The sequence below is a fragment of the Pseudomonas sp. OV226 genome (assembly GCF_003148705.1).
GTDB lineage: Bacteria > Pseudomonadota > Gammaproteobacteria > Pseudomonadales > Pseudomonadaceae > Aquipseudomonas.
Genome location: NZ_QGGS01000012.1, coordinates 1 through 115,343, shown reverse-complemented (window position 1 = coordinate 115,343; position 115,343 = coordinate 1). Strand labels below are relative to the sequence as shown.

102 protein-coding genes, 1 tRNA gene and 4 pseudogenes (1 of these 107 running past the window's edge) are annotated in these 115,343 nt (G+C 59.4%); 56 read left to right on the top strand and 51 right to left on the bottom strand.

The window, feature by feature from the left end; translation table 11 throughout:
• On the bottom strand, positions 1-384 hold the 5' portion of the coding sequence (locus C7534_RS19580; protein ID WP_046030499.1) for a MarC family protein. Its footprint begins 276 nt before the window's first position; the window shows 384 of its 660 coding nt (coding positions 1-384); the start codon lies at positions 382-384; its stop codon lies beyond the left edge, outside the window.
• A gap of 319 nt (positions 385-703) precedes the next feature.
• Here C7534_RS19580 and C7534_RS19575 point away from each other — a divergent pair, with 319 nt between their 5' ends.
• Complete coding sequence (locus C7534_RS19575) at positions 704-1,699, top strand: metallophosphoesterase (protein WP_256594784.1); 996 nt, start codon at positions 704-706, stop codon at positions 1,697-1,699.
• A 51-nt stretch (positions 1,700-1,750) separates the two neighbouring features.
• On the opposite strand, the gene C7534_RS19570 is transcribed toward C7534_RS19575, so the two are convergent.
• Positions 1,751-2,611, bottom strand: a complete 861-nt coding sequence (locus C7534_RS19570; RefSeq protein WP_046030494.1) for a LysR substrate-binding domain-containing protein — start codon at positions 2,609-2,611, stop codon at positions 1,751-1,753.
• Positions 2,612-2,743: 132 nt separating this feature from the next.
• On the opposite strand from C7534_RS19570, the gene C7534_RS19565 reads away from it, so the two are divergent.
• The 5 genes from C7534_RS19565 (at position 2,744) to C7534_RS19545 (ending at position 7,216) form a co-directional block, all read left to right on the top strand.
• A complete protein-coding gene (locus C7534_RS19565; protein WP_109786741.1) occupies positions 2,744-3,796 on the top strand; it encodes an agmatine deiminase family protein in 1,053 nt (350 codons plus the stop codon).
• A gap of 4 nt (positions 3,797-3,800) precedes the next feature.
• Entirely contained in the window at positions 3,801-4,709 is a 909-nt protein-coding gene (gene aguB / locus C7534_RS19560) for an N-carbamoylputrescine amidase (RefSeq protein WP_109786740.1), read from the top strand.
• Between the two features lies 1 nt (position 4,710).
• Positions 4,711-5,814, top strand: a complete 1,104-nt coding sequence (locus C7534_RS19555; protein WP_109786739.1) for an extracellular solute-binding protein — start codon at positions 4,711-4,713, stop codon at positions 5,812-5,814.
• A gap of 69 nt (positions 5,815-5,883) precedes the next feature.
• Entirely contained in the window at positions 5,884-7,008 is a 1,125-nt protein-coding gene (locus tag C7534_RS19550; RefSeq protein ID WP_109786738.1) for an agmatine deiminase family protein, read from the top strand.
• A gap of 133 nt (positions 7,009-7,141) precedes the next feature.
• Positions 7,142-7,216, top strand: a tRNA-Gln gene (locus C7534_RS19545).
• A 74-nt stretch (positions 7,217-7,290) separates the two neighbouring features.
• Here the strand turns inward: C7534_RS19545 and lipA are convergent.
• The 5 genes from lipA to C7534_RS19515 form a co-directional block, all read right to left on the bottom strand.
• Positions 7,291-8,277 (bottom strand): lipoyl synthase, encoded by a 987-nt coding sequence (gene lipA, locus C7534_RS19540; protein WP_109786737.1) that lies wholly within the window; start codon positions 8,275-8,277, stop codon positions 7,291-7,293.
• A 52-nt stretch (positions 8,278-8,329) separates the two neighbouring features.
• Positions 8,330-9,586, bottom strand: a complete 1,257-nt coding sequence (gene glyA / locus C7534_RS19535; protein ID WP_109786736.1) for a serine hydroxymethyltransferase — start codon at positions 9,584-9,586, stop codon at positions 8,330-8,332.
• Positions 9,587-9,628: 42 nt separating this feature from the next.
• Positions 9,629-10,012 (bottom strand): glycine cleavage system protein GcvH, encoded by a 384-nt coding sequence (gcvH, locus tag C7534_RS19530; RefSeq protein WP_007942957.1) that lies wholly within the window; start codon positions 10,010-10,012, stop codon positions 9,629-9,631.
• A gap of 407 nt (positions 10,013-10,419) precedes the next feature.
• Complete coding sequence (locus C7534_RS19520; protein ID WP_109786735.1) at positions 10,420-11,928, bottom strand: sigma-54-dependent transcriptional regulator; 1,509 nt, start codon at positions 11,926-11,928, stop codon at positions 10,420-10,422.
• A gap of 79 nt (positions 11,929-12,007) precedes the next feature.
• Complete coding sequence (locus C7534_RS19515) at positions 12,008-12,922, bottom strand: LysR family transcriptional regulator (protein ID WP_109786734.1); 915 nt, start codon at positions 12,920-12,922, stop codon at positions 12,008-12,010.
• Between the two features lie 151 nt (positions 12,923-13,073).
• Between C7534_RS19515 and speB the strand changes: the two genes are divergently transcribed.
• From speB to C7534_RS19475, 8 genes are all read left to right on the top strand, one after another.
• The gene (speB, locus tag C7534_RS19510) at positions 13,074-14,072 is read left to right on the top strand and encodes an agmatinase (RefSeq protein WP_046030470.1); all 999 of its coding nucleotides are present in this window, start codon (positions 13,074-13,076) and stop codon (positions 14,070-14,072) included.
• A gap of 67 nt (positions 14,073-14,139) precedes the next feature.
• On the top strand, positions 14,140-15,648 hold the full coding sequence (locus C7534_RS19505) for an aldehyde dehydrogenase family protein (RefSeq protein ID WP_109786733.1): 1,509 nt from the start codon (positions 14,140-14,142) through the stop codon (positions 15,646-15,648).
• Positions 15,649-15,933: 285 nt separating this feature from the next.
• Positions 15,934-17,502, top strand: coding sequence for a purine-cytosine permease family protein (locus C7534_RS19500; RefSeq protein ID WP_046030468.1), 1,569 nt, complete (start codon positions 15,934-15,936; stop codon positions 17,500-17,502).
• A gap of 2 nt (positions 17,503-17,504) precedes the next feature.
• A complete protein-coding gene (betA, locus tag C7534_RS19495; protein WP_109786732.1) occupies positions 17,505-19,193 on the top strand; it encodes a choline dehydrogenase in 1,689 nt (562 codons plus the stop codon).
• Positions 19,194-19,411: 218 nt separating this feature from the next.
• Positions 19,412-20,065: a peroxiredoxin gene (locus C7534_RS19490; RefSeq protein WP_109786731.1), complete on the top strand. Its 654-nt coding sequence runs from the start codon at positions 19,412-19,414 to the stop codon at positions 20,063-20,065.
• A gap of 22 nt (positions 20,066-20,087) precedes the next feature.
• Positions 20,088-20,546 (top strand): GNAT family N-acetyltransferase, encoded by a 459-nt coding sequence (locus C7534_RS19485; RefSeq protein ID WP_109786730.1) that lies wholly within the window; start codon positions 20,088-20,090, stop codon positions 20,544-20,546.
• Positions 20,547-20,817: 271 nt separating this feature from the next.
• Positions 20,818-21,009 (top strand): type II toxin-antitoxin system RelB family antitoxin, encoded by a 192-nt coding sequence (gene relB, locus C7534_RS19480; protein ID WP_046030461.1) that lies wholly within the window; start codon positions 20,818-20,820, stop codon positions 21,007-21,009.
• Entirely contained in the window at positions 20,999-21,268 is a 270-nt protein-coding gene (locus C7534_RS19475) for a type II toxin-antitoxin system RelE/ParE family toxin (protein WP_109786729.1), read from the top strand. Before relB ends, C7534_RS19475 begins: the two co-directional genes overlap by 11 nt.
• 117 nt (positions 21,269-21,385) lie before the next feature.
• Here C7534_RS19475 and C7534_RS19470 read toward each other — a convergent pair whose 3' ends face one another.
• Positions 21,386-22,744 (bottom strand): M15 family metallopeptidase, encoded by a 1,359-nt coding sequence (locus C7534_RS19470; RefSeq protein ID WP_256594785.1) that lies wholly within the window; start codon positions 22,742-22,744, stop codon positions 21,386-21,388.
• 209 nt (positions 22,745-22,953) lie between these two features.
• Here C7534_RS19470 and C7534_RS19465 point away from each other — a divergent pair, with 209 nt between their 5' ends.
• The 5 genes from C7534_RS19465 to C7534_RS19445 all read left to right on the top strand — a co-directional run bounded on the left by C7534_RS19465 (position 22,954) and on the right by C7534_RS19445 (position 27,000).
• Positions 22,954-23,931 carry an NAD-dependent epimerase gene (locus C7534_RS19465; RefSeq protein ID WP_109786727.1) on the top strand — a complete coding sequence of 326 codons (978 nt, stop codon included), beginning with the start codon at positions 22,954-22,956 and terminating at the stop codon, positions 23,929-23,931.
• Between the two features lie 43 nt (positions 23,932-23,974).
• On the top strand, positions 23,975-24,715 hold the full coding sequence (locus C7534_RS19460; protein WP_109786726.1) for a glycosyltransferase family 2 protein: 741 nt from the start codon (positions 23,975-23,977) through the stop codon (positions 24,713-24,715).
• Positions 24,712-24,990 carry a lipid-A-disaccharide synthase N-terminal domain-containing protein gene (locus C7534_RS19455; protein ID WP_046030454.1) on the top strand — a complete coding sequence of 93 codons (279 nt, stop codon included), beginning with the start codon at positions 24,712-24,714 and terminating at the stop codon, positions 24,988-24,990. Before C7534_RS19460 ends, C7534_RS19455 begins: the two co-directional genes overlap by 4 nt.
• A gap of 3 nt (positions 24,991-24,993) precedes the next feature.
• The gene (locus tag C7534_RS19450; RefSeq protein WP_109786725.1) at positions 24,994-26,535 is read left to right on the top strand and encodes an ArnT family glycosyltransferase; all 1,542 of its coding nucleotides are present in this window, start codon (positions 24,994-24,996) and stop codon (positions 26,533-26,535) included.
• A gap of 135 nt (positions 26,536-26,670) precedes the next feature.
• Complete coding sequence (locus C7534_RS19445; RefSeq protein WP_046030600.1) at positions 26,671-27,000, top strand: hypothetical protein; 330 nt, start codon at positions 26,671-26,673, stop codon at positions 26,998-27,000.
• Between the two features lie 206 nt (positions 27,001-27,206).
• On the opposite strand, the gene C7534_RS19440 is transcribed toward C7534_RS19445, so the two are convergent.
• The 5 genes from C7534_RS19440 to C7534_RS19420 all read right to left on the bottom strand — a co-directional run bounded on the left by C7534_RS19440 (position 27,207) and on the right by C7534_RS19420 (position 33,342).
• The gene (locus tag C7534_RS19440) at positions 27,207-27,608 is read right to left on the bottom strand and encodes a heme-binding protein (RefSeq protein ID WP_109786724.1); all 402 of its coding nucleotides are present in this window, start codon (positions 27,606-27,608) and stop codon (positions 27,207-27,209) included.
• Between the two features lie 20 nt (positions 27,609-27,628).
• A complete protein-coding gene (gene glcF, locus C7534_RS19435) occupies positions 27,629-28,846 on the bottom strand; it encodes a glycolate oxidase subunit GlcF (protein WP_109786723.1) in 1,218 nt (405 codons plus the stop codon).
• 3 nt (positions 28,847-28,849) lie between these two features.
• Positions 28,850-29,914 carry a glycolate oxidase subunit GlcE gene (glcE, locus tag C7534_RS19430; protein WP_109786722.1) on the bottom strand — a complete coding sequence of 355 codons (1,065 nt, stop codon included), beginning with the start codon at positions 29,912-29,914 and terminating at the stop codon, positions 28,850-28,852.
• Positions 29,914-31,413 carry a glycolate oxidase subunit GlcD gene (glcD, locus tag C7534_RS19425; RefSeq protein ID WP_109786721.1) on the bottom strand — a complete coding sequence of 500 codons (1,500 nt, stop codon included), beginning with the start codon at positions 31,411-31,413 and terminating at the stop codon, positions 29,914-29,916. Before glcD ends, glcE begins: the two co-directional genes overlap by 1 nt.
• A gap of 174 nt (positions 31,414-31,587) precedes the next feature.
• The gene (locus C7534_RS19420) at positions 31,588-33,342 is read right to left on the bottom strand and encodes a caspase family protein (protein ID WP_158283927.1); all 1,755 of its coding nucleotides are present in this window, start codon (positions 33,340-33,342) and stop codon (positions 31,588-31,590) included.
• A gap of 618 nt (positions 33,343-33,960) precedes the next feature.
• Between C7534_RS19420 and C7534_RS33120 the strand changes: the two genes are divergently transcribed.
• The 5 genes from C7534_RS33120 (at position 33,961) to C7534_RS32850 (ending at position 39,331) form a co-directional block, all read left to right on the top strand.
• Positions 33,961-35,964: an aminotransferase class I/II-fold pyridoxal phosphate-dependent enzyme gene (locus tag C7534_RS33120; RefSeq protein ID WP_109786719.1), complete on the top strand. Its 2,004-nt coding sequence runs from the start codon at positions 33,961-33,963 to the stop codon at positions 35,962-35,964.
• A 27-nt stretch (positions 35,965-35,991) separates the two neighbouring features.
• Complete coding sequence (locus tag C7534_RS19410) at positions 35,992-36,774, top strand: transporter substrate-binding domain-containing protein (RefSeq protein WP_109786718.1); 783 nt, start codon at positions 35,992-35,994, stop codon at positions 36,772-36,774.
• Positions 36,775-36,906: 132 nt separating this feature from the next.
• Positions 36,907-37,620: an ABC transporter permease gene (locus C7534_RS19405; protein ID WP_046030435.1), complete on the top strand. Its 714-nt coding sequence runs from the start codon at positions 36,907-36,909 to the stop codon at positions 37,618-37,620.
• Positions 37,621-37,625: 5 nt separating this feature from the next.
• On the top strand, positions 37,626-38,324 hold the full coding sequence (locus tag C7534_RS19400) for an ABC transporter permease subunit (RefSeq protein ID WP_046030434.1): 699 nt from the start codon (positions 37,626-37,628) through the stop codon (positions 38,322-38,324).
• Positions 38,324-39,331 carry a DMT family transporter gene (locus C7534_RS32850; RefSeq protein ID WP_109786717.1) on the top strand — a complete coding sequence of 336 codons (1,008 nt, stop codon included), beginning with the start codon at positions 38,324-38,326 and terminating at the stop codon, positions 39,329-39,331. The genes C7534_RS19400 and C7534_RS32850 overlap by 1 nt, the downstream gene beginning before the upstream one ends.
• Here C7534_RS32850 and C7534_RS19390 read toward each other — a convergent pair.
• Positions 39,287-39,772, bottom strand: a pseudogene (locus C7534_RS19390) (TetR/AcrR family transcriptional regulator); the annotation flags it as partial. The gene C7534_RS32850 and the pseudogene C7534_RS19390 sit on opposite strands and share 45 nt — an antisense overlap.
• 173 nt (positions 39,773-39,945) lie before the next feature.
• Between C7534_RS19390 and C7534_RS19385 the strand changes: the two are divergent.
• Both C7534_RS19385 and C7534_RS19380 read left to right on the top strand, forming a co-directional pair.
• Complete coding sequence (locus C7534_RS19385) at positions 39,946-40,962, top strand: succinylglutamate desuccinylase/aspartoacylase domain-containing protein (protein WP_109786715.1); 1,017 nt, start codon at positions 39,946-39,948, stop codon at positions 40,960-40,962.
• 131 nt (positions 40,963-41,093) lie between these two features.
• Complete coding sequence (locus tag C7534_RS19380; RefSeq protein WP_109786714.1) at positions 41,094-41,474, top strand: RidA family protein; 381 nt, start codon at positions 41,094-41,096, stop codon at positions 41,472-41,474.
• Between the two features lie 66 nt (positions 41,475-41,540).
• Here the strand turns inward: C7534_RS19380 and C7534_RS19375 are convergent, their stop codons facing one another.
• Positions 41,541-43,253, bottom strand: a complete 1,713-nt coding sequence (locus C7534_RS19375) for an amidase (RefSeq protein ID WP_109786713.1) — start codon at positions 43,251-43,253, stop codon at positions 41,541-41,543.
• A gap of 214 nt (positions 43,254-43,467) precedes the next feature.
• Here C7534_RS19375 and C7534_RS19370 point away from each other — a divergent pair, with 214 nt between their 5' ends.
• Together C7534_RS19370 and C7534_RS19365 are read left to right on the top strand one after the other, a co-directional pair.
• The gene (locus C7534_RS19370; RefSeq protein WP_218278081.1) at positions 43,468-43,899 is read left to right on the top strand and encodes a DUF1801 domain-containing protein; all 432 of its coding nucleotides are present in this window, start codon (positions 43,468-43,470) and stop codon (positions 43,897-43,899) included.
• A gap of 115 nt (positions 43,900-44,014) precedes the next feature.
• Positions 44,015-44,350: a hypothetical protein gene (locus C7534_RS19365; protein WP_046030429.1), complete on the top strand. Its 336-nt coding sequence runs from the start codon at positions 44,015-44,017 to the stop codon at positions 44,348-44,350.
• A 106-nt stretch (positions 44,351-44,456) separates the two neighbouring features.
• Here C7534_RS19365 and C7534_RS19360 read toward each other — a convergent pair whose 3' ends face one another.
• Positions 44,457-44,753: a DUF7693 family protein gene (locus C7534_RS19360; RefSeq protein WP_109786711.1), complete on the bottom strand. Its 297-nt coding sequence runs from the start codon at positions 44,751-44,753 to the stop codon at positions 44,457-44,459.
• 92 nt (positions 44,754-44,845) lie between these two features.
• Complete coding sequence (locus tag C7534_RS19355; RefSeq protein ID WP_109786710.1) at positions 44,846-45,415, bottom strand: thioesterase family protein; 570 nt, start codon at positions 45,413-45,415, stop codon at positions 44,846-44,848.
• A 105-nt stretch (positions 45,416-45,520) separates the two neighbouring features.
• Here C7534_RS19355 and C7534_RS19350 point away from each other — a divergent pair, with 105 nt between their 5' ends.
• Together C7534_RS19350 and C7534_RS19345 are read left to right on the top strand one after the other, a co-directional pair.
• On the top strand, positions 45,521-46,486 hold the full coding sequence (locus tag C7534_RS19350; RefSeq protein WP_109786709.1) for a GlxA family transcriptional regulator: 966 nt from the start codon (positions 45,521-45,523) through the stop codon (positions 46,484-46,486).
• Between the two features lie 36 nt (positions 46,487-46,522).
• Positions 46,523-46,912: a c-type cytochrome gene (locus C7534_RS19345; RefSeq protein ID WP_109786708.1), complete on the top strand. Its 390-nt coding sequence runs from the start codon at positions 46,523-46,525 to the stop codon at positions 46,910-46,912.
• Between the two features lie 20 nt (positions 46,913-46,932).
• Here C7534_RS19345 and C7534_RS19340 read toward each other — a convergent pair whose 3' ends face one another.
• From C7534_RS19340 to C7534_RS19290, 12 genes and pseudogenes are all read right to left on the bottom strand, one after another.
• Complete coding sequence (locus C7534_RS19340; protein ID WP_109786707.1) at positions 46,933-47,739, bottom strand: alpha/beta fold hydrolase; 807 nt, start codon at positions 47,737-47,739, stop codon at positions 46,933-46,935.
• 118 nt (positions 47,740-47,857) lie between these two features.
• On the bottom strand, positions 47,858-49,123 hold the full coding sequence (locus tag C7534_RS19335) for an MFS transporter (RefSeq protein WP_046030414.1): 1,266 nt from the start codon (positions 49,121-49,123) through the stop codon (positions 47,858-47,860).
• A gap of 32 nt (positions 49,124-49,155) precedes the next feature.
• Positions 49,156-50,229, bottom strand: a complete 1,074-nt coding sequence (locus C7534_RS19330) for a sugar phosphate isomerase/epimerase family protein (protein ID WP_109786706.1) — start codon at positions 50,227-50,229, stop codon at positions 49,156-49,158.
• Positions 50,230-50,341: 112 nt separating this feature from the next.
• The gene (gene pdxR / locus C7534_RS19325) at positions 50,342-51,850 is read right to left on the bottom strand and encodes a MocR-like pyridoxine biosynthesis transcription factor PdxR (protein ID WP_109786705.1); all 1,509 of its coding nucleotides are present in this window, start codon (positions 51,848-51,850) and stop codon (positions 50,342-50,344) included.
• A 171-nt stretch (positions 51,851-52,021) separates the two neighbouring features.
• Entirely contained in the window at positions 52,022-53,236 is a 1,215-nt protein-coding gene (gene gltS, locus C7534_RS19320) for a sodium/glutamate symporter (RefSeq protein ID WP_109786704.1), read from the bottom strand.
• A gap of 272 nt (positions 53,237-53,508) precedes the next feature.
• On the bottom strand, positions 53,509-54,678 hold the full coding sequence (locus tag C7534_RS19315) for a methyl-accepting chemotaxis protein (RefSeq protein WP_408981003.1): 1,170 nt from the start codon (positions 54,676-54,678) through the stop codon (positions 53,509-53,511).
• Positions 54,679-54,771: 93 nt separating this feature from the next.
• Positions 54,772-55,074 (bottom strand): annotated as a pseudogene (locus tag C7534_RS33315) (PAS domain-containing protein); the annotation flags it as partial.
• 247 nt (positions 55,075-55,321) lie between these two features.
• On the bottom strand, positions 55,322-55,618 hold the full coding sequence (locus C7534_RS19310; protein WP_109786702.1) for a hypothetical protein: 297 nt from the start codon (positions 55,616-55,618) through the stop codon (positions 55,322-55,324).
• A 108-nt stretch (positions 55,619-55,726) separates the two neighbouring features.
• Positions 55,727-56,227, bottom strand: a complete 501-nt coding sequence (locus tag C7534_RS19305; RefSeq protein WP_109786701.1) for a hypothetical protein — start codon at positions 56,225-56,227, stop codon at positions 55,727-55,729.
• Positions 56,220-57,104 carry a transcriptional regulator gene (locus C7534_RS19300; protein ID WP_109786700.1) on the bottom strand — a complete coding sequence of 295 codons (885 nt, stop codon included), beginning with the start codon at positions 57,102-57,104 and terminating at the stop codon, positions 56,220-56,222. The genes C7534_RS19305 and C7534_RS19300 overlap by 8 nt, the downstream gene beginning before the upstream one ends.
• A 133-nt stretch (positions 57,105-57,237) precedes the next feature.
• The gene (locus C7534_RS19295; RefSeq protein WP_256594783.1) at positions 57,238-58,362 is read right to left on the bottom strand and encodes a response regulator; all 1,125 of its coding nucleotides are present in this window, start codon (positions 58,360-58,362) and stop codon (positions 57,238-57,240) included.
• 184 nt (positions 58,363-58,546) lie between these two features.
• Positions 58,547-62,296 (bottom strand): PAS domain-containing hybrid sensor histidine kinase/response regulator, encoded by a 3,750-nt coding sequence (locus tag C7534_RS19290; RefSeq protein WP_109786698.1) that lies wholly within the window; start codon positions 62,294-62,296, stop codon positions 58,547-58,549.
• 207 nt (positions 62,297-62,503) lie between these two features.
• Between C7534_RS19290 and C7534_RS19285 the strand changes: the two genes are divergently transcribed.
• Positions 62,504-62,896 (top strand): GFA family protein, encoded by a 393-nt coding sequence (locus C7534_RS19285; RefSeq protein WP_109786697.1) that lies wholly within the window; start codon positions 62,504-62,506, stop codon positions 62,894-62,896.
• 60 nt (positions 62,897-62,956) lie between these two features.
• On the opposite strand, the gene C7534_RS19280 is transcribed toward C7534_RS19285, so the two are convergent.
• A complete protein-coding gene (locus tag C7534_RS19280) occupies positions 62,957-63,841 on the bottom strand; it encodes a ChaN family lipoprotein (protein WP_109786696.1) in 885 nt (294 codons plus the stop codon).
• A gap of 275 nt (positions 63,842-64,116) precedes the next feature.
• Here C7534_RS19280 and C7534_RS19275 point away from each other — a divergent pair, with 275 nt between their 5' ends.
• Positions 64,117-64,932: a hypothetical protein gene (locus C7534_RS19275; RefSeq protein ID WP_109786695.1), complete on the top strand. Its 816-nt coding sequence runs from the start codon at positions 64,117-64,119 to the stop codon at positions 64,930-64,932.
• Positions 64,933-64,980: 48 nt separating this feature from the next.
• Here the strand turns inward: C7534_RS19275 and C7534_RS19270 are convergent, their stop codons facing one another.
• From C7534_RS19270 to C7534_RS19260, 3 genes are all read right to left on the bottom strand, one after another.
• Complete coding sequence (locus tag C7534_RS19270; RefSeq protein WP_109786694.1) at positions 64,981-66,639, bottom strand: arylsulfatase; 1,659 nt, start codon at positions 66,637-66,639, stop codon at positions 64,981-64,983.
• A gap of 290 nt (positions 66,640-66,929) precedes the next feature.
• The gene (locus C7534_RS19265; protein ID WP_109786693.1) at positions 66,930-67,379 is read right to left on the bottom strand and encodes a hypothetical protein; all 450 of its coding nucleotides are present in this window, start codon (positions 67,377-67,379) and stop codon (positions 66,930-66,932) included.
• A gap of 159 nt (positions 67,380-67,538) precedes the next feature.
• The gene (locus C7534_RS19260) at positions 67,539-68,489 is read right to left on the bottom strand and encodes a LysR family transcriptional regulator (protein ID WP_109786692.1); all 951 of its coding nucleotides are present in this window, start codon (positions 68,487-68,489) and stop codon (positions 67,539-67,541) included.
• 168 nt (positions 68,490-68,657) lie between these two features.
• Here C7534_RS19260 and C7534_RS19255 point away from each other — a divergent pair, with 168 nt between their 5' ends.
• On the top strand, positions 68,658-70,694 hold the full coding sequence (locus tag C7534_RS19255; protein WP_109786691.1) for an alkyl/aryl-sulfatase: 2,037 nt from the start codon (positions 68,658-68,660) through the stop codon (positions 70,692-70,694).
• A gap of 218 nt (positions 70,695-70,912) precedes the next feature.
• Here C7534_RS19255 and C7534_RS19250 read toward each other — a convergent pair whose 3' ends face one another.
• The 7 genes from C7534_RS19250 to C7534_RS19220 form a co-directional block, all read right to left on the bottom strand.
• Positions 70,913-71,353 (bottom strand): phage infection protein, encoded by a 441-nt coding sequence (locus tag C7534_RS19250; RefSeq protein ID WP_109786690.1) that lies wholly within the window; start codon positions 71,351-71,353, stop codon positions 70,913-70,915.
• Positions 71,354-71,485: 132 nt separating this feature from the next.
• Positions 71,486-72,058, bottom strand: coding sequence for a chorismate mutase (locus C7534_RS19245; RefSeq protein WP_109786689.1), 573 nt, complete (start codon positions 72,056-72,058; stop codon positions 71,486-71,488).
• A 154-nt stretch (positions 72,059-72,212) separates the two neighbouring features.
• Positions 72,213-72,641: a nuclear transport factor 2 family protein gene (locus C7534_RS19240; RefSeq protein WP_109786688.1), complete on the bottom strand. Its 429-nt coding sequence runs from the start codon at positions 72,639-72,641 to the stop codon at positions 72,213-72,215.
• A gap of 2 nt (positions 72,642-72,643) precedes the next feature.
• A complete protein-coding gene (locus C7534_RS19235) occupies positions 72,644-73,351 on the bottom strand; it encodes an SGNH/GDSL hydrolase family protein (RefSeq protein ID WP_046030586.1) in 708 nt (235 codons plus the stop codon).
• Positions 73,352-73,584: 233 nt separating this feature from the next.
• Entirely contained in the window at positions 73,585-74,472 is an 888-nt protein-coding gene (locus tag C7534_RS19230; protein WP_109786687.1) for a DUF2950 domain-containing protein, read from the bottom strand.
• 26 nt (positions 74,473-74,498) lie between these two features.
• Positions 74,499-76,007 (bottom strand): DUF3300 domain-containing protein, encoded by a 1,509-nt coding sequence (locus C7534_RS19225; protein WP_109786686.1) that lies wholly within the window; start codon positions 76,005-76,007, stop codon positions 74,499-74,501.
• Positions 76,008-76,224: 217 nt separating this feature from the next.
• On the bottom strand, positions 76,225-76,686 hold the full coding sequence (locus C7534_RS19220) for a hypothetical protein (protein WP_109786685.1): 462 nt from the start codon (positions 76,684-76,686) through the stop codon (positions 76,225-76,227).
• Between the two features lie 111 nt (positions 76,687-76,797).
• Here C7534_RS19220 and C7534_RS19215 point away from each other — a divergent pair, with 111 nt between their 5' ends.
• Positions 76,798-78,156, top strand: coding sequence for an MATE family efflux transporter (locus tag C7534_RS19215; protein ID WP_109786684.1), 1,359 nt, complete (start codon positions 76,798-76,800; stop codon positions 78,154-78,156).
• Between the two features lie 94 nt (positions 78,157-78,250).
• Positions 78,251-78,913 (top strand): phosphoribosyltransferase, encoded by a 663-nt coding sequence (locus tag C7534_RS19210; protein WP_046030362.1) that lies wholly within the window; start codon positions 78,251-78,253, stop codon positions 78,911-78,913.
• Positions 78,914-78,919: 6 nt separating this feature from the next.
• On the opposite strand, the gene C7534_RS19205 is transcribed toward C7534_RS19210, so the two are convergent.
• A complete protein-coding gene (locus tag C7534_RS19205; protein WP_109786683.1) occupies positions 78,920-79,663 on the bottom strand; it encodes an SDR family oxidoreductase in 744 nt (247 codons plus the stop codon).
• A gap of 205 nt (positions 79,664-79,868) precedes the next feature.
• Between C7534_RS19205 and C7534_RS19200 the strand changes: the two genes are divergently transcribed.
• Positions 79,869-80,438 carry a YceI family protein gene (locus C7534_RS19200; RefSeq protein WP_109786763.1) on the top strand — a complete coding sequence of 190 codons (570 nt, stop codon included), beginning with the start codon at positions 79,869-79,871 and terminating at the stop codon, positions 80,436-80,438.
• Positions 80,439-80,536: 98 nt separating this feature from the next.
• Positions 80,537-81,664, top strand: a complete 1,128-nt coding sequence (locus C7534_RS19195) for a GGDEF domain-containing protein (protein ID WP_109786682.1) — start codon at positions 80,537-80,539, stop codon at positions 81,662-81,664.
• Between the two features lie 12 nt (positions 81,665-81,676).
• On the opposite strand, the gene C7534_RS19190 is transcribed toward C7534_RS19195, so the two are convergent.
• The 3 genes from C7534_RS19190 to C7534_RS19180 all read right to left on the bottom strand — a co-directional run bounded on the left by C7534_RS19190 (position 81,677) and on the right by C7534_RS19180 (position 86,419).
• Positions 81,677-82,162, bottom strand: coding sequence for a DUF3592 domain-containing protein (locus C7534_RS19190; RefSeq protein WP_109786681.1), 486 nt, complete (start codon positions 82,160-82,162; stop codon positions 81,677-81,679).
• Positions 82,163-82,329: 167 nt separating this feature from the next.
• Positions 82,330-85,728, bottom strand: coding sequence for an Ig-like domain-containing protein (locus tag C7534_RS19185; RefSeq protein WP_109786680.1), 3,399 nt, complete (start codon positions 85,726-85,728; stop codon positions 82,330-82,332).
• A gap of 250 nt (positions 85,729-85,978) precedes the next feature.
• Complete coding sequence (locus C7534_RS19180; RefSeq protein ID WP_077431945.1) at positions 85,979-86,419, bottom strand: hotdog fold domain-containing protein; 441 nt, start codon at positions 86,417-86,419, stop codon at positions 85,979-85,981.
• A 165-nt stretch (positions 86,420-86,584) separates the two neighbouring features.
• Between C7534_RS19180 and C7534_RS19175 the strand changes: the two genes are divergently transcribed.
• The 11 genes from C7534_RS19175 (at position 86,585) to C7534_RS19125 (ending at position 99,173) form a co-directional block, all read left to right on the top strand.
• Positions 86,585-87,220, top strand: a complete 636-nt coding sequence (locus C7534_RS19175; protein WP_077431946.1) for a TetR/AcrR family transcriptional regulator — start codon at positions 86,585-86,587, stop codon at positions 87,218-87,220.
• Positions 87,221-87,245: 25 nt separating this feature from the next.
• The gene (locus C7534_RS19170) at positions 87,246-87,956 is read left to right on the top strand and encodes a GNAT family N-acetyltransferase (RefSeq protein ID WP_109786679.1); all 711 of its coding nucleotides are present in this window, start codon (positions 87,246-87,248) and stop codon (positions 87,954-87,956) included.
• Between the two features lie 317 nt (positions 87,957-88,273).
• Positions 88,274-89,920: a malate dehydrogenase (quinone) gene (mqo, locus tag C7534_RS19165; RefSeq protein WP_109786678.1), complete on the top strand. Its 1,647-nt coding sequence runs from the start codon at positions 88,274-88,276 to the stop codon at positions 89,918-89,920.
• A 391-nt stretch (positions 89,921-90,311) separates the two neighbouring features.
• Positions 90,312-92,027, top strand: coding sequence for an arylsulfatase (locus tag C7534_RS19160; RefSeq protein WP_109786677.1), 1,716 nt, complete (start codon positions 90,312-90,314; stop codon positions 92,025-92,027).
• A gap of 293 nt (positions 92,028-92,320) precedes the next feature.
• Positions 92,321-92,671, top strand: coding sequence for an ArsR/SmtB family transcription factor (locus tag C7534_RS19155; protein ID WP_109786676.1), 351 nt, complete (start codon positions 92,321-92,323; stop codon positions 92,669-92,671).
• A gap of 68 nt (positions 92,672-92,739) precedes the next feature.
• Entirely contained in the window at positions 92,740-93,744 is a 1,005-nt protein-coding gene (locus C7534_RS19150) for an ArsJ-associated glyceraldehyde-3-phosphate dehydrogenase (protein ID WP_109786675.1), read from the top strand.
• An 11-nt stretch (positions 93,745-93,755) separates the two neighbouring features.
• Positions 93,756-94,985 (top strand): organoarsenical effux MFS transporter ArsJ, encoded by a 1,230-nt coding sequence (arsJ, locus tag C7534_RS19145; RefSeq protein ID WP_109786674.1) that lies wholly within the window; start codon positions 93,756-93,758, stop codon positions 94,983-94,985.
• A 446-nt stretch (positions 94,986-95,431) separates the two neighbouring features.
• Positions 95,432-95,710 (top strand): DUF2790 domain-containing protein, encoded by a 279-nt coding sequence (locus tag C7534_RS19140; protein ID WP_046030330.1) that lies wholly within the window; start codon positions 95,432-95,434, stop codon positions 95,708-95,710.
• Between the two features lie 277 nt (positions 95,711-95,987).
• Entirely contained in the window at positions 95,988-96,641 is a 654-nt protein-coding gene (locus C7534_RS19135; protein WP_046030328.1) for a hypothetical protein, read from the top strand.
• Between the two features lie 83 nt (positions 96,642-96,724).
• Entirely contained in the window at positions 96,725-96,931 is a 207-nt protein-coding gene (locus C7534_RS19130) for a co-regulatory protein PtrA N-terminal domain-containing protein (protein ID WP_046030326.1), read from the top strand.
• Between the two features lie 838 nt (positions 96,932-97,769).
• A complete protein-coding gene (locus tag C7534_RS19125; protein ID WP_046030324.1) occupies positions 97,770-99,173 on the top strand; it encodes an MFS transporter in 1,404 nt (467 codons plus the stop codon).
• Between the two features lie 273 nt (positions 99,174-99,446).
• Here C7534_RS19125 and C7534_RS19115 read toward each other — a convergent pair whose 3' ends face one another.
• Positions 99,447-100,466, bottom strand: coding sequence for an AbrB family transcriptional regulator (locus C7534_RS19115; protein ID WP_046030322.1), 1,020 nt, complete (start codon positions 100,464-100,466; stop codon positions 99,447-99,449).
• A gap of 205 nt (positions 100,467-100,671) precedes the next feature.
• Here C7534_RS19115 and C7534_RS19110 point away from each other — a divergent pair, with 205 nt between their 5' ends.
• The 3 genes from C7534_RS19110 (at position 100,672) to C7534_RS19100 (ending at position 103,576) form a co-directional block, all read left to right on the top strand.
• The gene (locus C7534_RS19110) at positions 100,672-101,670 is read left to right on the top strand and encodes a bile acid:sodium symporter family protein (RefSeq protein WP_109786762.1); all 999 of its coding nucleotides are present in this window, start codon (positions 100,672-100,674) and stop codon (positions 101,668-101,670) included.
• A 34-nt stretch (positions 101,671-101,704) separates the two neighbouring features.
• A complete protein-coding gene (locus C7534_RS19105; protein ID WP_046030321.1) occupies positions 101,705-102,163 on the top strand; it encodes a metallophosphoesterase family protein in 459 nt (152 codons plus the stop codon).
• A gap of 168 nt (positions 102,164-102,331) precedes the next feature.
• Complete coding sequence (locus C7534_RS19100) at positions 102,332-103,576, top strand: T6SS phospholipase effector Tle1-like catalytic domain-containing protein (protein WP_109786761.1); 1,245 nt, start codon at positions 102,332-102,334, stop codon at positions 103,574-103,576.
• A 120-nt stretch (positions 103,577-103,696) separates the two neighbouring features.
• Here the strand turns inward: C7534_RS19100 and katG are convergent, their stop codons facing one another.
• Positions 103,697-105,952: a catalase/peroxidase HPI gene (gene katG / locus C7534_RS19095; RefSeq protein WP_109786673.1), complete on the bottom strand. Its 2,256-nt coding sequence runs from the start codon at positions 105,950-105,952 to the stop codon at positions 103,697-103,699.
• 410 nt (positions 105,953-106,362) lie between these two features.
• Complete coding sequence (locus C7534_RS19090; RefSeq protein WP_046030315.1) at positions 106,363-106,818, bottom strand: glycine zipper 2TM domain-containing protein; 456 nt, start codon at positions 106,816-106,818, stop codon at positions 106,363-106,365.
• 179 nt (positions 106,819-106,997) lie between these two features.
• On the opposite strand from C7534_RS19090, the gene C7534_RS19085 reads away from it, so the two are divergent.
• Positions 106,998-107,723: a DUF2238 domain-containing protein gene (locus C7534_RS19085; protein WP_109786672.1), complete on the top strand. Its 726-nt coding sequence runs from the start codon at positions 106,998-107,000 to the stop codon at positions 107,721-107,723.
• Here the strand turns inward: C7534_RS19085 and C7534_RS19080 are convergent.
• On the bottom strand, positions 107,641-108,501 hold the full coding sequence (locus C7534_RS19080) for a CAP domain-containing protein (protein ID WP_046030313.1): 861 nt from the start codon (positions 108,499-108,501) through the stop codon (positions 107,641-107,643). The two genes, C7534_RS19085 and C7534_RS19080, sit on opposite strands and share 83 nt — an antisense overlap.
• Before the next feature lie 219 nt (positions 108,502-108,720).
• Here C7534_RS19080 and C7534_RS33310 point away from each other — a divergent pair.
• Together C7534_RS33310 and C7534_RS33305 are read left to right on the top strand one after the other, a co-directional pair.
• Positions 108,721-109,476: pseudogene (locus tag C7534_RS33310) on the top strand (MCP four helix bundle domain-containing protein); the annotation flags it as partial.
• A complete protein-coding gene (locus tag C7534_RS33305) occupies positions 109,471-110,334 on the top strand; it encodes a methyl-accepting chemotaxis protein (RefSeq protein ID WP_408981002.1) in 864 nt (287 codons plus the stop codon). The pseudogene C7534_RS33310 and the gene C7534_RS33305, both read left to right, overlap by 6 nt.
• A gap of 63 nt (positions 110,335-110,397) precedes the next feature.
• Here the strand turns inward: C7534_RS33305 and C7534_RS19070 are convergent, their stop codons facing one another.
• The 3 genes from C7534_RS19070 to C7534_RS19060 form a co-directional block, all read right to left on the bottom strand.
• A complete protein-coding gene (locus C7534_RS19070) occupies positions 110,398-110,838 on the bottom strand; it encodes a hypothetical protein (protein WP_046030309.1) in 441 nt (146 codons plus the stop codon).
• 105 nt (positions 110,839-110,943) lie between these two features.
• Positions 110,944-112,626, bottom strand: a complete 1,683-nt coding sequence (ilvD, locus tag C7534_RS19065) for a dihydroxy-acid dehydratase (RefSeq protein WP_109786671.1) — start codon at positions 112,624-112,626, stop codon at positions 110,944-110,946.
• A 66-nt stretch (positions 112,627-112,692) separates the two neighbouring features.
• Positions 112,693-113,589 carry a LysR family transcriptional regulator gene (locus C7534_RS19060; protein ID WP_109786760.1) on the bottom strand — a complete coding sequence of 299 codons (897 nt, stop codon included), beginning with the start codon at positions 113,587-113,589 and terminating at the stop codon, positions 112,693-112,695.
• A 130-nt stretch (positions 113,590-113,719) separates the two neighbouring features.
• Between C7534_RS19060 and C7534_RS19055 the strand changes: the two genes are divergently transcribed.
• Both C7534_RS19055 and C7534_RS19050 read left to right on the top strand, forming a co-directional pair.
• Positions 113,720-115,063: an MFS transporter gene (locus C7534_RS19055; RefSeq protein WP_109786670.1), complete on the top strand. Its 1,344-nt coding sequence runs from the start codon at positions 113,720-113,722 to the stop codon at positions 115,061-115,063.
• A 100-nt stretch (positions 115,064-115,163) separates the two neighbouring features.
• Positions 115,164-115,343 (top strand): annotated as a pseudogene (locus C7534_RS19050) (IS110 family transposase); the annotation flags it as partial.

The following is a 115,343-nucleotide window of genomic DNA, read 5'->3' as shown; positions in this document are numbered from 1 at the left end:
AGCGATGGCGCCGGGGCCAAACATGATCGGCATGGCCATCGGGATGAACGCAATGTCCTGGTCACCCTTGACGCTGCTGGGAATCAGGCTGCTGTTGGGCGAGGGGGCGAAAAGCTCGAAGCCGATTTTCATCAGGATCAACCCGCCGACCACACGAATCATGCTCAGGGGCACCTCGAACAGACGCAGCAGCAGGTTGCCGAAAATCAGAAAAAAGAACATCAACAACAGCGCATAGAGGCACGCTTTGCGCGCTACTCGGCGCAACTCGGCGGCGTCCTTGTCATGTAGCAACCCCAAGAACACAGGAATGGCCTCCAATGGATTGATGATCGCCAGGAGGGTGGTAAACATTCCGAAGAACAGCGTGAGGTACGAGTTCATGGGGGCTGCCTGAGAAGGGGCTTGCGATTCACCCTAGCTGATCGGGAGGCAACTCACCTCGAACGGTGCCGAAAAAAAGCCGGACTTGCGGACGGGAGGTCTTCCGAGAGGCTCGCAACGTCGAATGGAGGCGGGGCAGGGCGCAAAAGCAGACTTGAAAATGAATACGGTACGAATTTTTAACGAAGTACCAACAACTGGAGTGATCTATTGAAGGGAGGTTGAACCTGACTTCCCCGCCTGCCGATACCCAGTGAGTGACCGATTGAAACGCACGACTTCATCCTCTATTGCAAAACGTTCGGTGTTCAGGAAAGTGGTGATTTGCTCTGGCGTCACCTTTGTTCTTCTGCTGATCGCCGGGGGGGATTGGCTGTATACGCCCCCAGAGCCTTATGTTCCGTTGAGTGCGCAGGACCCTGCGTCGGTATCGATGATCGCTGTGGGCGATCAAGGCAGCGGTGACCTGCAGCAGTGGCGGGTGGGGCGGGCCATGGAGCGAGTCGCCGCCAATGAGGGGCGACTGAACATGGTGGTGTTTCTGGGTGACAACTTCTACGGCAAGCCGTTAGCCAGCACCCACGACCTCAACTGGCAGACCCGATTCGAGCGTGTCTATTGGGGCCATTGGCTCAGTCATGTGCCGTTCTATGCGGTGCTGGGCAATCACGATTATCCGGCGTCGCAGCAGTATGAGATCGAATACGGACAGCAGCATAAGGGATCGGGCCGCTGGCAGATGCCGGCGAACTTTTACGTCAAGGATTTCGGTGACGTCGACGGGCGCCCCTTGGTGCGAATGGTGTTCCTCGACACGTCGGCACCGCGTGAAAGTTTGCAGCAGCAAATCGACATGATCGATCAGGCATTCCAGGCACCCGGTCCGGGTCCGGTGTGGCGGATCGCTGCGTCTCACCATCCGGTGCGCAATCAGGGGCAACATGGCGAGGAGTCGGATCTGGTTGCCAGGCTTCTGCCGGCCTTGCAACGCAACAATGTCGATCTGCTTTTGTCAGGCCATGATCACAATCAGCAATTACTGCTGCGCGCCGGGGAGCCCGCGTGGGTCATCTCCGGTGCGGGAGGGCAGAGACTTTATGCCCTGAATACACCTGCACCGGACAGCGCGTTCGCCGCATCACGGGCCGGGTTTGCCAAACTCGACCTGAATGCCCGTCAACTGCGTTTGGCTTATTACAATGATCGCGGTGATCTGGAAACCGATTATCGCTGGGCCAGAGACTGCCCATGGATGGCCAAGGGCTGTTTACTGCCCGGGGCGTCGCAAGGGAGCATCGCGCAGTCGTCACAATGACGGAAAACCGGGGCGCCAGTCATTTACGAGGCGCCAGCGCAGTGGTATCGGTCACGAATCTGCCCCCTCCAACTGACTCACCAGCCACTCACTGAAACTCTTCGCATTGCTCTCGCTGTCACGGTGGGTCAACAACGCCCAGTTCGGGCCGCGAATGGTTTGTTCCACCAAGGGTTGCAACAACCCGTCGGCGCACGCCTGCCGGCTCAGTAACTGGCTGACCAGGGCGATGCCAAGCCCCGCGCAGGCAGCGTCCAGCAGCAGGCCGGGGTCGGAGAAATTCAGCCCCTGATCTTGCTGGCCGACATCGATCCCGGCTTCCACCGCCCAATGGCTCCAGTCCATTTCCCGCTCGCCATGCAGGGTGCTGCGCTGTTCGCTCGCCAGCGCCAATTGGCTCGGGTGGCACGCCGGGAAGAGGCGGTCGGCGTGCAGCACTTTGAAGCTGCATTCGGCCTGGGAGCTGATGTCGTCGCGCACCGCAATGTCGATGGTCTGGGTGGTCATGTCCGGGACTTCATCGGTGCTGTAAATCCACAGGTCCACCTCCGGATGCTGACGGCGGAAGTCCCCCAAACGTGGCAACAGCCAATGACGCGCGAACGCCGGCGTGGTGTTGAGTACCAGTTGATTGGGTTTCTGGTATTGCCCGAGACGCCGAATGCCGACGGCCAATTGTTGCAGCAGTGCCTGGGTGGTGCTGAGCAGATCGTGGCCGGCATCGGTCAGGCTGACACTGCGACCGCTGCGAAAGAACAGGGGTTGTTCCAGGTACGCCTCAAGGCTGCGGATCTGCTGACTGATGGCCGACTGAGTGAGGTGCAACTCGTCGGCCGCCTTGTGAAAACTGCCCAAACGGGCGGCGGCCTCAAAGCCGCGAAGGGTGCCGAGCGGGGGCCAGTGCTTGAGCATCGATAAGGTTTCCTAATCAGTTTTCCACTAAATCCATCGTTTGTTCGCCCATTTTTACAGCCGTAGCATGCATGCCAAGACCGCCAAGGCAGTTTTCGTTGAACACAATGGCTTAACTTAAAGGTGCTTGTCATGCAGCAGAACGAAATTCGAAACAGTGGCTGGTGGATGCCGGCTGAGTGGGCTCGACACGCCGCGACCTGGATGGTCTGGCCGCACAACCAGGCACTTTGGGAATCGGGTTGGGGCGTGACGCTGGCACTGGTGCAAGAAGACTTCGCCCGTGTAGCCAATGCCATTGCCCGTTTCGAGCCGGTGAAAATGGTCGTCGATCCATCAGCCATTGCCAGTGCCAAAGCCTTGTGCGGGCCCAACATCGAATTGATCGCCTTGGCGGTAAACGACAGTTGGTGCCGCGACTCCGGCCCGAGTTTCGTCTGCCATCCGCAACAAGGCCTGGCCGGTGTGAGCTGGCGCTTCAACGCGTGGGGCGGCAAGTCGGCGCATGATCTGGACGAAAGCCTGGCGCGCCGCGCGCTCAATCATCTGGGCTTGCCGTGCTTTGGCACACCGCTGAGCAACGAAGGCGGGGCCATTCATGTGGACGGCGAGGGCACGCTGATCACCACCGAGTCGGTGCTGCTCAACCCTAACCGCAACCCGATTATGAGCAAGGCTGACATGGAGGAGATCTTCACGCGTTTGCTGGGCGTGAAGAAGACCATCTGGCTGCCGGGCGATCCGGACTATGTGACCGGTGACATGACTGATGGCCATGTCGATGGCGTCTGTGCATTTGCCCGCCCTGGTGTGTTGCTGGTCGACGCCACCCGCGATCAAGGCTCGGTGTATGCCGAAGTGGTCCGCGAAAACCGTCGTGCGCTGGAGCTGGCAACCGATGCCCAGGGGCGCAAGTTCGAGCTGATCGAATTGTATGAAGCCACCGATGCCGTCGACACCGACGCTGAAGTGTTCTGCGCCTCCTATACCAATTTCTACATCGCCAACGGCGCGATCATCATGCCGGCCTACGGCATCGATGCCGACCACGTCGCGGCCGATGTGTTGCGTGAGGCGTTCCCCGGACGTGAAGTGGTGCCGGTGCGGATCAATCATCTGGCCCATGGCGGCGGTGGGGTGCATTGCATCACCCAGCAGCAACCGGCATGGCCAGTGGAGGGTTGATCTGATGACACTTTTGACGATTGCCACCACCCAGATGCCTTGCACCTGGAACCTGCAACACAACCTCGATCAGGCCGAGCAGTTAGTGCGCGACGCGGCGGCCAAGGGCGCTCAGGTCATCCTGCTGCAGGAGCTGTTTGCCACGCCGTATTTTTGCATCGAACAAAGCCACAAACACTTGGCGCTGGCCGAAGAATATCGCGACAGCCCTGTGCTCAAGCGTTTCGCCGCGCTGGCCAAGGAGTTGGGTGTGGTGTTGCCGCTGAGCTGGTTCGAGAAGGCCGGCAACGCGTACTTCAATTCGTTGAGCGTGGCCGATGCCGACGGGCGCTTGTTGGGTGTGTATCGCAAGACCCACATCCCCAACGCCATCGGTTATCAGGAGAAGGAATATTTCAGCCCCGGCGATACCGGTTTCCGTGTCTGGGACACCGCGTTCGGCCGCCTCGGCGTGGGCATCTGCTGGGATCAGTGGTTTCCCGAAACCGCGCGTTGCCTGGCATTGATGGGCGCTGAAGTCCTGCTGTTTCCCACCGCCATCGGCTCTGAGCCCGGCTGCGCGACCCTGGATTCACGGGATCACTGGCAAATGACCATGCGCGGCCATGCGGCGGCCAACATCCTGCCGGTGGTGGCCGCCAACCGCGTCGGCCGCGAGGTGGCGACCACCGATCCCGAGCTGCAAATGAGCTTCTACGGTTCGTCCTTTATCTGTAACCACAAAGGCAAGTTGCTCGCCGAAGCCGACCGCGACAGCACGGGCGTATTGGTGCACAACCTGGACCTGGCGGCCATGCGCGAAGAACGCTTGAGCTGGGGCATTTACCGCGATCGTCGCCCGGACATGTACGGGGCGTTGTTGAGTCAGGACGGTCGTCACCTCAATGCACGCTGGAATACTCAAGGGGTTTGACATGCAAATCGCCAACAAACGCTTGCTCGGCGCCTTGGGCCTGGCCCTGTGCTGCGCGATACCGTCGCTGCACGCCGAAGAGAAAACGCTGCGGCTGTACAACTGGGCTGATTACTTTGCCGAGGACACGCTCAGCCGATTCACCGCCGAAACCGGGATCAAAGTGATCTACGACGTCATGGACGGCAGTGAAACGCTGGAAGCCAAGATGCTCGCTGGCGGCAGCGGTTACGACTTGATCTTCCCCGGCGACACCGTCGCCGAACGCTTGATGCGCGCCGGAAGCCTGCAACCGCTGGATCAGTCAAAAGTCATCGCGCTGGATGACGTCGAACCCGGTTTGCAGAAGTTGCGTTCGCACTATGAGCATTCGAGCAAGGCCACTGTTCCCTACACCTGGGGCACCATCGGCCTGACCTACAACGCCGAGCAGATCAAGCAGCGTATGCCGGATGCACCGGTCAACAGCCTGGACATGCTGTTCAAACCGGAGCTGGCCGCTCGGTTCGCCGATTGCGGTATCTCGATGATCGATTCGCCGGACGAAGTGCTGGCGGTGGTGCTCAATTACCTGGGCAAGGATCCCCGTAGCGCCAAGCCTCAGGACCTTGCTGCGGCCAGTGACTTGCTGATGAAACTGCGACCGCACATTCGCAAGTTCCAGTCGCAACCGGTGACTGATCTGGTCAATGGCAACCTGTGTCTGTCGCTTGGCTACAGCGGCGACATGACACAGGCGCAACGGACCTCGGACAGCGCCGGCAAGAACACCACGTTCCAGTATCGCGTTCCCCGTGAAGGCACCACGGTGTGGATGGACACCATGGCGATACCGGTCGACGCCAAACACCCGGAGTACGCCTACGCGTTCATCAACTTTGTCATGCGCCCGGAGAACATGGCCGCCATCAGCAACTTCACCGGCTACCCTACGTCCAACGCGAAGGCGCGTCCGAGCGTCGATGCGGCCATGCGTAATAACCCGGACATTTACCTCGATGAAGCCACGTATGAACGGCTGATTCCGGGCAAGGACATCCCCCAATCCGATATGCGCGCGCGCATGCGCACCTGGACCAAGTTCAAGACCGCCACTGCCCAGTGACATTCGCCGGCACCCGGTGCCGGCCTTCAATCTTTCAGCAATAACGAACAGCTATTCAAGGATACACACATGTCGACGCGTCGCCAGTTCATCAAACACGCATCAGTAATCGCAGGTATAGGCGCCGCTGCGTCCATGGGGTTCAGCCTCTCGCCGGTGTCAGCACACGCTGCCACCGGGGGGCAATGGTTCATGCCGGACGAAGGCGACAAACATCAGCGTGCGTTCATTGCCTTTGGCGCACAGGAGGCGATCTGGGAAGACTTTACCGCCGACGTGCAAGAGGCCCTTGGCCTGATCGCGCGCACCATCGCCGACTACGAGCCGGTGACCGTGTTCTGCCGCGCCAGCGAGCGGGAACTGGCCGAAGAGCACTGCGGCACGGCGGGCGTCACCTACGTCACCACTGAGCTCGACGATATCTGGATGCGTGACATCGGCGCCAACTTCGTCATCGACGGGGACGGCGGATTGGGCGCCGTCGACTTCAACTTCAATGGCTGGGGCAACAAACAACGGCATGCCAAGGACGCGAAACTGGCCGCGCTGGTCGCCAAAAACGCCAAGGCCAGCTACATGCGCAGCGAACTGGTGGGCGAGGGCGGTGGTATCGAAGTGGACGGTCACGGCACCGGGATCATGACCGAAAGCAGTTGGATCAACAGCAATCGCAACCCGGACTGGAGCAAAGCCGAGGTCGAGCAAGAGCTGAAGGAACGCCTCGGCTTGCGCAAAATCATTTGGCTGCCGGGCATCAAAGGCAAGGACATCACCGACGCCCATGTCGATTTCTATGCGCGCTTCGTCAAGCCGGGGGTGGTGATCGCCAACCTCGACAACGACCCCGAATCCTACGACCGCAAAGTGACATTGGCCCACCTGGACATTCTGAAAAACGCCACGGACGCCGATGGCCGCAAGTTGCAAGTGCGCACCGTGTCGCCGCCGCTGAACCCGCGCAAGAGCAAGTTCAACAAAAGCAATCCGGATTTTGCCGCCGGTTACATCAACTACTTCGTGATCAACGGGGCGGTCATTGCGCCTGAGTTCGGTGACAAAGCGGCCGATACCAAGGCCTTCGACCTGTTGTCCGAGCTCTACCCGGACCGTGAGGTGGTACAGCTCAACATCGATGCAATCTCGGCCGGTGGCGGCGGCATCCACTGTGTGACCAATCATCAGCCACGGGTTTAATCTGGCGTCGTGCCCGTTGTAACTAAACTTGATTAATGTTAAGTGGCTGTTTTAGAACAAAAATATGTTCGGTAGGGGCTTCCCATGTTGAGGGAAAGTTGATAAATTTCCGCCCGTTCGTAGCAATTGCTACAGGGGCGTCGCCAAGCGGTAAGGCAGCAGGTTTTGATCCTGCCATGCGTTGGTTCAAATCCAGCCGCCCCTGCCATATTTCAAGAAGCGCCAGACCTGACCGGTCTGGCGTTTTTTTATGCCTGTGATTTTCTCTCCAGGCGATACGCCTCAGCGTTCAACCGACTTCGCTCCTTGCACCTGTTGGTCGGCATGGTAAGACGAGCGCACCAACGGGCCAGACGCGACGTTCTTGAAACCCATGCGCGCACCTTCCTCGGCAAACCAGGCAAACACGTCCGGGTGCACGAAGCGCTGGACTGGCAAGTGACTGCGTGACGGTTGCAGGTACTGGCCGAGCGTGAGCATGTCGACATCGTGCTCGCGCATGCGCTGCATCACCTCGATGACTTCCTCGTCGGTTTCGCCGAGGCCCAGCATCAGGCCGGATTTGGTCGGCACGGACGGAACCAAACCCTTGAACTTCTGCAACAGGTCCAGTGACCACTCGAAATCCGAACCCGGTCGCGCCGCTTTATACAGGCGCGGCACGGTTTCCAGGTTGTGGTTGAACACATCGGGTGGCTCAGTGGCGGTGATCGCCAGCGCGACGTCCATGCGCCCGCGATAGTCCGGGACCAGGGTTTCCAGTTGCACGCCCGGCGACAATTTGCGGATTTCGCGCAGGCAATCGACAAAGTGTTGGGCGCCGCCATCGCGCAGATCATCGCGGTCCACCGACGTGATGACCACGTACTTCAGGCGCAGGTCGGCGATGGCCACCGCGAGGTTCATCGGCTCATCGGCGTCGAGCGGTTTCGGCCGGCCGTGGCCGACATCGCAGAACGGGCACCGGCGGGTGCAGATGTCGCCCATGATCATGAAGGTCGCCGTGCCGCCGGAAAAACACTCGCCAAGGTTCGGGCAGGACGCTTCTTCGCAAACGCTGTGCAGCTTGTGTTTGCGCAGCAGTTGCTTGATGCGGTCGACCTCGGGAGAGATCGGCATGCGCACCCGGATCCAGTCGGGTTTGCGTGGGAATTCATCGGTCGGGATGATCTTGACCGGAATCCGCGCGACCTTCTCTGCACCGCGCAGTTTGACGCCAACTTGCATTTTCGCCGGGGCGGTGCCGGTTGGTTCCATCACTGTACTCATGTGTTTCTTCCTTTGGCGCGAGCGGGAGGGCGGTTAACCCTCCCGTGGCTGATCAGTCGCGGTAGACCGGGAAGTCACTGCACATCGCGGCGGCTTGTCGGGCGACGTGCGCTTCGACATCGGCATCGCCGAGGTGATCGAGCAGGTCGCAGATCCATCCCGCCAACTCGATACTCTGCGCTTCCTTGAAACCACGGCTGGTGATCGCCGGCGTGCCGATGCGCAGGCCCGAGGTCACGAACGGCGATTGCGGATCATTGGGCACGGCATTCTTGTTCACGGTGATACCGGCGCGGCCGAGGGCGGCGTCGGCGTCTTTGCCGGTCAGGCCCTGGCGAATCAGGCTGACCAGGAACAGGTGGTTGTCGGTGCCACCGGAAACGACGTCGAAACCCCGGTCGATAAAGACCTTGGCCATCGCCTGGGCATTGCGGATCACCTGCGCCTGATAGGTTTTGAAACCGGGCTCCAGCGCTTCCTTGAAGCACACCGCTTTGGCCGCGATCACGTGCATCAGCGGACCGCCCTGACCGCCCGGGAACACCGCCGCGTTGAGTTTTTTCTCCAGTTCCGGATTGGCCTTGGCCAGGATCAGGCCGCCACGCGGACCGCGCAGGGTTTTGTGCGTGGTGGTGGTGACGACGTCGGCGAAGGGGATCGGGTTCGGGTACAAACCGGTCGCCACCAGCCCGGCGACGTGGGCCATGTCGACGAACAGGTAAGCCCCGACTTTGTCGGCGATCTGGCGGAAACGCGGGAAGTCCAACGTCTTGGAATAGGCGGAGAATCCGGCGATGAGCATTTTCGGTTTGTGCTCGACGGCCAAACGCTCGACTTCGTCGTAATCGATCAGCCCGGTGGCGGTGTCGATGCCGTACTGCACGGCGTTGTACAGCTTGCCGGAAAAACTCACTTTGGCGCCGTGGGTCAAGTGGCCGCCATGGGCCAGGCTCATGCCCAACACGGTGTCGCCCGCTTGCAGCAGCGCGAGGAAGACGGCGGCGTTGGCCTGACTGCCGGAGTGTGGCTGGACGTTAGCGTAATCGGCGCCGAACAATTGTTTGGCCCGGTCAATCGCCAGTTGTTCGGCCACATCAACGTGTTCGCAGCCACCGTAATAGCGCTTGCCTGGATAACCTTCGGCGTATTTGTTGGTCAGGCCACTGCCTTGCGCTTCCATCACCCGTTGACTGGTGTAGTTCTCGGAGGCGATCAGTTCGATGTGGTGCTCTTGCCGTGCGTCTTCGGCATTCATCGCCGCCAGCAGTTCGTCGTCGTAGCCTTTGATCTGGTCGTGTTTGCTGAACATGGTGTGGTCCTTTTTCGGATTCAGGAAAAGCGTGGGGGGGCTTCAAGCGTCGGCGTGTTCTGCGGTCAGGCGTTCATAGGCGTCTTGATCCAGCAAGTCGCTCAATGCCTCGACATCGACCGGTTTGAAGCGAAAGAACCAGCCTTCGCCCAATGGGTCTTCGTTGACCCGTTCCGGAGTGCTCTCGAGCGTCGCGTTAATCTCGACCACTTCACCGTCCAGCGGCATGCCGATACTGCTGGCCGCTTTCACCGATTCCAGTACCGACACTTCAGCGCCTGCATCGAAGGCGCCCAGTTCAGGCACCTGAACGAACACCACATCCCCCAATGCCTGCTGGGCAAACTCAGTGATGCCAACGGTGACCAGGCCATTGCTCTCAAGGCGCAACCATTCGTGATCGACGGTAAAACGCAATTCGCTCATAACAACTCCTCATTGTTCAGACTCATCCACTGCTGGTGGCGGATGACGTTTACAGGCTCGTGCGGGGCAGCGAGCGTGGCTGGAACAGTGATAGCAAGGGCGGTGCCAATGTTGGTTAGTTGTTTAAAATCAAAGAGTTGTTATGTTATTGAAAGTGCCAATAGGGTTTTCCTGTATTGAAATCAATACGGACAAGAGGAGGGCAACGAGCAGGGCAGGAAAAAATGGGGTCGCAGAAGGTTGTCTTGAATTCGATACGCTGTAGCGATTTCAAGACGACTACAAATCCCTGTGGGAGCGGGCTTGCCTGCGATGAGGGAGTGTCAGTCAACATCAATGCTGAATGTCACACCGCTATCGCGGGCAAGCCCGCTCCCACAGGGTCCTTGTGTTGTTTGGGGCAGGGCTCAGGGCTTGGTGGGAATGCCGTACTTGCGCAGGCGAATGGCGATGGCGCTGTGTGACGTTTGCAGCCGCGCCGCCAGCAAGCGGCTGGAGGGATAACTGCGGTAAAGCTGTTCCAGCAGGTGCTTTTCAAAGCCTTCGACGGCAGCTTCGAGGCTGCCCACTTCACCGTCGTTTTGCCGCTCTACAGCGGTTCTGGCAATGTCCAGATCGTCGATGTCCACCAGCGGGTTTTCGCAAATCGCCGCCGCCCGGAAAATCACGTTTTGCAGCTGCCGAACGTTACCCGGCCAGCGGTTGCCGAGCAGGGCAGGAAAGGTGCTTGGGGCCAAACGGCACACCGGACGCTGGATCTGTGCGCAGGCCTGCTGCATGAAGTGGTTGGCCATCAACAGGATGTCGTGGCCGCGCTCACGCAGCGGCGGCACTTGCAGGTTGAGGACATTGAGACGGTAGAACAGGTCCTCTCGAAAGTGACCTTCAGCGACCATTTTTTCCAGGTCGCGGTGGGTGGCGCTCAGCACCCGAACGTTGACCTTGACCTCGCGATCGCCACCGACCCGACGGAAGCAGCCATCGCTCAAAAAACGCAGCAACTTGGCTTGCAGGTAGGGCGACATTTCACCGACTTCGTCGAGGAACACTGTGCCTTGGTCTGCCAGTTCCAGCAGGCCGAGTTTGCCGCCACGCTGGGCGCCGGTGAAGGCCCCGGCGGCGTAGCCGAACAGTTCGCTTTCGGCGAGGCTTTCCGGGAGGGCTGCGCAGTTCAACGCCAAAAACGGTGAATCGCGCCGCGTGCTGATTGCATGGCAAGCGCGGGCCACCAGCTCTTTGCCGGTGCCGGTTTCACCCTGGATCAACAGCGGCGCGTCGAGCGTGGCCACGCGTTGGGCTCGGGCCTTGAGCGTGCGAATCGCCGGGGATTCGCCCAGCAGCGCATCGAACCCTTCGGCATGGTCATGGTGCAGCGCCGACAGGCGTTCGCCGATGCGGTTCGGGTGATACAGCGTCAGCAGGGCGCCGGCATCGGTGATCGGCATGGCGTCCAGCAGCAACGTCTGCCCGCCCAGGCTGACCTCGTGCATGGGCAGGCGGAAGTGGTGTTCGATCAGCGTCTGTTGCAGCGACGGATCATCGAACAACGCGGTCAGCGATTCACCGGCCGGTTCGCGACCACACAAAGCGATCAGCGCCGGGTTGGCCAGCAATACAAAACCGCGGTCATCCACCGCCAATACCGCGTCGGTGCTGGCCGCCAGCAAGGCATCGAGTTGCAAGCTTCGGCGTTGCCCCGGAAGGATGTCGACCATCGTCACCGCTTGCACACCTTGTACGCCGAGAAACGCCTCGCGCAGCTCTTCCAGAACATCGACGCCGAGGGTCGGTGCATCGATGTAAACGTTCGGTGGCACCATCTCGACGGCGTCCAGATTGAACCGGCGCCCACCGAGCAGGGCCAGTACTTCCTGGGTGATGCCGACGCGGTCGATGAAGGTGACGTGGATGCGCATAACGGGCCTGCAAGGGTGGCGAACGGGGTGGTGGCGTCAATGAGTATGCCGGGCAGTGTTGACCTGTGGCGAGCGCAGATCAGCCATTGCCGGTTTTACGCGAGCACGCGGCCAGGTCTTCGAGGAACGCCTGGAGGATCGGCGGCGGCGCGGTGCCGCGTCGGGTAATCACGTCGAACGGCGACATCAATTGCAAGCTGTTCGGCGCCAGTTGATGCATCTCCCCGGTCTTGATCCACTGGCCAGCGAAGTGTGCCGGAAGAAACCCCAGATATGCCCCGGAGATCAGCAAAATGGCGAGCGCCTCGATGTTGTCGACGGTGGCCGCGGCTTTGCTGACGCCCAGGTGTTCAAGGTCGTATTGCTGCATGTAGCCGCGCACGACAATCCGGCTCGCGGCGATTTCTTCGAGCAGTTCATCACCTTCGGCCTTACTGCCATACAGCGGATGCCGCCGCCCGCAATACAACCCCAACGCTTCCTGATACAGCGGTGTGTGCAGCAGGCCTGGAACGTGGATCGGGAAGTGCCCGATGGCCAGGTGCAACCGGCCGTCGAGTACGCGTTCTTCGAGTTCGGCGGGGGTGCCCACGTACACGTTGAGGTGCACGTCGTGCCCCCGGGACACAAAGCGCTGAGTGGTGCGCGGCAGCGGCGAATCGGGGTCGGTGATGGTGGTGTCGATGATCCCCAGGTTGAGTTTGCCGCTGATGTGCTGCTTGAGCACGTCGGCGTCCATGCAGAAATTTTCCACCGCCGACAGCAGGCGCTGGGTGGCTTCATGAATGGCCACGCCTTGCTCGGTCAAGCGAAAGCCGCTGCGCCCGCGCTGACAGAGTTTGACCCCCAGTCGGGTCTCCAGATGAGTCATCTGTTCGCTGATGGTTGACTGGCCGGCGTTCAACGCCGCTTGCGCTGCGGAAAAGCCGCCGCACCTGACAATCGTGGCAAACACCCTGAGTAATTTCAGATCGACATCGTGCAGTTGAATCACGTTGGATCTCCCGCGTGTGGATGCATCGGTAATGCCGATATGAGTATCTGATGTTTAGCATTTTTTCCACGAAAACCTGCGCCCATAGTCATTCCAACGGCGGTCGCCTTGCAGTCCGCCCAGCCGATAACAAAAAGTGGAGAGGCTTGAAATGTCGAATAACGGTTATGAATCCGGTCGCCTGAACCTGCCATTCGTGGGTCATTGCACCTTTGGCAAATCCCCGGTGTGCACCGATTGGGACGCGCTGGATGCCGACGTCGCGGTGCTCGGCGTGCCCAACGACATGGGCACCCAATGGCGCTCCGGCGCACGCTTCGGACCACGCGGGATTCGCGAAGCATCGACGCTGTTTTCCTTCGGCCATGCCGGCGCCTATGACCACGAAGACGACGTGATGTACCTGACCGCCGCCGACGTGCGCATGGTCGATGTCGGCGACGCCGATATCGTGCACACCGACATGGTCACCAGTAACAAGAACACCGAATACGCCGTGCGCAAGATTCTCGATGCCGGTGTCATGCCGGTGGTGCTCGGCGGCGATCACTCGGTGCACGCGCCGGTGATCAAGGCGTTCGAGGGCCGTGGCCCGATCCACATCATCCACTTCGATGCGCACCTGGACTTCGTCGATGAACGCCACGGTGTGCGCTACGGCCACGGCAACCCGCTGCGCCGCGCCTCGGAAATGAACCACATCGTCGGCATGACCCAGATGGGCATCCGCAACGTGTCGTCCTCAAACCGCGATGACTACGAAGCGGCCCACGAGGCGGGTTCGAAGATTCTCTCGGTACGTGATGTACGTCGCCTCGGCGTCGAGGGTGTGCTGGCGTTGATCCCGCAGAACATCAATTACTACATCACCATCGATATCGACGGTTTTGACCCGTCCATCGCCCCGGGCACTGGCACGCCAAGTCACGGCGGCTTCCTCTACTACGAAGTGCTGGAAATCATCCAGGCCCTGGCCAAGCGCAGCAAGGGCAACATCGTCGGCATGGACCTGGTGGAGGTTGCACCGGTGTATGACCCGAGCGGCATGACTTCGATTCTCGCCGCGCAACTGCTGCTCAACAGCATCGGTTTCATCTTCCACGAGCGGGCCAAGGTGCGTGCGGCCGAAGGCGAAGCCACTCCGGCCTGACGGCACGGATCGATCCTCGAACCACAGTGACCCGGCAGGACCTCACTGCCGGGCAGAGAGAATAAAAATGGACACGATCGTTAAGCAGTACCTGCAGAAATTTGGCGTCTCCGAAGCGACCCAGACCTTCCTCAGCAAGGTGCAGAAAATGTTCATCGGCGGTGCTTTTGTCGAGGCCAGCGACGGGCAGACGTCCGATGTCATCGAGCCGTCGACCGAAGGCCTGATCACGCGCATTCCGATGGGCACCACCGATGACCTGGACCGCGCCGTGCAAGCGGCTCGCGCGCAGTTTGACGGCGGCGCCTGGCGCCAGGCCAAACCGGCCGAACGCGAACGGCTGATCCAGCGCCTGGCTGACCTGATTGAACAGAACGCGGAGGAGCTGGCGCAAATCGAATCGATCGACATGGGCAAGTCCGTAGCGTTTGCCAAAGACGTCGATATCCAGGGCACAGTCGACACCCTGCGTTATTTCGCCGGTTGGGCGACCAAGCTTCACGGGCGCACCGTCGAGCCCTCGCTGCCCGGCAATTACCTGGCCTATACGCGCAAAGAACCGGTGGGTGTGGTCGGCGCTATCGTGCCATGGAACTTCCCGTTGCAAACCATGGCCTGGAAGCTCGGCTCCGCCCTGGCGACCGGTTGCACCGTGGTGGTCAAACCCGCCGAGCTGACCTCGCTGTCGGCCCTGCGTTTTGCCGAACTGGTACAGGAAGCCGGCATCCCGGATGGCGTCATCAACATCGTGTCCGGGCGCGGCAGCGTGGTCGGCGCCGCCATGGCCACGCACCCTGGCATCGACAAACTGACCTTCACCGGCTCGACCCCGGTCGGCCAGACTGTCGGCCGCGCAGCGCTGGAAGACATGAAGCGCCTGACGCTCGAACTCGGTGGTAAATCGCCGGTCATCGTCTGCGCCGACGCCGACATCCCGGCCGCCGCTCAAGCGGTCGCCAACGGCGTGTTTTTCAACTCCGGGCAGGTATGCGACGCCGGTACACGGGCCTATATTCATAGCAGTGTCTACGACGAATTCCTGCGTGAACTGATCGCCTATACCCGCACGTTGAAAATCGCACCGGGCCTGGACCCTGACTGCTTCATCGGTCCGCTGGTGTCGGCGCTGCAAAAACAGCGCGTGACCGAGTACATCGAAACCGGCAAGCAGGAAGGTGCCGAACTGGTCTACGGTGGCCAGCCCGTCGATGGCCCGGGCTTCTTCGTCGAGCCGACCATCTTCGCCCATTGCCGCAACGACATGCGCATTGTCCAGGAAGAGATCTTTGGCCCGGTGCTGGTCACCGCACCGTTCGACGATGAGGAAGAGGCGCTGGCCTTGGCCAATGACTCGGTGTACGGCCTGGCCGCAGCACTCTATTCCAATGACCTGGGCAAGGTGCACAGCCTGATCCCACGGTTGAAGGCCGGTTCGGTCTACGTCAATGCCCACGGCACCCTCGACCCGTCGATGCCGTTCGGTGGCTACAAGCAGTCCGGATTCGGCAAGGACCTGGGCGCCGAGCAGCTCGATTACCTGCTCGAAACCAAGGCCGTCTGGATCACGCTGCCCTGAGTCACGGCTGACGTCTTTCTGTCGGTTCAGCCGCAACGCAATCCGTAGCAGCTGGCGAAGCCTGCGTCCGGCGGCGCAGCCGTCGTAAAACCAGTGAGGGTGGTGTGTCTGGTAAGCCTTGGTCATCGGGTTTACGACGGCTGCGCCGCCGGACGCCGCCTTCGGCAGCTGCTACACGGTTCGCGGCATCTTCAACAACAGGGAACGGCAAGGATGCGCCCGGGCGTCGTTCACCCGAAAGAATGCAGTTATTCCGTCATGATCTTCCAACAATAAGAGTCCATCATGAACACTGACGCCAAAGCCGCTCCTAGCGTGTCGCTTCTCGATGACAAACCGATCGTCGAAAGCCATTCGATCGACTTCATCCCGGAACACGAACGCACCGACAAACTGTCCAGTCAAGGCCCGTTCTGGTTCCTCGGCAACTTCACCTTCTTCACCATGACCATCGGCTTCGTGGGCCCAAGCGTCGGCCTGACCGCGCTCTGGACCACACTCGCCGGCACGCTGGGCATCATGTTCGGCACGCTGTTCATGGCGTTTCACGGTTCGCAAGGTCCGCACCTGGGCCTGCCACAAATGATCCAGTCGCGCGCGCAGTTCGGCTATCGCGGGGTGATTCTGGTCCTGCTGGCGACGCTGTTTGTATTTGCCGGGTTCAACATCGTCAACCTGGTGTTGATGATGCAGGGCCTGCACACGCTTTTCGGTTTCAACCCCGCCGTGATCGCGGTGGCGGTGACGATACCGGCGGCGGTCCTGGCCATCCTCGGTCATGACTGGATGCACCGCAGTTTCAAATGGGCGTTGTACTTGTCGATTCCGCTGTACGGGCTGGTCACGCTGGCGGTGATGATGGGTTGGGTGCCTGATGCGGCGATGCCAGTGCTCGCCGCCGGTGAGGTGGCGCCTGCTCCGTTGGGCTTCAACTGGACCGGTTTCATCGCCCAGTTCGCGGCGGCGGCCAGTTACAACATCGCCTACGCGCCTTACGTCTCCGACTATTCGCGTTACCTGCCGAAAAACACCTCCAGCGGCAAGCTGATTGCGGTGGTGTTCCTGGGCGCGTCGTTGTCCGGTGCGTGGATGATTTCCGTCGGTGGCTGGCTGGCCGATCACCTGCACTCCACCGATGTGCTGGTGGCCCTTGGACAAGTCGGCAACACCGTTTCACCGCTGATCGGTACGGCGGTGGTGGTGATCACGATTCTGGCGTTCCTGCCGGTGATTGCGATGAACATCTACAGCGCGAAACTGACCACGCTGACCTGCGTCGACTCCATCAAGCACATCGAGCCGACGCGCAAGGCGCGGATCCTGGCGATCGGTTTTGTGATCCTGCTGCAACTGGGCGTGGCCCTGAGCATCCAGAGTTCGGGCAAAGGCTTGTCGGTGCTGGGGATCTACCTGGTGGTGATGCTGTACTTCCTGGTGCCCTGGACCTCGGTCAACCTCACCGACTATTTCTTCGTGCGCAAAGGCCGCTATGCCATCCCGCACTTCTTCATGCCCCACGGCAATATCTACGGCAGCTGGGGCCTGCGTGGCATCGCCGCGTATGCCATCGGTTTTATCTCGATGATCCCGTTCTTCTACATCTACGACGGCGTTGAGCAGCGTGAGGTCTATGTCGGCCCGCTCGCCAAGGCGCTGGGCAGCATCGACATCGCCTGGCTGGTCGGGCTGATCGTATCGGGCCTGGTTTACTACTGGTTCAGCCGCTCGATCGACCTCAAGCGTGAAGAAGCCGTTATCCAGCACATCGAGAAAACCTCTCCTCAATACACCACTGGCGATTCGCTGACCCAACGTTCGACGCCGGTATTCAACGAATCGACAGCCGGGAGATAACCATGGCTACGCAAAATTACGACTACATCATCATTGGCGCAGGCTCGGCGGGTTGTGTGTTGGCCAACCGCTTGAGCGAAGACCCGGACACCTCGGTTCTGGTCCTGGAATTCGGTGGTAGTGATCGCAGTGTGGTGATCCAGATGCCCAGCGCGTTTTCGATTCCGATGAACACCAAGAAATACAACTGGCGCTACGAAACCGAGCCGGAGCCGTTCCTCAACGGCCGGCGCATTCACTGCCCGCGCGGCAAGGTGTTGGGCGGCTCCTCTTCGATCAACGGCCTGGTCTATATCCGTGGCCACGCCTATGACTTTGACGAGTGGGAATCGCTCGGCGCACAGGGCTGGGGCTACCGCAATTGCCTGCCGTACTTCAAACGGGCAGAACATTACGAGGAGGGTGGCGACAGCTACCGTGGGCAAACCGGGCCGTTGCACACCACCAACGGCAACCACATGAAAAACCCGCTGTACGGGGCGTGGGTCGAAGCCGGCGCGGAAGCGGGTTACATCAAGACCGACGACTGCAACGGCTACATGCAGGAAGGGTTTGGCGCCATGCACATGACCGTGAAAAACGGCGTGCGCTGCTCTACCGCCAACGCCTATTTGCGCCCGGCGATGGGCCGTCCGAACCTGACCGTGATCACCCACGCGATGACCCGTCAGATCCTCCTTGAAGGCAAGCGCGCCGTTGGCGTGATGTATGACCACCAAGGCCAGACTCATAAGGTTTTTTGCAACCGCGAAGTGCTGATCGCGTCCGGCCCGATCGGTTCGCCGCACCTGCTGCAACGCTCCGGGATCGGCCCGGCCGAGGTCCTGCGCAAAGCCGGGATTGGCGTGCGTCATGACCTGCCGGGAGTAGGGGAGAACCTGCAGGATCACGCCGAGGTGTACATCCAGTTCGGTTGCAAGGAACCGGTGACCCTCAACAGCAAAATGGACCCGCTGAGCAAGTTGATGATCGGTTTGCGCTGGCTGCTGTTCAAGGACGGGCTCGGCGCCACCAACCATTTCGAGGCGGGTGGTTTCATTCGCTCGGACAAGGGGTTGCGCTGGCCGGACATTCAGTTCCACTTCCTGCCTGCTGCGATGCGCTACGACGGCAATAAACCGATCAAGGGCCATGGCTTCATGGTGCTCACCGGGCCGAACAAACCCAAGAGCCGCGGATATGTGCGCGCGGTTTCAGCCGACCCGTATGAGCATCCGCAGATTCAGTTCAACTACCTGCAACGGGAAGAGGACCGCGAGGGCTTCCGCCGCTGCATCCGGCTGACCCGGGAGATTATCGGCCAGAAAGCGATGGACCGTTTCCGCGATGGCGAAATCGCACCGGGCGCACAGGTGACCAGCGATGAAGACCTGGATGCCTTCGTGCGCGACAACCTCGAAAGCACCTACCACCCCTGCGGCTCGTGCCGCATGGGCGAGGACGACATGGCGGTGGTGGATTCCGAGCTGCGGGTGCATGGCATCGCCGGGTTGCGCGTGATCGACTCGTCGGTGTTCCCGACCGAACCGAACGGCAATCTCAATGCACCGACCATCATGCTCGCCGAGCGGGCCAGCGATCTGGTGCGCGGACGCACCATGCTGCCGGCCTCCGATGCGCCCGTCGGCCTTGTGCAGGATTGGGAAAACAGCCAGCGGTCGACGCTGCCGGGACGCAACGTCCGGGTTTGATGTGTTCGACAGGAATCAGGTCGCCGGTCGGGCGACCTGATTGGTTTTGCTCTTATGAAATCAAAGGCTTATTGATCCAGTGCGGCGGTCACTGCCGTGTCTTGAAGCGTCTCCTATACTGATCCGCGTTGGCAGGTTCAACACCGATCCTGAATGCCGTTGGAGACGTCCCCCATTCCGACGGTTTTCCCTACGACCCCACAGTAAGGAGAACGAACATGGCAATCCGCATTGGCGACGAGGCACCGGACTTTACCGTCGAAAGTACCGAAGGCACGCTGAACTTCCACGAATGGATTGGCGACAAATGGGCCATTCTGTTTTCCCATCCGAAGGACTTCACCCCGGTATGCACCACTGAACTGGGCTACATGGCAGGGCTCAAACCGGAGTTCGACAAGCGCAACACCAAGATCGTCGGACTCAGCGTCGACCCGGTCAGCAATCATGCAAGCTGGGCCAAAGACATCGAAGAAACCCAGGGGCACGCCGTCAACTACCCGATGATCGGTGACGAAAACCTGGTCGTGGCGAAGCTCTACGACATGATCCATCCGAATGCCAGCGGCGGCGCCCGCACCGCCGTAGACAACGCCACCGTGCGTTCTGTGTTCATCATCGGCCCGGACAAAAAGGTCAAGGCCATGCTGATCTACCCAATGAGTGCCGGGCGAAACTTCGATGAAGTACTGCGTCTGCTGGATTCCCTGCAACTGAACGCCAAACACACCGTCGCGACTCCAGTGAACTGGCGTCCGGGTGAAGACGTGATCATCCCCACGTCGGTGTCCGATGAAGACGCACGCAAGAAATACCCCGATGGCTTCAAAACCATCAAGCCTTACTTGCGCAAGGTTGCGCAGCCCAAGTAATGCCTCGCTGAGGAGCCTCAACATGGTCGTACAAGCCCTTCGTGTCGACGCCACCCACCTCGACAAGGTGGCACGCCTTTTCGACGCCTACCGAGGCTTTTACGGCCAGCCCTCGAACCTGACGCAATCGCGCGAATTCATCGCCGAGCGCATCGCCCGGGACGAATCGGTGATTTTCCTCGCCGAAGATGCCACGGGGGACGCGCTGGGTTTTGTGCAGTTGTACCCCACCTTTTCCTCCATCGACGCCCACCGCACATGGTTGCTCAGCGACCTGTTCACCAGCCCCCAGGCCCGAGGGCGAGGGGTCGGGACGTTGCTGATGAACACCGCTCGCGAATTTGCGGTGTTGAGCGGTGCCAAGGGCATGGTGCTGGAAACGGCCACCGACAATCTTGGTGCACAGCGTTTGTATGAGTCGTTGGGGTATGTGCGTGACGGGGGGTATTACACGTATTGCCTTGATTTGAAGCAGGGTTGAGAAGGAGCCGGGCCTTACGAAAGTGGCTGGGGCGGCAACCGCGCGTCATAAAACAGGCACCGTAAGACGTGCGACTGCTTTCAAATAATCGAAGAAATATCCCACAGGGTTTTAGGCTTGGCGCTCGGAAGCGAGGCGGGTAGCGTGGTCGCTGCAATCAGGAAGGAGTGAGCGGACTGTCGGTAGCAGGCATGAACGCCCTTCATCTTGCCAGCGACGACAGCAAGCCACTTACCGATTAGACTGCTAAACATCAAATCCGGAGGTCACTATGAGCGCCGAACTTTCCCCCATCGTTTCAGAGTTTGAAACTGAAGAGCAGGCTGCCAGCTACGACCATTGGTTTCGTGCCAAAGTGCAAGCCTCGCTCGATGATCCACGCCCGAATGTCCCACACGATCAGGTGATGGCTGATATGCGAGCCTTGATCGAATCCAAGCGCAACAAGCGCGATGCTGGTTGAGTGGCGGCCCGAGGCTCGGGCTGAACTCTGGCAAATTCTGGATTATATTGGCGACCGTCACCTTGTAGCGGCTAGTGAGTTGTACCAAGCTATTGAAGTTGCTACCTCAGCACTTCCTCAACATCCCTACCTTTATCGATTTGGCCGTGTGCCCGGTACACGGGAAATTGTTGTGCACCCCATTTATCTGGTGGTCTATAGAGTGACGGATCGAATTGAGATCGTGACCGTTTTGCATGCCCGGCAGGAATATCCCTGACTTTTGATTGGGCTGTTCTGTACACGACGCTCCGCTTATTCAGCTCCTTTGTTTTGGCGGTTGGCGAGCTTTGGTAACAGTACCTTTCCAGTTGATCCAACCCAAGCGCCACCAACGTCACGGCAAATTCCAGCCCTCTTGAAACCGCTCGTATTGCGCCAGTGGCATTTGCACCAGCAACGGTGACTCGCGAGGGTCCAGCCATTTGAGCAGCGCGGCAATATCTCCCTGATCCATGGCCGTGCAGCCCAGCGTCGGCGAGGTCGGGCCGCGCCAGATATGGAAGAAAATGCACGAGCCCGAGCCCGCATTGGCCGGGGTGTTGTGTTCGATGAAAATGCCTTGGCGGTAACCTGGCTCGTTGCGCATGTGCTCAGAACTGCTCCAGTCCTTGGCAATCTCCGCGCCGTCGACCAGTTCGTTGTAGCGTCTGGACTGGCCGTCATCCACGCATTCGGTGCTCGGTGTCAGCGAGAGGTACGGTAAGTGGGTGTCGGCCGTGGTGTCGTAACCGAATGCCGTTCCGAGTTTGAAGACCCCGGCCGGTGCCTTTCCGTCGCCTTCGCGTTTGACCGGGCCTTCACCGGCGTCAACGCTGGCAAGTCCCTTGCCCCAACCCATGCCGTTTTTACCCACCATCACTGGAAACGCATCCCCAACTTTTCGAAAGGAGGTGCCGTCGCGCTCATAGCGCTGTGCGGTGCCCTGGATGTCATCCCAGTTTTTGCTGGTAACCACAATCAACTGGCCACTGGCAGCGATCGCGTCGCGGGTGCTGATGGGTGTAATCGGGAAGTCCATCACGTCCTTTGGCGCGCCTTCGCCACCGAACGTGAAGTGCCACCATTCCTTCGAATACCCGCTAAACCCTTCTTTCTCCATGGCGCTGCTCAGGCGCTGACGGTTTTCTTTTGCGGTGGCATTGATCGAAGGGTTGGCAGTGTGCGCGCGTTCATCGAAGCAATCGAACCCGGTGCCCATGTCGAGTGCGCCGTCATGCCAGCGCTGTTCATAGGGGGCCGTGCAATCGATGGGCGCGGCCAATGGCGTCCATTGGTCGGCGGGCAAGGCGTTCGGACCGGTCAGTGTCAGGTCCACGGTCGAGCCTCTGGAGTGCCCCGACACCCGCGCCACATAGCCCAGGCGCCAGAAGTCCTGTTTGTCCACCCGTGGATAGAACTCGGCCTTGCGTGGGTCGCCCGGTTCTGTCGCGAAGCGGCCCATGTCGGCGACGGCGCGGCTGGGTCGATAGCAATCGAATACCTTCAAACCGTAGCCCTGCAGGCGCAAGGCCGCCTGGACCCGGGCGAGGGCCTTGGCGGTGTCCACGGACAACAGGCATTCGGCAGCGTCGTAACCGTCGAGCCGGTGCCCGGTGAAGTTGTGAGCACCGGCATAACGCATATCCTGTTCTATGCTCGGGTCGATGGTGCGCAAATACATCATGTTCGCAGGCTTTTGTTCGGCACTGGCCATGCCGCAAATGACAAGGCTTATCAGTACCGTCAAAACGCGACTGCGCACCCTTGTCGTCTTCATACAATTTAAATAAATATGTAACAAGATTTCACCATTGGACAGGCAGGGTAACGGTGGCTTCGTGTCAACGATGTCACGGGCCTCAATGACTTATCAATGGTGCAGGGGATGAAGTTGAAGCGGGTCTCGAAAAATAATGAGGTGCTATGACTGTTCTGGTTACCGGAGCTGCCGGTTTTATTGGTTATCACACTGTTAAGCGTTTGTGTCAGCAAGGTCTTGAAGTGATCGGTATCGACAACCTCAACGACTACTACAGCGTAGAGCTCAAAAGGGCACGGCTCAAAGAGTTGGAGTCCTTGCGGGGTTTTCGTTTCCAGCGACTCGATATTGTCGATAAACCGGCCTTGATGACGTTGTTCAAAGAGCATGCTTTCACCGAGGTCGTGCATTTGGCAGCGCAGGCGGGTGTTCGCTATTCGCTGGACAACCCGGACATTTATGCGCAATCGAACCTGGTGGGTTTTCTGAATGTATTGGAAGCCTGTCGGCACCATCGCCCGGAGCATTTGATCTATGCGTCGAGCAGTTCGGTGTACGGCACTAACAGCAAAATGCCGTTCAGCGTCGAAGACGCCGTCGATCACCCGGTTTCGCTGTATGCCGCCAGCAAACGCGCCAATGAGATGCTCGCGCACAGCTATAGCCATCTCTACGGAATTCGTACCAGCGGCCTGCGCTTTTTCACCGTTTACGGGCCGTGGGGCCGGCCGGACATGGCCTTGTTCAAGTTCACCAAGGCGATCCTCAATGACGAGCCGATCGATATCTATAACTACGGCGAGATGGCCCGCGATTTCACGTATGTCGATGACATCGTTGAAAGCATTGCGCGCCTGCGGACAAAACCGCCGGTACAGGGCAATGACGGCGAAGCCGCCAACCGAATCTTCAATATCGGCCGGGGCGAACCCGTGCCGTTGCTGGCGTTCGTCGACTGTCTGGAAAACGTGCTGGGCATCAAGGCCCGGCGCAATTACTTACCGCTACAGGCGGGCGATGTGATCAAGACCTGGGCCGATGTGTCGGTGCTGGCGGACTGGGTCGATTTCCGCCCGCAAGTAGCGGTTGAAACCGGTGTGGCGGAATTTGTGAAGTGGTATCGCCACTTCTATCAGCTATGAAGCGTTCACCCTTGATGTCAACCAATAGCGGCGGGCGAACCCTGTGAGCCAAGATATTTTTGTATCGGTACTGATTCCGGCAAAGAACGAATCCAACAACCTCAAGCCCTTGATTGAGGAAGTGCGCGCCGCGTTGGCGGATGAAGCGTACGAAATCATTGTGGTCGACGATGGCAGTACCGACGCCACCTTGCACGAACTGCAACAGATCAAAAACGGCGGCCTGAGCACGCTGCGCATTCTGTGTCATGAGCGTTCGCTGGGCCAAAGCACCTCGCTTTACCATGCCGCGCTCGCGGCTCGCGGGCAGTGGCTGGCGACGCTCGATGGCGACGGTCAAAACGACCCGGCGGATATCCCCGGCATGTTGCAACTGGTGCGTGGCGGTCATGGTCCGGTCGACGTTCAACTGGTGGCCGGTCACCGGGTCAACCGCCGCGACACCGCGAGTAAACGCTGGGCGTCGCGTTTCGCCAATGGTCTGCGCCGGCGCATGCTCAACGACGCCACGCCGGACACCGGTTGCGGGCTGAAGCTGATCGAGCGCGCAGCGTTTTTGCGCTTGCCGTACTTCGACCATATGCATCGATTCCTGCCGGCGCTGATCCAGCGTCACAACGGCCGAATGATCGTCCACCCGGTCAACCATCGTCCCCGTACGGCCGGGGTGTCCAAGTACGGCAACCTTGACCGCGCGCTGGTGGGCATTCTGGATCTGGTCGGTGTCTGGTGGCTGATCAAGCGCACGCGCCTCAATACCAAGGCACTGGAGATCGAAGGATGAGTTTCTCCCGCGAAACCCTGTGGCTGGCGGTCGGTTTCATTGGCCAGATCGCCTTCACCGGTCGTTTTGTCTTGCAATGGTTGTACAGCGAGTACCAGAAGCGCAGCGTGATTCCCGTGGCGTTCTGGTACTTGAGCATCATCGGCAGTGCATTGCTACTGGCCTACGCCATTTACCGCCAGGACCCGGTGTTCATTGTCGGTCAGGCGTTTGGCTCGATTGTTTATCTGCGCAATTTGCAGCTGATTGCCAAAAGCAAACTGGTGAAGGAATGAGTCATGCGTAGATCGCTATCGCCCGGTGTTGAATGCCTGGGCCTGATGTTGCTGGCGCTGCTGTTGATCGGCGCCGGATTGGGGCTGCGTCAGCCGCAGAATGTCGACGAGGAACGATTCCTGGGCGTTGCTCTGGAGATGTTGCACAACAGTTCGTGGCTCATTCCGCACCGGGCGGCAGAGATTTACGGCGACAAGCCACCGATTTTCATGTGGACCGTGGCGTTTTTCAGTTGGTTGACCGGGAAACCGGCCATTGCCCTGTATATTCCGGGCCTGTTGTCGGGCGTGACTGTTACCGCGGTGGTCTACGATCTGGGCCGCCGTTTGTGGAATCAGCGTATTGGCCGGATCGCGGCGCTGTTGTACCTGGCCACGTATCAGACTTACAGCATTCTGCAGACCGGTCAGATCGACAGCTTTCTGGTGCTGTTCACCTCGGTCGGCTTGTACGGCCTGACGCGGCACCTGTTGCTCGGCCCGGCCTGGCGCTGGTTTTACCTGGGCTGCGCCGCCATGGGCGTGGGCGTGATCACCAAAGGCGTCGGGTTCGTCCCGGCATTGATGTTGATTCCCTATGCCTATGCCGTGCGCAAAGACTGGTCCGGCGTGGTGGCGATGCCGGGCGAGGCGCGCAAGTGGTGGCTGGGGTTGGCGGTGATATTGGGTGCCACGGCGATCTGGTTGCTGCCCCTGGCGTTGTCCATCGTGCTCAACGGTGGTGCTGAAGAAATCGCCTATGCCAAGGAAATACTGCTGCGTCAGACCGCAGGGCGATATGCCGCGGCCTGGGACCATCGCGAACCGTTCTGGTATTTCTTCGTTTATGTGATCCCGCAATATTGGCTGCCGCTGGTGCTTGCGTTGCCGTGGCTGGTGCCCGCGTGGCGTCGGCAGTTGCGCAAGCATGATGGTCGCGTGTTGGTGCTGCTGGGCTGGGTCATGCTGGTGGTGCTGTTTTTCTGCATCAGCAGCGGCAAGCGCAAGTTGTACATCTATCCGGCGCTGCCCGGGCTGGTGCTGGTGGCGGCGCCGCTGATTCCCTGGTTGCTCAAACGCTGGTTCAGCCAGCGCCCGCGCGGTCGGCAGGTGTTCCAGGCGGTGGCCGTGATCTGGTTTGCACTGTGGTTCGCCCGAGGGTTCATCGAACCGGTCAGGGACGGTGCCAACCCGCATAACGCGATCATGGAACAGGCCGCGACAATGACCGGTGGCGCGGAGCTGGTGTTGGTCAACTGGCGTGAGGGTCACTGGTTATACGCCCGGCAACCGATTGTGCATTTCGGCATGGCCGGTTCCTCGGTCGAGCAAGCGGCCCAATGGTTGCGCGATCACCCCAAGGCGTTTGCACTGGTCCCCGACGAGGAGCTGGGCAAGTGTTTCAATGCCCAGACCGCCCGTGAGCTGGGCGAGACCTCGCGCGCGCAGTGGTCGATTGTGGGCGCCGATGCGGACAACGGAACCTGTCATCCCGAGCCGCCTGCCAACGTCTATCACTTCACCTGGAACGAGCGGGTGAATGAGATGAGGGCGGCGCTGCGCTGAGGATGCGTTATCGGGCTCAGGGCTGATCCTGAGCCCGTTTACTGTTGTTTGATCAAATAAGGCAATTTGCTGGCCCCGCAAGCGCAAAACTATCGCCAAAATCACTTTATTTTCAGGTGGTTAGGGCTAATGCAAGTGCGCAACGTAGCTGTCACGATGATCTCGTTTGCCCTGGCAAGCACTGCCGGCGCTGTCCAGGCCAGGGAATTGATGCCCAATGACCGGTATATGTGCGACTGGGGGGCAGGAACGGCGGCGAGGGCGCAGGAACTCAAGCTGTCCGGGGTGTCGCTGTATGCCGCGCGCCAGAAGATTCAGGTTTATAAATTCAACAAATCGTGGATGCGCATGATGGCGATGGGCATTACCGAGCAAACCTACGACAGCCCTTCGCGCTACACGCCTGCTGCTGTGCGGCAGAGTTTCTATGAAGAATGCGTGCGGTTTAAGTTGGCGCGTAAATAACAACGCCCGAGCATGTAGCAGCTGGCGAAGCCTGCGTTCGGCTGCGTAGCAGTCGTAAATTCTGTACGCGCGGAGCTCCTGAAACACAGCATCGTAGGATTTCACGACTGCTTCGCAGCCGAACGCAGGCTTCGCCAGCTGCTACAGACTGCTTCGCAGCCGAACGCAGGCTTCGCCAGCTGCTACAGACTGCTTCGTTGAAGGTGTCACTTCAGGCATTGCGCGCCGGCCCTGGCCACTTGTGCATCCTGCTCGGCCTTGACGCCGGACACGCCGACCGCGCCAATCACTTGCCCACCGACAATGATTGGCACGCCCCCTTCAAGTGACGTCAGTAGCGGCGCTGATAAAAAGGCGTAGCGCCCACCGTTGACCATCTCTTCGTAACCCTTGGATTCGCGCCGGCCCAACGCCGAGGTGCGGGCTTTTTCGGTGGCAATGTAGGCGCTGATGGCCGCGCAACCGTCGAGGCGTTCGAGCGCCAGGGGATGCCCGCCGTCATCGACAACAACGATGGTCACGGCCCATTGATTGTTCTGTGCTTCGGTGCGGGCGGCGGTGAGGATCTGGCTGACCTCGATCTGGCTCAGTACGGCTTTGCTGTTCATGGCGATTCTCCATTGCGTGGTCAGGGCAGAGCGGCTTCAACCAGTTCGATCCAGTGCCGGACGGGGGTTCGACCGGCACCGTCGAGATGGGTCTGACAACCGATATTGGCGGTAACAATGACTTCGGGGTGCCCGCTTTCCAGCGCATTGAGTTTGTTATCGCGCAGTTGTCGGGACAGTTCGGGTTGGGTCAGCGAATAGGTGCCCGCCGAGCCGCAGCACAGGTGGCTGTCGGGCACGGGCGTGAGGTTGAACCCCAGGCTCGTCAGCAGAGCCTCCACCGCGCCACCGAGTTTTTGCGCGTGCTGCAAGGTGCAGGGGCAGTGGAACGCCAGGCGCTGATCGCTGTGGATGCCGAGTGTTTCCAGCGGTTCATCGCGCAGCACTTCGACCAGGTCCTTGGCCAGTGCGCTGACCTTTTTCGCCTTGTCGGCATAGGCCGGGTCGGCGCGGAGCAAGTGGCCGTAGTCCTTGATAAATGCACCGCAACCGCTGGCGGTCTGCACGATGGCTTCGGCACCGCTCTCGATGCTCGGCCACCACGCATCAATGTTGCGACGGGCGCGGTCCAGTCCAGCCGCCTGGGCGTCGAGGTGATAGTCGACGGCGCCGCAGCAACCGGCCTCGCGGGCCGGTATGACGCTGATGCCCAACCGGTCCAGCACGCGTGCGGTGGCGGCATTGGTGTTGGGTGACAGACCCGGCTGAACGCAGCCTTCCAGGATCAATACCTGCCTGGCGTGGCGCACCGTCGGTCGTGGTTTCGCCGGGTACACACGGCGCGGCAGTTTGGCCTGCAAAGTGTTTGGCAGCAGTGCACGGAACACTTGCCCACTATTGACCAGCGCTTTGAACAGTCCGGGATTGGGCACGACGCTGCGCAAACCTTCACGCAACAAGCGCTGCTCGAGTGAACGCGGTACGGCTGCATCCACCACCGCGCGACCGATGTCGAGCAAGTTGTGGTAATCGACGCCGGAGGGGCAGGTGGTTTCGCAGTTGCGGCACGACAGGCAGCGGTCCAGGTGCTGTTGGGTTTTGCTGGTGACCTCGTGGCCTTCCAGCACCTGCTTGATCAGGTAGATGCGCCCCCTCGGCCCATCCAGTTCATCGCCCAGCAACTGGTACGTCGGGCAAGTGGCGTTGCAAAAACCGCAGTGCACGCACGTGCGCAGAATGCTTTCGGCTTCTTCGGCGCGGGGCAGTTGGCGGGCGTGTTCGCTGAGTGTGGTCTGCATGGTTCAACACTCCGCGTACAGGCGACCGGGATTGAAGATGCCCCGTGGATCGAGCTGCTGCTTGAGGTTTCGGTGGTACAGCATCAGCGCCGCCGGCAACGGTTGGAAGGGGCTATCGATCAGGCCGTGGCTGTAACAGGTCACATGCCCGCCGACCTCGCTCACGATCTTGCGAATGAACGATGCCTGCGCCTCGGATTTGAGCCAGCGCTGGGCGCCGCCCCAATCGATCAGTTGCACACCGGGCAGGGAAAGCCGAGGCGTGTTGTGAGGCAGGGACAAGCGCCAAAGGGGTTGGTCCTCATCGAAAAAACTCAGTCGATGTTCATTGAGGTCTTCCCAGTACGACGCGTCCAGCAACTCGCCGCCCAAACGGTCATGGGCCGCCGCCACCGAGCCTTCGCCGCCTTCCAGCCGCAGGTGCAGGCGTTGCCCGTCGTGGCTCGCCGCGCTGATCGGCAGCGGCTGTTGGCCCCATTCCGCCAGAAGCAGCAAGGCACGGTCACTGTCCATTTCCAGGCTGATGCTCAGGCACTGACGTGGTTTGGGCAGGACCTTGAGCGAGACCTCCGTCACCACACCCAGCGCCCCGAAACTGCCAGCCATCAAGCGCGAGAGGTCGTAGCCTGCGACGTTCTTCATGACTTCGCCACCGAAGCGCAAATGCTTGCCTAGCCCGGTGATCACCCGCGTACCGAGGACAAAATCCCTGACCGATCCAGACCACGGGCGCCGTGGCCCCGACAATCCGCAGGCAATCATGCCGCCGACGGTGGCGTCGTCACCGAAGGAGGGCGGTTCGCACGCCAGCATTTGCTGCGCGTCGTCCAGGACGTTGGCCAGTTCTGACAACCGCGTACCGCAACGGGCGGTGATCACCAGCTCGGTCGGGTCATAACTGACGATGCCTCGATGAGTGCGTGTGTCGAGGACTTCGCCCGCGACGATGCGCCCAAGAAACGCCTTGCTGTTGGAGCCCTGAATGCGCAACGGCGTGGCGTTTTGCAGCGCCTGATTGACCTGCTCCAGCAGGGCATCGCTATCATCCATATCGTAGGGTTCAAGCATCAGAAACGCTCCAGATCAGGGAAGGGCATCTGACCCGAATGCACGTGCATGGCGCCAAACTCGGCGCAGCGGTGCAGGGTGGGGATGTTCTTGCCGGGATTGAGCAGGCCGCCCGGATCGAAGGCGGCTTTGACCGCATGGAACAGTGTCAGCTCATCGCTGTTGAACTGCGCGCACATCTGATTGATTTTCTCGCGGCCCACACCGTGTTCACCGGTAATGCTGCCGCCGACCTTCACGCACAACTCAAGGATTTTCCCGCCCAGGGCTTCGGCACGATCCAGCTCGCCGGGCTGGTTGGCATCGAACAGAATCAGCGGATGCATGTTGCCGTCGCCCGCGTGGAAAACATTGGCGACCCGCAGGCCATATTCGACCGACAGCGCAGCAATCGCCTGCAACACGCCGGGCAGTTCGCGGCGCGGGATCGTCCCGTCCATGCAGTAATAATCGGGTGAGAGGCGTCCCACCGCTGGAAAGGCATTCTTGCGCCCGGCCCAGAAGCGCACGCGCTCCGCTTCGTCACGGGCCTGGCGGACTTCGGTGGCGCCGGCCTGTTCCAGCACCCGGCGCACGCGGTTGCAGTCATCGAAAACGTCGGCCTCAACGCCATCGAGTTCGCAGAGCAAAATGGCTTCGGCGTCGACGGGATAACCAGCGTGGATAAAGTCCTCGGCGGCGCGAATGGCCAGGTTGTCCATCATCTCCAAACCACCGGGGATGATCCCGGCCGCAATGATGTCGCCCACTGCGCGACCGGCCTTTTCGACGGAATCGAACGCGGCCAGCAGTACCTTTGCCGTTTGCGGTTTGGGCAGCAGTTTGACGGTGATTTCGGTAATCACCCCGAGCATGCCTTCAGAGCCGGTGAACAGGGCCAGAAGGTCGAAGCCCGGTGAATCGAGTGCTTCGCTGCCCAGCGTCAGGTGCTCGCCATCGACGGTCAGGATGTCGACCTTGAGCACGTTGTGCACGGTCAGACCGTACTTCAGACAATGCACGCCACCGGCATTTTCGGCGACATTACCGCCGATAGAACAGGCGATCTGCGAGGACGGGTCCGGCGCGTAGTACAGGCCGAAGGGCGCGGCCGCCTGGGAAATCGCCAGATTACGCACCCCCGGCTGAACCCGCGCAGTGCGGGCGGCGGCGTCGATATGCAGGATGTTGTTGAAGCGCGCCATCACCAGCAATACGCCTTTTTCCAGCGGCAATGCACCGCCGGACAACCCCGTACCGGCGCCACGGGCAACCACCGGGACGTGCCGTTCATGGCAGAGTCGAAGGATGCCCTGGACTTCGTCGAGGTGGCGGGGCAGCACCACCAGCAGCGGCGTGGTGCGGTAAGCGGAGAGCCCGTCGCATTCGTACGGTCTGAGTTCCTCCTGCTGATGCAGGATTTCCAGATCCGGCAACCGTGCTCGCAGCGCCTGGAGCAGGGCGGCTCTGTCGACCTCGGGCAAAGCGCCGTCGACGCGTTCATCGTAAAGAATGTTCATAGCCTGATCGCGACCCTCAGTTATTTTTATTAGAGGTCAGTTTCCGGTGATAGGTCCTTGGCAAACGTTAGCTCAGTTGCGCGCTTGAGCAGATTTGATTTTGACGCACCCATAAAAAAACGGGCGCCTTCAAGACGCCCGGTTGGATTTTCAGCGTTGCCGGGGAATAACGGCTTATGGAACAACTTTGCCGAGCAAATCCTTGGGTCCGACGATGGCCGGTTTCTGGTCATAACCCAGTTCGGCCAGGAGCTTGCCCGTCGCACGAACCAGGGCATTGAACGTTGGCCGTTGTTTGGATGAGCGCAGCGTTTGGGCGAGTGCGTAAGTGAATGCACCGTACGAAATCACGCCGTGACGGTATTCATACGACAATTGGGATTCGCCACAGGCGTACATCAGGATCGGCAGAAACGGGCCGTTGTGCTTATAAACAGCACGACGTTTGTTGTAGAGCTTGTCGTCGTACCCACGCTCCGCGATGGCTTGTCCGACTCGGCGAATGCCGTTGCGATTGCTCACGGTATTGGCGGCTTCGGCCTGCTGCGCACTTTTGCGCGCCTGTTTGACCCAGTCGCGCTCGACCCACATCTGCAACTTGGCCTCCCAGCGCAGGGCGCGATGGCGGATGTCATCCGGCGGTGTCAACCCGCGGGCACGCCGTGCGCCTTCGCGCGTCATGCCGCCCGAATGGCAGCAATCGAAGATCGTAATGAACTGCGTGTCATATGGCAGCTGGATGTATAGGTCGCGAAAGTCGTTGTCGACGATGGCGTGCTGCGGTGTCCAGTCGAAATCCCATGGGCACAGGCATTCGTCGATGCGATCGGCTTCGCCTGCGGCATTGGTATTGGGGATCTGCGCACCGTGCCCCGAGTAGAAGAGCACCCGGCGATCACCCGCCTGAGCATCGTCGAGCAGCCAGTGCAGGCGATCGCGAATGCCGGCCGTGGTGGCGCGGTCATCGAGCACCACGCGGATGTCATCCGGCGAGAAGTTCGATTCTTGCAGCAGCGAACTCATCAGAAACACGTCATTGACGCAGCCTTCGAGCCGGTCCGCAGGGTTGGGGTAGTTGTTGATCCCGATCAGCAGGGCCTTGTCCCGCGAGCGACGCGCGGTGCGCGCCTTTGGCACTGCAAGCCCCAGGGACTTGTCGACAGCAAGCAGGCGTTTGTCGAATCCTCTGGCAAGGCCTGCCTGCAACAGGGGCCCCCATACATTGGACCGGGTTTCGACGTGGCCCAGATAGAACGTCGCATCGTGATTGAGCGCGTCGCCCGGCTTGTCGAACGGCGTCATGACCTGGGTGAAGTTTGCATCGCGCAAGTACAGCGGTGCGGTGAACACATGGTCGTGTTCGTTGTAGAGGTGATACCACTTGTACGCCGTCTCGATGCCTTCAATGCGCCCGCCGAACGTTTCGCGCACGGCGGGGTTGGCAATCTGCGAGCCGAAGGTGATCAACACACGATTGCTCATCAGTGACGAATCTCGCCGGAACGTGTCGTAGGCGACCAGCGTACCGAGGCTGTGGGCGCAGACGATGTCCGGCTGGAAATCGTTGACGCGGTTGGCGAGGTCTTTACGCAATGTGGTCCGCAGCGCCTCGTCCGCCGTCCACTGCGCCACCATGCCGGCCGTCCAGCGCAGGCGATCGGGAAATTGCCCGATGCCGCGGTCGCGCCGGAACACGTCGCCAACCGAGTGGATCACGGAACTGGTCAGGAGTCGCAGCGTCGCTTCGGCAATTTCCGGCGCGCCGAGGCCGCTGTTTGCAAAACGCGCGTCATATTCGAAATAGTCCAGTTCGATGACGGCGTTCGGCGCCGCGCTCAGTACCGCGTTGGTAATGGCTCGCTTCCAGGATTGCTCAAAAGTCTCGTCCGCTTCCTCGTGGCCGATGCCATGCACGCACAAAATCTTCATTTCCATTTCCTTGTTGTCATGTTGAGTTTGCTGGCGTTTTTTAGGCAGGCGAACTTGGAGTCGTGGTCGAGGGAAGAGCGGTGCACGTTAATAACTAATCACTTGTTCGCATGTGGTGTTGAGCATATTAGATAAACAAAATCCGTCCGAAAGTTTTTATGAATATTCGGAATGAATGGTTTGTTTTTAATTTTGATAGTTGCTATGGGGATGCGGGTCACGTTATTCGCTGCCTGTGGGGTCGGTAGGGTAGGGCTTTTGATATTCATGCTGGCGCGCCAAGTATCAATTTTTTATGATGTATTACTTGCATTACAAGTGCAGGATTATTTGTTTTAGGGCCGTTGTATTAATTGAAACTTCGACGGGGTGCTTGCGTTTTTTTAAAACATTAACGGTTGTAATACACCCGCAAAGTCATCGGGGTTTCTACTCGCGACCCTTTTGTGTTTCCTTGCTGAAAAACGCCTCGACTGTCGTAAAAACGACCTGTTTGCGCCGAACGCGAAGCCTCGTGACTTTTCTGTTGAACGACTGTTCAGCTTCGACTATGTTGGTGGCCACCTCCCCGGCTGGTTGCGCGGGCTTGCGTTTCTTCATTTCGAACGAGGCACTGGCATGCGTTTTTCACCCTTTGTTGAGCGGATTTCAGGCGACGGCGTCGCCGCCTGGGATATTCACAATGCAGCCTTCGAAGCCCAGCGCCGTGGTGAGGATGTGATCATTCTCAGTGTTGGTGATCCGGACTTCCCCACGCCCGATTTCATCACCGATGCCGCCATCGAAGCGCTGCGCGAAGGTGACACCCACTACACCGAAATCGCCGGGCGCCAGGCCTTGCGCGAAGCCATCGCCGCTCGCTACAGCCCACTGTTCGACCGTGAGGTGTCAGCGCCCAATGTCATCGTCGCGGCCGGGGCGCAGAACGCGCTGTTCATCACGTCGATGTGCCTGCTCAACATAGGCGATGAAGTGATTGCCCTGGACCCGATGTACGTGACGTACGAGGCCACACTCAAGGCGTCCGGTGCGACGCTGGTGCGGGTGCCGTGCTCGGCGGATTCCGGTTTCAGGCTCGATGCCGCTGTGTTGGCCAAGGCCATTACCCCGCGCACCCGGGCAATTTTCTTCTCCAACCCGAACAACCCCACCGGCGTGGTGCTCAATCGCGAAGAGCTGCAAGCCATCGCCGATCTCGCCATCGAGCATGACCTGTGGGTCGTGGTCGATGAGGTCTACGAAAGCCTTGCGTTCGAACGCGAACACCTCAGTCTCGCGGCGTTGCCGGGCATGGCCGAACGCTGCGTGGTCATTGGCAGTCTGTCGAAGTCTCATGCCATGACCGGTTGGCGCATCGGCTGGATCGTCGCCGCCCCCGCCCTGATCGAACATGCCGAAACCCTGGTGCTGAGCATGCTGTATGGCTTGCCGGGGTTTGTCATGGAGGCGGCGCTCAAAGCGGTGCAGGCCCACGACGACGTGACCCACGGCATGCGCGAGATCTATCGCCGTCGTCGTGATCTGGTGGTCGCGAGCCTGGCGGATTGCCCGGGCATTTCAGTGCTCAATCCCGATGCCGGCATGTTCGTGCTGGTGGACGTGCGCGACACCGGGCTGGCCTCGCTTGAGTTCGCCTGGCGCCTGCTGCGCGAGGCGCGCGTGTCGGTCCTCGATGCGGCAGCGTTTGGCGAACCCGCGCAAGGTTTTGTACGGCTCTCGTTCACCCTGGGTGAAGAGCGACTGGCCCAGGCTTGCCAGCGTATTCGCGATTTCGTCCTGGTGTTGAAAGGTGAGGCTCCACGGCCCGTAATCAGCCGCGTTACTTGTGAGGCAACCGTTGCACCGGTTGCGGCCAAGACCATGATCGAAGTCGATGGCCTGCACAAACGCTTCGGCAATATCGAAGTGCTCAAAGGCGTATCCCTGACGGCTCGCGAAGGCGATGTGATCTCCCTGATCGGCGCCAGCGGCTCGGGCAAAAGTACCTTGCTGCGCTGCATCAACATGCTCGAAGTGCCGGATCAGGGGCGGATTCTGGTGGACGGCGAAAGCATCAAGCTCAACCACGACCGTCCCGGCGCGCCGCTGGTGTCTGACGCCAAACAGTTGGTGCGGATCCGTTCGAGCCTGGGCATGGTGTTTCAGAATTTCAATCTCTGGCCCCATCGCACGGTGCTGGAAAACCTCATCGAAGCGCCGACCCAGGTCCTGCGTGAAAGCCGTGCCGAGGCCACCGAACGGGCCGAAGCGTTGCTGGAACGCGTCGGGCTGGCGGCCAAGCGCAACGAGTACCCGGCGTTTCTCTCCGGGGGACAGCAACAACGGGTGGCCATCGCCCGGGCCCTGGCCATGCGGCCCAAGGTCATGCTGTTCGATGAACCCACCTCGGCACTCGACCCGGAACTGGTCGGCGAAGTGCTGCGGGTGATCCGCTCCCTCGCGGAAGAAGGCCGGACCATGATCCTGGTGACCCATGAGATGGCTTTTGCCCGCGATGTCTCTTCCAAAGTTGCCTATTTGCACCAAGGGCTGATCGAGGAAACCGGTTCGCCGGATGAAGTGTTCGTACACCCACGCAGTGAACGTTGCCGACAATTCGTCAACGCGCATCAGACTCGCTAATACATCATAAAAAGACGGGGAAAAATCATGGGAAATCGACGTTTGGCAAACTGGTTTACAGGCGCGGCCTGCTTGTTGCTGGCCGGCATGAGCGCGGCGCAAGCCCAGCCGATCAGGTTCGCGGTCGCAGCCGAACCGTATCCGCCGTACACCGAAAAGCAGGCCAACGGTGAATGGAAAGGCTTTGAGGTCGACCTGATCCACAAGCTGTGCAGCGAAATGAAAGCCGAGTGCGAGATCAAGGAAGTGGCGTGGGACGGGATCATTCCGTCGCTGCTGGCGAAGAAGATCGACGTGATTTTTTCCTCGATGTCGGTGACCGAAGAACGCGAAAAACAGATCGCCTTCAGCAAGGCCTACTACGACTCGGTGATCGCGATTGTCGGTCCGAAGGGCACTTCCGTTAAAAAGTACCCGGATGACCTCAAGGGCAAGACCATCGGCGTACAGAACTCGACGGTCAGCGCCAGTTTCCTGAAGACCTACTACGAGAAAATCGCCGACGTTAAGTATTACGACACCCAGGACTCGGCCAACGCTGACCTGATTGCCGGTCGCATCGACCTGATGATGGCGGACGGCACGGCCATGGCGGCGTTCGTACAGACGCCGGATGCCAGCAACCTGGCCTACCTCGGCGCAGTGCCTTATGACCCGATCTTCGGCAAAGGTGTGGGCGCCGGCCTGCGCAAGGATGACACCGAGCTCAAGGCCAAACTCGACAAGGCCATCCAGGAACTGTTGGCGAGCAAGGACTATGACGACCTCTCCCAAAGCTACTTCGGTACCAGCGTAAAACCTGCGTTCTGACGCAACCGCTATTCCCTGTAGGAGCCGGGCTTGCCCGCGATGGGGCCCTCGAGGCCGCCCAAAAGCATCGCGGGCAAGCCATGCTCCTACAGGGGTAGGTGATGCCGTGAACGTCGCTAACTGGAGAGTGAAATGCCAGCAATGTTCGAGTTGATCAACTTCAGCGAGCAAGGATGGGGCGGTGCGCTGCTGAAGGGGCTCTGGATGACCCTGCAGATTTCGGCCGGGGCGTTTGTGCTCGGGCTTTTGATCGGGCTGGTGGTGGCCTGCCTGAAGCTGAGTGCGCCCAAACCCATCGCGGCACTGATGCGCAGCTACACCACCTTGTTCCGCGCGGTTCCGGAGTTGTTGCTGATTCTCTTGCTGTACTACGTCGGCTCCATGCTCCTCAATTCGCTGATGACGCAGATGGGTTACGGCACCGTGGATGTCAGCGGCCCATTGGCGGCGATCGTGGTGCTGGGCCTGGTGCAAGGGGCTTACGCGTCGGAGATTTTCCGCGCGGCGATCCAGGCCATTCCGTTCGGCCAGATCGAGGCGGCCAAGGCGTTTGGCTTGAACGGCTTCGGCCTGTTCCGGCGAGTCACGCTGCCGATCATGGCGCCTTACGCAATGGCCGGGATGGCCAACTTGTGGATCAACCTGATCAAGGACAGCGCATTGATCAGCGTGGTCGGCACTAACGAACTGCTCTACACCGCCAAGCAAGGCGCGGGTTCGACGCGGCATTACTTGTTGTTCTACCTCACCGCCGCGGCGATGTATTACGCGGTGACACTGGTGTCCAACTACCTGTCTGGACGGCTTGAGCGACGCATCCGTCGCTGGATGCCTTTGGCTGAGTAAACGAAATGATTCCAGCGTGGATAATTGAATACGCGGCGCTGTTGGGCCGAGGGCTGCAAACGACCATCACCATCCTGTTGATCTCCAGCGTGTTCGGCTACGCACTGGCGGTGTTGGTGGCACTGGCGCGGATTTCAAAGAACCGGGTGATTGCCAAGGTCAGCCTGTTCTACACCAGCGTGACGCGCGGTACGCCATTGCTGATCCAGATCTACATTTTCTACTACGGCCTCGGCAGCCTGTTTGCGCAGTTTCCGTTGATTCGCGGCAGCTTCCTCTGGCCGTACCTGCGTGACGGTTACTGGTACATCGTGTTTGCCCTGGTGGTGTCGGTGGGGGCCTATGTCGGCGAAGTGATTCGCGGTGGCCTGCTGGCGGTACCCAAGGGTGAGATGGAAGCGGCGTCGGCCTTTGGCATGACGGCGCGCCAGTCCCTGCTTCGCGTGCGCTTGCCTCGGGCCCTGCGCTTGCTGTTGCCGACGCTGGCCGGGGAGACCGTGATGCTCCTCAAGTCGACGGCGCTGGCCTCGACCATTGCCATTATCGATCTGTTGGGGGCCGCCAACGTGGTGCGGGCGCAGACGCTGCAAGTCTATGAGCCGCTGTTGCTGGTGGCCGGTGTGTATGTTTGCCTGACGTTCCTGATCGAGGCGCTGTTTGCCTTTGCCGAGCGGCGCGGGACGCCCGTGCGCAGGTCGGCGTAATGAGCACGACACGGATCGTCGACCGGTCGTTGCAAGGCATCGGCCTGTGCACGTTGGGATATACGTTTCTGGCGTTGCAGGACGCCGCCATCAAATGGCTGGTGGCCGATTATTCGGTGGTCAGCATTCTGTTCTGGCGTGCGTTCGTGGTGGTGCTGGCCTGTCTGCTGGCGGGGCGGTTGCGCCTGGTCCAGCGCGCCTGGCACTCACCGAGCCGACGCTTGCTGGTGGTGCGCGGGCTGCTGTCGATTGTGGCTTGGGTGTTGTATTACACGGCGGCCCGCGACCTGAGCCTGGCGGAAATGACCACCCTGTATTTCTCCGCACCGATCATGGTCACGGTGCTGGCGGCGGTGATTCTCAAGGAACGCGCCAGCGCTTGGCAGTGGGTCAGCCTGATCATTGGATTTGCCGGTGTGCTCATTGCCTGTCGCCCAGGCAACATGACCGACCCGCTGCCGGTGGCGCTGACGCTGTTGGCCGCGGTGTGCTGGGCGTTCACCTACATTCAATTGCGCCAGGTGGATGAGCAGACATCCGTGCTGGAGCAGATGCTGATCACCAACGTGGTGTTTGTCATTTGCATGACAGTGGCCTTGCCCTGGACCTACACCCCGGCGCCGACCCCGGCCTGGCTGGGGATGCTCGGGGCCGGGCTGGTCGGCGGTATTGGTCAGTTTCTATTGTTCGCCAGTTTCCAGCGGGCCACCGCGACGTTGCTGGCACCGTTCGAGTACACCGGGCTGATCTGGGCGTTCCTGCTGTCGAGCCTGATCTGGGGCACGCTGATGGATGTGTCGCTGATGATCGGTGCCGGGCTGATCGCGGTCAGTGGCACCCTGGCGATGATCTTCGGCCGTCATCCCTCACACGACGTTGTCGGTGCTGAATGCTCCGTGACGCAGCCCCTTTATCCAGCAACGACAGATATGGAGGCCGTTGGCGGGGCTGAAGGTTTCGGGGTTCAGGCACCACTCGATCCAGAGTCCGTCGAGCATCGCCGATAAACCGATGGCGGCCAGGCGCGTGTCGTGGATCACGAACCCTTCGCTGGTTGCCATGTCATCGAGCAATTGGCGGAGCAGGTCGAGGTAGGCGCGATAGCTTTTTTCGTGGGACTGGCTGACGTGTTCGGAGTGACGAATCAGGCTCCAGAACACCACCCAGACGCCGAGCAGTTGCGGGTCCATGACCCGGGGCGAGAAGGAGCCGGTGAGGAAGGCGTCCATCTTTTCGGCAGGGGTGCCGGCCTGCTGGATTTCCTGGAGCAGGGCGGTGGTCAGTTCGCTGGCGATCTTTTGGTAGGTGTCGGCGATCAACGCATCGATGCTGCCGAAATGGTGATTGAGCAACCCTACGGACACGCCGGCTTCGGTGGCGATGCGACGCACGGAAATACCGGCGTGACCATCGCGCACCAGGCAACGCAGGGTCGCGGCAACCAGCATTTCGCGGCGTTCGTCAGGTTCGGCACGACGGTTTTTCGGGGCGGGGGTGGTCACAAGCGAATCCTTGGGTGTATTGCCTGGTTCGCGAGCTTAGTTGAACGTGCGTTCAATCACCAGTCTCGACGCCGGCAATGCAGGTTTTTTAAACGTGGGTGACGCGGGAGGACAAACCGATGGCGCAGGATGTTTCGTTCAGTGTTCGCAACAATAACGGCGACGCGGTGCAGGTTGGTGCCTGGCGTTTCGAGGGCGATGGCAGTGGACCGACCGTGCACCTGCAAGCCGGAGTGCATGCCGATGAAATCGCCGGGATGCTGGTGCTGCATCTGTTGATGCAAAAGCTTCAGGTCGCCGATGCCCACGGTCGGCTCAAAGGCAGCGTGACGGTGGTGCCGCAAGCCAATCCGCTGGGCATCGGGCAGTTTCGCCAAGGCCGGCTTCTCGGTCGCTTTCATGACGCCACCGGGAACAACTTCAACCGTTCGTTCGACCAATCGGCGGCCATGGCCCAACCGTCGACCAACGTTCAAGCGTGGCAAAAAAAACTGGTGCAACTGGCGGCGCCGGCACACGTGGTGCTCGATCTGCACACTGATGACGAGGCGCTGCCCTACCTCTACGTTCACCGCCGTTTCTGGCCACGAGGCCGCGAACTGGCCGCCGCGATGAAGATGGACGTGGCAATCATTTGGGATGACGGCGGCGATGGCTCCTTCGAAGAAACCATCATTGCGCCATGGCTGCGTGACGGCGTCACCGACCAGCGCATGGCCGCGACACTGGAGCTGCGCGGGCAGGGCGATGTCAGTGACCGGGTTGCCAAACAGGATGCCGAGGGGTTGTATGCGTGGCTGTGCGGTTGCGGGGTCATCGACGAAGCGCTGACACCCGCTGACTGGCCCGTCGAGGCGATGGAAATGGGCCACATGGAAACCATTCTGGCGCCACAGCCCGGGGTGCTGATCTTCGAAAAAGAGCTCGGTAATTTCGTCGAGGAGGGGCAGCGCTTTGCGCGGATTCTACGGCGGCCGGGGGATCCGTCCTCCGAAGTGGTGCTGCACGCCGAGCAAGCAGGGCGAATGGTCACCCGCTATCGGGATCGGCTGGTGCCTCAGGGCATGGTGGTGGCGAAATTCACCGGCAACCGGGTCTCGCGCAACTGGAGCGGCGGGTTGCTCGACCCTGACTAGGCCTCGTTGGCGAGTGTGGCGGCAACACCGCCCACGTTCACCACACGATCTTGAACAGCGGTGCGCCGTGGGGTTGTAAACTGCCCGCCTGATACGCGACAGCCCTTTACCCTTTCAAGCACGAGATCCCCATGGCAAACCAAGACATCACATTCACCCCTGATCCTGACCAGGACTCCATTTCCTCCGACCTCGCCGGATTCGGCGGCCTGTTGGTCTCCACTCAGATTCCGACTCGCGTCGACGGCAGTCTGGAGTTGGGCGGCATCGTCGAGCAGAGCGAATGCACGCTGCAAGCACTCAAGGTTGCACTGGAGCGCGCCGGCAGTTCGATGGACCGGGTGTTGCACCTGACCATCTACCTCACCGACATGGCTGATCGCGCCGCCTTCAACGAAGTCTACAAGCGCTTCTTCGCCAAACCGTGGCCGGTGCGTGCCGCGGTGGGCGTCGCCGCGCTGGCAGTCGAAGGCATGCGTGTGGAAGTCACCGCGATGGCAGCCAAGGCCTGATGCATCAGATCGGCTGAATCGTTGGCCGGGAGAAGGGCATGTACAGCCCCAATCCCGGCCTTCTTTTTAGCGCTGACCCGACAGCGCCGGGGTACGCGGCGGGATCAAGCGTTTTGTCCCGGTCGCTTCAAACGCCGACGCCAGGCGCAGCAGCGACGAATCGTCATAGGCGCGGCCGGCGAAGGTCAGCCCGACGGGCATGCCAATGTCCGGCATGACGCCCATCGGCACCGTGACCGTGGGAACGCCCAAGTGGCGGATGGCGAGGTTGCCGTTGGCCACCCAGACACCGTTGCTCCACGCGATGTCCGCGGACTGCGGATCGACATCGGCATTCGCCGGCCCAACGTCGGCGACCGTCGGGAACAGCACCGCATCGAGCCCCAGGCGATCCATCCACTCCTCAAGATCGATACGGCGCGTGTGTTCAAGCCCGCGCAAGCCATCCGGCACCGTGGTGATCTCATTCCATGGGGTGATGCCGCGCTCGGCCATCCGCACATATTCGTCCATGCCGGCGGCAAGGTCGCCCTCGCGGTTGGGCAGGGTGCCGGGGTCGTGCGGGAAAATCAGCGGTCCGTCGACGTCGACCAGACGGTTCAATGTCGGGTCGCCGTTGGCCTGGAGAAAATCATCGAACGCCCAGGCCGTCAGGTCCCACAACTCGTGGTGCAGGAACTCTTTAGAGACAATGCCGCGATTGAACACGGTCGGCGCGCCCGGACGGTCGCCTTCGCAATTGGATACCAACGGGAAATCGACCTCGATGACTTCGGCGCCGGCGGCTTCGAGTGCCTGGCGAGCCGCTTCCCACAGTCCGATCACCGAGGCCCGAGTGTTGATTCGCTGCCCCGTTGGCCCGCCGATGCCCGGCGCTTCGCTGGTGCCTGCTTCCAGGTCCTTGTTGATGTACATGCGCGGCACGCCGAAACGCTTGCCGGCCAGTGCGTCAGGCTTCGCCGCCAGCTCGTGATAAGAGGCCGGGCGTACCGAGGTGACGCCCGGAATCGGCACCCAGGGCTGCATCCGCCACAGGTCGCCGCGGGTGTCGGGGTCTTCGGCCACGACCACGTCGAGCACCTCAAGCAGGTCGGCCATGGTTCTGGCAAACGGCACGACAACGTCCATGGTCGGGGTCAGCGGCCAGTTGCCGCGCACCGAAATCACCCCGCGCGATGGCGTGTAGGCGCACAAACCATTGTTCGAAGCGGGACCGCGTCCACTCGACCAGGTTTCTTCGGCCAGGCCAAACGCCGCGAAACTGGCAGCGGTGGCCGTGCCGGCACCGTTCGACGAACCCGAGGCGAACGGCGCGGTGAGGTAGTCAGCGTTGTACGGGCTTTCGGCGCGGTCATAGACCCCGCGTTGCATGCCGCCGTTGGCCATGGGCGGCATGTTGGTCTTGCCCAGGCAAATGGCGCCGGCGCCGCGCAGCCGTTCGATGGTGAACGCATCGCGATAGGCGATCAGGTTGGCGAAGGCCGGGCTGCCGGACGCGGCGGTCAGGCCCTTGACCAGATAACTGTCCTTGGCCGTGTAGGGGATGCCATCGAGCGGCCCCAGCGTTTCGCCTTTGGCCCGGCGGGCATCGGATGCCTGCGCTTCCTTGAGTGCGTCGGGGTTACGCACCACGACCGCGTTGAGGGCGGTGGGTGTGTCCGCACCGTCGTAGGCATCGATCCGGGCGAGATAAGCATTGACCAACTCAACCGCGGTGGTCTGGCCGGATTCGAGCGCAGTGCGCAGTTGCGCAATGGAAACCTCGGTTACCTCAATCATGCTGTCACCGCCGACGGCTGGGAGACGTGGGATTTCGGAGCATCACTTGGCTGAAAATGGGTGTTCATATCAATTCTCGTTGCACTGCATTACGCGACAAGGGCTGGACGGGTGACCTGAGCGTCGCATTTTGGCATCAAGCCGGGAGCAGGGGAAACGCCCGGCAACTATCATGAGGCGGGTAAAAACCATCATGAAGAAGGTGACGACCATCATGAAGAAGGAAGCGAGCGCTGAAAAGGATGGCGAAGGGCAAGTGGCGGCCTCTGAGCTGATAGACGCGAGAATCAAGGAACTGAATGATTGGCGGGGCGAAACACTCGCCAGAATCCGGGCGCTTATTCGCCAGGCCGACCCCGAGGTGGTGGAGGAGTGGAAGTGGCGCGGTGTGCCGGTGTGGTCTCACGCCGGCATCATCTGCACCGGCGAGACGTACAAAAGCGTCGTCAAAATGACCTTTGCCCAAGGCGCTTCGCTGGAGGACCCTTCGGGTCTTTTCAATTCCAGTCTTGAAGGCAATACCCGACGAGCCATTGATGTGCATGAGGGTGAACAGCTGGATGAAACGGCATTGCAGGCACTGGTTGGCGCCGCCGTGGCGCTCAATCTTTCGCGGATGGCCGCTCGGCGAAAACCGGCCAAATGAACTCGCGAGGCATCTAAAGCAAGTGTCTCGCGGTGATACCAATTGGCCATCAATTCCGTTAGAGTGTGCGCCGCCCGAGAGACGGATCCCGGGCACATTCTTATGGAGTTTTTCAGTGAAGTACCTCAGCAAAGTTGTTGCCGTCGCTCTGTTTGGCCTGGTTCTGGCGGGTTGCACCGGCACCCCGATGAATACCCAGCACTATGAAAGCAGCCAATACACGGTCCTCGGCCATAGCGAAGCAACCGCCACCGGCCTGCTGCTGTTCGGCGTCATCCCGATCCAGCAGAACAACCGTTTTATCCGCGCGCAGGACGCCGCGATCAAAGCCAAGGGCGGTGACGCGATGATCAACACCCAGGTGCAGGAAAACTGGTTCTGGGCCTGGGTCCTGACCGGTTACACCACCAAGATTTCCGGTGATGTGGTCAAGCTGAAAAACGTACAGTAAGCGCCGGGGCCTGCCGTTTGGCGGGTCTGCGTTGACCTGAAAAAGCCCGGCTTGGCCGGGCTTTTTCGTCTGCGGTGTTTGCCGATCTGAAAACCGGGCGCGGTGCTCAGCCTCCGGCCAGCAATCGCTCGATCTGCGTCAGTTCCCACGCGCTGAGAAAACTCACCGGGTCAGTGCCAAAACGTTGCCAGCTATCGAGGTCACCCTCGCGGCCATCGGGGCTGAGGCAATACTGACAGCGGCGCAAATGAATGCCATCGACATCGAGCGTCAGGCGCCAGCCTTCGATATCGACCTGCACCTGAGCGGGTTCGGGCTGTTCATCAAGGCGCAGAAAAGGGCGGATGCCCAGTGCGGCGTCACGCAATGTCTGGTAAACCTCACGGGCGGTCAGCGGTGGCACAGGTGTCTCCAGTGAAAGGTCGGTCAGGCGCCGATGCGCGCGGCACAGGATAGAGTCTGCGCCCGAGGCTGTCAGCGGCTAACCCGCCGTTTTTATGCGACCGTCTGTGGACGCCGAATCGGCTGACCCTCTTCCTCGCGCAACTGAGCGCTCATGTCGTTGCAGCTTTGCGACCAGTCCGTCAGCCACGCCGGCATCGGCGGCGACTGCTCGTCCAATCCCAGCTCACGGGCAAACTCGCCGGGTGCCACCGTGCCTTTGCCTGTGCGGAACACACCGCGCATCACCACCACTCCGATCACACGCCCTTTGCTGACAAAACGGTGCTCCATGAAGCTCCACTTGTCGTCCCAGCCCAGCATCCGCGTGTGAATCTCGAACGCTTCGAACAGCTTCAACTCACGACGGAACTTGCCCCAGGTGTCCCCGACGATCGGCACGGCTTTGTTACGCAGCGCCACGCGGAATGCGCCGCTGCGAAGCACGTAATCCATGCGCCCGAGATCGGCCAGGGTGAAATAGCGACCATTGGTGACGTGGCGATTGAGGTCGAGGTCGAGCGGCAAGACGCGCAGACGGATAACCGTGGTGGCCATGGCGTCGACCGGCTTGCGCCACGGACGACGAAACAGCATGAGGAGCAGTCGGAACCAGAGATTCATAAGTACGCCGATGATTGAATGATCGGTGCACTTTATGCAGCGGGGATCGGGTAAGGTAGGTGCACAAATGACTTTTTACATGCGATATGCGCAATTGGATCATTTATGCACGTCACGCTTTTATTGACCAACCAATGTTCTGCCGCCAGCGCCACGATGGCGCTGGAAGTGCTCAGTGCCGCCAACCTGTTTGCGGACACGGCCAGCTCGCCGTTTGAAGTGGTCATTGCCTCTCTGGACGGTGAAGAGGTTGCCGCGTGGGGAGGGCAGACGCTGCGCGTGGACCAATCCACCCGCGAGATTGCGCAGACTGATCTGGTGCTGATTCCCGGTTTTCTCTTCACCCTCAAGGATGCCTTGCCGGCCTTTTCGGCGTATGGACCCTGGCTGCGTGAACAGCACGCTCAGGGCGCGGTGGTGGCGTCGATGTGTACCGCGGCGTTCATGCTGGCTGAAGCGGGTTTGCTCGACGGCGTTCGAGCCACCACGCACTGGGCGTTTGCCGACCTGTTTCGTCGTCGTTATGCCGACGTTTGCCTGGACGACTCGCAGATCATCTGCGAGGACAATCGTCTGGTCACCAGCGGTGGCGCGAGCGCGGCCATGGACCTGTTGCTGCACCTTGTGCGCCGGTTCGCGTCGCTGGAACTGGCGCAGAAATGTGGCAAATACCTGCTGGTCGACAGTGTGCGCAGCGAGCAGTCGGTGTATGTGATGTGGTCACTGCCCAAGCAGCATGGTGATGCCGGTATCCTGCAGGTTCAAAACTGGCTGGAGAAGCACTTTGACCGTTCAGTGATGATTGATGACGTCGCCCGGCAGTTCGGATTCGGCATCCGAAACTTCAAGCGGCGTTTCAAGGACGCGACGGGGTACACGCCGATTACTTACCTGCAAACGCTGCGGCTGGAAAAGGCCAAACAGCTGCTTGAGACCACTCGCATGACCCAGGACAGCATCACGTATGCCGTGGGCTACGAAGATGGCAATTCTTTCCGTAGACTTTTCCGCCAGCGAGTGGGCCTGCTGCCCGCGGCTTACCGGAAGAAGTTTCAACCGGGCGCCCACTGATTGACGCGCCTGGCCTTACACCATTGGGAACAGAACATGCACAAAGCCGCCGTACTCACCTTGTCCTTGCTGCTTGGCGCAGGGGTATTCAGCCTTCAGGCACACGCGGCCGGCGATGCCGAAGCGGGGGCGACGCTGTTCAAGCGGATCTGCGGAGGATGCCATCAGGTCGGCGAATCGGCACGGGGTTCATTTGGTCCGCAGCTCAACGGCATCTTTGGACGACACTCCGCCAGTACCACGGACTACCAATATTCCGATGCGATGAAAGCCGCCAATATCCTCTGGACCCGCGAAACACTGACCGCGTACCTCGAAGACCCGAAAAAGGTGGTCCCCGGCACCCGCATGATTTTCTGGGGGCTCAGCGATCCGGAAAAGATCGAAAACCTGTTGGCCTACCTGCAAACCTTTCAACCGCAGTAGTGCCTTGCAAGATCAGGCACTCAGCCGGCGTTCGATTCCAGGTGTTGCTTGACCACGTCCAGCACTTCGTTCGGCGCTTCACGATGGGGGACGTGATGACGGTTTTTCAGGATCACGCTTCGGCTCGACGCCGTTCCCAGCGTGGCAATCCGCTGCGGGTGCAACACGGACCCGTACTCGTCGTTCTCGCCATGTAGCGCCAGCAACGGGCACTGAATCGAGGCTGCGCTGCTTTCGAGGGTCCATGGCTCGAAGGCCTTTGATAACCAGGTCTCTGTCCAGGCAGACAGCACCCAGGCGGCCTTGTCGCCGTGGTACTTGTGCAACCGCTCCATTTGTCCTGGCTCCTCGAACTGGGCTTTGGCAATGCGAATGCCGTTCAACGTCCGGTCTTCAACAAATGCCTGTGCCGACTCGGTGATCAACGACTGGCAACTGTGCGGATACAGCGCCGCGCACGTCGCCGCCATTGCCCCGCCAACGCTGTGACCGAAGGCCACGAACCGGTCGATTTGCCACTGCTGGCGCAGCAGCGGAAAGAAGCATTCAGCTTCATCCCGAATAAACCGGGTGGGCAGGTCACCGGGGTAGGCATCGGACTGCCCGAAGCCGAGCCGGTCGTAGGCGACAACTATGCGCCCCGTGGCCTGGCACAGTTGTTCTGGAAAATCCCGCCACAGTGCGACGCAACCCAGAGAGTCATGAAACAGAATGATCGGTGGCTGGGCCGTTTCGGCACGCTCGCCGGCAGGCGACCAGCGTTGGGAGAACAAACGACCGTGAGGCGTCTCGATCCAACGGGTTTCTTCACTGACAAACAACGGCATTGCTGACCTCGACCTGGCGCTCAAGCGGATAACAGATCACGCAGCGTACCCGTTTTGAACCAGCGCTTGAACAGCTGCCGGAAGAGAAGAGGGTCCCTTCCGGCAGCTCCGGAGCTGATCAGGCTTGTGCTGCGCTCACCCCGCCAGTCGCCGTGGATTTTTTGCGCACCGATTGATACAGCAGGCTGGACACCATGAAGCCGATAATGGCCAGCACGCTCATCAGGCTGAAGACATAGTTGTAACCCTGTTCACCGGGGAAGTGATCGAGGATGGCGCCATAGATGACGTAGGCGAACATGCCCGGTGCGTAGCCGATCAGGCAACCGATGCCGAAGGCCGAGCCGGTGATGTGTTGAGGAATGCCGACTTCACCCATGGGCGCCCAGAACACACCGCGCATCGAGAAAACGATCAGCGCGAACGACAGAGTGGCGGCCATGCCCGCGTAGATGAAGCTCGGGCTTTTCGGGATCAGCATGATGACGCCCATCAAGGGCAGCAGCGCCAGGAAGGCCCACTTCAGGTAGCGGCTGGTGCTCTTGAATTGTTTGTCGGCGATGAAGCCGCCGGCAGGGCCACCGAGGATCTTGAGGAAGTATTGGTTGATGATGCCGTAGGCGCCCACCAGTGCCACGGGCAACCCGTACATTTCCTTGAGGTAGGGAATGAAATAGGTCAGGCCGCAGTAGACGATGTAGACCATGAACACGTTGAGGCTGACCAGCCAGATACCCGGTACCTTGATCGCCTCGACCAGGTTCGCCAGGCCGTTTTTCGGTTTGGCCACCGACTGCGCGGTGCCACCCTTGAGCAGGAACCAGGTGACGGTCCCGGCGAGGATGTCGATCACCGAGTAAAACAGGATGGCCGATTTCAGGCCGGCTTCGCCCGACCCCATGGCGACGAACACGCCCAGCGCGGAAAAAGCCACCAGGGTATCGATCACACCACGTCCGCCTTCCAGCAGGCCGAACAACCGGCCTTGTTCCTGATCGTCACCCAGGTTGCGAATCGCCTTGAGCAGCGAAGGCCAGAAGATGCAGTCGGCACAGACCGCCAGCAGGCTGAACACGATCAGCAGGTTGCTGAAGGGTGGAAAGGTCGCCAGGTACAACCCCAGACCACCCGTACCGATCAGGCCGATGGGGATCAGTTTGCGGGTATCGTAGCGATCGGCGAGCAGCCCGCCGACGACGAACAACGCCGTGGCAATGATGGCGTTGGCACTCAGCAGCATGCCGATTTCAGTGTGGGTCAGGCCCATGAATTCCTGCATGGGCACATAGAAGGCGTCCTTTAGGTTTGCCAGTTTGTAGATGGTGCCGCCACCGAGGATGAGGATCAGGAATCTGAACCATTTGGCCTTGTTTTGAATTGTCATTATTGTTCTCCGGGCGTATCGGGTCGTCAGGTTCAGGCGTGGGAGGAGTGGGCCAGGGTCAGTTCGGCCAGGGTGCGAAGTTCGGCTAGCAGGCTGCGCACATAGGCCACCTGGTTGTTCGCCCAGCGGTGTTCATCGGCGAGCATTCGCTCAAGCGAGTAGCCATTGGGGAGCGGTGTGTCGCTCATTTCCCGATAGGCAATGAAGGGGTCAGTCGCCTCGTCGGTCTGACGGAAGGCCGGGGCCACATAGTGGTTTTCCTGCTCAAGAATGAATGCGATCACCTGAGGAGTGGCTGCGTTGCCCAGCATCAACAGTTCGAACAGCATGCGGGCGCTGGGCAGGTCGTCTTCGTCGCTGCCCTGCAGCACGCCGTAGTGGCCAAAACCGTTTTGCTCGGGCACAACGCGCACGCCCTTGAGGTGGGTCTGGCGGATGTGTGGCGCCAGATTGCGCAGCGCCTGTAAAGGCTGCTCGCAGGCATTGATCATGTTGCCGAAGTCGAACAAGGCGTGCAGGCGAGGGTGGTCGAGTCGCTTGAGCAATTGCGCGATCTCGCCGCTCTTGAGTTCTTCATGCTGCTCGAAATCGAAGTACAGGTCGTGCTCGTCGGCCTGCTGCGCCAGGTAGTGCAGGTCGGTCTCGATCACGTCCATGACGCGCGACAGCGCGCCCTCATAACGTGAGTAAACGCGGATGTTGCGTACTCCCAACGCCCTGGCGATGGCGATCACCTGGTCGACATCTTTTTTCAGTGTGCTGCTGATTTCCAGGTGCACATCCAGCCCCAGCGCCTTGGCCTTGTTGGCAAATGCTTGCAGTTGCTCGGGGGACATTTGGCTCAGGCTGTTTTCCTCACCGTCCAGCAGGTGCAGGCTCAGCCCCTGCAACTCGTGGCGATAGGCGAAGTCCAGCAGGTCGGCGGGGGTGACGTGGCCGTGGGTGAGGTTGGTCAGCAGCGGGTAGGCGTGGGCAAACAGGCGCATATGCCCCAGACGTTCGAGCAACTGCCGGGCCAGTGCTTCGGTCAGTACCGGGGCTGTACCGTCCTCGACCACGTTGTGGCTCAGCAAGGCGTTGAATCGTTCCTGGATCTTATTGTTCATTAGAGTCGTTCCTGGTTCAGACACCGGGTCTACCGGCGCAGCCTTTATCGCGCCAGTCAGGAACTCTCGATAGATCCATTATCAGTTAATTCATAAGACCACTTGCCTTGCTTCAAGTGATTTGCGGCAGGCACCCGATTGCGGACAAGGCCCGGGCCAGCGCTTCGACGCGTTCGCGGGCCTGGTTTTCCGACGTACCGGCAAAGCCGATCAACAGGGCCGGCGGCAGGACATGTGTGATGCGGTAGTCGCTCAGTGCATAGGTGTGGATGTTGTGTCGGGCCAACGCCTTGGCGATGGCGTCGTCATCGAGCTCGGTCGGCAGCCAGGCGATCAGGTGCATGCCAGCCTCCACCGGGGTGATCTTGAAGAAGTTGCCGAGCTGCTTTTCGAGCTGCTCGATCAATGCCTGCTGGCGAGCCTGATACAGCGCACGCATGCGACGGATATGCCCCAGGAAGTGGCCTTCGATCATGAAGTCCGCCGTCGTCGCCTGAAGCAGCGTGGGCGGGCTGCGATCCATGACTGCGCGCAGGGTGCAAAAGGGTTCGACCAGGGCTTTTGGCAGAATCACGTAACCCAGGCGCAGCGACGGGAACAGTACTTTGCTGAAGGTGCCGACGTAGATCACCCGGGCCATCTGGTCCATGGCGTAGAGCGCCGGAAGGAGGCGGCCGCTGTAGCGAAACTCACTGTCGCAATCGTCCTCGATGATCCAGCTCTGATGTTGCGCGGCCCAGTCAATCAGGGCCTGGCGTCGCGCATAGCTCAGGGTGACGCCCAATGGATGCTGGCGAGAAGGGGTGGTGAACACCAGGCGGGCGTCGGGGCACTCGTCCAGGCCTTGCTGGACATCGATGCCCTGTTCATCGATACGCAACGGCACCACGCGGGCGCCTTGGGCTTGCAAGGCAATGCGCGCGGCGATGTGGCCCGGGTCTTCCATCCAGACGCTGTCCTGCGGATTGAGCAGCAACATGCCCAGCAGGTTGAACGCTTGCTGCGCACCGGAAACGATCACCACTTGCCCGGCATCACAGTCGATGCCACGGGCGTCGAACACGTATTCGGCAATCGCCGTGCGAAACGCCTGCAAGCCTTGCAGCTCGCCATAGCCGAGCATGGCCTTGGTCGGCTTCAGCAGGTGGCGGTTCATCAGGCGTCGCCAGATGGCTTGGGGGAAGGCATCGTAAGTGCTGTGGCTGGGCAAGAATGAGGTCGGGGTCGCGGGGTCCCAGTCGGCATAAGACACCCCGCGAAAATGATCGCTGCGCAGTGACAACATCGACTGGCTCAGGTCGGACAGGCGCGGTGGCGGGCGCTGTTGCCCATCGTCGGTGATACCGCGATTTTCCCACTCGTTGCCGACATAGGTGCCGGCGCCGGTGCGCGAGGCCAGGAAACCTTCAGCAATCAGTTGATCGAACGCATTGAGAATGGTGATCCGCGACAGCGCCAGTTCCTTGCTCAGGGTCCGGGTCGACGGCAAGCGCACGCCGCCCTGGAGCCGGCCACTGAGTACCTGTTTGCGAATCTGCAGGTACAACTGGCGGTACAAGGGGATGGCGCTGGCACGGTCCAGTTCGATAGCCGACAGCAGCAAACCTGCGGGGGATTTCATGACATGGCTCGTCTGGGTGGAGGAGGGTTTACCGTCGGGCGACGTGGCGTGCAAGGGTATCGAGCGACGCCGGATAAGTCATCCACCCCGGGAGTTTGTCATTTTACGCTCGCGGCTCAGGCGTCATGGGTCGACGCCGAGCCGGGCTTTGATCGATCGAAGGGGCCGTCGCTAAATACCACTGAACAGGCCGATGATCACGGCATTGACCAGGTCAATGAAGAAGCCACACACCAGCGGCACGATCAGGAAGGCTTGGTGGGCTGCGCCGTATTTTTGCGTCACGGTGGTCATGTTGACGATGGCTGTGGCCGTGGAGCCAAGGGCAATCCCCCCGAATCCGGAAGCAATCACGCTGGCTTCGTAATTGCGTCCCATAAAGCGGAACACCACAAAATACGTGTAGAGCACCGTCAGCAGAATTTGCAGGGTCAAGGCGCACAGAATGAACATCAGCGCGCCGCTGAGCTGCCACAGCTGAAGCCCCATCAGGGCCATGGTCAGGAACATGCCCAGGCAGATGTCGGAGATCAGCGCCAGCCCCAGGCTGGCGCCGCTCCAGGTTTTCAGCCGTTGATCACCGACCACGGCGAGAACGATGTGGTGAATGACGATACCCGCGAACAGACAACTGACGAATTTGGGCAGGGTGATGCCGGCGTTTTCCAGCAGCAGGTTGAGTCCATAGCCGAGCATCAGGGTCAGGTTGAGCCACATCCACGCCCAGAGCACGTCGTAGTAGTCCAGTCCCTTGCTCGGTTGTTGCTCGAGAATGCCGACTTCCAGCGTCGCATCCCCGGAAGTCTTCAGGCGATAACGGCTGATCAGTCGATTGGCGATAGGGCCGCCGATCACGCACGCGGCTATAAGCCCGACGGTGTTGCTGGCCATGCCCAGTTCATGGGCGTTACTGATGCCCAGTTTTTCGATGAAAAGCGGCGCCCAGGCCAGCGTGGTACCCGCCCCACCCGTGAGGGAAATGGAGCCCACCATCAATCCTGCCTTGGGATCTAGCCCGAATGCCTCGGCCACCCCCATGCCCAGCGCGTTTTGCAGGACGATGAACACACCGGCGAGCAACAGCAGGACCAGTAGCGGGCGTCCACCCTTGAGCAGTTGGCGCATGTCCGATTTCAAGCCAATGCCGGCAAAGAAATAGAGCAGCAGGGTGTCGCGAACCTGCAGGTCGAATTCGATCTGGATCTTGAGTCCGAAGTACAGCAGGCTCGTCACCGCCGCACAGACGAAGCCACCGACAACCGATTCGGGAATACAGTATTGGCGGAGCAAGGTGCTGCGCTGGACAAGGGTTTTGCCGAGGAACAGCAGGAGGATGGCGAGGGTAAAACTCACGAGGCCGTGAACCGAAAAGAGCTGGGGAGTCATGTCAACCTGCCTAAAAATCTAAAAGCATTATCAGGATTCACCGTTCAATGTTCAGACCTTTATCAATGAACGGGGGATACAGCCAGGCAGTCTGGTCAGCGCCTTCCCGCTGCCCTCAATGCACGCCTGGCCAGTTCAGGTCGCTGCCCGATCACTCAGTAAACGCCTGATGCTTACACCCCAGTGTGTTGCATATTCCCGTTCCATTGATAGCCGATAGCTGCCAGTCAAGACCGGCAGCAGGCAGCCATGGAGATTAGTTGCTTTTTTGGCTATCGGTTGAAACGTTCGGCCAGGCTGTGCAGGTAATCGGCCATTCCCTCGAGATCGCGGCTGATCGCGGCGCCTTGCTCGGCCTGCCCGGCACTGTGGTCACACAGTTGCGCGATGCGCGTGATCTGTTGATTGATATCTTCCGTCACGTGACTTTGCTGCTCTGATGCCGATGCCATTTGCTGGCTCATGGCGGTGATGCGGCTGACGGCTTGACTGATGCCGACCAGCGCCGACTGCACCGCCTCGACACGCTGCATGCTGTCGCGGGAAATCTGCTCGCCCCGCGCGGCCGTGGAGACGGCGCGATCGGCTCCGTTGTTCAGCGACGCGATGAAGCCATGGATCTGCTCGGTGGAGGTGCGGGTGCGCTGTGCCAGGGAGCGCACCTCGTCGGCAACCACTGCAAAACCCCGGCCTTGTTCACCTGCCCGGGCCGCCTCGATCGCTGCATTGAGCGCCAACAGGTTGGTCTGTTCGGCAATGGAAGTGATGACATCCACGACACTGCCGATCGATTGCGTCTCGCTCGCCAATGCGTTCACCGCCAGGCCGATTTCGTTGACGGCCTCATTCATCGCTTCCATGGCGTGCAGGCTTTGCCGGGCCAGCTCACTGCCTTCTTGAGTCAACTGGTCGGCTTCGGACGCGGCATGCGCCGTCGTGATGACGTTTTGAGTCACCTCCTGATTCGTTGCCGCCATCTGCGCGATGGCGGCGGCGGACTGATCCGTTTCACTGCGCTGGCGATCAAGCGACTGCGCTTGCGAGCCGGACAGTTCGGATGACTGGGCTGCCTTGGCCTTTACGCTGATCCCGGCATCGACAAGCCGGCTCAACGCCGTTTGCAAACGGGCTTCCTCGCTGAGCATGGCCATATCCAGCCGGCCTTGGGGGCCGTAGTTGTCGCTGTAGGTCAGCGCGACCAACGGGTCGGCAAATGCTTTTGGATGCTCGGCGAGGGTGCGCTCGATGGAGCTGCGATGTCGGGACTCGATGCGGTACCAGGCAAGACTCAGGCTCGCCACCAGGACACATTGAGCCGCCGTGTCCGGTAGCCAATGAGCACCCAGCAGTGAAAGCACGCCAGCCGCAAATAATGGAAAACCGTTTCGCAGTGGCCGCAGAATCCGGGCACTGCGCGCCACAATCGGCTTGCCGGCGCGCATCCTTGCATAGAGCGCTGATGCCCGACGGACCTGGTCGCGGCTGGGCACCGAGCGTACCGACTCGTAACCACTCATTCGCCCGTTTTCATACATGGGCGTGACGTAGGTATTGACCCAATAAAAATCGCCATTTTTCGAGCGGTTTTTTACAATCCCCATCCAGGGTTTGCCTTGCTTGAGGGTGTGCCACATATGAATGAATACCCCGGGTGGCATATCGGGGTGTCGAATCAGGTTATGAGGCTGGCCGACCAATTCGTCGGCAGTGAACCCGCTGATGGCCACAAATGCGTCATTGCAGTAAGTGATTCGGCTATCAAGGTCGGTCGTGGAGATCAAACGCTGGTTGGCAGGGAACGCTCTTTCTTGGTCAGTGACGGGCAGATTCACACGCATTAACGCGATCTTTTTGCGGATTATTATTCTGGTGTTGAGCGTGTAAATCGGAACCATGGCGCACGGCAAGCACTGAACAGTGCTTGTGCTACAACATCCCCTTGTACTCGTTTCAGCGTGGCACCGATTCAGCTCGCGATTCGTTCTACGCGTTTTTTCGGGTGGACAGCCGTACATTCGGCGACAGTTTTTTTTCATTTCATGACAGGTTCACGGCGCTGACGTGGAGTGTTGCGCCGTGTTCACGCTATTGGTTTTTGCACTCCGACACCACCACTTGGCAGGTGTTGGGCGTGCCCCCGGACCGGCCGGCATAGCGCATGCAGTTGTTCATGGATTTTTGCTGAGCAATGTTCAAGGTGGCGCCCCAGGCCAGGCCGCCCTCGCCAGCTGTGGGGAGCGATTTTGCGTAGCAATTTGAGCCGGCGACCTGATAGGGGTCCCTGGAGTGTTTACCTGAACATCCCGCCGTCAGCGCCAGGCTGATGGCGAGCAGGCAGGGGAGAACCCATGACCCGCATTGGCGCGCTGCTGTTTTGGTCATTGCGTTTCCCCCGATCAAGAGGCTGAAGGCGTGTCCTTCCTTTCAAAGATTAGACGCTCTCGCGCCTGCCTTTAGATCGGTTTAGCGGGTATGGGGCGTTTATCGCTGTCATCGTTTGCTGCACAGAATGAACATGTCGTTGCCATCATCGAACAGGTAACGCGTCTGTGACAGCGAGCGCATCCAGTAACTCACGCTGGTGTCCGAGCGGAAGATAAACAGGCCGAGTGTCCCCGCCAGCTCAGGCGTTGCGCTGTCCGCTTCGCCCTTGGCGCTCCGTACGACAGTGACCTGCAAGCGGTGTCCCTGTTGTTGCACCCTAAAGGCACTATTGCGGCGCAGGGTGTCAATTTCAGCACCGGAGCCGGTATCGATCAGTTGGGCCACCATGCGCATGTGACTGAGCCCGGTGGGCCTCAAGTCCAGTCTGAAGCGCGTCGTCAGCCACGCAGCAGGCAATGCCGAGGGCACTTGATGCGCGCTCTCCCCGGTGCACCAGAAGTCCAGGTTGGCCTTGTGCTCGCCCGTCAGGCGTCCCAGTGCAACACCCAAAAGCCCCACGACGACGAAGGCCAGGCACCAAGCTGAGATGGCGGCGCGTCTAGTCATGTTGTTGTACACCGATGCAGCGACTGCTCGCCGTTTCCAGCGCGCCATCGCAGAGAATCTGATCGGCTCCCCGACGCGACGGTAACAAGTACAGGTGCATGTTTTGCGTCGAAAGACCTAGAATCCCCGCCAGTTTTCGACTGTTCTCGACCATCAATTGCAAGTGGGGCGCCACTGGCGGCTGTACGTCCTGAGTGGGCAAGTGCACGAGCACATCATCCATCGTTACGGGAGCGGCGAACGCTGGCGGTTCCACTTCAAGCGGCGGTGCCAGCCAGATTCTTCCCAGCACAAATGCACAGGCTCCCCACACGGGTAATGCGAGCCACAAGTGCCAACGCCTTGGGGTTGCAATCGCAGACGTAGGTATCGGACCGGGAGCGGGATCCGTTGAGGCAGGGATTGGCTTGATCGAAGGCGGTTCGCCAGCTTCTCCCTCTGTATCAGCGATGGCCGATACAGCAGGCTCAAGGGGCAGGGGGGCTTCGTTGCCAGTGACCATCGTGCATGATGGCAGCGCCGGTTTCGGGTGCGCAGTCAACTCTTCGACTGTCACCCCGTCGGCAAGCTTGTAGCCGATGCGTGGCAAGGTCTGGATGAATTCTCGATCAGGCTGCAGTTTTTCCAGCGCCAGCCGCAATTGGCGGACCACCTGGGCCAGGCTGTTGTCGGTCACTTCCAGCCCGTATTGTCCCCATGCCCCGGCCATCAGTTCGCGCTTGCGAACCACAGAACCCCCGGACCTGAGCAGCATGGCCAGGCATCGGCTGGCGATTGCACCCAGGCGCAAAGGCTCCTCATTGGCGGCGTCGACACGAAACAACAGGAAGTTGTTCTCGTCGAACACCAAGTGTTCATCAATCAGCAGTTGGCCCATGGCGAGCTTCCGTGCGTGGCAAGAAGACAAGTCGGATTCGTGTCGTTGGCTTCTAGAGTTAAGCGGCCATTCCTTGCTTTGGCCAACCTCTGCGCTGAATAGGTGGCGAGCTCAGTCGTTGTTTGCCAGTGGTCTACCCGGCCAAGGCCTCAAGGGCATCCTCGGCAGGGGCGTCGGCATAGCGCTCGGCGATCCGCTCAAACTCTTTTTCCAGGTCGATGAAGGCGGCCACCACATCCGGATCAAAATGCCGTCCGGCACCCTCGCAGATGATCGCGAATGCCTTCTCGTGGCACATCTGCGACTTGTATACCCGTCGGCTGATGACCGCGTCGTAGACATCGGCAACTGCCATCAAGCGGGCGCTGACAGGAATGGCGTCACGGGCCAGGCCATTGGGATAACCGCTGCCATCCCATTTTTCGTGGTGACACAGGGCAATTTCCTTGGCGATGCGCAGGAACGGCACCTGCGCGCCCAACAGTTCCTCGGCATGTACCAGGGCCTGGTAACCCAGCTGGGCGTGGGTCTTCATGATTTCGAACTCGGCGGGTTCAAAGCGCCCCGGTTTGAGCAGGATATGGTCAGCAATACCGACCTTGCCGATATCGTGCAGCGGCGCCGACTTGAATATCAACTCAATGCTTTGATCATCCAGATGCGCGCTGAATCGCGGGTGTTCGCTTAATTTTTCTGCCAATAGCCGAACATAGTGCTGTGTGCGCCGCAGGTGGTTGCCTGTCTCGTTGTCGCGAGTCTCGGCCAGCGAGGCAAGGGCCAGGATGGTCACGTCATGGGTGGCCTGCAGCTCACGGGTTCGCGCCAGGACTTCCTGGTCGAGGTAGGCATTGTGCGAACGCAACAGGTCCGTCGTCGCCTTGAGGCGCAACTGTGTCTGCACCCGTGCGAGCAGAATGGCTGGATTGATCGGCTTGAACAGATAGTCGGCAGCTCCCAGTCCGAAACCCTGGCACTCATCCTCGTGCTGAATCCTGGCGCTCAGAAACATCACCGGCACATCACGTGTCTGCGGATTCTGCTGGAGACGACGACAAACCTCATAGCCGTCCATTTCGGGCATCATCACATCCAGCAGAATCAGGTCGGGTATCGTCCGATCGACGATCTTCAAGGCCTGGGCACCGCTGGTAGCAATTCGTACGTGATAAAGCTCACGCAACAGCTCACTGATCAGCTGCAGATTGGCCGGCACATCGTCGACCACCAGCACGATGGGTCTTTGGGTTGAGCTGTTCACGGGGTTTCCTTGTGACGGCAGTCACGGATGTGTCGATAAAGTACTTTCAGTAACGCATGCCACTTGCACCTCTGCTCTGAAATGGACTGAGCCTTTTCCGCCGGGTGCTGAAAAACGCTGAAAACTTCTGAACAGCCTGCTTTTGAGGTCATGAAGTGCGTGTTGCCTCAACGTTTCTATTCGTTCATTGCGCGGGTTCCACCGCCTGCATCGCCTCCTTCAGACAGACCTGCGCCCGCTCAAAATCGAAACGTTTCACCGCGTCGTCCAGTGGCTGGAAGCGTTGCGCGAACGCGCCTCGCAATACACCCGCATTTGAGGACAAATAGGGCACTGCCTGCGCATCAAAATCACTCAGCAGGGTTTCGAGATGTCGGCAGATCCGTCGTAACTCGACGTAGTCGACCGCTGTCGGTGCCGTCTCGATTTCACCGGGCAACCGCTCCCGCATTTGCCTCAGCAGGGCTTCCAAGGGTTCAGACAATGCCTGAAGAGCGATTTGCAGCGCTTCATTGGGGCGCTTTGTGCGAAGTGCTTGCTCCAACTCGTTTGCCGCCTGCGCGACGATGTCGGCACCGATGGTCGCTGACACGCCTTTGCAGCTATGGGCCAACAGTTCGGCTTTAGCCAGGTCACCCTGCATCAACGCCGTGCGTAACTGCTTGAGCAAGTGGCTCTGGTGGGTCTGGTAACTGCGCAGCAAATTCGCATACAGAGTGTGCCGGCCCAGTACCCGTCGCAGGCCCGCAACCGTGTCCACGCCGTCGAGTTTGAAGCTCGCCTCGGCGCAACTCTGCGTTGCCAGCGGCGCCAGCTCCGCCTCGCACGCAGGCTGGACCGATGTCTCAGGCTGCCAGCGACGCAACACCGCGTAGAGCGTCTGCGGTTCGAAGGGTTTGCTGACAAAGTCATTCATGCCGGCTGCCAGACAAGCGTCTTGATCACGCTGGCTCGCATTGGCGGTAATGGCAATGACGGGCAGTGTGTCCATGCCGGGCAACCGACGCAGCAGGCGGGTGGCCGTCAGACCATCGAGCACCGGCATCTGCATGTCCATGAACACCAGGTCGTAGCGCTCCTCGGCCAATCGATCCAGCGCCTGGCGGCCATCCGTCGCGATTTCGACCCGACAACCGGCCGCCCGCAGAAATTCGGTGGCCACTTGCTGGTTTAACTCGTTGTCTTCCACCAGTAAAACGCGGGTCCCTTCGGTCGCCTGCCAGTCGCTGTGATGCTCCGCTGCGCACAGGCCTTCAATGACCGTGTTGCGGGCCAACAACAGGCGCACCTCAAACCAGAAATGACTGCCTTCCCCCAGCACGCTCTGAACACCCACCTGGCCGCCCATCAACTCGGACAGCTGTTTGGCGATGGCCAGCCCCAGGCCCGTGCCACCAAAGCGTCGTGTGGTGGAGGCATCGGCCTGCTGGAAGCTCTGGAACATGTGTTTCAACTGCTCGGACGACAGGCCGATGCCGGTATCGCTCACGCTGAAGCAAAGCAAGGCGTCATCGGCGGCGGCCTGGCGCAGACTGACTTCAATACGGATCTGCCCACGTTCGGTGAATTTCACCGCATTACTCAGGTAGTTGAGTAATATCTGCCGCAGTCGCAGCGGATCGCCACACACGCGATCGGGTACGTCCGCCCCCATGTTGAGCCGCACATCCAGGCCTTTATCGGCAATACGCGCACGTACCTGGTCAAGGGCTTCCTCCAGCAGTTGGGTCAGGCTGAAGTCGCGGACCTCCAGTTGAAGCTTGCCGGCCTCGATCTTGGAAAAATCCAGAATATCGTCAAGCACGCCCAGCAAATGGCGGCTGGAGCTCTGTACCTTGTTCAAGTAGTCGCGTTGAGATTCGTTCAGCTCCGTCCTCAAGGTCAGGTGTGTCATGCCAATGATGGCGTTCATCGGCGTGCGAATCTCGTGACTCATGTTGGCCAGGAACTCAGCCTTGATACGCGCACTGTCTTCGGCCAGTTGCCGCGCCTGCTGCATCTCGTTCGCCGCGGCGTGCTGGGCGGAAATGTCTTCGATGATCCAGATCGAGCCTCGGGAGTTGTTTGCGGACGTGATGGCTCGCGCACTGACGCTGGCCCAGAAGCATCGGGCGTCCTTGCGACGCAGTTGCAGCTGCTGCTGATAGATTTCGCCACGGTCCAGCGCCTCGCGAATCTGTGCTTCCAGTGTCTGCACTGTTTGCGCCGAAATGACCTGATCCAGCCAGATCAGCGGGGAACGCTGCAGTTGCTCACCGGGTGCGTAACCCAGCAATTCGTCCAGACGCGAATTGGCCTGTGCGATCAATCCACCCTGTACGAGTGCAATGCCATAGGGCGCCGAGCCGACAATGGCCTGCTGCTGCTCATGCGCTTCACGCAGGCAGCGCTCTTCGGCTTTACGCTGGCTGAGATCGCGTATCGCAATGCACAGGCATTGCCCACGATCCTCGCGCACGGGCAGCAGGCACAGGCGCAACTCAGCGGGAAACTCACTGCCATCGGCTCGCCGCGCAATCACTTCGGCGGTGTCGAGCACCTTGTTCAGGTGCACTCGCTCAAGCATGCGATCAACGGTCTCGAGCTGGCTGTCCGGCACCAGCGCGCGGTAACTCTGGCCAAGCAAGGTGCCGGGGGCATAACCAAAGGTTGCTTCGCTTTCCTGGTTGGCGAGGATCACGCCGCCCTCGTCGAACACCAGCAGTGCTTTGGGGGCAAACTCGACGATGCTGCGATACCAGCCCTCAGTGGCTTCCAGCGACTGTTGGCGTTGTTGCAGAATCAGCGCCTGGCGCTCCAGCAGCCGGGCCTGCAGGTGGGCCTGGTGCAGCAATCGCTGATTGTGCGTGCTCTGATCCAGCAAATTCAGGAGCGTGGCGAGTCGGTTGGGCAGGGTGTCGAGCAACTGGAGCTGAGCGCAATCCGGGCGATGGGCAAAATCGAGTTCAAGGCTCGCCAGCTGCTGCCCGTCCTGCTGCAGTGGCAAACTGTAGTGCAAGTGGCCTGCCGGCATGTCGAAGGACTCAGCATCGAATAGCAAAATCGCCTTGCAACCCAGGCACTCGCCCAGCTTTTGCTGCAACGTTGCGGCGAATGCCTCCCGACTGGTGCACAACTGCAACGCTTGGACCAGCTCGCCGAGGTGCCCCTTGACCCAGTGCTGTCGGTGCAGCTCTTCATTGACGTCGACATAGGCATCGAATGCCTCGGCCAGCGCCACGACTTCAGCAAGCCCCTGGCGCTGCGCCGGCTCACCAAGGGCTTCGCCGGCGTGCAGGCGGCGCATGCGCTCGGAAAGACGCAACAACGGGATCATCAACTGGCGACGCAGGACCACCAGAAATGCCAATAGACCTGCGCCCAATGTGATCAATTGCATCAAGACATTGATGTGGCTGGCCAACTGGGCTTTGTTTCGCGCGGCCTCGAAGTCGCTATTAAAACGTTGGGTCGTCGAGGTGGTCAGTTGATTCAGCGCGTCGGCAAAATTCCACTCGGTATTGATGTAAGTGGTGCTTGCAAGCTGTGTCGGACCGCCTCGATGAAAACTTTGTTTCATCGCAAGGCGCTCCATGCTCGTTTGCCTGAGATCCATGTCCTCGACTGTCGCCAGCAATCGGGCTTCCTGATCATTCAGTCCGACGGCTTGAAGCTCCAGTTTGGTGTCGTGGAAAGTCCGGCCTTTTTGCCACTTTTCGTTGTATTGGGTGAGAAACAGCTCGTCGCCCGTGCCGACATACAGGCGCGCCAGTTGGGTCAGTTCACGGTTGAGGGTCGCCATTCGGGCAACGGCGGTGATGGTCTGGTGCCGTCGATCCGTGGCGCGCGCGGCTTGGGCACCGTAATACTCATCCAGGGACAGGGTCAGCAGGCAAGCAATCACCGCCATGCCAAATCCTGCCGAAATGAGTTTGCTCAGACGTTCCAGACTCATGGTCTCTCCTGCGACAACCGCTCCGGACACGCGCCGGAAGCTTAGGTCTGCAGTAAACCGCCACGCCTGCGCCGGTGCTGTGAAAACACCTGATTCAGTGGGATCGATTCGATGAAAAACGCTGAAAAGTCGTGAAACGACCCCAGACTGGATCGCTGCTATTTTTAAAGGGCCGTTCCAACCGCGTGATTGACGAGGAGGTGCAACATGGACCGATTCACCGGTGGTTGCCTGTGCGGCAACGTCAGGATTGTGGCTTCAGGGCGCCCATACCGGGTGGGCCTTTGTCACTGCCTCGATTGCCGCAAGCATCATGGGGCGCTTTTTAATGCCTGCGCGATATTCCCTCAGGAGGCGGTGACGATCGAGGGCGAAACGCGCGATTACGCCGGGAGGTTTTTCTGCCCTCGCTGCGGTTCGTCGGTTTTCGCCCGCACCGCCGACGAGGTCGAAGTCAACCTGGGTTCCCTGGATGCCCCTGACCAACTGACGCCAACCTACGAAAGCTGGACCGTTCGGCGCGAGTCCTGGTTGCCGGTGTTTGCGCTTACGCGGCGATATGAGCACGACCGTGAGGCCGCCGGGCGTTTTGAGGAGTAGTCCACGGAGCCCCTCGCTGTTCGACAGGCTGCCAGGCTTGTGCCTGACGCTAGCCGATCTTCAACGGCGCAACGTCGCGCAATAGTCCTGTTCCGGTTGTGCAGCGCTATACCACACGTAATCCGCTTGCTCGACGGTCACCGTCTTGCCCGCCTCAGCCAGGATCAGCACCGCGTTGCCTTCGCCAGCGCCGAGGTCCGTCAGGTGCAGTGGCACGCCCAGATCCTTGCGCACATGGAAAGCCCCGGCCAGTAACAGCGCCGGTGTCGGTGCAGCCATCAGGTGTTCGGCCATGCGTCGGTCACGCTGCTGTTGCACGGCGAGCATCGCGGGCATTTGCGCTTCAGGCAGCAATCCGCAATGGGACTCTCTGATATTCGCCAGCAAGGTGGCTTGCACGGCTTTCGTGGTGGACGCTGTACCCGTGAGTGCCGGGCGCTGTTTGTAGATTTGCATGATTTGCGCCCTGTCCAGGTTGGCCGCCAGCAGCGGATAGGGTTGGCGCAGCGCGTAAGTGACCAGCGCGCCGTAGACGCTCCAGTCCCAATTGGCCTGCCAGGCCAGCGCCTTGAACGCGTCGGCCGGTGGTTGCCCGGCACGGGTGGCGGTTTGCGCCGCGTCGACCCTGGTTTGCTGATCGGGATTGAGCATTTCCATCAGCAGGCTGCCCTGAGGGCGTTGAATCGCCAGCTCACGCAACAGCCACAATTGCAGGGCGTGGTGATCCGGATTGTCATGCTGTTCGCCGACCAGCACACGCGGCGCAACGGCGAGACGTTCGACCAGTTCCTGTGGTGTCAGCGTTCGACCGGTGGCGAGTTCGCGGATGGCGCCAAGGTCGGCATGGTCCCGTCCTTGCGGGGCGATGGGCGCCGGGGGCGGCGAGACGTGATGGGATTGGCAGGCAGCCAGCAGGCTGAACAGGCAGAGCAACAGAAGCCGCATCGTTTTTCCTTGGTAGACGGTGGCCTCCTCGATCAATAGAGGAGGGGGATTATCAGCGTGCGATGATCAAAGGGTGGCCGCGTTCCGGGTGCTGGTGAATCAACGCACGACCTGACAGCGCTCCGTAACGCTCGTGCCCACGCTGAATAAAGATGGAACGCGAGCGTCACTCGTCGCAAAAACACTCAGAAAAATCTCAACTAAGCTAATTGGGTTACAGGTCATTCACCTTGATTGGGGAGAGGTCGGTTCCCGATTTCTGATACGAGGTTCTGATGAATAAACGCTTTCAACTGGCTCCTGTTCTGGCGTGTGTGGTGGTTTGGCCACAAACCGGTTTCCCTGACGATAGTCAGGCCGAACTGGCCAAGCAAACACTGAATCCCGTCGCCGCGCTGTACAGCCTACCGATTCAGTACAACTGGAACCAGAAACTCGGCCCGAGTGGCGAGGGTTACCAAAGCGTAACCAACATCCAGCCGGTGCTGCCATTCAGCCTCAATGACGAGTGGAACCTGATATCGCGGACCATCCTGCCGATCATTGATCAGCATGGTCTGGTGCCTGGCGGGCAGGCAGATAAATCCGGAGCCGGTGATGTGACCCAGAGCTTCTTTTTCTCACCCCAAAAACCAACCGCGAATGGCTGGATATGGGGGGTGGGACCGGCCATTCTGGTGCCGACCGGCAGCAATGATCTTTTGAGCAATGAGCAATGGGGGTTAGGCCCTACGGTGGTGCTCCTAAAACAGAGCAATGGCTGGACCCGCGGAATATTGGCCAATCACATCTGGTCACTGGAAAACAGCCCACCCGATGACAAGGAAAAGGTCAACGCGACGTTCCTGCAACCGTTTTTCAGCTACACCACCCACACCTACACCACCTTCGGCATCAACACCGAATCCACCTACGATTGGCAGACCCGTGAATGGTCCGTGCCGATCAACCTGTCGGTCACCCAGTTGTTCAAAGTGGGTCATCAACCCATGACCGTGCAAGTTGGACCGCGTTATTGGGCTGACAGCCCGAAAGATGGCGCTGAGGGCTGGGGGTTCAGGGTGGCGTTTACGCTGTTGTTTCCAAAGTAAGCGCCACCCTGATTATCCTTCCATGTATGAACCGCCGTGCCTGACTAACTAGTTGCCGGCTGGCATTGGCAGGTTAATGCCTTCTTTCTGCAATTCCTCGCGAACCGACTGGAATTTTTGATACTGGGACAACTCGATCGGTCCGTCATAGGTCATGCTTTGCATCTTGCGAGGCGGGTATTTGACATAGGTCTGCATGAGCTTGGATATCGCCTGGCTGATCGGCACCATCGTCCAGGTACGCTCGGTAAAGTTGTTCATGAACAGGTCATAGCGCTCTTGCGGGTCTTGCCACAAGTCAAAGACTTGCGGCACCGTGGCCACATATTTTACGGCGCCTTTCCAGCCCAGGTTGGAGTCCACCGCCAGACCACCGGTTTGCGCGCCATCATCGCCCCGCAGGTTGAACACGGCCTTATAGTTTCCAACACGGGCCGCACCCGGGGACAATTCGTTCTCGGTGAAGTAGAACCACTCTTTGCGTGGAGAGGGGCCTTTGCCGGTGAGAACTGGCGTCATGTCGTAACTGTCGAAGATGATCGGCTGACCCTCGCGATCTTTCTCGGGCAGCTTCACGCCGGCAACAGAAGCGAATGTCGCCATCAAATCCAGGCCACCGAGAATCTCGTGATTTTTCGTGTCCGGCTTGATCTTGTCTGGCCAGACGGCAATGGCCGGTACCCGGTTACCGCCCTCACGCACGGTACCTTTGGTCCCGCGGAACGGGGTGTAGCCGGCATCCGGATAAACATCCTGCCAGGCCCCGTTGTCCGTGGTGTAAACCACCAGCGTGTTCTTATCCATGCCGAGTGCCTTGAGCTTGTCCATGATGCGACCGATGTGGGTATCGAGCTCGACCACAGAGTCGGCGTACTTGGACTTGGACATGGACTTATGAATGAACTCCGGTGCTGGCAAGTTCGGCTGGTGCACTTTCATGAAGTTGATGTTGATGAAAAACGGCTTGTCCGACTTGGCCGCGGTGTCGAGAAACTCCAGTGCGGCTTTTTCCACATAGTTGTCAAAGAACGGAATGCCGACCACGCCGGGTTTGCCATCCACGACGGGCGTGTCGACGTACTGGCCGTTGATCTTGAATTCTTCGACCGGTTTTTCGCCCGCCTTGCCGGACAACGCGCCCTTGGTCACCTTTTCAAACATCGCGCGGGTTTCCGGGTCCATGTCGGGGAACCAGGTAGGGTCGGCGTAGGTGTAGGCATTGAGGTGATACAGGCCGACGTATTTCATCACGTCATAGCCTTGTGCATTGGGCAGGGCATAGTCGGCTTCACCCAAGTGCCATTTGCCGGTGAAATAGGTGTCGTAGCCACCGGTTTTCAGCACCGATGCCAGCGTCCATTCGGCGGCAGGCAAGCCGCCGCCCTGGCCCTGGAAGGCCACGGTGGTCATGCCGCTACGGTTGGGGATGCGCCCGGTTTGCATGGCTGCCCGGCCAGGCGTGCAACTGGGTTGCGCATAAAAGGAGTAAAAGGTGACGCCTTCTGCCGCCAGCTCATCGATGCTGGGCGTCGGCATGCCCCGGCCGACACCACCGCCATAGGGGCCGAGGTCGCCGTAACCGGTGTCGTCGGAGACGATAAACAGGATGTTGGTTTTTTCCGTTTGAGCGGCGTGGGCGAGTCCGTTCAGTGACATAAGTGCGGCGAATGCGACAGACAACTTGAAGCGATCCGATAGGTTTTGCATACCAGCAATCCTCGTAGTTTCATGATGTTGGCAATTGGGTAGTGCGCAACAACAATGACTCTCGGTGCCTTGATCACCGAGGAATGAGCCTGGTACTGCGGGCAGAATCATTTCCCCCCTTACTGCATGACACTGCACAACTTAAGGCGCAGAAAGGAGTCTAGTGCGGTTTTTGGGGTTGGACGTGGTGATTGCGATGTTTTGGAGGGCGTGTAACAACCTCCAGGAATACGACAGCAAGGCAATCACCCGATGAGCCGATTTTCCGACTCACAAAACCCCTGGCTGCGTCATGGCTTCGCTTGTGCCACATCGCCACAGAAAATATCGACGTTGCCATCCTCGGGCGCAGTGCGCACGAGAACGGAGTATTTGCCGGCAAGCAAGTCTGGCAATTTGATCGGAGCGCTTCTGTAAAACATCCAGCCATTGGTACCTGTATTGTGCTCGGTGTTGACCTTGTCGTTCATCGCATAGGCGACTGTGCCGGGTTGCTTGCAGCTGCCTTTATTGACGAATGTGTAGATGCGCGGTGGCAAGTTAGTGCCGGTTGGAACGCCGCTGATGTAGAAATCAAAGTTGGTTTTATCGCCCACGGCGGTCAATGTGGTGTTGCCGATCTGGCCCATGTTTTGGTGGGTGGCTGCCAGAGGAAGGTTCATTGAATGATTTGAGGAAGTGGTGCAGCCGAAGAGACTTGCCATGACCAGTACCGCTGCCAGAGGGGTGCAGTGATTCATTGTCAATCTCCAGTTATGGAATAAGTGCAGGGGGAATACTGGGTATAGCTCATTAAAGCGGCGTTGCATTCCCATTCACTTATTTTCGGAGAAGTTCGGCTATCAATCGCCCCCTCTGTTGTTGGGTGGTCGCAAATTGCGACCCTTAATTCACGCCATCTATATCTTGGCTAAAAGGCTTTCACGCTGACGAAGTTCTTCTTCCATCGCCCTCACTTCCCTCATGTAAAGCTCTACAACGGGAGGTAGCGAGCGCGACTTGAGGTAGATGAAACCGTAATGGGTGCGTAGTGCGAGGTCCTGGAGGGGCAAGGGTACTAATTCCCCCGTCCTGAACGCCTGTTCAAAGCTTGATAAGTTGCCTAAGGCCAAGGCATTACTGTTCTCTACGAACGCCGTAATTTGCATCGGCACATCTATTTCAATGGCCGGTACAAAATCGCCATTCACTGCGTCATAAGTGCCGGCGCAGCCCAATGTGGCGGGCAGTAAATGGCTGGCGACCCGCAACGGGATACGCGAGGCCACCCACGGGTAATCGAGTGTTTGCGCCAACTTCAACGAACGCTTTTGCGTGAGCAACGGATGCCCGGGGCGGCAAAACAGGCGCCCCTCATGTTCACCCACCAGTTCACAGGTGAATTCTTCCCGGCCTTGCAACGTACTGATTTCGGCGATCCCCAGGTCCACCGCCCCGGTGGCAACCTGAAGGGCCACGTCACGCCAGCCCGCGACATGGGCCGTGACTTTGATGTGTGGATGCCGCGCATGCAATCGGGCGATGCTGGCATACCCGCTGCTGATGCTGGGGTAGGGGCCCAGCGCAACTTTCAACGCACCGATATCGCCACCTGTCAGCAAGGCCATGTCGCGAACCAGATCCTCTTGCGCCATCAACAGGCGCTGGCTCTTTTCCCGAAGCAACTGACCAAACGCCGTCAACACGACGCCTTCCGTGCGCCGGTCGAACAACGTGACCCCGAGTTCATTCTCCAGCAACTGGATGCTTTTGCTCAGCGCCGGCTGCGAAACCCCTAACGCCTTGGCGGCCCGACCAAAGTGGGCATGTTCGATCAATGCCAAAAACTGGCGCAGACGGCGTGGTGTCATTACATAACCTTTATGTTATCGAATATCGACAAAATGGAATTTTTCGTAATCAGATCAATATGCTATTCATACGCCGACGGGTCAAGTTGACCTCGTATCCAGCACACGGAACCCCGCGCAATCATTGGCATTCATGCCTTTGACCCCCCTTAGGCGAAGGAACATTTCATGTACAACAAGACCCTTCATCTGGCACTGGCAATCACGCTGGGCAGCAGTTTCAGCCCCAGCGTTTTTGCAGCCGATGCAAACGGCGCAAGTCCTGTCCCGGCCACGACGCAAAACGGCCATTTCGATAACAAAGGCAAGCCGCCTTCCACCTACACGGTCGAACTGCAAAAAGGTCTGCGCAAGTCACTGCCGTTTTCTGACAAGCGCGATTTTGAAGAGGCGAAAAAAGGCTTCATCGCCGCACCGTCCTATAAAAAGATCATGGCCGAAGCCGGGAATGTTGCCTGGAACATGGGCAGCTACGACTTCCTTCTGGACGGCAAGGATTACGACAGCATCAACCCGTCCTTGCAGCGTCAGGCCGAACTGAACATGGCCTATGGTTTGTACGAAGTGGTGCCGGACAAGATCTATCAGGTGCGCGGCTTTGACCTGGCCAACATCACCTTCATCAAGGGCGATACCGGCTGGATCGTCTTCGACACCCTGATGTCCAAGGAAACCGCCAAGGCCGCCCTGGATTTCATCAACGAAAAAATCGGCAAGCGCCCGGTGGTAGCGGTCGTCATTTCCCATTCCCATGCCGATCATTTTGGCGGCATCCGCGGTGTCGTCGATGAGGCGGATATCCGCAGTGGCAAGGTTCCGCTGATCGCCCCGAAAGGCTTTATGGAGCATGCCGTGGCGGAAAACGTCTACGCCGGTAATGCCATGAGTCGCCGCGCCTACTTCCAGTATGGTTTGATGTTGCCGCATAGCCCCAATGGCCATGTCGACATGGCGATTGGTAAAAATGCCTCCATTGGCAACATGGGCCTGATCGAGCCCAATCGCTACATTGAAAAAGATTTCGAGACCGTGACCATTGACGGTGTAGAAATGGAATTCCAGAGCACCCCCGGTACCGAAGCCCCGGCGGAAATGAACACCTGGTTTCCGCAATTCAAAGCGTTCTGGGCCGCCGAAAATATTGTCGGCACGATCCATAACATCTACACGTTGCGCGGTGCGCTGGTTCGCGATCCGCTGGTGTGGTCGAAGAACATCAACAACGCCTTGTATCGCTACGGGCAACAGGCCGACGTCATGTTTGCCGCCCACAGTTGGCCACGTTGGGGCAATGAGCGAATTCAGGACGTCATGCGCGCGCAACGCGATGCTTACGCCAACCTGAACAACGCCGTACTGCATGCTGCCAACGAAGGCGTCACCATCAACGAGATTCATAACGTCTACACGTTGCCCGACAGCCTTAAAAACAACTGGGCGACTCATAGCTATCACGGTTCGGAAGAGCACAACAGCCGGGCCGTAATCAACCGCTACCTGGGTTACTGGGATGCCAACCCGGCCACGCTGATGCCGCTGTCACCGAAGGATTCGGCGCCGCTCTATGTGGAAATGATGGGGGGCGCAGACAAGATCATGACCAAGGGCAAGGCCTTGTTCGATCAGGGCAAATACCGCGAAGCATACGAAATCCTCAATAAGCTGGTGTATGCCGAACCACAAAACACCCAGGCCAAGGACTTGCTGGCGGACGTCTATGAACAGGTTGGCTATCAGAAGGAAAGTGCCGGTGTACGCAACAGTTTCCTTGCGGCTGCGAATGAACTACGCAATGGCATGCCCAAGGGCGTACCACCAAAAACCGCCGGGCCAGACATGATCCGTGGCATGAGTACGGAGTTGTGGCTCGAGTACCTTGGCATCGCCCTGGACGGCAGCAAAGTCGCGGACCAACACTTTGTGATGAATCTCAAGACGCCAGACAACGGGGAAGAGTTTGTGGTGGAGTTGAGCAATTCGACCCTGACTAACATCAAGGGGCAGCAGGCCAAACATCCTGATCTGACAATTACCCTTGATCGCGCTGCGCTCGAAGGTGTGATGGCAAGGCAAACCAGCCTTGCTCAACTCGTTGCGAGTGGTAAAGCCACCCTCGAAGGCGATCACAAACCCTTCCAGCAGTTGATGGCCGCCATGACGCCGTTTACCCCAGACTTCGAACTGCTGCCGGGCACCAAACAGTAATCGGTTTGGATTTATGGATCGTTGGATCGTTCCTACGCTCTGCGTGGGAATGCCTCGACGGACGATCCGCGTTCGGCTTTGGAGGGACGCGGAGCGCCCCGGGCTGCATTCCCACGCAGAGCGTGGGAACGATCAGAACGCGAGATTTGTTTTGTGCACGAAAAAGCCCGGCTGATAAGGCCGGGCTTTTCTTTGAGTACCGCGGTAGAACCCCGCATTTATGCAGCGCGGCTTTCGATCAGACGGTCGGAGCCACCTTCGGCAACGCGGTTTTGCATCAGACGGTCGGAACCATCAGCAGCGACGCGGTTTTCGATAAGACGGTCGGAACCATCAGCGGCAACGCGGTTTTCGATCAGACGGTCGGAACCATCAGCAGCGACGCGGTTTTCGATCAGACGGTCGGAACCATCAGCGGCAACGCGGTTTTCGATCAGACGGTCGGAGCCATCAGCGGCAACGCGGTTTTCGATCAAACGGTCGGAGCCATCAGCGGCGACGCGATTCTCGATCAAACGATCCGAACCCCCTTCAGCCACACGGCTTTCAATCAGACGATCCGAGCCGCCTTCAGCGACGACAGGTTGAGCAGAGGTAGCGGCAAAAGCGTTAACTGCGAAAACCGAGAAAGCGATGCTGAGAAGGGTTTGGCGTTTCATGATTGTGTGCTCCGGGGTGTAGTTGTTTGGTCTGGAGCCGATGTTACGCCGCGGATTTTTTAAGAGAACTTCATTGAGTTAATGGTGACTATTGACACAAGCAATGGTTGCCTCGAATCGTCGGTTGCCCGGTCATTGATCCACGACACACAACTCGCCAGTGGCGCGGATCAGAGCCTGTCCATGCAGTTGATCCTTGATCAGGCCCGCTCGCTCGATCCCCAGCCAGTCCGGGCAGTCGGGGTCATTGCGATAGGGCACGAAGTCGGCGTATTGCTGCAGCAGGCGGTTTTGCAGCTCATCCAGCCGAGGCCTGATTTGATTGACGAGGTCCGGCCGAGGAGTGTCCGGTGCCCTGTCCGCCGCGCGCCATTGAGCGAGCAGGCCGTACTGCACCAGTTTGTTGGCTTCGATCTGCGCGGCGATCAAGTCGGCGACGTCCTGCGGGTTCAGTTTCTGGCTTTCGGCCGTCTTCCTGGCACTGTCGATGACCTGAGCTTCCCGGGCCGTATCCTGGATCGGTTTGCGACTGTCCCATTTGGTCAGTGCCACGAGGTCCGCAATGTTCAAGCGCTCATTGATCGTCTCCAGCAGCGGTAACAAGCTGGCAGGTGCCGGCGATGGCGTACCGGCCTGGGCGCCGCAAGCGAGTGAGCCGAGCAAGGCAGCGGTCAGCAGTTGCGGCAAGCGAAGGGCGTGGAGCATGGGCAAACCTCATTGGGCGCAGGATTCACAATCAGGACTTATGTAACACAGGTTCGGCAGCCGCTTTAAGTGGGGTCTGAATTTTTTTGCGCACGAAAAAGCCCGGCGTGTCAGGCCGGGCTTGCTGTCGATTACCCCAACGCCTCGCCAACGATCAGCCTTTATTGGCCGCCAGATAAGCACCCAGGCGCTGTCCCATTTGCTCGCCCAAGGCCTGCAAACCGCTCAGGGGCCGGACCATCACCTCAAACTCAACGATTTTCCCCTGTTCGTTGAACCGGATCATGTCGATGCCCTTGATCTGTTTTTCGCCAACCTTGGCGCTGAACTCCAGAACGACGTTCAACCCGTCCGCCGTCGACAGTTCGCGGTGGTAGGCAAAGTCCTCAAAGACCTTGACGACCGTGTTGAGAATCATCGAGACCACGGCCGCGCCCGGATAAGGCGTGTGCGCCATCGGCGAGCGGAACACAGCATTTGCGTCCAGCAAACCGGGCAGGGTACTCAAGTCCCTCGTGCGGATCATGTCGTGCCATTGCTTCAAGGACTCAGCGGCGTTGGGGTGCAGGTTCAGTTCGGACATTTTTACTCCTGTATTTTTATTGTGTGTTCTGCGACATGGAGGGGCGCGGATTGGCGCCGTTGTTGGTCAATGACCACCGCCGCATCCTGCGCCCACTGACTGTATATCGCAGGTCCCGGATGGAAACCATCCCGCGCCATCGAACCGGCCACGGGGGCCAACCGGGTGGTCAGCAGTGTGCATCCCTCCGTTCGCCCGGCCAGGTCGGCAAGGTGTGCGTTGAATCCACTGGCCCGCAGCCCCAGGTACCAGCGCAGCGGTTGCGGCAGTGCGGGAAACAGGTGCATGGGTGGAAGAGGGGACACCACGATCAGCTTCGCCGCGTACTGGCTACGCAACAGGCTCATCAACCGTTGTTGCCGGGCGATCCACTGATCTGTCGCCAACGTGCTGGTGACATCGTTGACGCCAATAGACAACAGCACCACATCGAAGTGTTCCGGCGAATGCGCTTCAAGCAGCTCCAGCAGCGCTTGCGTATCGAGACCGGACCTGGCCCAGAGTTTCCAGCAGACCCGGTAATCTTTGGCCAATAGCCTGACGAGTTGGCCGCTGAGCGCTTCCTCCTGAGTCGATGCACCGACCCCGGCGGCGGCGCTGTCGCCGACAATCAACAACCGCAAGGCATCGCCGCTGCCGGTGATCCCTTGGCGTTCGCCCTCGGCTTCCGGCAGCTTGGGCGTTACCCGGCGCGTGTAGATGCCCTGCATCAGCAGCAAGGGACCGAGCAGGATTTTGGTCAGCGCAGCCTTCAAAATGAGGTCATTGCGATTTTTTGGGGGGATAGTTGCCGCGCACGCCCCCGGACTTGTTGCCGGTTTTACCAGGAAGGCCAGGCACTACCGGACGGGACCGGGGCTGCGGGTTGGCGCGGCTACGGGGTTGAGGTTGTTTGCTCATCGTCCGTCTCCTGATGGTTCGCATTGGGCCTCAGTAATGCTGGCTACTCTTCATTGTCCGGAACCTCTTCCCAACTGGCATCCGGATCAAAGTTCTTCATCGCCTTCGCCAGCTGTTCACTGTCGGGCCCCATGTCTTTCTCGAATACCTGCCCGTCATGGCTGATCATGAAACTCATGACGCCGGTATCGTTGTATTTCGCCGGCCAGGCGATCAGTGCAAAGCCTCGGGTCATCTTGTCACCGATGAGGTAGCTGTAGGCGCCACCCGGTGCTGAAGGGCCCTGGCTATGAAGGATGCGGAAGTGATAACCGTGCCACGGTTCACCGGCAATGGTTTTGCCGAACTGGAGACCCAACGGGCTGATCTGGCCGCTATTGTCGTCCCGCCAATAAAGTCCGTCGTGCTTGCCGGGGGCGCTGTAAATATTCTCTGCATACTCAAGTGCGCCGTCGCCGTCACGGTCCACGGATGCATAGTCCATCTGGGCGTCGTGATAGGCCCGCACTGACTGCAACGCGGCGAGTTCGTTGCGGCCAATTCGACGTGCACGAATTTCGGCACCACCGGCCTTGGTGTCGAAGTGCCAACCGCTTGCGCCTTTTACAATGGGTATAGGCAGTGTCCAGTGGTTAGTTCCGACGGACAGAACCGCCTTGTCCTCGCCGCTTTTTTCAATGGTGTTTTGCTCGTGGTACAGCTTCAGGAACGCGTCCACATCTTCGCGCTCCGCGCCTTGGCTAGGGATGAAACTGCGCCATTGCTCACCCAGCAACTCTGCCAGCCGTTTGTGATCGGCTTGTTTCGTGCCCAGTGCTTCGACGAACGCTTGAGCGGCCTTTTCCGGTGTTGGAAATTCCTGCTGCGCCATCACCATGAACGACCACGACAGGCCGGCAGTCAGCGCCAAGGCCTGAAGGAATAAACCCATGAGTGCCTTCACTCCAGAATGGTTATTCACCGGCGGCCCCCCCCACTTCTTTGACGCGATGGTGGACTGGACGGTCGACTGACTTGGTGGCCAGCGGAGCGCGAGGCACTGGGGCGCTGGGCAGAGGCCTGGCTGGCCCGGCCACGATTGGCTTGTGCGTTGACTTGGGACGGTGAGCGCGTGCCGGCAAATGCATTGTTGCGGGCAGCGCCCTTGTTGGCGGTCGTCGCGGCCGGGCGGTTTTGCGTGGTTTGGCGCGCCTTCGCGTTACCTTGTCCGCGTTGTTTCACGTCAGAGGTCTGTTTCCTCGGTTGCTGATTTTCACGGGTGTTTCTGGCCGTGCCCTGGCCTCTGTCAGCCGCTTTCGGTCTGTCCGCATTGGCTTGCATCCGATTGCCGGCCGAGACACCGGGTTCGGCCTTGCGCATTTGATTACGTGCTTCACGGTTGCTGGTGGCGGGGCGTTCGATGCCGGCCCTGTCCATTGAACCGCGAGCGTTTTCACGCGCCTGGGCGCGCTGGGCATTGTCCCCTCGATAGGCCGAACGCTGATTGGCGCCGTTCAGTTGGCGGCCATACTGTTCGCGGCTCCTGTTGTCTCGATAAGGCACGCCATTGCGGTGAGCGGAGTTATGCTGCCACTTGTTCTGATTAGCGTTGATCCGAGTGTTGCCATTGATGTTGTTGTAGCGCTCAACGTCGATGTCGACATCGTTATTGCCCCAGTCACATTCACCCCACAACGCACCGACGATCGCCACACCGGTACCAAACGCCAGCCCGGCCATCAATGCCTGACCGGGATAGTAGGCGGGCGGAGGCGGATAGTACGCAGGCGGCGAGGCTGGATACGGCCAGGTGCCGTAGGTGGTTGTCGGGTTATAGGTGGGAACGTACACAACCTGCGGGTCCGCGGGTTGAATGATGATGGTCGAGTTGCTGGCGGGTGCTGATTCAACGGCAGGGGCCGATGGCGGAATGTTCTGAATCGTCACGTTCTGATATTGGTTGCTTTGCAGGTTGCCTGCGGCTTGCGCCTGATGCCGTAAACGTTGCACGGCGCCCATGACATCGTCGGGCTGCGCCAGGAACGCATCACCCAGGCGTTGTACCCAGATGGGATCCTGCCCCAGCGTGACCAGAACCTGCGGGAAGGCGACCAGCGCCTGAACACTCGGATCCCACGGCTGGTTTGCCACTTGTCTTACCGCGTCATCGCCCGTGGCTTTCGGGTTGGCTTTAGACCAGGTCACCGCCTCGGCCACTTCGCCGGGGTACGTGGAGGCCATCAGCACCTGTGCCAACAGCGGGTCCGGATAAAGCGCGATGGGCGCCAGCATTTGATCCAGCTGTTCCTGAGTAAACACCGGATCTTTCGCCAGCGGCGCGGCGGGCGCCGTACTGGGCGGGTTTGCCGGGGCGGCTGCGGGGGCAGTCGCTGGCGCGGGTACGGCCGCATCCACTGGCTGCGCTATGCAGAACGATCCGCTCAAAAAAATGACAGCTGACAGCGCGTGAAATAATGGAATGCGCATTGCAACTCCATGTGGTCAGGCAGGTTTGAAATGAGTGGATCAATGCCTGGGTGTGAGCGCCTGCGTTGCAGGCTACAGACCCTCGGCTTCGATGCCGCTCCCTAAGCGTAGCAAACAAAAAAAATCTGCCATTTATTTAAGTTCACTCAAACGCCTATCGAAACTCGCGAGCAGTCGGGTGATTTTTTTCATCGCTAAAACGACTAACAATCGGCGGTCACTGTGGAGGATTTGCCGCGCCAGCGTGTTTGATATCCCCACAAAAGATATCTACGTTGCCATCGGTCGCGGCCGTTCGCACGACGATGGAATACTCACCCGCCAGCAGCACCGACAGGGCGACAGGCGCGCTTCTGGAAAGCGTCCAGCCGCGTATGGGCTGGCGTTCGGTGTTGACCTGATCGTTCATGGCGTAGGCCACTGCCCCAGGGTGTTGGCAACTGCCTTTATAAATGAACGTATAGAGACGCAAGGGCAGGGTGCCGCCGCTGGGAACACCGCTGATAAAGAAACTGAGTCCGGTTTTATTGTCCCAGTCGGCCAACGTCACATTGCCGATCTGACCGGTGTTTTGCCGCGTGGCAACCAATGAAACGGACACCACCGGTTTTGATGATGTGGTGCAGCCGAATAGGGTGGCAGCGATCAATAGGGCGGTAAGTGCATGTGCGAGCTTCATGGCCAAGCTCCTGTGTTGAAAAACTGCGGGGGTGAATAGCGGTATAGCTGATTAATCGCCCTGGCGTAGAATCCCCCAAACCCGCGCGCGCCCATCCGAGACGGATACTCAATGCAAACCCCCACCCAATCCACCCCGCTCTGGAAAACCTACCTGCTTTTCCTTGGCCCGATGGTCCTGTCGAATTTCCTGCAATCCATGTCGGGCACCGTCAACAGCATCTACATCGGCCAGATGCTCGGTACCCAGGCCCTGGCTGCGGTCTCCGGCATGTTTCCCATCATTTTCTTTTTCATCGCGCTGGTCATTGGCCTCGGCGCGGGTGCCAGTGTGCTCATCGGTCAGGCGTGGGGCGCCCGTGAGCCGCATCTGGTAAAAACCATCGCTGCGACTGCTTTGCTGCTGGGCGCCATGATCGGGCTGTCGGCGGCGGTGTTGGGCAGTGTGTTTGCCAGGCCCGCCTTGCAGGGGTTGGGCACGCCAGCGGATGTACTGGATGACGCGGTGGCCTATGCCCACGTGATGATGTGGATCATGCCGTCGCTGTTGGTTTACGTGCTGTTCACCCAACTGCTGCGCGGGGTCAGCGATACGGTGTCGCCGCTGATTGCGTTGGTGGTGTCGACGTGTATCGGGTTGGCGCTGACGCCGGCGTTGATTCGCGGTTGGTTCGGGTTGCCGCCGATGGGGATTCAGAGTGCGGCGTATGCCGGGTTGGCGGGTAACTTGTCGGCGATGGGGTGGCTGGCGTGGCGGTTGATTCGCAAGGGGCATCCGTTGGCACCGGATCGCGAGATGTTTGCGGCGATGAAGCTGGACCTGGTGATTCTTGGCAAGGTGCTACGCATTGGCCTGCCGACCGGGTTGCAGATGGTGGTGTTGTCGGTGTCGGAGCTGGTGATTCTGGCGCTGGTGAACCAGCACGGCTCGCAGGCGACGGCGGCGTACGGGGCGGTGACGCAGATCGTCAATTACGTGCAGTTCCCGGCGCTGTCGATTGCGATCACCGCGTCGATCCTCGGCGCCCAGGCGATCGGGGCAGGGCGTGTCGAGCGCATGGGGCCGATTTTGCGCACGGGGCTGCTGATCAATGTGTGCCTGACCGGTGGTTTGGTGGTGTTGGGTTACGTGTTGTCGCACTGGTTGTTGGGCTTGTTCCTGACCGATGATTCCACCCGGGCGATGGCCGAGCACTTGTTGCACATCATGCTCTGGAGCCTGTTGGTGTTTGGTTTCCAGGCGATTGTCGGCGGCATCATGCGCGCCAGCGGTACGGTGTTGGTGCCGATGGCCGTGTCGATTTTTTGCGTAGTGCTGGTGCAGTTGCCGGTAGCGTATGTGCTGGACGGGCACTTTGGTTTGCAGGGTGTGTGGATGGCGTTTCCAGTGGCGTACCTGGGGATGCTGGCGTTGCAGACGGCGTACTACCGGTTTGTGTGGCGGCATCAGAAGATCGAGCGGTTGGTGTAAGCGGCACCGCTTGCTGTCGGCCATGGTCAGGCCGACAATTCTCGGGGACTGCGTGATGAAACCGGCGGGCGTGATCGCCTGAGGAGGTTTTCAGATGAGTCCCTCATCGCACTCTGTTTTGCAGGACCGGGTTGCGGCCGGTCGGCGTCTGGTGGCGCCATTGCTCGCTTACGCTCATCGTCCGGACGTCATCGTCCTCGCATTGCCCCGGGGCGGTGTGCCGGTGGCTTATGAAGTGGCCACGGCGCTGGACGTTCGCCTCGACCTGATGCTGGTGCGCAAGCTCGGCGTACCGTCCCACGAAGAGTTCGCCATGGGCGCGATCGCGAGTGGCGGCATCCAGATTCTCAATGAACAGGCATTGCGGGTGCACCCGATTGATAAGGACACGTTCGATGCCGTGGTCGCACGGGAAACCCGGGAGCTGCTGCGGCGCGAGCAGGCTTACCGGGGCGCCCGCCCGCCCGTGCAGCTCAAGGATCAGGTGGTGATTCTGATCGACGATGGCCTGGCGACGGGCGCCTCGATGATGGCGGCGATCCACGCAGTGCGGGTGCATTCGCCCGCTCGTATCGTGGTCGCCGTGCCGGTGGGACCACCCGAGACGGTCGAGGCGTTGCGCAGTGAAGTGGATGAGCTGATCTGCCCGCTGATCCCGGAGTGGCTCATGTCGATCGGTCATTGGTACATGGATTTTTCCCAGACCCCGGACGCCGAAGTCATCCGGCTGTTGCAACGGGCCTGGCAAAAAGCATGACGATGCTCAGGTGTTGAGCCAGATTTTAAACCAGGTCGTGCCGAGAATCGGATGCTCGCCTGGCGTCAGCGACTGGTCATCGATTGGCGCACCGAAGTAAGGCACCGTGACATCCGCGACGGTTCGGCGCGGGTCCTTGATGTGTTGCAAATACTCGCCAACAAACTCAACCAGTGGCCGCCGCTCAGGCCCGGCCACTTCCACGGTCTGATTACCGGGTGCTTGCAAGGCAATGTCTGTCAGTACCGCCGCGACGTCGATCGAGGCCACCGGCTGCAACGCCGCCGAGGCCAAGTGGATGGTGTCGCCGTCCTCGCGACCGGAGAACGCGATGGCGCTGATGAATTCGAAAAATTGAGTGGCCCGCAGGATGGTGTAGGGAATTCCCGACTTTTTGATCAGCGTTTCCTGCGCCATTTTTGCGCGGAAGTAACCACTGTTGAGCATCTGTTTGGTGCCGACGACCGACAGGGCCACGTGATGTTTGACGCCGTCGAGCTTCTCCGCCGCGAACAGGTTGTGCCCGGCAGTCTGAAAAAAATGCAACGCCGCGTGGTCTTCGAAAGAGGGCGAGTTCGCTACGTCGACCACCACGTCGGCGCCTTTCAGGGCCTGCGTCAGCCCTTCGCCGCTGATGACATTCACCCCGGTACTCGGTGACGCTGCGTAGGCTTCATGGCCCAGTTCCTGCAGGTTTTTGCAGACCTTGCTGCCGATCAGGCCGGTTCCTCCGATGACGACGATTTTCATGTCTGTTTCCCGAAACGGTGAGTGCCACCCTCATTAAAGACCCGCTGGGAGGGGCGTATCGGGCGCTGAATCGGATTAACTGACAGGTGGTCGGAAGACTGCGCAACAGGTGGAATAAACGGTGGTTCTTTGCTTTAGTCCTTCTATCGCTGGTCCATGTGTGCGGGTGCCAGGCTCAAGTCAGGGGCCACGACCGGAGAATCCCATAATGTTTCGATTGCCGCGGCTTGCAGTACTGGCTGCCATGCTCATCTTTGGGTTTTTGCCCTGTGCCCAAGCGGTCCAGTACACCCAAGTCAATCAGACCGCCAGCACCATCTCCTTCACGTACAACCAGTTCGCCTCCGAGGTGTATGGCACGTTTGGCAAGTTCAAGGCGTCGCTGGATTTCGACACTGCCAAACCCGCAGCGGCCAAGGCGGCGCTCACTATCCAGCTCGACAGCATCAATGCCGGCAGCGATGACGCCAACGCTGAACTGCAAAAACCTGCCTGGTTCAATACCGCGGCGTATCCCGTGGCGACCTTTGAATCAGTCGGTGTGAAAGCGCTCGGCGACAACAAATACACAATCATCGGCAACCTGACACTCAGAGGCATTACTCGTAAGGTGAAAGTCCCTGTCTTGCTGACGACACACAACGCCATCGGGATTTTCGTCGGCGAGTTAACGCTCAAGCGCAGCGCCTTCAAGATCGGCGAGGGTGAATATGCCGATAACGTCGTTTCCGACGACATCAATATCCGGTTCAAGATGGTTGCGCCGCAGCAATAACGTGCCAGCTGCACTTTGAGCGTGTGATTCGATTGTTTGCCGGGGTGGCAGGGTGCCACAATCGGTTTTTGTCGCAGCATCATGATCAGGCGGATCAAATGGGTGGCCCAGGATTCAGGCACGACCAGGAGCTTTTTATCGCGGCGCAAGTGCGCAGCGATCGTTTGCGACAGCTATTCCACCAATCCGTGTCTGCGGTGTTCGGCAGTTTCCTGGCCGCGATCATGCTGTGCGGACTGTGCTGGGAGCGTGTTGATCACCGCATCATGTTCGGGTGGATTGGCCTGCTGAGTATCTCGTCGCTGCTGCGCATCCTGATGTTTGCCACCTATTTTCGCAGCCCGGACAATGAGCGCACGCCGCAACGCTGGGAGCGGACTTACTGGGTGACGTTGATGTTGTCGGCCGGTATCTGGGGTGCAGGCGCTTTGGCGATCATGCCGGCAAACGACCTGCTGGCCCAGGCGTTGGTCATGCTTTTTGCCGTCGGCATGTCGGTCAGCGCAGTGTCGTGTTACTCGTCCTACCGTTACATGACGCTGGCGTCGATTGGCCTGGTGCTGCTGCCGTGTACCACGTGGCTATTGTTTCAACCGTCGGCACTGCAAGTCGGGATGGCGTTCGCCGTCCTGGTGTTCGCCTCATTTGTCGCCAGCGCGACCCGCAAGCTGTCCGAAGCCCTGGAAACAGCGTTTCGTCTAACCCGTGAAATGGAGCAGGCGCACCACATTTCCACGCATGCCGCACAAACCGATGAATTGACCGGGCTGAAAAATCGCCGGGCATTTTTTGAGCGGGCGCAGCTATTGTTAAATGACTGCCAGAAAAAACGGTTGCCGCTGTGCGCCGTGATGCTGGATATGGATCACTTCAAGCACATCAATGACACCTATGGCCATCAGGTTGGCGATCAGGTGTTGCGACAGATGGGCGTCGTGATCAGCACCTGTTTTCGCGATACAGATGTCTGCGGCAGGATGGGTGGCGAGGAGTTCGCGATCCTGCTGCCGGACACGTCCATTGAGGTTGCCCTTGAAATCGCCGAACAGCTCATTCGGTCGATCAGCGGGGTAATGTCCGGGCCCGTTCACCGCATATCGGCCAGCGTCGGTGTCGCGGCAATGGAAATGCACGACAACGATCTGCAAAGCTTGATGAACAACGCGGACAAAGCGCTGTATCGGGCCAAGGCGCGTGGACGTAATCAGGTGGTGGTTTCGGAGTAGAGACGGGGATGACTAGTAAAACCGGTCTTCCTCTTTCATCCGGGCAATGCGCCCCAGCGTCCTGAACGATATCCCCAAAAACAACAGCGTCAGCAATACCCCGCCCATCATGATGTAAAATCCCGGACGGTTGCCGTTCAGTTCACGGGCAATGCTGCTTTGCCCCGGCAACCAGCGGGAATAGATCAGGGGGATGCTGCCGCCGGTTTCAAAAGCGGTTTTCTGTGCGTAGCGCTCGTCGACATACTGATCGTCGTGCACCTGGCCGTCTTGATCGGTGTAGCGGTAGTGGATCACTTTGCCGTCGCGGTTCATGCGGATGTCGCCGAGTTGCGTCACCGTGCCGGTGGTCTCGATGGGGACCAACTGAATGGCGGCATAGAGCATGCCCTCTTGCCGGGCCATGCCGGCGAGGAGCAGCACCACTAAACAGGCAACGGTCAGCAGGATCACCCGGTTGTACAGGTGATCTTTTTCAGCTTCGCGGGGGTAAAACATCTCACGGTCCTTCGTCGGTAGGTTCACCAGCAGAAGTCGGCGGACCGCGAAGCAACTTTAGGCGCGAGAGGATTATTTTCCGGTTATCGGTGTCCGTCCCTGGTTGAACCCGTAATCGACTGGCGCCCGGTCCGCAATGAACGGACCGGGTGCCAAGCGATACCGCTTTAGCGCACGGATATCGGCGCCGTTATCGTCTTGCCAAGTGCTGACTTGACGGTGATGGTCGGGGTTGCTGCCGGCCCGGCACCGGTGGTCGTCACAGTCACCCGCCACCGTCCGCCCGTGCCGACTTTCGTGAGCGTGGCGGTGCCCAGGTTAAGTGGCCCGGCAGTGGTGGCCGCGGTCACCGTTATGTTATTGCCGGCAAAGCGCGAGGTGGTCCCGGAAATATCCCAGGCGTAGCGGTTGTTGCTGCGAACGGAGACCGTGGCGCTGGAGACCAGCAAATCCTCATTGACCGCTGCGGCGGAGACCGCCACTGAGACTGTCGCCGGATCCGACATCGCGTCCTTGGCGTCGCTGGCCTGATAGGTAAAGGTCGCGGTGAATGGCGCGGGGACGATGGCCGGAGGGGTATAGACCACACGCCCCCCGTCGGTGCTGACTGTGCCCTTACCGGAATCCGGCTGGTTCAGGCCCACGACTTTGAGCGGCAGATTGCCGTCGGGGTCGGTGTCATTGGCCAACACGTTGATGGTCAGCGGCAGGCCATTACTGCTGGTGGCGCTGTCAGGGTTGGCGATCGGTTTTTTGTTGTCGCCTTGGTTGTTGTTACCGTCACCGCCAGTGCGGAAGGTAGGCAGGCCCACGGAGTTCACGTAGTTGACGCCGTCCCAGCCAGGCAGGGGCGTTGGCATCAACTGGAACTGACCCGGGTGCTCGACATCCCAACGTAGCAACATGGAGTTGTCTTCATGTTGAGTGTTGTGACAGTGCTCCATGTAGGTCCCGGCGAATTCACGGAAGTGGATCGCCATGACGACATCCTCGGAACTGTCGACGCCTTCGCCAATACGATAGACGTCCTTGCGTGCCCATTTTTCCCATTCCGGCGGTGCCTTGCCATCACGGCTGAGGATCACGCCTTCTTCGAAGTGCACGTGGACAGGGTGGTTCCAGCCGTTGCCGCCGTTTTTGATTTTCCACACTTCCAGGGTGCCGTCTCCGGAGAACCCCGCATCTTTCGGACCGTTGGCCAATTGCGGCGCTGCACTGAGCCGGCGAGGGTCCATGCTGTAACCGAAACCGCCGTCAGTCTTGACGGTCCAGGGGGCTTCGTCGGTGCCATCGGAGCGGCCGAAAATGAACTCGCGATGCCGCGCCACTGTGAGTTTTTGCTGGTCGTTGGGGTTGTCGCGGTCGATGGTCAGCGGGATCATTTTCTTGCCGGCAGCTTTGCCCGGTTTCGCCGGTTCGTAAGCGACCGGGTCCATGCTCTGGTCGTGCCCGCTGTAAGGCTGGACAACCATTTGCATGAACTTGCCGACAGCGGGGTCACCCTCGTCCCATTTCGGGCCTGTGCTGGTTTGTTTGATCACCGCCTTGTACGTCCCGGACAACACGTCTGCCAGTGACAGTTCTTCCTTTATCGGGCCCTTGCCGGTCTGGTGTGGCATCACGTTGACGAAGTACAGCTTGTCACCCACCGAGATCCCGTTTTTCGCGAAGTTGACGATGATGTCGAAGCGTTCGGCAATGCCTTGGGTTGGCAAAATTGCGTTGTTGTCCTGCGTATTACCGTCACCGTCCAGGTCCATGCTGCCGTCGAACGGTACGGCGTGCTCCATGATGTTGCCGTCGTTGCCTATCATGTGGAATGGCACCCGGGCGTAAGAAACACCCGAGCCGGCAGGCCCGGGAAACTCACCGCCATTGCCGGCAATTTCGCGCACCAGGGCCATCTTGAGGTAGCGCGACACCGAGCCGTTGAGAATGCGGAACCGATAGGCGCGCGCGCGGACTTTCAGGCTCGGTTGATACTGCCAGTTGACGAGGATCTGGTCGCCCAGGAAACCATCGGTGTTGAACGGGTTGAACCACAACTGGCCATTGGCATCCCAGGCCTTGTCGGCGACCACCAGGTTCACATCGTAGTCGCGGTTGCCCCATGGCAATCCCGAACCGCTGGGGAAGCGCAGGTTGACGCCGTCCTCGATCGCTTCGTTGCCGCGATCGATAGCGCTGTAGTAGTTCATCATCGACGCATTGCCCTTGTAGACATTCTGCGCGGTGAAATCGAGCATGTGGTCATGAAACCAGTGGGTACTCATGGTCTCGCGCCAGTCGCCGCGAATCTTGATCGTGCCGTTGTCGCAGGTTTTCAGGCCGGGGCTGGTGTCATTGACGTACAACTTCTCGCCCGGTGCGCAGGGGAATGCGGCACGAGGGTCTTGTGCGGTGGTGTTGATGGTGTCGTAACCGGCCAACTGGATCGGCCAGCGATAATCGTAGTACTGCCCCGGAAAGAAAAACGCGTTGGCATAGCCATCGCTTTCAGCCGGGGAGTGCCCGTTGTGTTCATGGGAACTGAGGGTGTGCAGGCCAAAACCGGCGTTGGCTGACGGGTCGATCGGCAGGGCGTTGTAGTGCCGCATCAGCACAGGCTGGCCGTAACGCACCATGAGCAATTTAGGCGGAAAGGTGCCATCGAAGGTCCACAACGATTTGTGATTTTGCACCGGCATTTTGGGGTGGAAGCGTGGGTCGATGCCTTTGGTGGTGCCTATCGTGGTCGGGATGTCCGAGGTCTGGTAGTAGAGCCCGCCGGGTCCGAACTCTCCTTCCGCATAGTGGTGCAATTGTTTGCTGTCACGCAGGCCTTTATTGAGACGTGCACCCACCTGCACGGTCTTGAACTGGACCTGAGGATAAAATTCGTTCCAGCGCTGATGCGACCAGCCTTTTCCCGGTGGTCGTCCTTCGGCGGGCGAGCCCACCGGATGGCGGTTGAGGAAAGCTTCTATCTGCGCCTTCCACGGGTTGCGATCCAGCACATTGGAAAACTGCGTGGGGTACGGCGTCAGCCCCGGCTGCCGCATGAAATTGTCCAGCCCGGTAAGCGATGGGCCGCTGCGCGCGATACTGTTCGGGTCTTGCGCGGGTGCCGGGCCGGCAAGGGGGACGGGGAACGTCAACGTATAGGGCGGGGTGGTCGGGTCGAGTGTTTCCGGGCCGAATTCTTCGAACAGCAATAACTGCTGGGTGTACGGTTGGGCGCCGAACAATGGGCTGGGTTTGCCATTGGTGGGGTAGTTGAAAGAAGTCTGCAAGGCGGGCGGCAATACGTTATCGGTCCGGGTTGTGGCTTTGTCGCCATACACGCCATTGGGCAACGCAATTGAGCCCTGATTGGCCGGAGGCATGGTCTTCAATGCTTCCAGCGCCGCTGCCGGATCGGCTGGCTGGTTAGTGTACGCCGAGGGGTCCGTCGGTGGCGGTGGCCCGTAATCATCCAGTGGGGCGGCGTTGACGGCGGTCAGGCTGAACGTCATCAACACCATTGAGGTAATGCCCTGCGCCCCGAAGAAGCCGGGCGACTTGTTCACAGGAAATGAGTTTTTCATGATGGTTCTCGGGGGGCATGCCTAAGTGGTGGCACTTGCATTTTGGCCAATGCATAAGTTGCGCCATCACCAGGTACACCTGAGAAACCAAGATGAATCATTGAGTTGTGAAAAAAATGTAAACGTGGGGCCACTTTGGGGAAAGTGGGGGGGGCCGGGTGTAAGTCCTCATTGTCGGGGAATGGGGTTGTCTTTACGCGACAACCTGTAGCAGCTGACGCAGGCTGCGCCAGCTGCTACGGATCGGGGTTCAGGAAAGCTTCACATTCATGGTGATCCGCGCCGTGAACACTTTTTTGCCTTCAGCGTCATGAATGTCCACCGGGACAATCTTGTCGCCTTCAGTCTGCCAGTCGACCTCTTCACCGTTGGCCACTGCGGTCACGTCGCTTTTGGCCTTGGCGAGGTACTCCACGCTCATGCCTTTTGGAATCCAGCGCGCGCCTGCAGGGATGGACACGTCGGTCATCATTCCGGCAGCCAGCTCGGCGGCGTTGCACATCGCAATAGCATGGACCGTACCAAGGTGGTTGGTGATCTCCCGGCTGAAGGGCACCTGGACCGTGGCGTGATCTGGACGCAACTCCGAGACCAGCGGGTTGATGGTGCTGAAGTAGGGCGCCACCTGACAGGCCATTTGGCTGAACGCTTGCGGGCCTGCGCTGTTGAACATGCTGAGAAACTGACTCATGTTGAAGCCTCACTGCTGGGTTGGTTTTACAGAATATTGTTCCGTAACAGAATAATGTTCTGTGACGGAACAGTATTCTGTTGCCGTGAAATCTGTCAACCTAGCGCGGCTTGTTCATCGGCAGTCGTCTGCCTTGTCATGGACTTTTTTTGGCCTGTGTCCCGTATGGAAACCTCAGATTTACTCGAGCGCTGCTACCCCGGCAGAAGGGCCGAACTCAAACGCGATATCTTCAGAAAGGCCCTGGCCCTGTTCAATGAACAAGGGCTCGAAGCCACGACCATCGAGATGATCCGCGCCGAGTGCGACACCAGCGTGGGCGCGATCTACCATCATTTCGGCAACAAGGAAGGTTTGGTGGCGGCGCTGTTTTTCGCCGCGCTGGACGATCAGGCCCAGCTTCGCGACCGCTATTTGAGTGAAGCAAAGACCACCCAAGAAGGCGTACACGCGCTGGTGCACAGCTTCGTCGATTGGGTCGACAGCCAGCCGGAATGGGCGCGGTTCCAGTACCACGCGCGATTTGCCGTGACCAAAGGGCCGTTCAAAGACGAGCTCGTGGCCCGCAACAAAGCGCGCAACCAAAAGCTCGGAGAATGGCTGGCGGAACCCGGCCGGCGCGATGAGTTGCGAGCGGTTCCGGCTGAACTGCTGCTATCGCTGATCATTGGCCAGTCCGACAGTTACTGCCGCGCGTGGTTGTCGGGGCGGGTGAAGGGCAGTCCGAAGGCTTACCGGGAACTGCTGGCCGAAGCAGCGTGGCGATCAATCTGTGACAATAGCCTGGCCGATGCCCAGTAAGCCTTTTCCCGGAGTCAGAATTTCAATGCCCCAACTCACCCATTTCGACGCCCCGTGCCCGGAGCCTATCAACAGCCAGATCCTGCAGATGGTCGTCGATAACCTGACCGACATCAGCATGGTCGGCATCGGGCCGAGCAACCCGTTGTACAACGTGTACCAATACACGGTCGGCTTCGAAGTGCACCTGTACCTGGAAGCACTCGACGGCTCCAAGGGCATTGCTGTCGAGTTGATCGTCGCCACCGACGATGAAGACCCGTCGAAAGTCATCGGTTTTCTGTTGTACCTGCCGATCAAAGACGACCCCGATGCGTGTGGCGTGGCCTACATGGCGGTCGACGCCGGCCATCGTCGCCGAGGTGTCGCGCGCGCCATGCTGCAAGACATGACCCGCCGCTACCCGCACGCCGAATTGACCTGCGCCGTCGCCAAGGTGCCATGGTTCGAATCGATGGGGTTTCAGGTGCTGGGTGTGCGCAGCACCCACGTGCTGATGAACACTCGCGACCACAGTAGCGAAGGCTTGATGGGGCTGCTGGATGTGGCGTCGATCTACAGTTCGCTGGAGGTTCGACAGATCCATGCCTACTTGCTGCAGAAACATGGCAAGCGCGCAATGATCGACGCCGAGAAGCAGCGTGACCGGCATTTGGACCAGATGATCCGCAACGCCAAGGTGTTTGTGCTGAATCGTTTGGGCCAGAACGCTGCGAACGAGCCTCGTCTGGACTAGACCCGTGAGTCCTTTCCGGAGCGCACGGTCGCCCGACCGTGATATTCTGCGCGCCAACTTGGTTTGACCTAATCAGTTTGCCCGTCCCGGAGACGCGCAAACAGGATCAATGTCGCTCAAGTAGCTGAAGCCAATAATGATAAAAAGTCAGTTCAGTAGGGACATATAACTGAGGTCGATGCAGTCAGTCGGCCTTGTGTGCCCACCCCTCCCATCCTTATGAACAAACACCCACGACATCCTGCCTGAATGCCGTGAGCCCGGGGTTTGGTCGTGAGGAGGGAAGGGCGGATGGCGTTTTATCATAGGTGCTACAGATGTTTAAAAAAGTGAACACGGCCCTGCTGGGGCTGGCTTTGTCGATGGGGATGACTTCCGTCCACGCGGAAGAGGCAAAGAAAGTCGATGTGTTGCTGATTGGCGGCGGCATCATGAGCGCAACGCTGGGTGTCTGGCTCAATGAGCTGGAACCTGGCACCTCGATGGAAATGATCGAGCGCCTCGACGGCGTCGCCCTGGAAAGCTCCAACGGCTGGAACAACGCCGGTACCGGTCACTCCGCCCTGGCCGAGTTGAACTACACCCCGGAAGACGACAAAGGCAACGTACAGATCCCGAAAGCCGTTGAAATCAACGAAGCGTTCCAGATCTCCCGTCAGTTCTGGTCCTGGCAGGTTCAGCAAGGCGTGTTGAAAAACCCGCGTTCGTTCATCAATTCCACACCGCACATGAGCTTTGTGTGGGGCGATGACAACATCAAGTTCCTGAAGAAGCGCTACGAAGCCCTGCAAGCGAGCCCGTTGTTCGCCGGCATGCAGTATTCCGAAGACCCGGCTGTGATCAAGAAGTGGGTTCCGCTGATGATGGAAGGGCGCGACCCGAACCAGAAAATCGCGGCCACCTGGTCGCCGATCGGCACCGACGTGAACTTCGGCGAGATCACCCGCCAGTTCGTCGCGCACCTGCAAACCACGCCAAAGTTCGACTTGAAGTTGTCTAGCGAAGTGCAAGACATCACCAAGAACGCAGACGGCACCTGGCGCGTCAGCTACAAGAACCTGAAAGACGGCAGCAAAACCGAAACCGACGCCAAGTTCGTGTTCATCGGCGCCGGCGGCGGTGCACTGCACCTGCTGCAGAAGTCCGGCATTCCTGAAGCCCAGGAATACGCAGGCTTCCCGGTAGGCGGCTCGTTCCTCGTGACCGAAAACCCGACCATCGCCGAACAACACCTGGCCAAGGCCTACGGCAAAGCCTCCGTCGGCGCACCGCCAATGTCGGTTCCGCACCTGGACACCCGTGTCCTGGACGGCAAGCGCGTCATCCTGTTTGGCCCATTCGCGACCTTCAGCACCAAGTTCCTGAAGGAAGGTTCGTACATGGACCTGCTGACCACCACCACCACGCACAACGTGTGGCCGATGACCAAGGTCGGTATCAAGGAATACCCGCTGGTCGAGTACCTCGCCGGCCAACTGATGCTGTCTGACGAAGACCGCATGAACGCCTTGAAAGAATACTTCCCGAACGCCAAAGCCGAAGACTGGCGCCTGTGGCAAGCCGGCCAACGCGTGCAAATCATCAAGCGCGATGAAGCGGCTGGTGGCGTGTTGAAGTTGGGTACCGAGATTGTTTCGTCGGCTGACGGCTCGATTGCCGGCCTGCTGGGCGCATCGCCGGGTGCATCGACTGCTGCACCGATCATGCTGACCGTGCTGCAGAAAGTGTTCAAGGATAAGGTGGCTTCGCCGGCCTGGCAGGAGAAGCTGCACCAGATCGTGCCGAGCTATGGCACTCAGTTGAACGGCAGTCCTGAGAAGGTTGCGCAGGAGTGGGCTTACACTGCCAAGGTGTTGGAGTTGACTCCGCCGCCGGTGATTCCGCAGTTGACGGCTCCAGTTGTTGCTCCGGCTGATGCCGGGAAGGCTCCGAAGGCTAATGCTGCGAGTGATATGGCTTTGTAAGTAGAAGCTGAATTGGAAAGCCCACTGAACCGGTGACGGTCAGTGGGCTTTTTTGTAGGGAGTGATTTTCTGCGAGGGATAGATTCAACTCGTTCGCATTTTTGTAAACCTTCTTTCCCGAACCTTGTCATTTTTTCTCGGCCATCGGCGCGGGTCTCATTTGTCAGGGCGACAAAGTAGGGCAGCACGGAGCGTCGTATTTGCCTTCGCCAAATAAGTGCGCTGATCCCTGTATTCACCCCATCGTCTAGACTCATCCATCCACGAACTGACGTTTGCCGCACCGCAAGGCTGGAGGGTCATCATCATTACCCATTCTCGATTTTCGAGGGAGGTGCAGCGGTAGTCAGAAGTAGCTGTACGCCTATATCAACAGATAGAGGAACACGCTATGAGACTTAAACAGATGGTGCTGGTGGGGTTGGCCACCAGCGGCATGATGTTGGGAGCGTTTTCACCAACGCTCACCCAAGCGGCCGACAAAAAGCCCAATATTCTGTTCATCATGGGAGATGACATCGGCTGGATGCAGGTCGGGGCTTATCAGAACGGACTGGGTTTTGATACGACACCCAATCTGGACCGAATCGCCAATGAAGGCGCCAAGTTCATGACTTACTATGCCGAGCAAAGTTGCACGGCTGGCCGCAACGCTTTTTTCACCGGCATGACCCCCTTGCGCACCGGCATGATTCCGCCGCAATTGCCTGGCAGCCCCTCTTATCTGCGACCAGGCACACCGGCACTCGCCAAGTTCCTGCTGGACCAGGGCTACACCACTGGTGAGTTCGGCAAGAATCACCTGGGGGATCACCCCGACGCACTGCCTACAGCACACGGCTTCCAGGAGTTCTGGGGCTACCTCTATCACTTGGATGCCATGCAGCAGGTCAGCTTTCCGGACATCAACAAAAGCCCTACCGAACAGGGCTTTGCCCCACCGTGCCAAACGGCGCTCATTCCAGGGGTGCCGGCAGTGCCGGGTGCCGTCGATCCCAAGACCACCGTTTGCCTGACGCCACCGCGGCCTGTTTTGGCCTGTGCATCCAAGGATGGTTCGTCAAAGAACCAGACGTGCAAGGATGAGGGGCCGCTCACCCTGGAACGCTCGAAAACGGTGGATGAAGAAATTTCAGCCAAGGTGATCGACTTCCTCGACCGCAACGACCCAAAGACGACCGACAAGCCCTTTTTTGTCTGGTACAACCCGGCGCGCATGCATATAACCACCGTGTTCTCGCCCAAGTATGAGGCCATGCTGGGCGAACGAGGTGGTAACGACTGGGGTATCCAGGAAGTCGGCATGAAGCAGATGGACGACAATATCGGCCTGGTGCTGAAAAAGCTCGAGAGTATGGGGCAGCTGGACAACACCATCGTGGTGTTCACCACAGACAACGGTGCAGAAAGCCAGACATTCCCCGATGGTGGCATGACGCCCTTCAAGGCCGGCAAGCTGACGACCTGGGAAGGCGGCATGCGTGTACCGGCGCTGATCCGTTGGCCCGGTCAAATCAAGCCCGGTACGGTGTATGACGACATCGTTGCCTCCTACGACTGGATGCCGACACTGGTTGAAATCGCGGGCGGCCCGAAAGGCAACGAACTCAACGCGCAGATCATGGCCGGCAAATACCCGGGCATCGTCAAAACCAAGCTGCAGGGCGTCAATCAACTGGACTATCTGACAGGCAAATCGAACAAGTCCGCGCGCGATACATTCTTGTACTACACCGGGGCTACACCGTCGGCCGTACGCTACAAGAACTGGAAGATTTACTTCACCATGGAAGGGTCATCCGGCGCTTCAGCACTGGCAGGCCCACAGCAGTATGGCTGGGCGCAGGTGCAAAATATCCGCAGGGATCCGTTCGAACAGGCCGTAGGCGAAGAGCAGAAGTCGGTGCTGTCTATCGGCGGTGCATTGGCGGCACCCAGCACGGCCTATCTCTACGACTGGAACCTGTTGCCGGTTGGCCAGCAATTATGGCTACAGGAACTTGAGTCCTTTGCCGAGTTCCCGCCCCTGCAATCGCCGGAGTCCTACAACCTCGTGCAGGTCCTGGATCAAGTCAAGGCGATGAACAAGAAGGTACCGGGCCAGTAGGCGTGTGAAGCGAGAAAGCCAGGGCGCTCTGCCCCTGGCTTTCTCTGCTGCTGGTAATCAAATCCATCCCGATTGTATTGGGGGATGTGACGGCATAGGCGAAAAGCTGGGTTTGCTTGCCAAAACACCCGCTGCGGATCGATCGCGGCCCCAAAAACAGGCAACGATAGGCTAGAAGCAGGCACTGAAGGCGTTCATTAAGCATTGAATATTTCACTGGCATGCCAATGTCAGGTCTTTCTAAATTCATAAATATCCGTATATTCGTATGTTCATATATATGAGCCGCTCCGATGAACCTCCTGCCTGCCACTGTCTTCAAATGCCTGGGTGATGAAACCCGCGCAAGGGTCATGTTACTGCTCTGCGCACAAGGTGAACTCTGCGTATGCGAACTGATCTGCGCACTCGGTGACAGTCAACCCAAGATTTCACGCCACCTGGCTCAGTTGCGTACCTGCGGACTGCTCGAAACTCGCCGTCAAGGGCAATGGATTTACTACCGACTGAACGTTGAGCTTCCACAGTGGGTCATCGACGTAATCCAGGTCACGCTTGAGGCCAACCGCCACTGGCTGAGCCAGGACGAAAAACGCCTTGATCAGATGGGTGAGCGTCCCGAGCGCCAGGCAGCATGTTGCTGAGATAGCTGTTAATTCAATCAAACCATCTACTGCCCCTCCGAAGTCAGCACACGAAAGAGAACAACATCATGAGCATCAAAGTAGGTATCAACGGTTTCGGTCGAATCGGTCGTCTTGCATTGCGCGCCGCTTGGCACTGGCCCGAGTTTGAATTCGTGCAAATCAATGACCCTGCTGGCGACGCTACCACCCATGCGCACCTGATCAATTTCGATTCCGTGCACGGCCGTTGGCACAACGAAGCCAGCGCCGATAGCGATTGCGTGGTCATTGACGGTCGACGCATTCGGGTGACGGCCAACCAATCCATCGCCGACACTGACTGGTCCGGCTGCGATTTAGTCATCGAAGCCAGTGGCAAAATGAAGTCCGTTGGCGTGCTTCAGGCGTATCTGGAACAAGGTGTGAAGCGCGTGGTGGTCTGCGCACCGGTGAAGGAACAGGGCGCGCTGAACATCGTCATGGGCGTCAATCAGCACCTGTTCGATCCGGCTCGGCACCGTATTGTTACCGCCGCATCCTGCACCACCAATTGCCTGGCTCCGGTGGTCAAAGTGATCCACGAAAACCTCGGTATTCGCCATGGTTCGATCACCACGATCCACGACCTGACCAATACGCAAAGCATCCTCGATCAGCCGCACAAGGACCTGCGTCGCGCCCGTGCTTCGGGCATGAGCCTCATCCCGACCAGTACAGGCTCGGCGACAGCCATTGCGGAAATTTTCCCGGAGTTGCGTGGCCGCCTGAACGGCCATGCCGTGCGCGTACCACTGGCCAATGCCTCTCTTACCGACTGCGTGTTCGAGGTGGAGCGTGCGACTTCGGTGGATGAGGTCAATGAGTTGCTCAAATCTGCGGCTGCTGGCCCGCTCAAAGACATCCTCGGTTATGAGGAGCGTCCACTGGTTTCGATCGACTACCGCACCGATCCGCGCTCCTCGATCATCGATGCGCTTTCGACCATGGTGGTGAACGGCACCCAGGTGAAGATCTACGCCTGGTACGACAACGAGTGGGGTTACGCCAACCGCGTTGTCGAACTGGCCAAACTGGCCGGCTTGGCCGGTTAACAGCGGTGGTCATGAAGGCGTCGTCAGCCCTTTCCCCGGAAGTTCGGCAGTACCTGCTGGTCACCGGCAACTACTGGGCCTTCACCCTCACCGATGGCGCACTGCGCATGTTGGTGGTATTGCATTTCCACACATTGGGCTACTCGCCGCTGCACATTGCCGCGCTGTTCCTGTTCTACGAAATCTTCGGCGTCATCACCAACCTGGTGGGCGGCTACCTGGGCGCTCGCCTGGGCTTGAATCGCACGATGAATATCGGTCTTGGCCTCCAGGTCGCCGCCTTGCTGATGCTCACAGTACCAGTCGCTCTACTGACCATTCCTTGGGTGATGGGCGCTCAAGCATTGTCCGGTATCGCCAAGGACCTCAATAAGATGAGTGCCAAGAGTTCGATCAAACTTTTGGTGCCCGACCAGCAGCAGGGCACGCTTTATCAGTGGATAGCCGTCCTCACCGGCTCAAAAAACGCCCTCAAGGGTGTGGGCTTCTTCCTGGGCGGTGCCTTGCTGGCATGGCTGACGTTCAGAGGGGCGGTGCTGCTGATGGCAACGGTATTGGCGCTGATCTGGATCGCGAGCCTGTTCTTGCTGCAAAAGGATCTGGGCAGAGCCAAGGCCAAGCCGAAGTTCCGCGAAATGCTCTCCAAGAGCCGAGCGATCAACATCCTCTCGGCGGCGCGGCTGTTTCTTTTTGGTGCTCGCGATGTGTGGTTTGTCGTCGCCTTGCCGGTGTACCTGAGTGAAGTACTGGGCTGGGACTTTTGGCGGGTGGGTGGATTTCTGGCAGCCTGGATCATCGGCTACGGCATCGTTCAGTCTCTCGCCCCGAACATCACCGGGAAGACGCGTGGCCATGTCCCGGATGGGCGAGCGGCCTTCATTTGGGCGGCTTCGCTGGCCGGCTTCCCGGCCACTATCGCCCTCGGCCTCTCGGCGGGTGGGTCACCCCAGGTTGTGCTCCTGGGTGGATTGATGATCTTCGGTGCGCTGTTTGCGGTGAACTCCTCCTTACACAGCTACTTGATCATCTCCTATGCAAAAGAGGACGGGGTATCGCTGGATGTGGGTTTCTATTACATGTCCAACGCATTGGGGCGGCTGCTCGGTACCGTACTGTCTGGCTGGATTTACCAAGACTACGGGCTGGAAGCTTGCCTGTGGGTTTCTACGGCCTTTGTCATGCTGGCCGCGCTGATTTCCAGCGGCTTGCCCAAACACGCCAAAGCGATACCTTCGACATGACAAGTTGGAATTTCACCGGCTGAATGCCGATGGAAGAATTAGCAGTCTGGCACACCGCAAGACGGTGGTTCGTCATAGCAGTTTTATTAAGTAAACAGGCCGATTTCAGCCATTTGTCACTGGCTGCCTTGAGTTGATGCGGTCGGTCTCGAAAGCTTGAATTCGCCATCGCCCGGATTCAGCCGGCTGAATTGAAAGTACTGATTCACCTTGCGTAAAAATCCGTCATGACATGTTATGACCTCCCTCAAAAACGGACTTTGACCAACAAATACGGGGGTTAAAGGACGAATGGTCGAGAGGCGTCAAGCGCGGTGAATTGCTGGGAGTTTGCAGCCACTACATGCTTTTCAGGCAGGCGCGTTCGTCGCGGGAAAGTGAACTTCATTTTCTTCACGTGTCACATTAGGTCCTCGTCAAGTGAACTTCAGCAGAGGTACAGCCTAATGAACATGGCCACAGTAGTCAGTGCCGTGATTTCGAGTCTCGCACCAAGTGTCTTTGACCAGAACGGCTTGCAAGAGCCCGGCGCGCATGTGTCAGCCGTCGATTACCACTACGGAATGGAAATCGATGTGAAGCAAGTACTGCGGCGCACCGATACATCCGATAAGACTGGCGTAGTACCAGTGACCCTGGTTTACCTGGACAGCCAAGGCGAGGTTCACAAACTTCGTTTCCTCGAATGGGGCGGAAGCCCGGCCAACCCCACCAGCGTGACCTGATCCGCTCACCGACAGGATTCTGGGCCTCGCCTGTCCCCCCAGAAGCGCAAGTTAAACCTCATATGTATTAAGTACGAATGAAGTTTTTGTTACCTGAAAATGGACATGATCGAATGATTAAAAGTTCATTCGCAAAAATCGCTATTATCTTGGCAGCGTAATACTGCAAGAGTATTTGATAATGATTATTGGATCCTAATTGCAATCAGCAACGGCAAACTCTAATTAAGTCGTGTCGTGAGTTATGTTGATTCACTATTGAAGTCAAGAGGTCACCATGGAACTTAGTATGCTTTCTTCGTCCACCGTGGAATATGTGCGTTTGGGTGTTGTGTATTTCCATCTTATCGCTTGCTGCGTGGCAATCGGGCTGGTGTTGACCAGTGACATTGCAATGGTCAAGCAACTCCTGAAAGGGGATGTGTCGGGTCACCATGATGACGCGCATATGGAAAGTCTTCAAAAAACCGTAGTGCTTGCACTTGTCGCTCTGTGGATTACGGGCATTGGTATTGTCGGGATAGATTATGCCGGCAAGGGAATGGAATATTTCCTCAATCCAAAATTGCAAGCCAAGATCGGGATAGTTGTGCTGTTGACCTTTAACGGTTTCCTCTTGCATAGCGCTGTATTGCCGGCCCTGAAAAAAGCCGGTTCGTTGCTGAAACTCTCCTTTAGCCTGCGGATGCTGGCGCTGTTCTCCGGCGCCCTCTCTGGCGTGTCGTGGTTCTATGCCGCCATGCTGGGTGTTGGTCGTCCGCTGGCCTGGAAGTACTCGCTGGTGGAGTTGCTGGCAGCCTATCCGGTTCTCATCGTCGGTGGATTTGGAATGATGGTGCTGCTCACTGCCTGGGCAAAAAACAGAGACGCTCAAGAGCGCATGGAGCAAGGCGCCTGGGGCGCCAGAAGCACCGCCCTGGCTGGATGGTGAAGCCCGGTTGAATAAGCAAGTTCAGCTTTAACAAATGAATTCCGTTGTTAACCGTTAATAAAATCTCACGTGAGGATACCCAAATGAAATCTATGAAAGCTCTCTTCGTAGTCGCCGCTTTGACCGCTTCTTCCCTGGCGATGGCCACAGGTGGCGGTGACCGAACCTTCACACGCATGGAGTCGGCCCGGAAAGTGTCGATGGAAGCCTTCCAGGTTGCGCAGAAACAGAAGGCTGAAGCCGCTGTAGCTCAAAGCAAAGCCAAGGCAACCGATCGCACCAACAGCTGATCTGTGTAGCGCGTTCCCGGGCAGGGCTGTCGGTAAACCTGATGTTGGATCAAGTAGATCTACAAGGGTAGGCGAGGGCGTTGTTCCAGCGTGGTGAGCAGTAAAAAGCCCCGCTCCCTTTTAAGGGGCGGGGCTTTATACATTTCAGCAATGTCGCAAAGTCAAAGCGTCATGGTGAAAGGTGCTGACTTTGGCAAAGCTCCTTCCTGGGTACTCAAAACGGATTGAAGAGTCGCCATTCCGCCGTCTGTGCGGGGATGTTGGTCGTCGTACAACGGAGTTTGGTTTCGAATTCCCCACAACCTGCCATCAACGCCCGTAACGCCAAAACGCCAACACTCCTGCAGCTAGCGCCGTCTGTAGTCATCCGCAAATTTTCTCGCAACCCCGTCACCCAGACCAACGGCCATCTTTCAGATTGACAGCCCAACCTCAATCTCGCTATAAAAGGCGCAGTTGTACGACGACAGACGAGACATCGACTGTTCATCCTAAAAATAAAAAAGCGTGTCGGCCCTCATCATGAATTCATCTAGCGTACTCAGCCCCCTCTACGTCGCTTCTTCTGGCCCGATCCTGTCTGCTTGCGCGCCCGCGCAATCGGCTGTGTTGCAGGCGACTGCCCCGTCAAACCCCTGCCAGCACTCGCGACACGTCTACCTCCAGCCGTAAAAAGATGCACCGGCGGCGGGGTACAGCATTCGAGTTAATCGAAAGTGACGGCTGAACCTGACCCGCCTAGACGCGGATTCCTCGCGTTTTGGCGATGCTTTACGACACACTTGATCTCGCTTGAAACCGAGAGATCATCACCATAATCCAATAATAAAGTGATGCCATGAATCTGAACGAGCCCATCAATGCGCAACGCGTCGGCCAAACGGTCGGCAAATATCGCTGGACGATCTGTGCACTGTTGTTTTTCGCCACCACCGTCAATTACCTGGACCGTCAGGTACTGAGTCTGTTGGCGCCGCAACTGTCGACGCAGTTTGGTTGGAGTAACACTGATTACGCCAACATTGCCGCGGTTTTCCAGTTCGTGTACGCGATTTCCATGCTGTTTGCCGGCCGCTTCGTCGACAAGATCGGCACCAAGAAAGCTTATATGTTCGCGATTGGTATCTGGTCCACGGGCGCGGTCATGCACGCCTTTGCGGTGCCAATGGGTGAGGGCATCGGTGCGCTGAGCAGTGCACTCGGCCTGGCGGTCATTCCGGTTTCGATTGCGGGTTTCATGCTGTCGCGCGCTGTGCTGGCGATTGGTGAAGCGGGTAACTTCCCGATTGCGATCAAGGCCACCGCCGAATACTTCCCGAAGAAGGAACGTTCTTTCGCCACCGGCATCTTCAACTCCGGCGCCAACGTGGGCGCAGTCCTGGCACCGATTTGCGTGCCGCTGATTGCCGGCATTTGGGGCTGGGAAGCCGCGTTTATCGTGATCGGTATGTTGGGCTTCGTCTGGGTCGCTGTCTGGATCGCACTTTACGAGAAGCCAGATCAGCAAAAGCGTCTGTCGGCTGAGGAACTGGCTTACATCCGCAGCGATGAAGGGGTGCAAGTGGCTACGCCTGAAGTGAAGGGTGTCGCGGCCAAAAAAGTATCGTGGTTCAAGTTGCTGACCTACCGTCAGACTTGGGCCTTTGCTTTCGGCAAGTTCATGACCGACGGCGTGTGGTGGTTCTTCCTGTTCTGGCTGCCGACCTATCTGTCGGCGCAATACGGCATGAAGGGCGCGGACATCGTGTTGCCGCTGGCCGTGTTGTACAGCATGACCATGGTCGGCAGCATCGGCGGGGGCTGGTTCCCGAGCTACTTCATGGCGCGCGGCGACAAGCCGTATGACGGCCGCATGAAAGCCATGCTGGTAATCGCGCTGTTCCCGTTGGTGGTGCTGCTGGCGCAGCCATTCGGTTACATCAGCTTCTGGGTGCCGGTGCTGCTGATCGGTGTTGGCGCGTCGGCTCACCAGGCGTGGTCGTGCAACATCTTCACGACCGTGTCCGACATGTTCCCGCAAAAAACCATCGCTTCCGTGGTCGGCATTGGCGGCATGGCGGGTGGTTTGGGCGGTGTCGTGATGACGAAGGTGGGTGGTTACGTGTTCGACTACTACAAATCGATCAACGATATTCACACCGGCTACATGATCATGTTCGCCATCTGTTCGCTGGCCTATCTGGTGGCCTGGAGCGTGATGAAAACGCTGGTGCCACGCCATAAGGAAATCACCGATCTGTAAGCGGCGATTGATGCAATAGAAAGCCCCGTCCCACGTGAGTGGGGCGGGGCTTTTTCGTTTGCAGGATCAAATCTGATCCGTATTTTTCTGAGGAATCTGAATCTGTAATGCACTCAGTTGCGGGCTCAGAATGAAGGCACGCAGCAACCTCACAATTTAGGAGGCCCCAATGGGCAAGATGGCACTCTTCCTCGGTGGATTTCTGGTGTTGACCATTCTGATTGGTGCACTGGCCACGATCTCTCCCGCTTAATCCTTTCCTGCGACCCCTGATCAAACATCTTCCCGCCAGCGCCGGGCCTGCACGATCAATGCGGGGGCGAAGTGCAGCACGACCATGCGCATCAGGTGGTGAGTGAGGATGAACACGACGTTCAGCCCGCCACTGAAGGCGACGATGGCGATGGTTTCGACAGCGCCCGGCATGTACGCCAGCCACAACGACAAGGGGTCGCTGCCCAGCACCCGACCCGCCACCCCGGCGAACGCCGCGGCGATCAGCAACATCAAGGCGACGGACATCAGTCCGGCGCGGCCGTGGTGCCATAGCTGCGCGAGGCTGATGTCCTTGAATTTCGAGCCAATCAACACACCAAGCAGGACCGCCGCCGAGTCGACACTCCAGGCGGGCATCTGGAATCCGTGGAGGTAGCCCAGCTTGACGTAGACGCCCGTGAGGACGATGGCCGTGAGCATGAACGGCGCCGGCACGCCGACGTTCAATAGCAAACGCCCGAGCAACAAACACATGGCGATCAGCGACAGCAGGGTCAACGCCATGCTCATGTCCAGCGGGCTGCTCTGGGCAATCGCCAGGTGGGTCTGCCCGGGAATACAAAAGCTGACGAGGAGGGTGATGGACAGCAGTCGAACCAGATGCACGACGATCACTTTGCTGGACGCTCGTTCGGACTCCAGCAAGTCGAACACGGCGGCGAGTGCGCCGGGGTAGACGGCGAGGAGGGTGTCCTTGCGGTTCCAGCCGGCGACCTTGAGCAATGAGAAACCGGCCACGGTGCTTTGCACCACCAGGCACAACAGCATCAAGCCCAGGCTGGGCAACATGGCGGCGACTGTCTGGCTGTCCCACGCGGTGAACATCAGGCCCGTCGCGATCCCCAACACGAGTTGCACGTAGCCGAGGCTGAAACGCACGGTGGGAGAGAATCGAAAACGGCTGGCGATGACGGCGGTTGCGAGTATCGAGCCCAATAACAGGCCATGAGGGATACCAGCGTGTTGCAGCGCGGTGCCGACGCCGGCGGCGATCAGCAAATACAACAGGGTTTTCATGAGCCGTCCTTGATTCGTGAGTGAGCCCGATACGTCCATCCGGGCCAGCCACGTTTTCCCACCTAACCGCATGAGGCGTCAAGAACGATGGTTGACTCATCAGTCATGTCCTTTAGGCGACATCTCCTGGCTTACTAGCGTTAGTCGGTAATCATCAGGCGCGTTAGAGTCGTCATCACGTTCCTGGCAAACCTGGATGATCCTGATGACGCGTCCCCGTTTCTTACCCGACAACTTCACCTTGACCCTGATTGGCGTCGTGCTGCTGGCCAGCGTGTTGCCCGCCAGCGGTCAGGTGGCGGTGGGCTTTGGGTGGCTGACCAACGTCGCCATCGCCCTGCTGTTTTTTCTGCATGGCGCCAAACTGTCACGCGAGTCGATCATTGCCGGGGCCGGGCATTGGCGCCTGCATTTGCTGGTGTTCAGCCTGACCTTTGTGGTGTTCCCGCTGCTCGGTCTGGCGCTCAAACCGGTGCTGTCGCCACTGATCGGTGATGATCTGTACATGGGCATGTTGTACCTCTGCGCACTGCCTGCGACGGTGCAGTCGGCCATTGCCTTTACCTCGCTGGCGCGCGGCAATATTCCGGCGGCGATTTGCAGTGCGGCGGCGTCCAGTCTGTTCGGGATCTTCCTCACACCATTGCTGGTGACGCTGCTGCTGAATGTGCAGGGCGATGGCGGCTCGACCCTCGATGCGATTATGAAGATCAGCGTGCAACTGCTGCTGCCGTTCATTGCCGGGCAGATCGCACGACGCTGGATCGGCGCCTGGGTCGGGCGCAACAAGAGTTGGCTGAAGTTCGTTGATCAGGGCTCGATTCTTTTAGTCGTTTACGGCGCGTTCAGCGAAGCGGTGACCGAGGGCATCTGGCACCAGATTCCGCTGTGGGAACTGGCCGGGCTGGTGGTGGCGTGCTGCGTGTTGCTGGGGTTGGTATTGGTGGCTTCCACGGTGCTGGGCAAAGCCTTTGGTTTCAACATGGAAGACCGCATTACCATCCTGTTCTGCGGCTCGAAGAAAAGCCTGGCCACCGGTGTGCCGATGGCTCAGGTGCTGTTCGCCGGCAGCACCATCGGCGTGTTGATCCTGCCGTTGATGTTGTTCCATCAAATTCAGCTGATGGTCTGTGCGGTGCTGGCCCAGCGCTACGCCAATCGCCAGGAATCGGTTGCTGAACTGATGGCGCAAGTAGATCCTTGATCGCGTCAGACCCCGACCTCAACGGGAGCGATGCATGAAGGTTGGCGTGATTTCCGATACCCACGGTTTGCTCCGCCCCGAAGCCCTTGCGGCCCTGGAAGGGTGCGAGCGGATCATTCACGCGGGCGACATCGGCAGCCCGGACATCCTCGATCAACTGGCGTCCATTGCTCCACTGCATGTCGTGCGCGGCAACAATGACGTGGACGCGCCTTGGGCCGCGCATCTGGATGATCTTCTGCGTTTCGACCTGAAGGGTTGGGGCACTTTGCTGGTGCATGACATCGCCGATGTCCCGGCCGCGCTCGATGCAGGCATCAAACTGGTGATCACCGGGCACTCGCACAAGCCATGCATCGAATGGCGCGGCGATCAGCTGTTCCTCAATCCCGGCAGCGCGGGGCGGCGGCGTTTCAAGTTGCCGGTGACGCTGGCGTTGGTTGAGGTGTTGGAGACTTCAATTGAACCGCGCATGGTCTCGTTACTGAACTAGCTTTATGGCTAAGCGCCATTAACTCTGCTATGCCTTGGATAGCCCTCCACGATTTACCGCAGCAGTTGTCACGACACGGATGTGGGGCCACACCGTCCCTCGCTTGCCGACAGGAAGCGCGGGAACCCCACTTTGCCGGGCAACAAGACTGCGGAGAGCACACAGACCATGGCGCGCCAACTGATTCTCTGTATCGATGGAACGAACAACCGCTTCTGTGACAAACCCACCAATGTGCTCCGGGTGTTTCGGTCATTACCCAAGAACAGCAGTGAGCTTCTGAGCTATTACGATCAGGGTGTGGGCACGTTCGGGTTAAGTGAAACCCTGTTCGAATGGGAGAAGGTACCGTCGCGAATTGCCGGGCTGGCGTTTGGTTGGGGGATCAAGCGTAACGTGCTCAATGCCTACCGTTTTCTCATGGAGAACTATCAGGAAGGCGATCAGATTTTCATCTACGGTTTTTCTCGCGGTTCCTATGCTGCCCGGGTCCTGGCAGCCATGATTCATACGCTTGGGCTGCTACCGGCCCACCAGGCTCAACAACTGGACTTTGCCTGGTCATTACTGACCACACGAACACGTTCCGAAAAAGGTGCGCCCGAACCTTCCCTCAAGCGGCCGTGGAGCTATTTCTGGTGGCGCCTGACCGCGGACAAGCGACCGGATTTTTCCTTGATGACGCAGTTCAAGGAATCCTTTTCCCAGGATGTCGATGTCTACTTTCTCGGGTTGTTCGACACCGTGAGTTCAGTGGGTTGGGTGTATGACCCGTTGGTCGTTCCCTATACCGCAAACAATCCAAGCGTACGCACCATCCGTCATGCGGTGTCCATTGACGAGCGACGCTGTTTTTTCCGCCAGAACCTATGGAATGTCGCCAAGGCCGCGGACCTGAAACAGGTGTGGTTCGCCGGCGTGCATTGCGATGTCGGTGGCGGCTACCCGTTGGAAGAATCGCAGCTTGCCCTGATTGCCTTGCGCTGGATGATTGGGGAGAGCCTGGAGGCCGGGTTGAACATCGATGATGCATCGTGTCGTGGCGAACTCCATCCCAAGACCTGCCCGGTAGCGGATCCGCTGGCACAAGCCCACCAATCGCTGTCCCGATGGTGGATGATTGCGGAGTGGGTGCCGCGCTTGAGGTGGGACCCCAAAACTCACACTCGAACGCTCAAGTTTGGCTCGATGCCGCCATTCGGCAAACCCAGAGCGCGAGAGATTCCCCAGCCTGATCCCGGGCAGAAAGTCTGGGTGCATGAATCCGTGATGGTGCGCCTGAACGGATCGTTGACCACCGGCCAGCCGTGGGGAGATCAGCTGAAATACGAGCCTGAAAACCTGCTGTGCATAGATCCAGCACTGATTGATCAGGTTTTCGACGCTCCGGACCTTGCTCCGCGCGGGTTATAGGATCAGAGCCCAAGTCGTGATATGACGCGCCGACGTCCAGAAAGAGTAAGCCTTTAAAAGCCACCCCGACCCGTTTGATCGGGGCGGGGTGGTTCATTCAAGGCCTGACGGTTTACCCCGTCACTTCACATCAAACCGATCCAGGTTCATCACCTTGGTCCAGGCCGCCACAAAGTCCTTAACAAATTTCTCCTTCGCATCACTGCTCGCATAAACCTCGGCCAGTGCCCGCAATTGCGCATTCGACCCAAAGACCAGGTCAACACGCGTCCCGGTCCACTTCACTGCACCGGATTTGCGATCGCGTCCTTCGAACTCTTCAGCGGCCTCGGAGGTGGGTTTCCATTCCACGCTCATGTCCAGCAGGTTGGTGAAGAAGTCGTTGGTCAGCGCTTCCGGTTGTTGGGTGAAGACGCCGTGGCGGGTTTGTCCGACGTTGGTGTTCAGCACTCGCAGACCACCAATCAGCGCAGTCATTTGCGGAGCGGTGAGCGTCAGCAGTTGCGCCTTGTCGATCAACAGTTGCTCGGCCGGTACGCGGTAGCGGGTTTTCAGGTAGTTGCGGAAGCCATCGGCAATCGGTTCGAGGAAGCCGAAGGATTCCACGTCCGTTTGCTCTTGCGACGCGTCCATCCGCCCCGGCGTGAACGGAACCGTCACGCTGTGACCGGCATTTTTCGCCGCTTGTTCGACGCCCGCGTTACCCGCCAATACGATCAGGTCGGCCAGCGAGACTTTCTTGCCGCCGCTGTTGAACTCGCTCTGGATGCTTTCGAGTTTCGCCAGGACGTTCGCCAATTGTTCTGGCTGGTTGGCTTGCCAGAATTTCTGCGGGGCCAGGCGCAGGCGACCGCCGTTGGCGCCGCCGCGTTTGTCGGAGCCGCGGAAGGTGGACGCCGCTGCCCACGCGGTGGATACCAGCTGCGAGACCGACAGGCCCGAGGTAAGGATTTTGCTCTTGAGTGCGGCGACGTCGCTGTCGCTGACCAAGGCATGATCGACCGCCGGGATGGGGTCTTGCCACAGCAGTACTTCGTTGGGCATTTCCGGGCCGAGGTAGCGGGAGAGGGGGCCCATGTCGCGGTGGATCAGCTTGAACCAGGCGCGGGCGAAGGCGTCGGCCAGTTGATCGGGATTGGCCAGGAAGCGTCGGGAAATCGGCTCATAGATCGGGTCGAAGCGCAGGGACAGGTCCGTGGTCAGCATGGTGGGATTGCGCCGTTTGGACGGGTCGTGGGCATCCGGAATGGTACCGGCACCGGCGCCGTTTTTTGCGACCCACTGGTGCGCCCCGGCTGGGCTTTTGCTCAGTTCCCACTCGAAGCCGAACAGGTTTTCCAGGTAGTTGTTGCTCCATTTTGTTGGCGTGGTGGTCCAGGTCACTTCCAGCCCGCTGGTGATGGTGTCCGCGCCTTTACCGGTACCAAAGCTGTTCTTCCAGCCAAAGCCTTGCTGTTCGAGACCAGCGGCTTCGGGCTCGGCACCGACATTGTCGGCAGGTCCGGCGCCGTGGGTTTTACCGAACGCGTGGCCGCCAGCGATCAGCGCCACGGTTTCTTCGTCGTTCATCGCCATGCGGGCGAAGGTTTCACGGATGTCCGTGCCTGCAGCGACAGGATCCGGATTGCCTTCAGGGCCCTCGGGGTTGACGTAGATGAGGCCCATTTGCACGGCGGCGAGTGGGTTTTCCAGATTTCGGCCCTGCTCGGTGCGGCTCTCCTCGTTTTTCCCGGGCTCAGCAACCAGCGGACCTTCGCCGGGCTCTTGCATAGGCTGGTTTTCTTTGCCATAGCGGATATCGCCGCCCAGCCATTTGTTTTCGGAGCCCCAGTAAACGTCTTCGTCCGGCTCCCAAACGTCCGGACGACCACCGGAGAAACCAAAGGTCTTGAAGCCCATCGACTCCAGCGCCACATTGCCGGTCAGCACGATCAGGTCAGCCCAGGAAATGTTGCGCCCATATTTTTGCTTGATCGGCCAGAGCAACCGTCGTGCCTTGTCGAGGCTGACGTTATCCGGCCAGCTGTTGAGCGGTGCAAAGCGTTGCTGACCGGAGCCAGCGCCACCCCGGCCGTCACCGGTGCGATAGGTGCCGGCGGCGTGCCAGGCCATGCGAATGAAGAGTGGCCCATAGTGACCAAAGTCCGCTGGCCACCAGTCTTGCGAATCGGTCATCAACGCCGTGAGGTCTCGTTTGACCGCTGCAAAATCCAGTTTTTTGTACGCTTCGGTGTAGTTGAAACCCTCGTGCGAGGGATCGGACAGAGACGAATGCTGGTGCAGGATGTTCAGGTTCAGTTGGTTCGGCCACCAATCGCGGTTCTTCGTGCCACCACCGGCGGCGTGGTTAAACGGGCATTTCGATTCATTTGCCATGTGCGAGCTACCTTTGGTCGTGTTCATCCGGGCTACCCGGCCCGTTGTGGGCTCGAAATAGCGACGAGCGAAAGCAATGACACAGGCTGCTGGGCCAGCAGTTCGATTCACTGATTGTTTTGATTACACGGGCATCGGTACAGCGCAGAACGAGGTGCAATCACGGTGGCCCACGGCAGGCTTAGTCATGTTTTCGACTCATTCCTGTCTCCTTATCAGCTCAAAACCGGCCGGCTCACGCCAGCGCTGGGATAAGGTTAGACGCCTATCTGCAAGTCAGCTAATAGGTGGAGTATTCGGGGCTGATAGGCAAAAGCTTTTATTGGAGCCTTTGAGATTGTCTGGGTTTAGAGGCCCTTGGAAGGAGACGGATCTATTGATAAACAAAAAATCCATCCCCTCATTTTTACTTAGCCCTGCGGCACCACCCGCGCTTCGTTTCCAGTGCCTTCGATATAAACGTTCATGCCTTTGTTCAGTCCAGGATTGATTGGCTGGGTCACCGACACCAGCACACCGCTTTTTGTGCGCACGATGATCTGTTGAGCTTCCTGAGGCTGGTCATACTTTTTCTTCTCCGCGTAGTTGCCGCCTGCCGCACCCGCGAGCGCGCCGGCCACCATCGCCACGTCCCGTCCTGTGCCATGCCCGATCAAACTGCCAAGGCCGACACCGGCGATCCCGCCAAGAATGGCGCCGACACCACTGTCATGATTGGTTTGCATCTGCGTGAGGGTGATCTGCTCAATCTTGCCCGAGCGAATTTCCATTTCGCCCGCGCCTCCGCTCCCGGCTCCAACGGCGGCGCAGGCGCTAAGCACAAGACTCATCAGTGTGATCGTTATCCAGGAAACAGTGGTTTTCATCATTGAGCTCCAGCTTTCAGGAAGGGTTGTGTATCCAAACGCATCACCTCACGTTAGTGCAAAAAGCCTAGCACACGCTTTTAAGCCCATTGGTGGTCAGGAGTCCTGCCTTTTGTCGCTGTGCTTGAACCGGTTTTACGTTGAATTGATCTGATGTTTGTCACCCAGGAGCCCACGCCATGCAGCCCAAACCCTATGCGCGATACGACCTGACGCTGCTTTTGGTGTTTGTTTCAATCGTCGTGGTGCTGGGCTTTTCGCCGCACAGTCGGGTTGATTGGGCGCTGGAAAACCTGTTGGTGCTGTTGCTCGTGGGCACCTTGGTGGCGGCCTCTTACTGGTTTCGCTTGTCTGCGGTGTCCGTCACCCTGATTTTCGTTTTCCTGTGTATTCACGAATTGGGTTGTCACTACACCTACGCCGAAGTGCCCTACGACCGTTGGTGTGCGGACCTGGCCGGGTTCAGCCTCAACAAAGCCCTTGGCCTGCATCGCAACCATTTTGATCGGCTGGTCCATTTGAGCTACGGGTTGTTTTTGGTCTATCCCGTGCGAGAAGTGCTGCTGCGGCTGACCCCATTGCGGGGCTTTTGGCTGCTGTTCGTGGCGATGAACATCATGCTGTCGACGTCGGCCATCTACGAATTGGTGGAGTGGATTGGCGGGGCCTATCTGGGCGACGACACGTCCCGCGCCTTCATTGGTGCTCAAAACGATCCGTGGGATTCACAGAAAGACATGGCGCTGGCGGTGACCGGCGCCATTGTCAGTTTGCTGGTGATGTTCCTTTTCAAGGTAACGAAACAGCGTTCAAGTCACCCGATCAAGGCGCCCCAAACAGCATCGTCCAATACACCCCTTCATCACTGCGGGCATCTGCCGCATAACCCGCGCCGACCTGAGTAAACATCGGGTTCATCAGATTCGCGCAATGCCCGGGACTGGCCAGCCATCCTGACATCGCCTTGCTCGGTGAACTTTGCCCGGCGGCGATGTTTTCACCGGTCTGCCTGCCGCGAAAGCCGGCGGCCCGCGCTCGATCGGCGGGCATATCACCGTCGGGGTCACGGTGCGCAAAGTAGTTGCCGTAGGCCATGGCCTTGCTGTGCCCTTGGGCGGCGGCGCCCAGGGCGGTGTTCCAGCTCAGCGGCCGTGCGGCGGGGAAGCGCTGAGCGCCACACATCCGCGGTTTGGCCCGTGCCGCGTTGACTTGTGCCAACAGTGCCTTGCCGACGGTTCGCGAGTCGCCGACCTGACGGTCGAGTACCGGTTGCGCCAGCACCACTTGCCATTGCGATCGGCTGCGACTGACGCCGATGTCCGCGTACTGGCCATCCAGCAGCGCCCCGCAGTAATCGTCTTGCAACCTGTCAAAGGCTTCATCGGCATCCTGCGCACCGACCACCCGAATGCTTCGAACCGTCACCGCCGAATAGCCGGAAGCCTTCAGCCGATCGCGCAAACCACCGCCATAGCCGATGGGCAGCGCCAGGTTCGAGTTCAGCGCCAGCGGCGCCAGGCGTTGTGCCGGGCGCCTGTCGCAACGTTGCGGATGGGCACGGTAATCGTTGATCGCGGCCACCAGTTGGCGTTCGCCGCTGGCATGGGCAGGGGTGGCCAATAGAGCAAGCACAGGTAAACAACACAGCGAGGCGCAGCGCAAGGCGAGGACGGTGGGGTGCATGGGGCGGACAGCTCTGAGGAGATAATGACGAAAATGAGAATTTACGGCGCCTGTAAGACTGGCGACTGAACACTAGGTTCAGGAGGGAAGGGGGCAGAAAAGCGCGTTTTACCTACCGCATGTCGAAAAAGGTCAAAAGTACCGAGCCACTGTTAAACAAGTGGCTGCAGCGGTCGATAGCGTTTCCACAATACCGACTAGCCAACAGAGGGCAGCACCGTGTCGATAAAACTGCGATTACTGTTGTTGATTGGCACCAGCTTGCTCACCGCGCTGATCGTGAGTCTGGTCAGTTACGTAGGTAACACGCAGATGGCCGAAGCGGTGAATGAGAGCGAGGTCAGCATGACCGCGCTGCGCAATCACCTCGAAGCCGACATGATGCATGACGCCCTGCGCGCCGATGTGTTGTCGGCGATGCTGGTCGGCCTGGGCAAAAGCACCAGCAGCAAGGTCGAGGTGCACAGTTCAATCGAAGAACACACGACGCATTTTCGCGAAGTGCTGGGTGAAAACCTCAAGTTGCCGGTCAACGACACCCTCAAGGTTGCCCTGAACAAGGTCAAGCCGAGTCTGGACACCTACATCGCTGCGGCAGAGCGCATCGTTGGCCTGGCATTGGAAAACCCCGAAGCCGCGCAGAAAGAACTGGGCACCTTCAATGCCGCGTTCAGCCAACTGGAAGATCAGATGGCGGCCCTCAGCGAGCTGATCGAAACCAACACGCAACAGACCAGCCAAAATACCCAGCAAGCGATCCAGAGCGCCAACTTCACCCTCGGCGTCGTGCTCATCGCCAGTCTGGTGTTGCTGCTCATTCAGGGACGCTGGGTGATGCTGAGCATCATGGGGCCTTTGCAGACCGCCAATCGCATCGCCATCAGCATCGCCCATGGCAACCTCAGCGAACCGATTGTCGAGCCGACGCAAAAAGACGAAGCCAGCACCCTGATTCGCAGCCTCGCCACGATGCAACGCGACTTGCGCGGCATGATCGAAGTGGTGCGCAGCAACGCTCACGGCGTGAGTGGCATGAGCGATCAATTGAGCAGCGGTTGCCATCAGGTCGCCGACAGCAGCCAGCAGCAAAGCGCCGCCGCCAGCACCATGGCCGCCGCCGCAAGCGAAATGACCGCGAGCATCGAGGAAATCACCCGCCACGCCGAACGCGCGCTGGACATGGCCAATCAGGCTGAATCACTGGCCAAAGATGGTGGTCGGGTGATCCATCAGGTCGTCGCAGACATGGACGGCATCGCCCGTTCCGCGCAGCAATCGGCCCAGGTGATTCGCACGCTGGACAAGGAGTCCGAAGGGATTTTCAGCATCATTCAGGTGATCAAGGGCATCGCCGACCAGACCAACCTGCTGGCCTTGAACGCCGCCATCGAGGCGGCGCGCGCCGGTGAGCAGGGCCGTGGTTTTGCCGTGGTCGCCGACGAAGTGCGCAGCCTCGCCGGACGCACCAGCGCCTCCACCCAGGAAATTGCCAGCATGGTCTCGCGCATCCAGCAAAGCACCCGCGAGGCGGTGACCAGCATGGAGGCGGGCGTGGCACAGGTGGACAAAGGCATGGCCGTGACGGCCGACGTTGAGCGCGCCATCCGTGAAATCCTCAGTGCGACGCTGAGTACCACGCAACTGGTCAACGACATTACCCGCACCATCGGCGAGCAAAGCCTGGCCAGCAACGAAATTGCCCATCAGGTGGACATGATCGCCGGTATGTCGGAGGGCAACAGCAAGGTCATCGGCCAGACCGCCTCGACTACCGATGAACTGTCGAGCCTGGCGGGCAAACTGTCGCAATCGGTGGATCGGTTTCGGCTCTGACAGCATCTGGTCGTTACGTCTTCCCGCTCCCACGCTTTTGCGTGGAAGCGGGAGGAGAGGTTCTTAGATAAGTTCACCGCAGAAAATATCGTGATTGCCATCGGCCGGGCTATCTCGCACCACCAGCGAGTAATGGCCGGAGCGTAGTGTTTCGTATGGCAGAGGCACAGTCTTCTGGAGTTGGATTCCCTCTGTTTCGTTGAAGTTGTCAGTCACGACCTGGTTGAGTGAATAGGCCGGTTTCGGCTCATGCCGGGCACAGCTTCCCGAGTAGACATAGGTATACAAGTGCGCCGGAACTAAAGTGCTATCGGGTACACCACCCACGAACAATGAGAGTTCCGTCTCACCAGTGTTCAAGGGGGTTAGAACGGCCTGAGCGATATGTCCGGCATTGTAAGTAGTTGCATTCAAGGGAACGGCGTCGATCTGCTGCGGGGTTGCTACAGCCACCGAGATGCAGCCTGCCGCTACCATCAACGCCAGCGAAGATACGATTTTCATCGTAAAGCCTCCTGCCTTACAAAGGCGTGCTGAAGTGAGCCCCCTATAAATTTTAGTCGCCTATACACATCCATGTGTTCTTCAGACGTTCGGGCCTCTGATGTTTTAGAGGTACTTATCCGTCACCGCGCCTTCCGAAGCACTGGACACGGTCTTCGCATATTTGGCCAGCACCCCGCGTTTGTACTTGGATTCCGGGCGGACCCAGCGGGTCTTGCGCTCGGCCAATACCGCGTCGGTCACGTCGACGGTGATCTGCCGGGTTTCGGCGTCGATGGTGATCCGGTCGCCGTCTTCAATCAGCGCGATTGGCCCGCCTTCAAACGCTTCCGGTGTGATATGCCCGACCACAAAACCGTGCGAGCCGCCGGAAAAACGGCCATCGGTAATCAGCGCGACGTCCTTGCCCAATCCCTTGCCCATCACCGCAGACGTGGGCGAAAGCATTTCGCGCATGCCCGGGCCACCTTTTGGCCCTTCGTAACGGATCACGATGACGTCGCCGGCCTTGACCTCCCCATTGAGGATGCCGGCCAGCGCACCTTCTTCACCGTGATAGACGCGGGCCGTCCCTTCAAAGCGCAGGCCTTCTTTGCCGGTGATCTTGGCCACGGCGCCGGTGGGCGAGAGGTTGCCGTGCAGGATCACCAGGTGCGAGTCCTTTTTGATCGGTTTGTCGAAGGGCAGAATCACGTCCTGGCCTTCGGGGTAGTCGGCAACGTTTTCGAGGTTTTCCGCCAGGGTCTTGCCTGTCACCGTCAGCACGTCGCCGTGCAGCATGCCGGCGGCGAGCATGCGTTTCATCAGTGGCTGGATGCCGCCAATGGCGACCAGTTCGCTCATCATGTATTTGCCGCTGGGGCGCAGGTCCGCCACCACCGGGGACACCTTGCCCAGCTCGACGAAGTCGTCCAGCGTCAGTTCGACATCCACGGCATTGGCCATGGCCAACAGGTGCAGCACGGCATTGGTCGAGCCGGCGAGGGCGATGACCACGCGGATCGCATTTTCAAAGGCTTTGCGGGTCATGATGTCGCGCGGCTTGAGGTCCAGCTTGAGCAATTCCATGACCTGCTGACCGGCGCGAAAGCTGTCTGACGCCTTGTCGATGCCGACCGCTTCCTGGGAGCTGGAACCGGGCAGGCTCATACCGAGCGCTTCAATGGCCGACGCCATGGTGTTGGCCGTGTACATGCCGCCGCAGGAGCCGGGGCCGGGGATCGCCACTTCTTCAATCTGCTTGACCTGAATCTCGCTGATATCGCCCCGTGCGTGCTGACCCACGGCCTCGAACACCGAAATGATGTCGGTGTGGCCGGCGCCCGGGCGAATGGTGCCGCCATAGACGAAAATCGACGGCCGATTCAGCCGCGCCATGCCAATCAGGCAGCCCGGCATGTTCTTGTCGCAACCGCCGACGGTCACCAGGCCGTCAAAGCCCTCACAACCGACCACCACCTCAATCGAATCGGCGATCACCTCGCGCGACACCAACGAATACTTCATGCCTTCGGTGCCGTTGGCGATGCCGTCGGAAATGGTGATGGTGTTGAAAATGACGCCTTTGGCACCGGCAGCGTTCGCGCCTTTTTCGGCTTCCAGGGCGAGTTTGTCGATGTGCATGTTGCACGGCGTGACCATCGCCCAGGTGGAGGCGATGCCGATTTGAGGCTTCTTGAAATCTTCATCGGTAAAACCCACGGCGCGCAGCATGGCGCGTGCGGGCGCGGCTTCGACGCCGTCGATGACTTCGGAAGAGTATTTGCGCAGATCGTCTTTGTCGCTCATGGCGTTGGCTCACATCAGCAGACCGTATCGGCAAGGATTGAAGTCTAGACCCGGCTGCCGCAAAAATCAGTCCACCGTTGCACACACCTCACGCACACATTCGCGCAACCACCGATGCGCCGAGTCCGCATCCATTCGCGGGTGCCAGAGCATGGAAACCGTGATCGCTGGAGTCATCACCGGCAGCGGGAAACTGTGCAGTCCGGCGCGCAGGTTTTGCGTGTGCCGTTCGGGTACGGCAGCGATCAGGTCCGAGGCGCGGGCCAGGGCCAGTGCGGCAGAAAATCCGCCGACGATGGTGACGATGTCTCGCTCAAGCCCCAGTGATTTCAAGGCGTCATCCATCGGCCCTTTATCCCGCCCGCGTCGCGAAACCAGAATGTGCCGGCCGGACGCGTAACGGGCGGGGGTGATCTCGCCCTCGCTCAACCCGTGCCCGACGCGTACCACTCCGATGAAGCGATCCTGAAACAACGCGCGGGTGCGCACTTCGGGGCTGGTGGTGTCGTCCACCACGCCGGTTTCCAGATCGACGGTTCCGTCGCGCAGCAGCGTGCGGTCCTGATTGAGTTTCTGCACAAAATGCAGACGCACGCCGGGTGCTTGCTCGCTGATGCGGGCGATAAGAGCCGGCCCGAAGTTCTCGACGAAGCCATCGCTGGTGCGCAGGGTGAATGTGCGCACCAGGTGTTTGAGGTCGAGTTGCTCGGCAGGGCGCAGCACCGCCTCGGCGTGCAGCACCAGTTGACTCACCTGTTCGCGCAGTTCGAGTGCGCGGGGTGTCGGCACCAGGCCGCGTCCGGCGCGCACCAATAACGGGTCGCCAGTGGTTTCACGCAATCGCGCCAACGCACGGCTCATGGCCGACGGGCTCAGGCGCAAGCGTCGAGCGGCGCCCGCGACGCTGCCTTCGGTGAGCAGGGCATCGAGGGTAATCAGCAGGTTCAAGTCGGGAGTGGTCATGGGGTGAACGCTAGCACGACTTTGCAGTGATATGGCGTTGCGTGCAGGTATCAAGTGCAAGCCGTGCGTCTTCCGCCATGCCACGTCCGGCCATACGCTGAAGGCCAACTTTTGATTCAGTGGCCAGGCAATGAAACTCATCACGCAATCAGGATCGGCCCGTTGGGCACTCGCCAGTCTTTCGCTGTCGATGTTGATGCCTTCACTCGACACCAGCATCGCCAATGCCGGATTACCGACATTGGCTCATGCCTTTGACGCAACGTTTGCGCAGGTCCAGTGGATTGTGCTGGCGTACTTGTTGGCGATCACGACATTGATCGTCAGCACCGGACGACTCGGTGACCTTGTCGGGCGCAAGCGCTTGCTGTTGAGCGGGATCGCGATTTTTACCCTGGCCTCGCTCGCCTGCGGGCTCGCACCTTCATTGGGCTGGCTGGTCGCGGCCCGCGCGGTGCAAGGCCTCGGTGCAGCCGTCATGTTGGCGCTCACCGTGGCGTTTGTCGCGGACACGGTGCCGAAGGCGCAGACCGGCAGCGCCATGGGCTTGCTCGGCACGATGTCGGCGATCGGTACCACGCTCGGTCCGGCACTGGGAGGCATGTTGATTTCCGGGGTTGGCTGGCAGGCGATTTTTCTGGTCAATGTGCCGGTGGGCGTTTTGAATTTCGTGCTCGCCTATCGCTGTTTACCGGCGGATCGTTCAGTCGCCCGGCCAGGTGGTTTCGATTTGCCGGGGACGCTGCTGTTGGCGCTGACGCTCGGCGCGTATGCGCTGGCCATGACGGTGGGCGATTGGGGTTCGCTCAACCGGGTGTTGCTGCTGGTTGCGGTGATCGGTGCCGGGATGTTCCTGTTCGTCGAAGCGAAAGCGTCATCGCCCTTGATCAGGCTGGCGCTGTTCCAGGATCGCCGGTTGAGTGCGAGCCTGGCCATGAGCGTGCTGGTGTCGACGGTGATGATGGCGACGCTGGTGGTCGGGCCGTTTTATCTGTCGGGCACGCTGGGGCTGAAGGCGGCGCTGGTCGGGCTTACGTTGTCGGTCGGCCCGCTGGTGGCGGCGCTGGCCGGAGTGCCGGCCGGTCGTCTGGTGGACCGTTTTGGCGCGCAGCGCATGACGGTGTTTGGGCTGACATTCATGGCATTGGGTACGGGGGTGTTGTCGATTATGCCGATCGGTTTCGGCATTCCCGGCTATGTCGCGCCCATCGCAGTCATCACCGCCAGTTATGCGCTGTTTCAGGCGGCCAACAATACGTTGATCATGAGCGGTGTCAGTACCGATCAGCGGGGCGTGATCGCCGGGTTGCTCAGCCTGTCGCGCAATCTGGGGTTGATCACGGGCGCTTCGGTGATGGGCGCGGTGTTTGCAGGCAATGGCATGCGTGTCACGTTTGCGCTGGCGGCGGGGTTGATCGTGCTGGCGTTAGTCATCGCGTTGCCCGCTCGCAAACGCCAGCTCTCCGCTGCCTAAACAGCGCATCCACCGCAGTCCCCTAATGAAATGGCTACCCCCGCTGCCCCCTGTGATCCCCCACTAAGCTTTCACAGGGGGCTCATCGGAGATCGTTGCCATGAACAAAGTAGCTATTGCCGCCATCGACTTGGGAAAACACTCCTTTCATCTGCATGCCCAAGATGATCGCGGCCACGAGGTTCACCGCAAAAAGTTTACGCGGGCAGCGCTCACCCAATATCTGGCGAAACTGGAACCCTGCACCGTCGTGATGGAAGCCTGTGGCGGCGCCCATTTC

Coding starts and splice junctions, on each gene's coding strand:
- C7534_RS19450 (WP_109786725.1), top strand. CDS start 24,994: ATGCGTAGATCGCTATCGCCCGGTGTTGAATGCCTGGGCCTGATGTTG.
- C7534_RS19255 (WP_109786691.1), top strand. CDS start 68,658: ATGTACAACAAGACCCTTCATCTGGCACTGGCAATCACGCTGGGCAGC.
- lipA (WP_109786737.1), bottom strand. CDS start 8,277: ATGAGTACAGTGATGGAACCAACCGGCACCGCCCCGGCGAAAATGCAA.
- C7534_RS19225 (WP_109786686.1), bottom strand. CDS start 76,007: ATGCGCATTCCATTATTTCACGCGCTGTCAGCTGTCATTTTTTTGAGC.
- C7534_RS19505 (WP_109786733.1), top strand. CDS start 14,140: ATGGACACGATCGTTAAGCAGTACCTGCAGAAATTTGGCGTCTCCGAA.
- C7534_RS19185 (WP_109786680.1), bottom strand. CDS start 85,728: ATGAAAAACTCATTTCCTGTGAACAAGTCGCCCGGCTTCTTCGGGGCG.
- C7534_RS19570 (WP_046030494.1), bottom strand. CDS start 2,611: ATGCTCAAGCACTGGCCCCCGCTCGGCACCCTTCGCGGCTTTGAGGCC.
- C7534_RS19555 (WP_109786739.1), top strand. CDS start 4,711: ATGCAAATCGCCAACAAACGCTTGCTCGGCGCCTTGGGCCTGGCCCTG.
- C7534_RS19475 (WP_109786729.1), top strand. CDS start 20,999: ATGCTGGTTGAGTGGCGGCCCGAGGCTCGGGCTGAACTCTGGCAAATT.
- C7534_RS19405 (WP_046030435.1), top strand. CDS start 36,907: ATGCCAGCAATGTTCGAGTTGATCAACTTCAGCGAGCAAGGATGGGGC.
- C7534_RS19375 (WP_109786713.1), bottom strand. CDS start 43,253: ATGATTGAGGTAACCGAGGTTTCCATTGCGCAACTGCGCACTGCGCTC.
- C7534_RS19355 (WP_109786710.1), bottom strand. CDS start 45,415: ATGAATCTCTGGTTCCGACTGCTCCTCATGCTGTTTCGTCGTCCGTGG.
- C7534_RS19245 (WP_109786689.1), bottom strand. CDS start 72,058: ATGCTCCACGCCCTTCGCTTGCCGCAACTGCTGACCGCTGCCTTGCTC.
- C7534_RS19070 (WP_046030309.1), bottom strand. CDS start 110,838: ATGAAAATCGTATCTTCGCTGGCGTTGATGGTAGCGGCAGGCTGCATC.
- C7534_RS32850 (WP_109786717.1), top strand. CDS start 38,324: ATGAGCACGACACGGATCGTCGACCGGTCGTTGCAAGGCATCGGCCTG.
- katG (WP_109786673.1), bottom strand. CDS start 105,952: ATGGCAAATGAATCGAAATGCCCGTTTAACCACGCCGCCGGTGGTGGC.
- C7534_RS19125 (WP_046030324.1), top strand. CDS start 97,770: ATGAATCTGAACGAGCCCATCAATGCGCAACGCGTCGGCCAAACGGTC.
- C7534_RS33120 (WP_109786719.1), top strand. CDS start 33,961: ATGCGTTTTTCACCCTTTGTTGAGCGGATTTCAGGCGACGGCGTCGCC.
- C7534_RS19240 (WP_109786688.1), bottom strand. CDS start 72,641: ATGTCCGAACTGAACCTGCACCCCAACGCCGCTGAGTCCTTGAAGCAA.
- glcE (WP_109786722.1), bottom strand. CDS start 29,914: ATGCTTGAACCCTACGATATGGATGATAGCGATGCCCTGCTGGAGCAG.
- C7534_RS19285 (WP_109786697.1), top strand. CDS start 62,504: ATGGACCGATTCACCGGTGGTTGCCTGTGCGGCAACGTCAGGATTGTG.
- C7534_RS19150 (WP_109786675.1), top strand. CDS start 92,740: ATGAGCATCAAAGTAGGTATCAACGGTTTCGGTCGAATCGGTCGTCTT.
- C7534_RS19350 (WP_109786709.1), top strand. CDS start 45,521: ATGCACGTCACGCTTTTATTGACCAACCAATGTTCTGCCGCCAGCGCC.
- gcvH (WP_007942957.1), bottom strand. CDS start 10,012: ATGAGCGAATTGCGTTTTACCGTCGATCACGAATGGTTGCGCCTTGAG.
- C7534_RS19500 (WP_046030468.1), top strand. CDS start 15,934: ATGAACACTGACGCCAAAGCCGCTCCTAGCGTGTCGCTTCTCGATGAC.
- C7534_RS19290 (WP_109786698.1), bottom strand. CDS start 62,296: ATGAGTCTGGAACGTCTGAGCAAACTCATTTCGGCAGGATTTGGCATG.
- C7534_RS33305 (WP_408981002.1), top strand. CDS start 109,471: ATGCAACGCGACTTGCGCGGCATGATCGAAGTGGTGCGCAGCAACGCT.
- C7534_RS19440 (WP_109786724.1), bottom strand. CDS start 27,608: ATGAACAGCAAAGCCGTACTGAGCCAGATCGAGGTCAGCCAGATCCTC.
- C7534_RS19190 (WP_109786681.1), bottom strand. CDS start 82,162: ATGTTTTACCCCCGCGAAGCTGAAAAAGATCACCTGTACAACCGGGTG.
- glcD (WP_109786721.1), bottom strand. CDS start 31,413: ATGAACATTCTTTACGATGAACGCGTCGACGGCGCTTTGCCCGAGGTC.
- C7534_RS19140 (WP_046030330.1), top strand. CDS start 95,432: ATGAACATGGCCACAGTAGTCAGTGCCGTGATTTCGAGTCTCGCACCA.
- C7534_RS19250 (WP_109786690.1), bottom strand. CDS start 71,353: ATGAAACGCCAAACCCTTCTCAGCATCGCTTTCTCGGTTTTCGCAGTT.
- C7534_RS19470 (WP_256594785.1), bottom strand. CDS start 22,744: ATGGCCAGTGCCGAACAAAAGCCTGCGAACATGATGTATTTGCGCACC.
- C7534_RS19175 (WP_077431946.1), top strand. CDS start 86,585: ATGGAAACCTCAGATTTACTCGAGCGCTGCTACCCCGGCAGAAGGGCC.
- C7534_RS19345 (WP_109786708.1), top strand. CDS start 46,523: ATGCACAAAGCCGCCGTACTCACCTTGTCCTTGCTGCTTGGCGCAGGG.
- C7534_RS19400 (WP_046030434.1), top strand. CDS start 37,626: ATGATTCCAGCGTGGATAATTGAATACGCGGCGCTGTTGGGCCGAGGG.
- ilvD (WP_109786671.1), bottom strand. CDS start 112,626: ATGAGCGACAAAGACGATCTGCGCAAATACTCTTCCGAAGTCATCGAC.
- C7534_RS19300 (WP_109786700.1), bottom strand. CDS start 57,104: ATGGGCCAACTGCTGATTGATGAACACTTGGTGTTCGACGAGAACAAC.
- gltS (WP_109786704.1), bottom strand. CDS start 53,236: ATGACTCCCCAGCTCTTTTCGGTTCACGGCCTCGTGAGTTTTACCCTC.
- relB (WP_046030461.1), top strand. CDS start 20,818: ATGAGCGCCGAACTTTCCCCCATCGTTTCAGAGTTTGAAACTGAAGAG.
- C7534_RS19465 (WP_109786727.1), top strand. CDS start 22,954: ATGACTGTTCTGGTTACCGGAGCTGCCGGTTTTATTGGTTATCACACT.
- C7534_RS19310 (WP_109786702.1), bottom strand. CDS start 55,618: ATGACCAAAACAGCAGCGCGCCAATGCGGGTCATGGGTTCTCCCCTGC.
- C7534_RS19550 (WP_109786738.1), top strand. CDS start 5,884: ATGTCGACGCGTCGCCAGTTCATCAAACACGCATCAGTAATCGCAGGT.
- C7534_RS19180 (WP_077431945.1), bottom strand. CDS start 86,419: ATGAGTCAGTTTCTCAGCATGTTCAACAGCGCAGGCCCGCAAGCGTTC.
- betA (WP_109786732.1), top strand. CDS start 17,505: ATGGCTACGCAAAATTACGACTACATCATCATTGGCGCAGGCTCGGCG.
- C7534_RS19340 (WP_109786707.1), bottom strand. CDS start 47,739: ATGCCGTTGTTTGTCAGTGAAGAAACCCGTTGGATCGAGACGCCTCAC.
- C7534_RS19520 (WP_109786735.1), bottom strand. CDS start 11,928: ATGCGCATCCACGTCACCTTCATCGACCGCGTCGGCATCACCCAGGAA.
- C7534_RS19090 (WP_046030315.1), bottom strand. CDS start 106,818: ATGAAAACCACTGTTTCCTGGATAACGATCACACTGATGAGTCTTGTG.
- C7534_RS19420 (WP_158283927.1), bottom strand. CDS start 33,342: ATGAAGATTTTGTGCGTGCATGGCATCGGCCACGAGGAAGCGGACGAG.
- C7534_RS19260 (WP_109786692.1), bottom strand. CDS start 68,489: ATGACACCACGCCGTCTGCGCCAGTTTTTGGCATTGATCGAACATGCC.
- C7534_RS19085 (WP_109786672.1), top strand. CDS start 106,998: ATGCAGCCCAAACCCTATGCGCGATACGACCTGACGCTGCTTTTGGTG.
- C7534_RS19215 (WP_109786684.1), top strand. CDS start 76,798: ATGCAAACCCCCACCCAATCCACCCCGCTCTGGAAAACCTACCTGCTT.
- C7534_RS19380 (WP_109786714.1), top strand. CDS start 41,094: ATGGCAAACCAAGACATCACATTCACCCCTGATCCTGACCAGGACTCC.
- C7534_RS19335 (WP_046030414.1), bottom strand. CDS start 49,123: ATGACAATTCAAAACAAGGCCAAATGGTTCAGATTCCTGATCCTCATC.
- C7534_RS19385 (WP_109786715.1), top strand. CDS start 39,946: ATGGCGCAGGATGTTTCGTTCAGTGTTCGCAACAATAACGGCGACGCG.
- C7534_RS19105 (WP_046030321.1), top strand. CDS start 101,705: ATGAAGGTTGGCGTGATTTCCGATACCCACGGTTTGCTCCGCCCCGAA.
- C7534_RS19115 (WP_046030322.1), bottom strand. CDS start 100,466: ATGAAAACCCTGTTGTATTTGCTGATCGCCGCCGGCGTCGGCACCGCG.
- C7534_RS19275 (WP_109786695.1), top strand. CDS start 64,117: ATGAATAAACGCTTTCAACTGGCTCCTGTTCTGGCGTGTGTGGTGGTT.
- C7534_RS19370 (WP_218278081.1), top strand. CDS start 43,468: ATGAAGAAGGAAGCGAGCGCTGAAAAGGATGGCGAAGGGCAAGTGGCG.
- C7534_RS19170 (WP_109786679.1), top strand. CDS start 87,246: ATGCCCCAACTCACCCATTTCGACGCCCCGTGCCCGGAGCCTATCAAC.
- C7534_RS19220 (WP_109786685.1), bottom strand. CDS start 76,686: ATGAAGCTCGCACATGCACTTACCGCCCTATTGATCGCTGCCACCCTA.
- C7534_RS19135 (WP_046030328.1), top strand. CDS start 95,988: ATGGAACTTAGTATGCTTTCTTCGTCCACCGTGGAATATGTGCGTTTG.
- C7534_RS19110 (WP_109786762.1), top strand. CDS start 100,672: ATGACGCGTCCCCGTTTCTTACCCGACAACTTCACCTTGACCCTGATT.
- C7534_RS19205 (WP_109786683.1), bottom strand. CDS start 79,663: ATGAAAATCGTCGTCATCGGAGGAACCGGCCTGATCGGCAGCAAGGTC.
- C7534_RS19280 (WP_109786696.1), bottom strand. CDS start 63,841: ATGCGGCTTCTGTTGCTCTGCCTGTTCAGCCTGCTGGCTGCCTGCCAA.
- C7534_RS19100 (WP_109786761.1), top strand. CDS start 102,332: ATGGCGCGCCAACTGATTCTCTGTATCGATGGAACGAACAACCGCTTC.
- mqo (WP_109786678.1), top strand. CDS start 88,274: ATGTTTAAAAAAGTGAACACGGCCCTGCTGGGGCTGGCTTTGTCGATG.
- C7534_RS19270 (WP_109786694.1), bottom strand. CDS start 66,639: ATGCAAAACCTATCGGATCGCTTCAAGTTGTCTGTCGCATTCGCCGCA.
- C7534_RS19235 (WP_046030586.1), bottom strand. CDS start 73,351: ATGCAGGGCATCTACACGCGCCGGGTAACGCCCAAGCTGCCGGAAGCC.
- aguB (WP_109786740.1), top strand. CDS start 3,801: ATGACACTTTTGACGATTGCCACCACCCAGATGCCTTGCACCTGGAAC.
- C7534_RS19305 (WP_109786701.1), bottom strand. CDS start 56,227: ATGACTAGACGCGCCGCCATCTCAGCTTGGTGCCTGGCCTTCGTCGTC.
- C7534_RS19195 (WP_109786682.1), top strand. CDS start 80,537: ATGGGTGGCCCAGGATTCAGGCACGACCAGGAGCTTTTTATCGCGGCG.
- C7534_RS19210 (WP_046030362.1), top strand. CDS start 78,251: ATGAGTCCCTCATCGCACTCTGTTTTGCAGGACCGGGTTGCGGCCGGT.
- C7534_RS19565 (WP_109786741.1), top strand. CDS start 2,744: ATGCAGCAGAACGAAATTCGAAACAGTGGCTGGTGGATGCCGGCTGAG.
- C7534_RS19455 (WP_046030454.1), top strand. CDS start 24,712: ATGAGTTTCTCCCGCGAAACCCTGTGGCTGGCGGTCGGTTTCATTGGC.
- C7534_RS19230 (WP_109786687.1), bottom strand. CDS start 74,472: ATGGGTTTATTCCTTCAGGCCTTGGCGCTGACTGCCGGCCTGTCGTGG.
- C7534_RS19410 (WP_109786718.1), top strand. CDS start 35,992: ATGGGAAATCGACGTTTGGCAAACTGGTTTACAGGCGCGGCCTGCTTG.
- glyA (WP_109786736.1), bottom strand. CDS start 9,586: ATGTTCAGCAAACACGACCAGATCAAAGGCTACGACGACGAACTGCTG.
- C7534_RS19155 (WP_109786676.1), top strand. CDS start 92,321: ATGAACCTCCTGCCTGCCACTGTCTTCAAATGCCTGGGTGATGAAACC.
- C7534_RS19080 (WP_046030313.1), bottom strand. CDS start 108,501: ATGCACCCCACCGTCCTCGCCTTGCGCTGCGCCTCGCTGTGTTGTTTA.
- pdxR (WP_109786705.1), bottom strand. CDS start 51,850: ATGAAATCCCCCGCAGGTTTGCTGCTGTCGGCTATCGAACTGGACCGT.
- C7534_RS19490 (WP_109786731.1), top strand. CDS start 19,412: ATGGCAATCCGCATTGGCGACGAGGCACCGGACTTTACCGTCGAAAGT.
- glcF (WP_109786723.1), bottom strand. CDS start 28,846: ATGCAGACCACACTCAGCGAACACGCCCGCCAACTGCCCCGCGCCGAA.
- C7534_RS19160 (WP_109786677.1), top strand. CDS start 90,312: ATGAGACTTAAACAGATGGTGCTGGTGGGGTTGGCCACCAGCGGCATG.
- C7534_RS19055 (WP_109786670.1), top strand. CDS start 113,720: ATGAAACTCATCACGCAATCAGGATCGGCCCGTTGGGCACTCGCCAGT.
- C7534_RS19130 (WP_046030326.1), top strand. CDS start 96,725: ATGAAATCTATGAAAGCTCTCTTCGTAGTCGCCGCTTTGACCGCTTCT.
- C7534_RS19315 (WP_408981003.1), bottom strand. CDS start 54,678: ATGCGCGCCGGCAAGCCGATTGTGGCGCGCAGTGCCCGGATTCTGCGG.
- C7534_RS19060 (WP_109786760.1), bottom strand. CDS start 113,589: ATGACCACTCCCGACTTGAACCTGCTGATTACCCTCGATGCCCTGCTC.
- speB (WP_046030470.1), top strand. CDS start 13,074: ATGTCGAATAACGGTTATGAATCCGGTCGCCTGAACCTGCCATTCGTG.
- C7534_RS19485 (WP_109786730.1), top strand. CDS start 20,088: ATGGTCGTACAAGCCCTTCGTGTCGACGCCACCCACCTCGACAAGGTG.
- C7534_RS19330 (WP_109786706.1), bottom strand. CDS start 50,229: ATGAACAATAAGATCCAGGAACGATTCAACGCCTTGCTGAGCCACAAC.
- C7534_RS19265 (WP_109786693.1), bottom strand. CDS start 67,379: ATGAATCACTGCACCCCTCTGGCAGCGGTACTGGTCATGGCAAGTCTC.
- arsJ (WP_109786674.1), top strand. CDS start 93,756: ATGAAGGCGTCGTCAGCCCTTTCCCCGGAAGTTCGGCAGTACCTGCTG.